117 protein-coding genes and 2 tRNA genes (2 of these 119 running past the window's edge) are annotated in these 115,343 nt (G+C 40.2%); 54 read left to right on the top strand and 65 right to left on the bottom strand.

The window, feature by feature from the left end; translation table 11 throughout:
* The 5 genes from SOI84_RS05500 to rpaB form a co-directional block, all read right to left on the bottom strand.
* Positions 1-156: the start of a lysophospholipid acyltransferase family protein gene (locus SOI84_RS05500; protein ID WP_320673569.1), read on the bottom strand. 450 nt of this gene lie to the left of the window's left edge; the window shows 156 of its 606 coding nt (coding positions 1-156); its start codon is at positions 154-156; its stop codon lies off the left edge, out of view.
* A gap of 75 nt (positions 157-231) precedes the next feature.
* Complete coding sequence (gene fabD, locus SOI84_RS05495; RefSeq protein WP_320673568.1) at positions 232-1,128, bottom strand: ACP S-malonyltransferase; 897 nt, start codon at positions 1,126-1,128, stop codon at positions 232-234.
* 26 nt (positions 1,129-1,154) lie between these two features.
* Positions 1,155-2,174: a beta-ketoacyl-ACP synthase III gene (locus SOI84_RS05490; protein WP_320673567.1), complete on the bottom strand. Its 1,020-nt coding sequence runs from the start codon at positions 2,172-2,174 to the stop codon at positions 1,155-1,157.
* Positions 2,175-2,214: 40 nt separating this feature from the next.
* Positions 2,215-3,576: a phosphate acyltransferase PlsX gene (plsX, locus tag SOI84_RS05485; RefSeq protein WP_320675370.1), complete on the bottom strand. Its 1,362-nt coding sequence runs from the start codon at positions 3,574-3,576 to the stop codon at positions 2,215-2,217.
* Entirely contained in the window at positions 3,557-4,303 is a 747-nt protein-coding gene (gene rpaB / locus SOI84_RS05480) for a response regulator transcription factor RpaB (RefSeq protein WP_320673566.1), read from the bottom strand. Before rpaB ends, plsX begins: the two co-directional genes overlap by 20 nt.
* A 100-nt stretch (positions 4,304-4,403) precedes the next feature.
* Here rpaB and radA point away from each other — a divergent pair, with 100 nt between their 5' ends.
* The gene (gene radA / locus SOI84_RS05475) at positions 4,404-5,786 is read left to right on the top strand and encodes a DNA repair protein RadA (protein ID WP_320673565.1); all 1,383 of its coding nucleotides are present in this window, start codon (positions 4,404-4,406) and stop codon (positions 5,784-5,786) included.
* A gap of 20 nt (positions 5,787-5,806) precedes the next feature.
* Here radA and SOI84_RS05470 read toward each other — a convergent pair whose 3' ends face one another.
* Entirely contained in the window at positions 5,807-6,328 is a 522-nt protein-coding gene (locus tag SOI84_RS05470) for a photosystem I assembly protein Ycf3 (RefSeq protein ID WP_320673564.1), read from the bottom strand.
* A gap of 148 nt (positions 6,329-6,476) precedes the next feature.
* On the opposite strand from SOI84_RS05470, the gene SOI84_RS05465 reads away from it, so the two are divergent.
* From SOI84_RS05465 to SOI84_RS05455, 3 genes are read left to right on the top strand one after another with little or no spacing between them, the layout of a single operon-like run.
* Positions 6,477-8,801: a cation-translocating P-type ATPase gene (locus SOI84_RS05465; protein ID WP_320673563.1), complete on the top strand. Its 2,325-nt coding sequence runs from the start codon at positions 6,477-6,479 to the stop codon at positions 8,799-8,801.
* Positions 8,798-9,439 (top strand): dTMP kinase, encoded by a 642-nt coding sequence (gene tmk / locus SOI84_RS05460; RefSeq protein WP_320673562.1) that lies wholly within the window; start codon positions 8,798-8,800, stop codon positions 9,437-9,439. The genes SOI84_RS05465 and tmk overlap by 4 nt, the downstream gene beginning before the upstream one ends.
* A gap of 18 nt (positions 9,440-9,457) precedes the next feature.
* Entirely contained in the window at positions 9,458-10,420 is a 963-nt protein-coding gene (locus SOI84_RS05455; protein ID WP_320673561.1) for a DNA polymerase III subunit delta', read from the top strand.
* Here the strand turns inward: SOI84_RS05455 and SOI84_RS05450 are convergent.
* On the bottom strand, positions 10,417-11,208 hold the full coding sequence (locus SOI84_RS05450) for a response regulator transcription factor (protein ID WP_320673560.1): 792 nt from the start codon (positions 11,206-11,208) through the stop codon (positions 10,417-10,419). The genes SOI84_RS05455 and SOI84_RS05450 overlap by 4 nt on opposite strands.
* 502 nt (positions 11,209-11,710) lie before the next feature.
* Here SOI84_RS05450 and SOI84_RS05445 point away from each other — a divergent pair.
* On the top strand, positions 11,711-11,956 hold the full coding sequence (locus tag SOI84_RS05445; protein WP_320673559.1) for a hypothetical protein: 246 nt from the start codon (positions 11,711-11,713) through the stop codon (positions 11,954-11,956).
* 172 nt (positions 11,957-12,128) lie between these two features.
* On the opposite strand, the gene SOI84_RS05440 is transcribed toward SOI84_RS05445, so the two are convergent.
* The 10 genes from SOI84_RS05440 to SOI84_RS05395 form a co-directional block, all read right to left on the bottom strand.
* Positions 12,129-13,460 carry a hypothetical protein gene (locus SOI84_RS05440; protein ID WP_320673558.1) on the bottom strand — a complete coding sequence of 444 codons (1,332 nt, stop codon included), beginning with the start codon at positions 13,458-13,460 and terminating at the stop codon, positions 12,129-12,131.
* A gap of 639 nt (positions 13,461-14,099) precedes the next feature.
* A tRNA-Asn gene (locus tag SOI84_RS05435) sits at positions 14,100-14,171 on the bottom strand.
* 25 nt (positions 14,172-14,196) lie between these two features.
* Complete coding sequence (locus SOI84_RS05430) at positions 14,197-14,772, bottom strand: ABC transporter ATP-binding protein (protein ID WP_414153623.1); 576 nt, start codon at positions 14,770-14,772, stop codon at positions 14,197-14,199.
* A gap of 147 nt (positions 14,773-14,919) precedes the next feature.
* Positions 14,920-15,183: a hypothetical protein gene (locus SOI84_RS05425; protein WP_320673556.1), complete on the bottom strand. Its 264-nt coding sequence runs from the start codon at positions 15,181-15,183 to the stop codon at positions 14,920-14,922.
* 110 nt (positions 15,184-15,293) lie between these two features.
* The gene (locus SOI84_RS05420; RefSeq protein WP_320673555.1) at positions 15,294-16,919 is read right to left on the bottom strand and encodes a DUF2079 domain-containing protein; all 1,626 of its coding nucleotides are present in this window, start codon (positions 16,917-16,919) and stop codon (positions 15,294-15,296) included.
* An 88-nt stretch (positions 16,920-17,007) separates the two neighbouring features.
* Positions 17,008-18,402, bottom strand: coding sequence for a DUF2079 domain-containing protein (locus tag SOI84_RS05415; protein WP_320673554.1), 1,395 nt, complete (start codon positions 18,400-18,402; stop codon positions 17,008-17,010).
* A 255-nt stretch (positions 18,403-18,657) separates the two neighbouring features.
* Positions 18,658-20,289: a DUF2079 domain-containing protein gene (locus tag SOI84_RS05410; RefSeq protein ID WP_320673553.1), complete on the bottom strand. Its 1,632-nt coding sequence runs from the start codon at positions 20,287-20,289 to the stop codon at positions 18,658-18,660.
* Positions 20,286-21,851 carry an ArnT family glycosyltransferase gene (locus SOI84_RS05405; RefSeq protein ID WP_320673552.1) on the bottom strand — a complete coding sequence of 522 codons (1,566 nt, stop codon included), beginning with the start codon at positions 21,849-21,851 and terminating at the stop codon, positions 20,286-20,288. The genes SOI84_RS05410 and SOI84_RS05405 overlap by 4 nt, the downstream gene beginning before the upstream one ends.
* Positions 21,836-22,948, bottom strand: coding sequence for a glycosyltransferase family 2 protein (locus SOI84_RS05400; RefSeq protein ID WP_320673551.1), 1,113 nt, complete (start codon positions 22,946-22,948; stop codon positions 21,836-21,838). Before SOI84_RS05400 ends, SOI84_RS05405 begins: the two co-directional genes overlap by 16 nt.
* Positions 22,949-22,997: 49 nt before the next feature.
* Positions 22,998-24,623, bottom strand: a complete 1,626-nt coding sequence (locus SOI84_RS05395; protein WP_320673550.1) for a 4-amino-4-deoxy-L-arabinose transferase — start codon at positions 24,621-24,623, stop codon at positions 22,998-23,000.
* A 302-nt stretch (positions 24,624-24,925) separates the two neighbouring features.
* On the opposite strand from SOI84_RS05395, the gene SOI84_RS05390 reads away from it, so the two are divergent.
* The 4 genes from SOI84_RS05390 (at position 24,926) to SOI84_RS05375 (ending at position 30,569) form a co-directional block, all read left to right on the top strand.
* The gene (locus SOI84_RS05390) at positions 24,926-26,590 is read left to right on the top strand and encodes an iron uptake porin (protein WP_320673549.1); all 1,665 of its coding nucleotides are present in this window, start codon (positions 24,926-24,928) and stop codon (positions 26,588-26,590) included.
* Positions 26,591-26,818: 228 nt separating this feature from the next.
* A complete protein-coding gene (cysK, locus tag SOI84_RS05385; RefSeq protein WP_320673548.1) occupies positions 26,819-27,787 on the top strand; it encodes a cysteine synthase A in 969 nt (322 codons plus the stop codon).
* Positions 27,784-28,497, top strand: coding sequence for a J domain-containing protein (locus tag SOI84_RS05380; protein WP_320673547.1), 714 nt, complete (start codon positions 27,784-27,786; stop codon positions 28,495-28,497). The genes cysK and SOI84_RS05380 overlap by 4 nt, the downstream gene beginning before the upstream one ends.
* A complete protein-coding gene (locus tag SOI84_RS05375) occupies positions 28,494-30,569 on the top strand; it encodes a phospholipid carrier-dependent glycosyltransferase (protein ID WP_320673546.1) in 2,076 nt (691 codons plus the stop codon). The genes SOI84_RS05380 and SOI84_RS05375 overlap by 4 nt, the downstream gene beginning before the upstream one ends.
* Before the next feature lie 5 nt (positions 30,570-30,574).
* On the opposite strand, the gene ndhO is transcribed toward SOI84_RS05375, so the two are convergent.
* A complete protein-coding gene (gene ndhO, locus SOI84_RS05370; RefSeq protein WP_320673545.1) occupies positions 30,575-30,847 on the bottom strand; it encodes an NAD(P)H-quinone oxidoreductase subunit O in 273 nt (90 codons plus the stop codon).
* 151 nt (positions 30,848-30,998) lie between these two features.
* Between ndhO and SOI84_RS05365 the strand changes: the two genes are divergently transcribed.
* Positions 30,999-31,931: a TIGR01777 family oxidoreductase gene (locus SOI84_RS05365; RefSeq protein WP_320673544.1), complete on the top strand. Its 933-nt coding sequence runs from the start codon at positions 30,999-31,001 to the stop codon at positions 31,929-31,931.
* Between the two features lie 48 nt (positions 31,932-31,979).
* Here SOI84_RS05365 and SOI84_RS05360 read toward each other — a convergent pair whose 3' ends face one another.
* The 3 genes from SOI84_RS05360 to SOI84_RS05350 are packed head-to-tail and all read right to left on the bottom strand — an operon-like array spanning position 31,980 to position 34,060.
* The gene (locus SOI84_RS05360) at positions 31,980-33,188 is read right to left on the bottom strand and encodes a lipid-A-disaccharide synthase-related protein (RefSeq protein WP_320673543.1); all 1,209 of its coding nucleotides are present in this window, start codon (positions 33,186-33,188) and stop codon (positions 31,980-31,982) included.
* A 1-nt stretch (position 33,189) separates the two neighbouring features.
* On the bottom strand, positions 33,190-33,609 hold the full coding sequence (locus SOI84_RS05355; RefSeq protein ID WP_320673542.1) for a hypothetical protein: 420 nt from the start codon (positions 33,607-33,609) through the stop codon (positions 33,190-33,192).
* Between the two features lie 58 nt (positions 33,610-33,667).
* Complete coding sequence (locus SOI84_RS05350; protein ID WP_320673541.1) at positions 33,668-34,060, bottom strand: iron-sulfur cluster assembly accessory protein; 393 nt, start codon at positions 34,058-34,060, stop codon at positions 33,668-33,670.
* A 105-nt stretch (positions 34,061-34,165) separates the two neighbouring features.
* On the opposite strand from SOI84_RS05350, the gene zds reads away from it, so the two are divergent.
* Entirely contained in the window at positions 34,166-35,623 is a 1,458-nt protein-coding gene (gene zds, locus SOI84_RS05345; protein ID WP_320673540.1) for a 9,9'-di-cis-zeta-carotene desaturase, read from the top strand.
* 6 nt (positions 35,624-35,629) lie between these two features.
* Entirely contained in the window at positions 35,630-36,094 is a 465-nt protein-coding gene (locus SOI84_RS05340; protein ID WP_320673539.1) for an SRPBCC family protein, read from the top strand.
* 38 nt (positions 36,095-36,132) lie between these two features.
* Here the strand turns inward: SOI84_RS05340 and SOI84_RS05335 are convergent, their stop codons facing one another.
* From SOI84_RS05335 to SOI84_RS05320, 4 genes are all read right to left on the bottom strand, one after another.
* Positions 36,133-36,933 carry a uroporphyrinogen-III synthase gene (locus SOI84_RS05335; RefSeq protein WP_320673538.1) on the bottom strand — a complete coding sequence of 267 codons (801 nt, stop codon included), beginning with the start codon at positions 36,931-36,933 and terminating at the stop codon, positions 36,133-36,135.
* 192 nt (positions 36,934-37,125) lie between these two features.
* The gene (locus SOI84_RS05330; RefSeq protein ID WP_320673537.1) at positions 37,126-38,775 is read right to left on the bottom strand and encodes a glycoside hydrolase family 3 N-terminal domain-containing protein; all 1,650 of its coding nucleotides are present in this window, start codon (positions 38,773-38,775) and stop codon (positions 37,126-37,128) included.
* Positions 38,772-39,170 (bottom strand): 30S ribosome-binding factor RbfA, encoded by a 399-nt coding sequence (rbfA, locus tag SOI84_RS05325; protein ID WP_320673536.1) that lies wholly within the window; start codon positions 39,168-39,170, stop codon positions 38,772-38,774. The genes SOI84_RS05330 and rbfA overlap by 4 nt, the downstream gene beginning before the upstream one ends.
* A gap of 6 nt (positions 39,171-39,176) precedes the next feature.
* Positions 39,177-39,383 (bottom strand): DUF751 family protein, encoded by a 207-nt coding sequence (locus SOI84_RS05320; RefSeq protein ID WP_320673535.1) that lies wholly within the window; start codon positions 39,381-39,383, stop codon positions 39,177-39,179.
* Positions 39,384-39,640: 257 nt separating this feature from the next.
* On the opposite strand from SOI84_RS05320, the gene SOI84_RS05315 reads away from it, so the two are divergent.
* The gene (locus SOI84_RS05315; protein WP_320673534.1) at positions 39,641-39,904 is read left to right on the top strand and encodes a chlororespiratory reduction protein 7; all 264 of its coding nucleotides are present in this window, start codon (positions 39,641-39,643) and stop codon (positions 39,902-39,904) included.
* Here the strand turns inward: SOI84_RS05315 and SOI84_RS05310 are convergent.
* Positions 39,879-40,454, bottom strand: a complete 576-nt coding sequence (locus SOI84_RS05310) for a shikimate kinase (protein WP_320673533.1) — start codon at positions 40,452-40,454, stop codon at positions 39,879-39,881. The genes SOI84_RS05315 and SOI84_RS05310 overlap by 26 nt on opposite strands.
* 50 nt (positions 40,455-40,504) lie before the next feature.
* On the opposite strand from SOI84_RS05310, the gene SOI84_RS05305 reads away from it, so the two are divergent.
* Genes SOI84_RS05305 through SOI84_RS05290 form a run of 4 tightly spaced genes read left to right on the top strand, consistent with a single transcriptional unit; the run spans position 40,505 to position 43,779 of the window.
* Positions 40,505-41,425, top strand: coding sequence for a 6-carboxytetrahydropterin synthase (locus tag SOI84_RS05305; RefSeq protein WP_320673532.1), 921 nt, complete (start codon positions 40,505-40,507; stop codon positions 41,423-41,425).
* A gap of 6 nt (positions 41,426-41,431) precedes the next feature.
* Entirely contained in the window at positions 41,432-42,148 is a 717-nt protein-coding gene (locus SOI84_RS05300) for a RibD family protein (protein WP_320673531.1), read from the top strand.
* Between the two features lie 42 nt (positions 42,149-42,190).
* On the top strand, positions 42,191-43,360 hold the full coding sequence (locus SOI84_RS05295; RefSeq protein WP_320673530.1) for a peptidogalycan biosysnthesis protein: 1,170 nt from the start codon (positions 42,191-42,193) through the stop codon (positions 43,358-43,360).
* Between the two features lie 20 nt (positions 43,361-43,380).
* On the top strand, positions 43,381-43,779 hold the full coding sequence (locus SOI84_RS05290; RefSeq protein WP_414153622.1) for a DUF4346 domain-containing protein: 399 nt from the start codon (positions 43,381-43,383) through the stop codon (positions 43,777-43,779).
* Positions 43,780-44,012: 233 nt separating this feature from the next.
* On the opposite strand, the gene rimO is transcribed toward SOI84_RS05290, so the two are convergent.
* Positions 44,013-45,368, bottom strand: a complete 1,356-nt coding sequence (rimO, locus tag SOI84_RS05285) for a 30S ribosomal protein S12 methylthiotransferase RimO (protein ID WP_320673528.1) — start codon at positions 45,366-45,368, stop codon at positions 44,013-44,015.
* A 147-nt stretch (positions 45,369-45,515) separates the two neighbouring features.
* Between rimO and SOI84_RS05280 the strand changes: the two genes are divergently transcribed.
* The gene (locus SOI84_RS05280) at positions 45,516-46,451 is read left to right on the top strand and encodes a vitamin K epoxide reductase family protein (protein WP_320673527.1); all 936 of its coding nucleotides are present in this window, start codon (positions 45,516-45,518) and stop codon (positions 46,449-46,451) included.
* A gap of 9 nt (positions 46,452-46,460) precedes the next feature.
* Here SOI84_RS05280 and nadB read toward each other — a convergent pair whose 3' ends face one another.
* Together nadB and SOI84_RS05270 are read right to left on the bottom strand one after the other, a co-directional pair.
* Entirely contained in the window at positions 46,461-48,128 is a 1,668-nt protein-coding gene (nadB, locus tag SOI84_RS05275; RefSeq protein ID WP_320673526.1) for an L-aspartate oxidase, read from the bottom strand.
* Between the two features lie 160 nt (positions 48,129-48,288).
* Positions 48,289-48,966 (bottom strand): DUF3120 domain-containing protein, encoded by a 678-nt coding sequence (locus tag SOI84_RS05270; protein ID WP_320673525.1) that lies wholly within the window; start codon positions 48,964-48,966, stop codon positions 48,289-48,291.
* Between the two features lie 229 nt (positions 48,967-49,195).
* Here SOI84_RS05270 and SOI84_RS05265 point away from each other — a divergent pair, with 229 nt between their 5' ends.
* The 6 genes from SOI84_RS05265 (at position 49,196) to SOI84_RS05240 (ending at position 55,533) form a co-directional block, all read left to right on the top strand.
* Positions 49,196-50,047: an undecaprenyl-diphosphate phosphatase gene (locus SOI84_RS05265; protein WP_320673524.1), complete on the top strand. Its 852-nt coding sequence runs from the start codon at positions 49,196-49,198 to the stop codon at positions 50,045-50,047.
* A gap of 28 nt (positions 50,048-50,075) precedes the next feature.
* Positions 50,076-51,458: a TIGR03279 family radical SAM protein gene (locus tag SOI84_RS05260; RefSeq protein WP_320673523.1), complete on the top strand. Its 1,383-nt coding sequence runs from the start codon at positions 50,076-50,078 to the stop codon at positions 51,456-51,458.
* A gap of 39 nt (positions 51,459-51,497) precedes the next feature.
* Entirely contained in the window at positions 51,498-53,144 is a 1,647-nt protein-coding gene (locus SOI84_RS05255) for a TolC family protein (protein WP_320673521.1), read from the top strand.
* 14 nt (positions 53,145-53,158) lie between these two features.
* A complete protein-coding gene (locus SOI84_RS05250) occupies positions 53,159-53,959 on the top strand; it encodes an inositol monophosphatase family protein (RefSeq protein WP_320675369.1) in 801 nt (266 codons plus the stop codon).
* 155 nt (positions 53,960-54,114) lie between these two features.
* The gene (locus SOI84_RS05245; RefSeq protein WP_320675368.1) at positions 54,115-55,038 is read left to right on the top strand and encodes a YihY/virulence factor BrkB family protein; all 924 of its coding nucleotides are present in this window, start codon (positions 54,115-54,117) and stop codon (positions 55,036-55,038) included.
* A gap of 141 nt (positions 55,039-55,179) precedes the next feature.
* Positions 55,180-55,533: a hypothetical protein gene (locus SOI84_RS05240; protein WP_320673520.1), complete on the top strand. Its 354-nt coding sequence runs from the start codon at positions 55,180-55,182 to the stop codon at positions 55,531-55,533.
* Between the two features lie 25 nt (positions 55,534-55,558).
* Here the strand turns inward: SOI84_RS05240 and xseB are convergent, their stop codons facing one another.
* The gene (gene xseB, locus SOI84_RS05235; protein WP_320673519.1) at positions 55,559-55,885 is read right to left on the bottom strand and encodes an exodeoxyribonuclease VII small subunit; all 327 of its coding nucleotides are present in this window, start codon (positions 55,883-55,885) and stop codon (positions 55,559-55,561) included.
* Complete coding sequence (gene xseA, locus SOI84_RS05230) at positions 55,886-57,040, bottom strand: exodeoxyribonuclease VII large subunit (protein ID WP_320673518.1); 1,155 nt, start codon at positions 57,038-57,040, stop codon at positions 55,886-55,888. It lies immediately after the preceding gene.
* A gap of 65 nt (positions 57,041-57,105) precedes the next feature.
* Between xseA and SOI84_RS05225 the strand changes: the two genes are divergently transcribed.
* The gene (locus SOI84_RS05225) at positions 57,106-57,249 is read left to right on the top strand and encodes a hypothetical protein (protein WP_320673517.1); all 144 of its coding nucleotides are present in this window, start codon (positions 57,106-57,108) and stop codon (positions 57,247-57,249) included.
* Between the two features lie 69 nt (positions 57,250-57,318).
* Here SOI84_RS05225 and SOI84_RS05220 read toward each other — a convergent pair whose 3' ends face one another.
* From SOI84_RS05220 to SOI84_RS05210, 3 genes are all read right to left on the bottom strand, one after another.
* Positions 57,319-57,465 (bottom strand): chlorophyll a/b-binding protein, encoded by a 147-nt coding sequence (locus tag SOI84_RS05220; RefSeq protein ID WP_320673516.1) that lies wholly within the window; start codon positions 57,463-57,465, stop codon positions 57,319-57,321.
* A gap of 128 nt (positions 57,466-57,593) precedes the next feature.
* The gene (locus SOI84_RS05215) at positions 57,594-57,977 is read right to left on the bottom strand and encodes a hypothetical protein (RefSeq protein ID WP_320673515.1); all 384 of its coding nucleotides are present in this window, start codon (positions 57,975-57,977) and stop codon (positions 57,594-57,596) included.
* Positions 57,978-58,040: 63 nt separating this feature from the next.
* A complete protein-coding gene (locus tag SOI84_RS05210) occupies positions 58,041-58,328 on the bottom strand; it encodes a DUF2973 domain-containing protein (protein ID WP_320673514.1) in 288 nt (95 codons plus the stop codon).
* Between the two features lie 284 nt (positions 58,329-58,612).
* On the opposite strand from SOI84_RS05210, the gene SOI84_RS05205 reads away from it, so the two are divergent.
* A complete protein-coding gene (locus SOI84_RS05205) occupies positions 58,613-59,782 on the top strand; it encodes a trypsin-like peptidase domain-containing protein (protein WP_320673513.1) in 1,170 nt (389 codons plus the stop codon).
* A gap of 447 nt (positions 59,783-60,229) precedes the next feature.
* On the opposite strand, the gene SOI84_RS05200 is transcribed toward SOI84_RS05205, so the two are convergent.
* Entirely contained in the window at positions 60,230-61,957 is a 1,728-nt protein-coding gene (locus SOI84_RS05200; protein WP_320673512.1) for an ABC-F family ATP-binding cassette domain-containing protein, read from the bottom strand.
* Positions 61,958-62,033: 76 nt separating this feature from the next.
* On the opposite strand from SOI84_RS05200, the gene SOI84_RS05195 reads away from it, so the two are divergent.
* Positions 62,034-62,213, top strand: coding sequence for a hypothetical protein (locus SOI84_RS05195; RefSeq protein WP_320673511.1), 180 nt, complete (start codon positions 62,034-62,036; stop codon positions 62,211-62,213).
* Here SOI84_RS05195 and SOI84_RS05190 read toward each other — a convergent pair.
* Together SOI84_RS05190 and SOI84_RS05185 are read right to left on the bottom strand one after the other, a co-directional pair.
* Positions 62,197-62,427 (bottom strand): hypothetical protein, encoded by a 231-nt coding sequence (locus SOI84_RS05190; protein ID WP_320673510.1) that lies wholly within the window; start codon positions 62,425-62,427, stop codon positions 62,197-62,199. The genes SOI84_RS05195 and SOI84_RS05190 overlap by 17 nt on opposite strands.
* Positions 62,428-62,463: 36 nt before the next feature.
* Positions 62,464-62,817, bottom strand: a complete 354-nt coding sequence (locus SOI84_RS05185; RefSeq protein WP_320673509.1) for a hypothetical protein — start codon at positions 62,815-62,817, stop codon at positions 62,464-62,466.
* Positions 62,818-62,974: 157 nt separating this feature from the next.
* Between SOI84_RS05185 and SOI84_RS05180 the strand changes: the two genes are divergently transcribed.
* Positions 62,975-63,274: a ribbon-helix-helix domain-containing protein gene (locus SOI84_RS05180; protein ID WP_320673508.1), complete on the top strand. Its 300-nt coding sequence runs from the start codon at positions 62,975-62,977 to the stop codon at positions 63,272-63,274.
* 21 nt (positions 63,275-63,295) lie between these two features.
* Here the strand turns inward: SOI84_RS05180 and SOI84_RS05175 are convergent, their stop codons facing one another.
* The 4 genes from SOI84_RS05175 to SOI84_RS05160 are packed head-to-tail and all read right to left on the bottom strand — an operon-like array spanning position 63,296 to position 68,430.
* Positions 63,296-64,444 carry an anhydro-N-acetylmuramic acid kinase gene (locus SOI84_RS05175; protein ID WP_320673507.1) on the bottom strand — a complete coding sequence of 383 codons (1,149 nt, stop codon included), beginning with the start codon at positions 64,442-64,444 and terminating at the stop codon, positions 63,296-63,298.
* 3 nt (positions 64,445-64,447) lie between these two features.
* Positions 64,448-65,152, bottom strand: a complete 705-nt coding sequence (locus SOI84_RS05170; protein ID WP_320675367.1) for a TrkA family potassium uptake protein — start codon at positions 65,150-65,152, stop codon at positions 64,448-64,450.
* Between the two features lie 26 nt (positions 65,153-65,178).
* Positions 65,179-66,585 carry a TrkH family potassium uptake protein gene (locus tag SOI84_RS05165; RefSeq protein WP_320673506.1) on the bottom strand — a complete coding sequence of 469 codons (1,407 nt, stop codon included), beginning with the start codon at positions 66,583-66,585 and terminating at the stop codon, positions 65,179-65,181.
* Positions 66,586-66,606: 21 nt separating this feature from the next.
* Positions 66,607-68,430, bottom strand: coding sequence for an SLC13 family permease (locus SOI84_RS05160; RefSeq protein WP_320673505.1), 1,824 nt, complete (start codon positions 68,428-68,430; stop codon positions 66,607-66,609).
* Positions 68,431-68,737: 307 nt separating this feature from the next.
* Here SOI84_RS05160 and SOI84_RS05155 point away from each other — a divergent pair, with 307 nt between their 5' ends.
* Positions 68,738-69,412 carry a phosphoadenylyl-sulfate reductase gene (locus tag SOI84_RS05155; protein ID WP_414153621.1) on the top strand — a complete coding sequence of 225 codons (675 nt, stop codon included), beginning with the start codon at positions 68,738-68,740 and terminating at the stop codon, positions 69,410-69,412.
* Between the two features lie 2 nt (positions 69,413-69,414).
* Complete coding sequence (locus SOI84_RS05150; RefSeq protein WP_320673504.1) at positions 69,415-70,125, top strand: type III pantothenate kinase; 711 nt, start codon at positions 69,415-69,417, stop codon at positions 70,123-70,125.
* On the opposite strand, the gene bcp is transcribed toward SOI84_RS05150, so the two are convergent.
* On the bottom strand, positions 70,103-70,570 hold the full coding sequence (bcp, locus tag SOI84_RS05145) for a thioredoxin-dependent thiol peroxidase (protein ID WP_320673503.1): 468 nt from the start codon (positions 70,568-70,570) through the stop codon (positions 70,103-70,105). The two genes, SOI84_RS05150 and bcp, sit on opposite strands and share 23 nt — an antisense overlap.
* A 2-nt stretch (positions 70,571-70,572) precedes the next feature.
* On the opposite strand from bcp, the gene SOI84_RS05140 reads away from it, so the two are divergent.
* Complete coding sequence (locus SOI84_RS05140; protein ID WP_320673502.1) at positions 70,573-71,229, top strand: 4'-phosphopantetheinyl transferase family protein; 657 nt, start codon at positions 70,573-70,575, stop codon at positions 71,227-71,229.
* Positions 71,230-71,280: 51 nt separating this feature from the next.
* Here SOI84_RS05140 and SOI84_RS05135 read toward each other — a convergent pair whose 3' ends face one another.
* The 3 genes from SOI84_RS05135 to SOI84_RS05125 form a co-directional block, all read right to left on the bottom strand.
* Positions 71,281-73,482, bottom strand: a complete 2,202-nt coding sequence (locus SOI84_RS05135) for an AAA family ATPase (RefSeq protein ID WP_320673501.1) — start codon at positions 73,480-73,482, stop codon at positions 71,281-71,283.
* Between the two features lie 141 nt (positions 73,483-73,623).
* The gene (locus SOI84_RS05130; protein ID WP_320673500.1) at positions 73,624-75,282 is read right to left on the bottom strand and encodes an alpha-D-glucose phosphate-specific phosphoglucomutase; all 1,659 of its coding nucleotides are present in this window, start codon (positions 75,280-75,282) and stop codon (positions 73,624-73,626) included.
* 149 nt (positions 75,283-75,431) lie between these two features.
* The gene (locus SOI84_RS05125; protein ID WP_320673499.1) at positions 75,432-75,737 is read right to left on the bottom strand and encodes a hypothetical protein; all 306 of its coding nucleotides are present in this window, start codon (positions 75,735-75,737) and stop codon (positions 75,432-75,434) included.
* Positions 75,738-75,811: 74 nt separating this feature from the next.
* Here SOI84_RS05125 and SOI84_RS05120 point away from each other — a divergent pair, with 74 nt between their 5' ends.
* Positions 75,812-76,012, top strand: a complete 201-nt coding sequence (locus tag SOI84_RS05120) for a hypothetical protein (protein ID WP_320675492.1) — start codon at positions 75,812-75,814, stop codon at positions 76,010-76,012.
* Here SOI84_RS05120 and SOI84_RS05115 read toward each other — a convergent pair.
* The 3 genes from SOI84_RS05115 to sufR all read right to left on the bottom strand — a co-directional run bounded on the left by SOI84_RS05115 (position 76,009) and on the right by sufR (position 78,410).
* A complete protein-coding gene (locus SOI84_RS05115) occupies positions 76,009-77,103 on the bottom strand; it encodes a DUF4912 domain-containing protein (RefSeq protein ID WP_320673498.1) in 1,095 nt (364 codons plus the stop codon). The two genes, SOI84_RS05120 and SOI84_RS05115, sit on opposite strands and share 4 nt — an antisense overlap.
* A gap of 261 nt (positions 77,104-77,364) precedes the next feature.
* Positions 77,365-77,733, bottom strand: coding sequence for a hypothetical protein (locus SOI84_RS05110; RefSeq protein ID WP_320673497.1), 369 nt, complete (start codon positions 77,731-77,733; stop codon positions 77,365-77,367).
* Positions 77,733-78,410, bottom strand: coding sequence for an iron-sulfur cluster biosynthesis transcriptional regulator SufR (sufR, locus tag SOI84_RS05105; protein ID WP_320673496.1), 678 nt, complete (start codon positions 78,408-78,410; stop codon positions 77,733-77,735). The genes SOI84_RS05110 and sufR overlap by 1 nt, the downstream gene beginning before the upstream one ends.
* 302 nt (positions 78,411-78,712) lie before the next feature.
* Between sufR and sufB the strand changes: the two genes are divergently transcribed.
* Genes sufB through SOI84_RS05085 form a run of 4 tightly spaced genes read left to right on the top strand, consistent with a single transcriptional unit; the run spans position 78,713 to position 83,494 of the window.
* Entirely contained in the window at positions 78,713-80,155 is a 1,443-nt protein-coding gene (sufB, locus tag SOI84_RS05100) for a Fe-S cluster assembly protein SufB (RefSeq protein WP_320673495.1), read from the top strand.
* Between the two features lie 53 nt (positions 80,156-80,208).
* Entirely contained in the window at positions 80,209-80,997 is a 789-nt protein-coding gene (gene sufC / locus SOI84_RS05095) for a Fe-S cluster assembly ATPase SufC (RefSeq protein ID WP_320673494.1), read from the top strand.
* A gap of 2 nt (positions 80,998-80,999) precedes the next feature.
* Positions 81,000-82,244, top strand: a complete 1,245-nt coding sequence (locus tag SOI84_RS05090; RefSeq protein ID WP_320673493.1) for a SufD family Fe-S cluster assembly protein — start codon at positions 81,000-81,002, stop codon at positions 82,242-82,244.
* Positions 82,244-83,494: a SufS family cysteine desulfurase gene (locus SOI84_RS05085; RefSeq protein ID WP_320673492.1), complete on the top strand. Its 1,251-nt coding sequence runs from the start codon at positions 82,244-82,246 to the stop codon at positions 83,492-83,494. Before SOI84_RS05090 ends, SOI84_RS05085 begins: the two co-directional genes overlap by 1 nt.
* Here SOI84_RS05085 and SOI84_RS05080 read toward each other — a convergent pair.
* A complete protein-coding gene (locus tag SOI84_RS05080) occupies positions 83,491-85,434 on the bottom strand; it encodes an alpha/beta hydrolase family protein (protein WP_320673491.1) in 1,944 nt (647 codons plus the stop codon). The genes SOI84_RS05085 and SOI84_RS05080 overlap by 4 nt on opposite strands.
* A 66-nt stretch (positions 85,435-85,500) precedes the next feature.
* Here SOI84_RS05080 and def point away from each other — a divergent pair, with 66 nt between their 5' ends.
* From def to SOI84_RS05055, 5 genes are all read left to right on the top strand, one after another.
* Positions 85,501-86,109 (top strand): peptide deformylase, encoded by a 609-nt coding sequence (def, locus tag SOI84_RS05075; protein WP_320673490.1) that lies wholly within the window; start codon positions 85,501-85,503, stop codon positions 86,107-86,109.
* A 235-nt stretch (positions 86,110-86,344) separates the two neighbouring features.
* A complete protein-coding gene (rpsU, locus tag SOI84_RS05070) occupies positions 86,345-86,515 on the top strand; it encodes a 30S ribosomal protein S21 (RefSeq protein WP_006043142.1) in 171 nt (56 codons plus the stop codon).
* Between the two features lie 191 nt (positions 86,516-86,706).
* On the top strand, positions 86,707-87,048 hold the full coding sequence (locus SOI84_RS05065; RefSeq protein WP_320673489.1) for a histidine triad nucleotide-binding protein: 342 nt from the start codon (positions 86,707-86,709) through the stop codon (positions 87,046-87,048).
* 9 nt (positions 87,049-87,057) lie between these two features.
* Positions 87,058-89,085 (top strand): ABC transporter ATP-binding protein/permease, encoded by a 2,028-nt coding sequence (locus SOI84_RS05060; protein WP_320673488.1) that lies wholly within the window; start codon positions 87,058-87,060, stop codon positions 89,083-89,085.
* Positions 89,069-89,308, top strand: coding sequence for a chlorophyll a/b-binding protein (locus SOI84_RS05055; RefSeq protein ID WP_320673487.1), 240 nt, complete (start codon positions 89,069-89,071; stop codon positions 89,306-89,308). Before SOI84_RS05060 ends, SOI84_RS05055 begins: the two co-directional genes overlap by 17 nt.
* A gap of 4 nt (positions 89,309-89,312) precedes the next feature.
* Here SOI84_RS05055 and SOI84_RS05050 read toward each other — a convergent pair whose 3' ends face one another.
* From SOI84_RS05050 to SOI84_RS05035, 4 genes are all read right to left on the bottom strand, one after another.
* The gene (locus SOI84_RS05050; protein ID WP_320673486.1) at positions 89,313-89,801 is read right to left on the bottom strand and encodes a hypothetical protein; all 489 of its coding nucleotides are present in this window, start codon (positions 89,799-89,801) and stop codon (positions 89,313-89,315) included.
* Positions 89,802-90,356 carry a hypothetical protein gene (locus SOI84_RS05045; RefSeq protein WP_320673485.1) on the bottom strand — a complete coding sequence of 185 codons (555 nt, stop codon included), beginning with the start codon at positions 90,354-90,356 and terminating at the stop codon, positions 89,802-89,804.
* Positions 90,337-91,308 (bottom strand): Ycf66 family protein, encoded by a 972-nt coding sequence (locus tag SOI84_RS05040; protein ID WP_320673484.1) that lies wholly within the window; start codon positions 91,306-91,308, stop codon positions 90,337-90,339. The genes SOI84_RS05045 and SOI84_RS05040 overlap by 20 nt, the downstream gene beginning before the upstream one ends.
* Before the next feature lie 114 nt (positions 91,309-91,422).
* Positions 91,423-91,536, bottom strand: coding sequence for a photosystem II reaction center X protein (locus SOI84_RS05035; RefSeq protein WP_320673483.1), 114 nt, complete (start codon positions 91,534-91,536; stop codon positions 91,423-91,425).
* Positions 91,537-91,615: 79 nt separating this feature from the next.
* Here SOI84_RS05035 and SOI84_RS05030 point away from each other — a divergent pair, with 79 nt between their 5' ends.
* A complete protein-coding gene (locus tag SOI84_RS05030) occupies positions 91,616-91,933 on the top strand; it encodes a YggT family protein (protein WP_414153583.1) in 318 nt (105 codons plus the stop codon).
* Positions 91,934-91,946: 13 nt separating this feature from the next.
* Here the strand turns inward: SOI84_RS05030 and accC are convergent, their stop codons facing one another.
* Positions 91,947-93,293, bottom strand: coding sequence for an acetyl-CoA carboxylase biotin carboxylase subunit (gene accC / locus SOI84_RS05025; RefSeq protein ID WP_320673481.1), 1,347 nt, complete (start codon positions 93,291-93,293; stop codon positions 91,947-91,949).
* Between the two features lie 121 nt (positions 93,294-93,414).
* Between accC and SOI84_RS05020 the strand changes: the two genes are divergently transcribed.
* Both SOI84_RS05020 and SOI84_RS05015 read left to right on the top strand, forming a co-directional pair.
* Positions 93,415-93,496: transfer RNA gene (locus SOI84_RS05020), tRNA-Leu, on the top strand.
* A gap of 15 nt (positions 93,497-93,511) precedes the next feature.
* Positions 93,512-94,813, top strand: coding sequence for a glycosyl transferase (locus tag SOI84_RS05015; RefSeq protein ID WP_320673480.1), 1,302 nt, complete (start codon positions 93,512-93,514; stop codon positions 94,811-94,813).
* A 229-nt stretch (positions 94,814-95,042) separates the two neighbouring features.
* Here the strand turns inward: SOI84_RS05015 and SOI84_RS05010 are convergent, their stop codons facing one another.
* The 4 genes from SOI84_RS05010 to SOI84_RS04995 form a co-directional block, all read right to left on the bottom strand.
* Positions 95,043-96,098 (bottom strand): PRC-barrel domain-containing protein, encoded by a 1,056-nt coding sequence (locus SOI84_RS05010; RefSeq protein WP_320673479.1) that lies wholly within the window; start codon positions 96,096-96,098, stop codon positions 95,043-95,045.
* Positions 96,099-96,171: 73 nt separating this feature from the next.
* A complete protein-coding gene (gene smc / locus SOI84_RS05005; protein ID WP_320673478.1) occupies positions 96,172-99,780 on the bottom strand; it encodes a chromosome segregation protein SMC in 3,609 nt (1,202 codons plus the stop codon).
* A 68-nt stretch (positions 99,781-99,848) separates the two neighbouring features.
* Positions 99,849-100,235: a hypothetical protein gene (locus SOI84_RS05000; protein ID WP_320673477.1), complete on the bottom strand. Its 387-nt coding sequence runs from the start codon at positions 100,233-100,235 to the stop codon at positions 99,849-99,851.
* A 626-nt stretch (positions 100,236-100,861) separates the two neighbouring features.
* A complete protein-coding gene (locus SOI84_RS04995) occupies positions 100,862-101,083 on the bottom strand; it encodes a hypothetical protein (RefSeq protein ID WP_320673476.1) in 222 nt (73 codons plus the stop codon).
* 155 nt (positions 101,084-101,238) lie between these two features.
* Between SOI84_RS04995 and SOI84_RS04990 the strand changes: the two genes are divergently transcribed.
* Positions 101,239-101,706 (top strand): hypothetical protein, encoded by a 468-nt coding sequence (locus tag SOI84_RS04990; RefSeq protein ID WP_320673475.1) that lies wholly within the window; start codon positions 101,239-101,241, stop codon positions 101,704-101,706.
* Positions 101,706-102,092, top strand: a complete 387-nt coding sequence (locus SOI84_RS04985; RefSeq protein ID WP_320673474.1) for a phage holin family protein — start codon at positions 101,706-101,708, stop codon at positions 102,090-102,092. Before SOI84_RS04990 ends, SOI84_RS04985 begins: the two co-directional genes overlap by 1 nt.
* Position 102,093: 1 nt before the next feature.
* Here SOI84_RS04985 and SOI84_RS04980 read toward each other — a convergent pair whose 3' ends face one another.
* Together SOI84_RS04980 and SOI84_RS04975 are read right to left on the bottom strand one after the other, a co-directional pair.
* Complete coding sequence (locus SOI84_RS04980; protein WP_320675365.1) at positions 102,094-103,218, bottom strand: class I SAM-dependent RNA methyltransferase; 1,125 nt, start codon at positions 103,216-103,218, stop codon at positions 102,094-102,096.
* Positions 103,219-103,617: 399 nt separating this feature from the next.
* Positions 103,618-103,746: a hypothetical protein gene (locus tag SOI84_RS04975; protein ID WP_320673473.1), complete on the bottom strand. Its 129-nt coding sequence runs from the start codon at positions 103,744-103,746 to the stop codon at positions 103,618-103,620.
* A gap of 266 nt (positions 103,747-104,012) precedes the next feature.
* Here SOI84_RS04975 and SOI84_RS04970 point away from each other — a divergent pair, with 266 nt between their 5' ends.
* The 4 genes from SOI84_RS04970 to SOI84_RS04955 are packed head-to-tail and all read left to right on the top strand — an operon-like array spanning position 104,013 to position 107,656.
* Positions 104,013-104,990 carry an NAD-dependent epimerase/dehydratase family protein gene (locus SOI84_RS04970; protein WP_320673472.1) on the top strand — a complete coding sequence of 326 codons (978 nt, stop codon included), beginning with the start codon at positions 104,013-104,015 and terminating at the stop codon, positions 104,988-104,990.
* Positions 104,987-105,718, top strand: a complete 732-nt coding sequence (locus tag SOI84_RS04965) for an SDR family oxidoreductase (RefSeq protein WP_320673471.1) — start codon at positions 104,987-104,989, stop codon at positions 105,716-105,718. The genes SOI84_RS04970 and SOI84_RS04965 overlap by 4 nt, the downstream gene beginning before the upstream one ends.
* Complete coding sequence (gene kdsB, locus SOI84_RS04960) at positions 105,711-106,505, top strand: 3-deoxy-manno-octulosonate cytidylyltransferase (RefSeq protein WP_320673470.1); 795 nt, start codon at positions 105,711-105,713, stop codon at positions 106,503-106,505. Before SOI84_RS04965 ends, kdsB begins: the two co-directional genes overlap by 8 nt.
* On the top strand, positions 106,502-107,656 hold the full coding sequence (locus tag SOI84_RS04955) for a 3-dehydroquinate synthase family protein (protein WP_320673469.1): 1,155 nt from the start codon (positions 106,502-106,504) through the stop codon (positions 107,654-107,656). Before kdsB ends, SOI84_RS04955 begins: the two co-directional genes overlap by 4 nt.
* Before the next feature lie 74 nt (positions 107,657-107,730).
* Here the strand turns inward: SOI84_RS04955 and SOI84_RS04950 are convergent, their stop codons facing one another.
* On the bottom strand, positions 107,731-108,579 hold the full coding sequence (locus SOI84_RS04950; RefSeq protein ID WP_320673468.1) for a 2OG-Fe(II) oxygenase: 849 nt from the start codon (positions 108,577-108,579) through the stop codon (positions 107,731-107,733).
* Between the two features lie 442 nt (positions 108,580-109,021).
* Between SOI84_RS04950 and SOI84_RS04945 the strand changes: the two genes are divergently transcribed.
* Genes SOI84_RS04945 through SOI84_RS04935 form a run of 3 tightly spaced genes read left to right on the top strand, consistent with a single transcriptional unit; the run spans position 109,022 to position 111,599 of the window.
* On the top strand, positions 109,022-109,729 hold the full coding sequence (locus SOI84_RS04945) for a TylF/MycF/NovP-related O-methyltransferase (RefSeq protein ID WP_320675306.1): 708 nt from the start codon (positions 109,022-109,024) through the stop codon (positions 109,727-109,729).
* Positions 109,730-109,744: 15 nt separating this feature from the next.
* Entirely contained in the window at positions 109,745-110,251 is a 507-nt protein-coding gene (locus SOI84_RS04940) for a hypothetical protein (protein WP_320675304.1), read from the top strand.
* A gap of 19 nt (positions 110,252-110,270) precedes the next feature.
* On the top strand, positions 110,271-111,599 hold the full coding sequence (locus tag SOI84_RS04935) for a hypothetical protein (RefSeq protein WP_320675303.1): 1,329 nt from the start codon (positions 110,271-110,273) through the stop codon (positions 111,597-111,599).
* Between the two features lie 76 nt (positions 111,600-111,675).
* Here SOI84_RS04935 and SOI84_RS04930 read toward each other — a convergent pair whose 3' ends face one another.
* Genes SOI84_RS04930 through rfbG form a run of 4 tightly spaced genes read right to left on the bottom strand, consistent with a single transcriptional unit; the run spans position 111,676 to position 115,086 of the window.
* A complete protein-coding gene (locus SOI84_RS04930; RefSeq protein ID WP_320675302.1) occupies positions 111,676-112,800 on the bottom strand; it encodes a DegT/DnrJ/EryC1/StrS family aminotransferase in 1,125 nt (374 codons plus the stop codon).
* Positions 112,800-113,564, bottom strand: coding sequence for a glucose-1-phosphate cytidylyltransferase (gene rfbF, locus SOI84_RS04925; protein ID WP_320675301.1), 765 nt, complete (start codon positions 113,562-113,564; stop codon positions 112,800-112,802). The genes SOI84_RS04930 and rfbF overlap by 1 nt, the downstream gene beginning before the upstream one ends.
* Entirely contained in the window at positions 113,561-114,016 is a 456-nt protein-coding gene (locus tag SOI84_RS04920) for a dTDP-4-dehydrorhamnose 3,5-epimerase (protein ID WP_320675300.1), read from the bottom strand. Before SOI84_RS04920 ends, rfbF begins: the two co-directional genes overlap by 4 nt.
* Complete coding sequence (rfbG, locus tag SOI84_RS04915; protein ID WP_320675299.1) at positions 113,980-115,086, bottom strand: CDP-glucose 4,6-dehydratase; 1,107 nt, start codon at positions 115,084-115,086, stop codon at positions 113,980-113,982. Before rfbG ends, SOI84_RS04920 begins: the two co-directional genes overlap by 37 nt.
* Before the next feature lie 148 nt (positions 115,087-115,234).
* Here rfbG and SOI84_RS04910 point away from each other — a divergent pair, with 148 nt between their 5' ends.
* On the top strand, positions 115,235-115,343 hold the 5' portion of the coding sequence (locus tag SOI84_RS04910; protein ID WP_320675297.1) for a glycosyltransferase family A protein. Its footprint extends 989 nt past the window's final position; only the first 109 of its 1,098 coding nucleotides appear in the window; the start codon lies at positions 115,235-115,237; its stop codon lies off the right edge, out of view.

Here is a 115,343-nt window from a genome sequence, read left to right as displayed (position 1 = left end):
CCCTAAAGCATGCCCAAGAATTGGAGGATCAAGATGTGACCCATGATTAGCTACGACAACTAAAGAGCCTTTCAGCGGTACTTTTTCTAGGCCTGATATTTTCCCTCGAAATAAACCCCGAAAAATCGGATATACCAACAAATAACTAATAGCCAAGTATATAATACTTGGCTTTATTTTGTGTGATTTTTTAGAAGTTTTGTTTGGATGTAAGATGAGGTTTAGCAATGGTTAATGTCCTAAATCATTTGCATTTGAGATTTGTGTTGATATCATTCCTTTCATTGACCGTTTGGCAAGACCGCTTAAAACATTTCCAGGGCCAATTTCGACAATTGTATTGATATTTTCTTGTTGCATAATTTCCATGCTTTCTCTCCAACGAACTCCGGTTGTCATTTGCTGCTTTAAACGTTGCTTCAGCAATGCTGAATCAGTAGTTGGGGTTGGGTCTGAATTGCTTAGAACTGGCACACTTGCATTGTTGAAAGCGACTTTATCGAGTTCTTGAGCAAATATATCAGCGGCTTCTTTCATATAAGGAGAATGAAATGCTCCAGAAACAGAGAGCGGAATTGTTCTTTTGCAAGTTAGTCTTTCGCTAACTGATGACACAGCTTCTGGGCTTCCTGATAAGACAATCTGGGACTCACTGTTGTCATTAGCGATAACTACCCCCTCAGTTGTGTTTACTAAGTCTTCTAGTTGTTTGCGGTCAAACCCTAAAACTGCGGTCATGGCGCCCCCTCCGGCTGAAGCCATTAATTCCGATCGTCGATAAAGGAGCTTTAATGCGGTTTCTGCATTGAAAACATGAGATGCATAGAGCGCGACAAGTTCACCTAAGCTATGTCCTGCCATTAAGGATGCTTGTCGCCCTTGACGGTGCAAATCATCTACAAGGATAGATTCAATAACAAATAGGGCTGGTTGGGTGTTTCTGGTGTCATTTAGGCTGAAAAGACTATCCTCAGAGCTTTTAGAACCTTTACAGATTTCTAATAAGTCTCTGCCGATTATTTTTGATGCCAGCCCAAATCTTTCTGTAGCACCTTCAAGACTGAGAATATGATCAGCCATTCCGATTTTTTGTGATCCTTGTCCAGGGAACACCCAAGCAATAGTCATCGAATGATTGGAAAGAGCAAATAAGCCTAGGAGGGACCTTGCCAGCGGAGCAAGGCGGCACCCCAGCTAAGGCCAGCTCCAAAACCACTTGTTGCAATTAGGTTGTTAGTGTTTATTCGGCCATCTCTTACAGCCTCATCAAGCATTAATGGGATAGTCGCAGCCGAAGTATTGCCATATTCTGAAAGATTAGAAAGTACTTTTTCATGTGGTATTGAGAAACGATCTGCAACCGAATCAAGAATTCTTTGATTTGCCTGATGCAGTAGCAGCCAATCAATTGAACTTGATTCAATATTGGAGGATTTTAAGAGTAAATCTAAGATTGCAGGAACTTCTTTGACCGCAAATTTATAAACTTCCTGACCATTCATTTGAATTGGTAAGTAACTTCCTTTTTGATGACTTTTATCTTTTACTAGAGATAGGTGGTCAGTTGATTGTTTTAAATTGAGGCAATTTCTTTTTCTTCCGTCTGACTTTAGCTTGAAACTCAATAGCCCATTTTTTTCGTAACTTGTTTTTTCTAAAGCAACTGCCCCTGCACCATCTCCAAATAATATGCAACTTCTCCTGTCATCCCAATCAATCCAACTACTTAGTTGATCTGCGCCTATAACAATTGCACGATTCATATCTCCATTTTTAATGAATTGTGCTGCAGTAACTAAGGCAAATAGAAAGCCACTGCAGGCAGCTGTTAAATCAAAGGCAACAGCATTGGTTGCGCCTAGTTTTCCCTGAATTTCCGGTCCAGTTCCAAACAAATCATCCGGAGTTGAGGTGGCAAGAATAATTAAATCAACGCTTTCAGGTTCCCAGCCCGCCATTTGGATTGCCAGTGATCCAGCTTTACAACAAAGGCTTGTAAGAGTTTCATCTTTACCAATGATTTGACGATTAGCGATACCAGTCCTTTCTCTTATCCAAGAGTCATTGGTTTCGACTCTTAGCCCTAATTCTTCATTGCTAAGAGTTTGTGAAGGTACAGCGCTCCCTGAACCAACTAAAGCTATTCCGGGCACGTTTCTAGAGGGTTCAAGCAAGGAGTAAACAGTCCTAGGTTTTGAAAGTCAGTCAACGAGGTTAGACCTTCATAGTCCTAGACACACTCGGTTGGGTTTTTTGTAGTTCAGCTAAATCATCCATTACCCCGTGACTAGCTGCTGAGTGGGCTAGCCGAAGCGCACTTACAACAGATAAAGCTTTGCTACTCCCGTGACCTATGACACATATACCATTTACCCCTAGGAGCAATGCCCCTCCATGCTCAGCATGATCTAATCTTTTTTTGATTCTTTTTAAATTACTTCGCAGGAAGGCGGAACCAACTTTGCCACGCCTACCTCGCGGTAATTCTGCTCGAAGAACATCAAGAAGAACACTCCCAACTGATTCTAAAAATTTGAGCAGCACATTTCCTGTGAAACCATCACAAACAACAACGTCGAAATCTCCTGAAAGAACATCTCTTCCTTCGCAATTTCCTGCAAAGCTAAGGCGTGTTTCTTGAGTTAGGAGTTCATGTGTACGTAGGGAAAGATCATTACCTTTACATTCTTCCTCACCAATATTTAATAATCCAACTCTAGGGATTTTAGTTTGGAGAACATCTCGTGAGTAGATATTCCCAAGTAAAGCGAATTGATGAAGATAGGTGGGTTTGCAATCCATGTTTGCACCCACATCAAGTACTAGTACTGGTTGGCCAGGATCTTTTGTGGGAAATAGAGCTCCTATTGCAGGCCTATCAATTCCCTTAAGCCGTCCTAGACGGAAAATAGCCGATGCCATTAATGCCCCCGAGTTGCCTGCCGAATACATAGCCGTGGCCTCTCCTTTCTTGACTAGATCCATCGCAATGTTGATGCTTGCGTCACGCTTCTTTCTAACAACAGTTGCTTCTTCATTCATTCCTACTGAAGGACCGCTAGCTATTACTTCGATGCGTCCGGATGTCTTTGCTTCTTCAAAAATATCCTTTAAGCCTAAAGCTTGCGTAGCTTTTTCAATTTTGTCGGATTCGCCAACGAATTTGATCTTTATTGGCAGACGTTCGAGTGCCTCTATGCAACCTTCAAGAATAGGGCCAGGGGCATTATCTCCACCCATGCCATCTACGGCGATCCACAGATAATCTTTGTTGCTTAGCTGGGTTTGGCCAAGCTCACTTTCAGAACTTTGCAGCCTTCTTAATGGATCGAAGACGAGTGGCTGCAGCATATTTCCAGCCATCGAACCAGCATTTGTGACAACAGAGCTAGCACTTGAAACAACCGTACCTGCAACATTTCCAGCTGCAGAGGCTGAGTTTGTCGCGGTATCTACAATTGTTGTTACTGCTGCATTTCTGCGATACCAAATAACCAGCCGCCTTATTGCACGTGGACGGCTAGACCTCACCCTGGATTCAGGGACAGGATTTATATCAGGGTCCTTCGGAAGCAAGGGAGTCGACAATGCGCTGGAATAAGTAGCCTGTTCCTCTGGCTGTAAGAATAAGCTCTGGGTTGGCTGGGTCATCCTCGAGCTTTGACCGCAGTCTAGAAATGTGGACATCTACAACGCGAGTATCCACATGTCGCTCTGGTGTATAACCCCAGACCTCTTTAAGGATTTCACCTCGACTGAATGGTTCGCCTGATCGGCTGACTAGGAGTTCAAGAAGACTGAACTCCATACCTGTCAGACGAATTCTCTCATCTGCTCGAAAGACTTGACGTTTGTTGGTATCTATTCGGAGATTTGTGACTTGTATGACACCTGAATTTGGGATGCCTGCAATGCCTTCCTTATCAACCCGCCGAAGTACACATCTAATTCTAGCTTCAAGTTCTTTAGGGCTGAATGGTTTCACTACGTAGTCATCTGCGCCTAGCTCAAGGCCCGTGATTTTGTCGGCAACATCACCAAGGGCTGTCAACATGACAACAGGCACATCTGATTCTTTCCTTATCTCTTGAATGACGCCGTAGCCGTCTAATTTCGGCATCATGACATCAAGAACTACGAGGTCTGGTTCGTTATTTCGAAAAAGTTCTAGAGCTTCTTTACCGTCGCTGGCAGTTACGACTTGGTATCCGATCATCGACAGACGAGTTTCCAGTATTCGTCTAATGCTGGCCTCATCATCGACCACGAGTATCGTTTCTTTTGATGGACTTGATACCGTCAAAACTCTCTTTTGTGTTAGTGAGGTTGGAACCTAGATAAATCCCCTGCGCTCTTTCGTGGGGGATGAATCTCCCCAACTTTAACTTTTTACATAAACCTAAGTGGTCAGAACGACATCTTTTTTTGTTTGTCAGAGCTGTGGAGCTCAAACTAAGAAGTTCTTTGGACGTTGCTCAAGCTGTGGGGACTGGAACTCCTTAATTGAGCAATCAGCTCAATCAATTGATGGAAGACTTCGCCGAAACAGTGTTGATTTTGATCAGGAGCCAAGGAGTATTAAATCAATGCCAATGGCATCTTTGAAGGAAAATCCTTTATTAAGGTTAGGAAGTGGATATCAAGAGTTTGACAGGGTTCTTGGAAGCGGCTTAGTCCCGGGATCACTTGTTTTGCTTGGAGGAGACCCTGGGATTGGAAAGAGCACTTTGTTGTTGCAAAGTGCCACTGCCATGGCAATTAGTCGTTCTGTCTTATATGTCAGTGCGGAAGAATCTGCTCAACAGGTGAAACTCCGCTGGAATCGTCTTAAAGGAGCGGAGACAAATTTACATCTTTTGGCAGAAACTGATTTAGAGAATGTTCTGAAGGAATTGGAATCTTTGAGACCTGAGGTGGCAATTGTGGACAGCATTCAGGCATTACATGATGCTGAATTATCTAGTGCTCCAGGGTCAGTTGCGCAGGTAAGGGAATGCGCAGCTGCTTTGCAGCGTCTTGCCAAAAAGCTTTCTATAGCCATGATCTTGGTAGGACATGTCACCAAGGAAGGACTACTTGCAGGACCAAAAGTTCTAGAACACTTAGTCGATGCAGTTTTAACTTTTGAAGGAGATAGATTTGCAAGTCATAGACTTTTGCGTGCTGTTAAAAACCGTTTTGGAGCAACAAATGAATTAGGCGTTTTTGAAATGCAGGGCAGGGGCCTATCTGAGGTTATTAACCCCAGTAAGTTGTTTTTGAGTGGGACTTCAGCAGCTGGTATTGCGACGATCGTTGCATGTGAAGGGACTAGAGCACTCCTGGTTGATGTACAGGCTTTAGTTAGTTCAACAAGTTATCCCAGCCCACGAAGAACTGCTACTGGGGTTGGGACTAACCGTCTACATCAAATTTTGGCTGTACTTGAAAAACATATGGGTTTTCCTCTCTCTCGTTATGATTGTTATCTTGCTGTGGCAGGTGGTTTAGAAGTAGAGGAGCCTGCATCAGATCTTGGCATTGCTGCAGCAATTGTTTCTAGCTTTAAGGATGTATCTTTGCCTAAGGGGACTGTTTTGATTGGGGAATTGGGCCTTGGAGGACAATTGAGACCGGTGGGACAAATTTCTCAGCGCCTTCAGGAAGCAGAAAGATTAGGTTTCAATCGTGCTGTTGTCCCTCGAGGTAGTGGGTTGGAATCTATAGGGTTCTTAAAATCAATTGAGTTAATACAGGTAGTTAATATTAACGAGGCAATCATAATGTCATTAGAAGTTGATAAGTAATAAGAGGAAAATCTTAGGGCCTAGAAATATACATCGATGTTGCTTCTACCACTTGTTTTAAGCCAATTCTCAATATCTAAATATCCTCCTGGATAAAGTCTGACGGCTTTTGCCCAGACTTCAGCTGCTTGGTCAAACCAGCTGTCAGCTTCATCTTTTTTTCCAGCCTGCTCTGCAAGCCTTCCTCGCTTTTCATATATTAAACCCATGTTTTTTAGACAAGAGGGCTGTTTAGGGTTCTCGAGAAGGGCCTTTTGGTAAGTCTCAAGTGCTAACTCTTCATCACCATTGCTCATGTAAATGATGGCCATGTTTTTAAGTGTCTCTCCTCTATCAACCGCATTCTCTTCAAGTTTCAGGCTTTCTTCATAGCATTCAAGTGCTTCAGAATAGTCTCCGCAGTCTTGAGCGGAAAGCCCTTCTCGATAGTAGATATAAGCTTTCTTTTCGTTTTCTGCGATTGGCATCATCTTGACTATTAACTCAGCCATCACCGTGAAGGCTTTGTCGATGAAATTGTCTTTTTTTTGACTAAGGGGCACGGTTCGCCTTCAGAAAGCTTTGATGGTAACCATCCTGACTGAAATTGTTCCTTTTTGCTTATTTAAATTGCTTTATACGTTTTGGAATGAATTAATTGTTCTTTAACGGAGCTGTATTTATTAACGTGTATTTAGCCCTCACCGACTCGTGAGCTCACTTCAAAAGCATTCTTTGAAAGAAACCATATTGCTCGATGTTGAGGGCATGAAATGTGGAGGTTGTGTGCGATCTGTTGAGACCACTTTGCTTGAACAGACTGGTGTTTCAAGTGCGAGCGTGAACTTGGTCTCAAGAACTGCTTATTTGGATTTGGAGGATCCATCTACAAATCTTGCTCAAATACTTGAAGCACTAGCTCATAGAGGCTTCCCTGCTCAGTTAAGGGATAAGAACCCTCTAGAAAACTTGCAAGACTCTGAGGCTGATTCTGCTGGTGAGCTTTGGCGACAGTGGAAAAGCTTGGTTTTTGCTTTGCTTTTGTTGTTGCTTTCCGTCTTAGGCCATCTAGCTGAAGGTGGTTTCTTAACGCTTCCTGTCTTAGGCGCTTTGCCTTTTCATGCTGCATTGGCAACTTTTGCACTTTTTGGACCCGGACGCTCAATCCTTACAAGTGGAGCTTTAGCTGCCTTAGCTGCTACACCAACAATGGACACTTTGGTCGGTCTGGGTGTTTTAAGTGCTTATCTTGCAAGTCTTGTGGCATTGATATGGCCTCAGGTTGGTTGGCCATGCTTTTTTAATGAACCGGTAATGCTTCTTGGATTTGTCTTATTGGGCCGCTTTTTGGAGGAGCGTGCTCGATTTCGAACAGGTCGAGCATTGAAGCAATTGGCTCAATTACAGCCTGATAGCGCGAGACTCCTTTTGGGTAATGGTCTTATTAGAGAAGTGCGAGTTGGTTCTCTTCGGATTGGGGATAGGGTTCAATTATTGGCAGGAGATCGAATTCCTGTTGATGGTGTTGTAGAGGAGGGTTCTTCGGCGGTAGATATCTCAAGCCTGACAGGGGAACCTTTGCCATTAGAGGCATCCCCAGGTACGGAACTTTCCTCCGGGAGCCTTAATCTTCAATCAACCCTTGTTTTGGCGGTTAGACGTGTAGGAGCCCAGACCGCATTAGCTCGCATAATCTCGTTAGTGGAGAGGGCACAATCTAGAAAGGCTCCAATCCAAGGTTTGGCGGATCGAATAGCAGGCAGATTCTGCTATGGCGTTGGAGTACTTGCATTGGGAACATTTTTCTTTTGGTGGTTAATTGGTTCGCGATTGTGGCCACATGTCTTACATGCTTCAGGACAAGGTTTGTTGCATGGTCACAGCTTGCATGGATCACTAGGTAGCGGTGCTGAGACCCCTTTGGGCTTGGCCTTACAGCTTGCTATTGCGGTGCTTGTAGTTGCTTGCCCTTGTGCTTTGGGGTTGGCTACTCCAACCGTTATCACTGTTTCTTCTGGTCAAGCTGCTCGTAGGGGCTGGCTATTTCGTGGTGGTGATGTCATCGAAATGGCAGCTTCAATCAAACAAATAGTTTTTGATAAGACAGGCACCCTTACCCTTGGTCGACCCCTCGTTTCGGCAGTAATGCTTGCAAAAGAGCCTGCAAGAATGTTTCAGCTTGCTTCTTGCTTGGAGGAGAACAGTCGCCATCCTTTGGCTCACGCAGTCATCCAGGAGGCACAGCGGTACAAAATGCCAATATTGAAGCCCTTGAACACATCCACAATTGCAGGTTCTGGTATTGCGGGAGAAATTGAAGGAATTGAAGGAACAGTGCGAGTAGGAAATCCGGAATGGATTCGATCTGAAGGAATTTTTTGGAATGAAGAGATTCAAAAAGCTCTTAAGGATGCATCTCGCAAGGGGCAATCTGTAGTTGGTGTTTCTTGTGGGGAAGAGTTGCTAGGACTTATCGGGATTGAGGACTCCCCCAGAGCAGATTCGCATCTTGCATTAGCCAGGTTGCGCGAAGAAGGTCTAAAAATGGCGATTTTGAGTGGAGATCGCAGAGAATCTGTAGAACGTTTAGGACAAAAACTTGGCTTTAAGAATGACCAACTTTTTTGGAATTTATTACCAGCAAAAAAACTCTCACAGTTAGAGCAACTTAAAAGTTCTGGTCCATTAGCAATGGTTGGTGATGGTATTAATGATGCGCCTGCCTTAGCTGCCGCAGATCTTGGCATAGCTGTTGGAACGGGTACCCAAATTGCGCAGGAAACTGCTGATTTGGTTTTACTAGGAGACAGACTGGAAGGTTTACCTGAAGCTCTTTTATTAGCTAGGAGAACAATGAGTAAAGTTCGCCAGAATCTATTTTGGGCTTTTGGTTATAACTTAATTGCTCTTCCCATAGCGGCAGGAATACTTTTACCAAGCTATGGTTTGTTGCTTTCCCCACCTATAGCGGCATTATTGATGGCACTAAGTTCAATCACGGTTGTTCTAAATGCTTTGACATTGCGAACCACATGAAAGGTCGGCTTTTTGCTTTAGAGGGTATTGATGGCTGTGGAAAATCTACACAGTTGAAGCATCTTTCACAGTGGCTTCCACAAAGTGGTTTGATGCCAAAAGATGCAAAATTACATATCACAAAGGAACCGGGAGGTACACCTCTAGGAAAAGCTTTGAGAAAATTTTTACTGGACACAAAAGATGAAGTTTCTCCAGAACCATTAACTGAATTACTGCTATATGCAGCCGATAGAGCACAGCATGTATCTACATTTATTGCACCATTAATTCATAAGGGAGACTGGGTTATTACTGATAGGTTTAGTGGATCTACGCTTGCATATCAAGGGTATGGTAGGCAACTTGATCGAGATTTAATTCTGAATCTTGAGCATATTGCTACTTTTGGGATTGTTCCAGATATGACGTTCTGGTTGCACTTGCCAGTTAAAGAAAGTGTTTCACGCAGGATGTGGACTATCGATGATCGAATGGAAGGTGAGGGGTTGGAGTTTTTGCAAAGGGTATCAGAGGGTTTCTCTAATATTGCTCATGCTCGAAATTGGACAAAAATATGTGCTGATCAAAGTTCTACTGATGTAAGTAGATCGATAGAGAATGCCCTCAAGAATTTTGGATTTGCAGGAGACTCTTGATATGGAATTTTTATAGAAATGGGATCTCTTTTTGATGATGTTATTGGTCAGCCTTTCGCGGTTTCTTTGCTGGAAGCGGCGATTGCAAACGGAGCCTTTGCCCCAGCGTATATTTTCTCTGGCCCTGAAGGTGTTGGCCGCCGGTTAGCAGCATTTAGATTCTTAGAGGGGGTTATTAGTTCTAGAGACCCGCAATTAAGAACAAGACGTAGGTTGGAGCAAGGAAATCATCCTGATTTGCTATGGGTAGAGCCTGCTTATTCTCATCAGGGGCGTCTCGTGCCTCAATCTCTTGCAGATCGAGAAGGAGTTAGCAGAAAGACCCCACCTCAAATCCGTTTAGAGCAAATACGAGCTATCAAAAGTTTTTTAGGGAGAAGACCGGTTGAGGCTTCAAAGGGAATGGTTGTAATTGAGGCAGCTGAAGCAATGCCAGAGGCTGCAGCTAATGCTCTTTTAAAAACACTAGAAGAACCGTCTAATGGTTTGCTAATACTGCTTTGTTCAGCCCCTCAAAGGTTATTGCAAACGATTCGTTCAAGATGTCAAGAAATTATTTTTGGTCGTTTGAGCCGTCAAGCTATTAGGGAAGTTCTAACGAAAATGGATAATCAATTTGAAGAGAAATTATTTGCTCAATTAGATGAACCTGAGTTGTGTGCACTTGCTGCAGGTTCCCCAGGAATGCTTCTGAAGAATTCCATGATCTGGGAGGCATTACCAAAGGATCTCATTGGACGATTAAAAATAAGGCCGTCTAATTCACTTGAAATTCTTTCTCTTGCGAAAGATTTGACAGATGTTTTAGATGTTCAGGATCAGCTTTGGGTTCTAAATTGGTGGGAATATCATCTTTGGCAGAATGAGTTGCATTCAAGCCCTTTAATAAGATTAGAAAAGCTTAGAAAGCACTTATTGTCTTTTGTTCAGCCAAGACTTGCATGGGAAGTTGCATTATTGGAAATATTTTCTTTTCCTTAGGCACTTTCTCTTTCGTTTTTTTTCTTTTCCCTCTCTTCTCGAGCTTTAGCGAGAACATCTTGCATTATCGCTATCTCGCCACCAGTGGGTAGCTCAAGGCAATATCCCGCTCCATAAACAGTTTTAATAAACCTTGGCTTACGTGGATCGGGTTCTAATTTGGTTCTGAGGTGCCGGACGTGAACGCGAATAGTTTCAATATCGTCATCAGGCTCATACCCCCATACTTCCTTCAGGATGAGAGATGGAGCAACAGTTTGTCCATGTCTTTGTAATAGGCAGTGGAGTAGTTCAAATTCGAGATGGGTGAGCCTGACTGCTCTGTCAAACCAAATTGCTTCAAATCTTTCTGGAACAAGTGTTAACGGTCCAAAACTAAGAATTTCTTGGTGGCTACTTGAGCCAATAGGGGCCCTATGTGTTCTCCTTAAGAGTGCTTTAACTCGTACTGCAAGTTCTTCTAGATCAAATGGTTTGGTGAGGTAATCATCAGCTCCAGAATTGAAACCACTTACTTTGTCTTTAGTTCCTCCTAAAGCTGTGATCATCAGTATTGGGATTCCTGCGGTCCTTTCATCTCTTCTTAATCTCTGACAGATGGTCAGCCCATCAACGTTGGGTAGCATTAGATCTAAAAGTATTAGATCTGGGCTGTACTGAAGAGCAAGCGCTTGACCTTTTATTCCGTCCCCTGCTTTTTGCACATCAAAACCACTGTGCTCTAAATGACCACTCACAAGGTCACGCATGTCCTGGTCATCTTCGATTAGCAGGATGCAGGGCTTCATTAGATCGCCTTTTTGGTGAAATCCATAGTCAGCAAAAAGCTGTTAGATGGAGAATTCACTGATTCTCTCAAGATTTGTATTACTTTGCAGGGGTGGGTTGGATCAAGGTCTCTTTCCTCATTTGACCGAGATAAGCTGCAAATAAAGGCATTTAGGGTGTTTCAAGGCAATTTTCGAAGTCATCTCTCTTTAGGAATTCTTCCGAATCTCTCCATGCTCTGTTGCGGATTGAATGACTTTTATATATTCCCAAACCTCGCAGCCGTGGCTTCACCAACAAAATAGGAATTTTTACTTGCTGACCATGTACTCAATCCTTTACTAGAACAGAAAATGTCAGGGCAATGCTCAGAGAAAATAGTCCTGGCTTTTAGAGAAAGGCATCCACTTGTCCGTATTGCAAAGGATGCCTTTCTTAATGTCTTGCGGTTTTCACTGCCTTCCCATCTTGCGTGCAATCAATTGAATTAATATTGTGCTTGAGCATTCTCTTTGAAAAACAATGAGCAAAGAAGACAAAAAAAACAAAAAAAACAAGAAGAACTGTGGCACTAAAAAAGGGTTAATGCTTGCTTTTGGATTCACTACTCTTGGTGCAAGAGTCATCTCTGCCGTTTCACTTGCTGCAATTGCATTGAGTTTTTGCTCTATTAAGAAGGAATCAACGGTTTTTAATGAGTGTGTTCAAGAAATTAGAAAAAGTGGTCAGACTCCTTCTGCTGCGGTTCGCTTCTGTAATGGTGGTTAATAGCTTTGCTTGCTTCGAGGGTGACCTATTACTGGATAATGAAGAGAATTGGAGTCATATAAAGACCCTTTAAATAACGGGCAATCCTTTAGTAGCAAAAGGGGCTCAATTTATTTCTTGGTAGAAGAGATAATCTTGGTATATCAGGCATCAAAAGGGCAATCTTTAGAAACTATGCTAATTCATAGTGACTCTTTTGTTTTGTATTAGTTATTAATTTAGGTAAAACGATCAAAGATATAAGCGAAATTGTTTGGCTAACATAGACAAATCGAGGGTAATATGCATATCCGAACACCAGAGTTGGACCAATAGTCGCTAACAATAATAGGAAAGCAATTTTTCTTGTTTGTTTTCTTTTGGAAAGGAACTCTTTTAGGACTAGGAATGTTCCAATAGGAACAAAGATCCAGGCTATTGCTAGAGCAAGAATATTTGTTTCTGGTTCATAACCTATATACTCTAAAGAACGTAAGGCTGCAGCGAAGATATATTTTAATGGAGTAATAATATTTAAGCTATTAAACCTATCAACGGATGTACCTGTATTCTCAACCAGTAGTTTAAATTTTCCTGCAAAGTATAGATTATGGTATAGCGGCAATGCTGCTATAGTGGGGTAGAGTAATATTATCCATCGCTTACGAAACTGTATAAATAAGAGCATGGCTAGAACCCCTGAGGTAATAAAAAGGTTTTGCCTTATAAATGGTAGAAGTGCCGCTAGTATAGTTGATATTAATGGCTTATTAAGTGTTAAGAAGGTTATATATCCTAGAAATAATACTATTGAAAACCATTCGGTTAATCCCATTAAGATGTTTTTAGCAGCATAGGGAGATGAAAGCATGAAAAAGAGAGCAATCTTAGAAATGTCGATGCTATTTAACCTTGGCTTTATTGATAGAAGTAATCCTAAAGAACAAAGTAAGAGCACACCAAGGTTAAATATTTGAAGAGCACGTGTTTCACCATTAAATATGCACATTAACAGAGCTAGCCAATATCTATATCCTGGCTGGTCTATGTAATTGAGCTTACCTTCATACATAAGTCCATCAGACCCCCACAACGTTCTTTCGCTAATTATGTTATGAGCATATAAAGCATATCTGTTTGCATCGTCCATTCCATGAGCGATCGTTATTGATAAATAAGGAATCAATGGAATGCATAAAATGACAAATATAATAATACTTTTTAGAGCTCTATTCTTGTTAAGCTGGCCTAGGAAGGTACAGATTCCTATATACAGGATCGCCAAACAATAAGGAGTGATCATGGAAACGGTATGTACACCATAATCTTGATTTGATGCTTGCAGAAATGCACTTGAACTGGCACCAAGAAGCAAACCACTTGCTATGATTAAAAAGAAAATGTTGTTCAAAAAATTGTTTTTTTGTTTTAAAGTTGATAGCTTTGCTGTAACTTTCTGTAAGAAATAACTCGATGAATTAAGCCAACTTTTAGATAACTCGTGAAGCTTATTTTTATTTAACATGAAAAGCCCATATCTATCAACTAATCTAGCACTCTGTTTTCAGTTAATGACTCCATTGGAACAAATATCATGCTAAGAAAGCTATTTATCTCAAATTCTTATCTTTCAAGCCAGAATTCAACCAAACTTCTCGCAATTCATGCGGAATCTTTTTTATGTTTTTTGTTTTAATCATTATTCCAAAACTGCTTTCATAGCAATTGTCGTTGCTTTTGGAGTTTCACTCTTTGCCGTCTGAAAGGCATCTTAAAACTTACTGACAATCATTATGCTTTAAAGGCCTGACTACCTTGGTAGAGATTGACGTTAACTTTCATTGCTCTGCTCTCAAAGTCAAGCAGGGGAACTTCCAAATTGCTTGGAACCATTTAAACCTCTTTATCTGCGCTTCACAGAAAAGGCACTCACCCACTGATAAAGAATGGTTGTCTGTATCTGTATTCTCCATTCAGGGTCTCCATGCCCACAGGAACACGCTTAGAGATGTCTTGTTGGTTTCTTGGAGCCAATCTTCAAAGTCCATGCAGCCCCATCCTGATTTCGCTCAAGGGATCGTTCGTTTAAGGGTGCGCTTGACCTCAGTCACGGCAAAAAAAAAGACCCCTGGATTGCTGTGGGGGTCTTTTGAGGGATAAAAAACTCCCCGGGCGGGATTCGAACCTGCGACCAATCGATTAACAGTCGACCGCTCTACCGCTGAGCTACCGAGGAATGGCTATCCCGAAGAACTTACAGCTCATGCTGGTAAAACGGCAAGGGGATCTAAAGATTTTCTGAGTTGATTACCTGATTGCCATTTCCCGATCTTCCCATTTTCCATTCTGGTTGCTCCATCTGCATGCTCTAGTTCCTCGAGGCGATGGGTGATCCAGATTGCTGTAAGAGGCTTTTGTTTGCGATGGCATAGCTTTTTAACTGTTTTTAAAATTGCCACCTGACTTTCAGGGTCGAGCAATGCAGTTGGTTCGTCTAAAAGAAGCAGCTCGGAATCGCTTGCCAATGCACCTGCAAGAGCTAAACGTTGTTTTTGCCCACCACTCAGCGTGTGTATTGGTCTGTAGGAAAGGCCACTTAAGTCGACTTCTTTCAAAAGTGATTTCACTAGATCATGGCGCGTTTGGTTATTTAGGTGGGCTGGCAGATTTAGAGATACATCACTTCCGCAACTTGGGAGCAGAATTTGATGATCAGGATTTTGAAACATCAATGCTGGTTTGACGTTGCATTTGAATTGGCCTTCTTGAGCCTTTAATAGTCCACTGATGATTCTGAAGAGTGTGCTCTTGCCACTGCCATTTCTCCCAACAAGCATCCATAGTCCTGGACCTGGTATTGAGAAGCTGCAATTGGATAATGCTTTCTCACCAGAAGGCCAAGTAAAGGATATGTTTTCAATTTCTAAAATTGGTTGTGCGATGCGTTTGGTGTGTAGCACGTTTGCTTCTTTTTGGTAATTTGTTTAAGCATCCACTGTGAACCCAGGTCGTTTAGTCCCTATTGAGGAAGCAGTTTTTTCATAGATTTGAACTGCAAGAATTTCGCTGACGAGAACCGCTATCTTTTTGCTCTCAAGTTTCTCACAAGTCAGGTCTAGGAGTTCTGGACGACCTTTCTCCAGAGCATTTCTTACCTGATGGTAAAGAGCCTCAGCCTGGGTATATTCTTTGCGCTCCACAGATAAAGGGAAAGGGCTATATTTGAGAGCTAATTCGATGACATACACGGCAAAGCTTACAAGTCTCTTATTAATATTGCAGTGCAACCTTCGTTTGTGCAATTAGGAGCTCTTATATTTAATTTTGAACATATTTGAGAGGTTGAATCTTCATGCAATTAGGGTTTTGGTGGAGTGATTGAGGAGATCTTTTCCAGTAGTTTTTTGTAATTACTACTTACCTTTGGATTGTTTTTGCCATTTAATTGAAATAAAACAATTCCATCTTCGGTAAAAACCGGAGAATATTTTCCTTCCATATTTTGAAGAACTTGGATAATTTCCTGAAGATCCTTCCATTCATTCTTGAAAGAAGAAGCATATTTCTGGTGATGATATATGTCGGCAACAACCCAATCCACATAGGCTGTCTCTCCTTGCCTATTTTTGTAGCGAATGTGATAAGGGAAACGGATGAGTGCTTCTCTTGAAGCAAGATGAGGTACTAATGTTGAGCTAGCTGATACAGATGCGTTAGGAGGAATCTGTTGAATTGACTTTAGTGCTATTCGAGAATGCTTCCATTGTTTAAAAGGAGAATGATAGACCCAGGGATTAATACTTTCCGGCATAAGCCAAGAAATAGTACGATTCGGGTTGCTAGTTAATGTAAAAATCAATGATAATAAAATACACCCTACCCAGATACTCTTAAGCCTACTATTAAGTGTAATATTTGGATTGTTTTTCCACCAGTATATGCTTCCAGAAAATATTCCAGGAACGACTAGATATGTGTATCTCCAATTGATGGCAAGTGGATTACCTTGTGCCATTAAAAGCCCTAAAAGAGGGAGTCCCATAATAACCCAGCTATCGAGTGAGATGAGAGGAATAAACATTAGAGGCAAAAATTGACCTAGAAGATATCTCAATGTTTGCCCTGGTGGTGTAACTATTTCCTTGATAATTACCAGAGGTTGCTGGAGGGCTAATTTAATAACCTCGAGACTATTGGCCTCGTTTTTCCCTTGTAAGTATTGACCAAAATTTTCTACCATAAATCTTTTAGATGTGTCGTCGCTAAAGATAGGCATAAGTAAATTAGTAGCTATCAGCACCCAAGCCCCACCATAAAAGAGAAGTAAACTTCCAAGAAGCAAATTTTTTCTTTGACGTAAAATTACCCATAAACCTATTCCCATAAGGACTACACCTGTATCTTCACGTATTAGCGGAATAGCAAGAGCAGGAATTAATATTAGCCATTTGTTGCGTGTTTCTATTCCTATAATTAATGCAAATACTGTAAGAGGAAGCTGTGCTAGGTCTGTGAAATTACCAAGACAAGGACCTATAACAGCATTTGCCCCAAGATAGGAAAATGTTATCATTGAAGCCACTTTTTTTTTCAGATGTAGCTTTGCTAATTGATAGAGAAATAATCCGGAAAGTGTAATAAGCGCGACCTGTAATATCGGTAGGGCCCATTTCCCCATTAAACTTATAAGAGGAAGCCAGATGATTAGGATTGGTGTGAAATGTTGCCCTAATCTGTGGTAACCAACTGTAGGTATATCACCAGTATGTACGACGTTGGATGATAGTTGAGAGGATAAAGTGCTTTCGAAAGGATGCCCTTGGAGACCGTTCCATAGAATTTGATATAAGATGCCTTGGTCCATTGAAGATGTAAGACTTTGCATCCGCCAAACTTGTAGAAGAAGGCAAGTGAAAAAGAAAATGCTTGCAGCTAACCAGACATGTCTGTCAGAAGTAAAACTTTGTTCTATAGCAGGCTTCATTAAGTTTTTATAGATCTGATTACAATAGAGAAGATTGCTCAAGATTCACGATCTTTTATTATAAAGTTAACTATTTATTTTAATTAGCTTAAGCCTGAGGTTTTTTGCAAAGCACTAACTCTTCTTTAATATGACTACAATTCCATTCCTTTTCTTTCACAGCCTCTATTAGATCAGATTGAATATTGTTAGTTGACCCCCATCCAGGATCAATAGGATTAAGCAACAAAATATCAGTATCATTAATAAGTTCTAAATCATTGCCTTCTCTTGGAAAGTCAACTTTGACTCTATGGCTGAAATGGGGTACCAAATAGCTAGTTGTGATTAGTTTAGCTTCCTTTGGTATTTCTGTTGTTACTTCTCTAATAACCCCAATATATTGGATGCGATTTAAATAATGACCAGCAAAAAACCATGGCTTTGCAAGTGTCACCCAACATAGAGTACTCCAAAAGAGTTTTGTATAAGGAATGTTTTGTCTTGGGTTTATGGCGAGTCCGTCGATTGCACCAATAACCGTTATGACAGCAATTGGCAGACTGTAATGATGTATAAGTGTCCTTTGAGGTGCCTCAGAAGATAGGAAATTCACTATTATTAAAGGAATTCCTGATGACAATGCAAATACTGATTGTTTTTTCCAGAAAGGTGCTAAAGATATTGATATAAGAATCAAATAAAAGATTCCATCTAGCCAATTTACGTTTTGAATAAGCAGATTTGGCTTGGTTAATAGATTAATTACAACCTCCTCCAGACTGTTTCCGAGATAGGAAAAGAGAGTTCCAATAGCTTTAGGACCCGAATTATTTTTTGTTAGAAATGGGTATAGCAAATTATTTAAAATAATTAGCCAGCCGAAAGAAATCCCGATAGCTGTAATTCCCCATTGCCATCTTTTCCTTAAAATCTGTTCTATTCCAATTCCAAGAATGATTAGTACTAAACCATCCCTGCAACTAAGTAGAAAGAATAATGAGAGGAGCCAAAGCCAAAATTTTTCGTTCCGACTACACCAGAAGCTGATTGCAAGAGCTGGCATTGCCCAAACTTCAGGGTGGAAATCAAAAAGATTTACATTAAATACAACAGGTTGAAGCCACCAGAGGCCACATGCAAGCCAACAGAGCTTTCTGCTAAGTCCTGCCTTCTCGGAAAGCCACCACAAAGGTATGGCAGTAAAGCTAAGTGCCGCAGCTTGACTTGCTAGGAGCCAGTGAACACTGGAAAAAATTCGATAAGGTATAGCTGCTATATAGAGCGATAATGCTCCATGATCAGCAAGTACATGAACTCCTTCCATAGAGGAATAAGGAGGTAGTCTTTTACTAATCAGCCATATCCATTGGTCGAAGAGCCCTAAGTCATATGCATTGCTTTGTAGAAGCCAATGTCTAGTGGAGGAAAGTATCCAGAATAATAGGAAAATTGCTGTACAGACTGTAGTTAGTCTGATTCGTGGTTTTAGTGTTTCTATCAAATTGTTTAGGCCTTATGATTTAGGTTTTTGATGAGATGGTTTGAGGAGAATTCAATTAAAAGAGATTAAGTTTCTGAATTAGTTGACATACTGATTTTGGCATATGTCCATTAATTATAGTTTCAACACTCCATTTTGCATTAGGTTCCTTTCTATTCGGCAGCTTGCTTCAGAAATAAGTGAAAACCTGATATATTTTTTGTTTTAAGCCTATTAGTTGAGTTCTTTTCTTATTTTAATTTTTGACATTTAAACTTATTGAAGTGACTTGCGCATTGTTTTTTTTAACTGGGTTGCCATGCACTTCTTATCTTTAGCTAGAGATTGTAAATCTTTTCTCAGAATAATTGAATATGGGTCGCAATAGTAGACACCATATGCTTTAGAATTGACTAGCTTTTCTAGAGTTTGATTGCTTCTTAGGACCCAAATTCTATGATGTCTAAACGCAGAAGAATAGTCTGCATTATAAGCTGGTTGGCTGATGATATAATCCACTTCTTTTCTTTTTCCGTTTAAGTCTTTATACATATAGTTTTCTGGGAAGCGAAGAAGAATTCGTCTTTCAGAAAGTTGAGGTATTAGATGTGTTTCTGCAGCCACAGATGAGTCGGGTGGAATTAAAGAAAAAAGATTTTGTGCATTAACTCCGCGTATCAATTGTTTATGAATTGGTATATGTACCCAAGGATCAATACTATCCGGTATTATGACTGATAGTGAACGATGTGGGTTTCCAGTTAAGGTGAAAAATATGCCTATCACCATACAAATTTTCCATATGCTTTGATATCTTTTCACCTGAAATAAATGATGCTTTTTACTCCACCAAAAAATTGAACCTGCAAAGACACCAGGGACTAGGTAAAGCATAAATCGGAGATGCACAGACATTGCATTTCCACCTTGTGAACTAAGTGCAACAAAGAGCGGAACCGCTATGAGAAACCAAACATCTATTGATAACAAAGGTATAAAAGCTAACGGAAGAAATAGTGTTACGAAAAGCCTAACTGTACTTCCTATAGGTGAAATTAGCTCTTTTAGCAATAAGCCGGGCTGTTTAGCCATACTAATTAGAACATCTATTGTCCCGCCTGTCTCTCCATTTAGATACTGACCAAATCTCTCTTGGATAAACCTTGTTGATAGTTCAGAGCCAAATAAAGGCATGATTTGATTTGTAATTATAAGTACAGCAGTTAAAGCATATATGCACAGGCCTATTCCCCACACTCTCCAATTAGGTTTTCGAAAAACCATCCAAATACCAATACTAAATGTCATTAATCCAACATCTTCTCTTACAAGGGGAAGTAGAAGTGCTGGGATAAAATATAAAAGCTTTTGTTCCCTACTTATCCCTAGAATTAAACTAAAGACAAGTAATGGAATGATGCAAAGATCGTGAAAATTTTCAAGTGATGGACCTAGAACTGTTCCAGTTGTGAAAAAGCTACAAGCAATCCAACCAGCAAGTTGCTCTGGCAGGTATTCTTTACCTAAAAGGAATAACACCCATCCTGCGGAAGCAATTACTGCGACTTGAATAAAGGGGAGAGACCAGATTCCTATAAGCCCTACCAAAGGAGCCCAGATAGCTAGAAGAGGGGTGAAATGTTGAGCTAAATGTCTATATCCAAGCTCGGGAAGCTCACCTTCGAATTTAACTGGTGAAGAAAGTTCTGAAGCTAATGTGCTTTCAAATGGCCTTCCCTGTAACGTATTCCAGATTTCTTGGAGGAAAAGACCTTGATCATAAGTTGCATTAAGACTAAATATCCTCCATGTTTGCAGTGTAAAAATTACAATAGAGAAACAAATTATCCAAAGAAGAACAATTTTTGAAGATGGCTTATTGGAATTTGGTAAGATATTTATCTTCATTGAAGTACTTCCTTAAGGTTAAATATATAAGTTAAATTATTGCTTTCGATACAATTAGCTTGGCCATTATTTATACATAATAATTCCTCTATATCTTTCTTGATTTTCTTTTCATTAAGAGGTATGTGAGTCTCTTCCCAGTTGAGGCTTCCCACGATATATTTTGCACCTTGCTCTGATAATAATTGTAGATACTGCTTTGTGACATCTTTTACAGATAGTATCCATCCTTGTCTACGTGCTAAATTAAGCAGTGTTGGATCGGCTCCAGTAACACTAATTATCAAATTATTTTCTGGAACTTTTGCACGTATTTCCTTTGCTAAAGGCATCCAGACTCTATTCTGGCGTTGCTCTAAAGACCAATAATCTAGGGAAAGAATTATAAGGCTAGTCGTAATAAGTAGTGAAATAATAATAAGATTCCAATGCTTTAAAGATGATTGAGTTAAGTTTAGGAATTCTGCAAATCCTTTCCCCATTAGCGGGCAGAAGAATAGTTGAAGTGGTAATTGATAGTATTCATGGGTTGCACTAGCTCGGAGTGCAAATAATGTACAAATAAAGACACCAGTTAATCCAGAAAACAAGATTTTTCCTCCTTCAGTTTTAAAGGATTTTATAATGCCAATTATCAGGAGAGGAAGACCAAAAATCGAAAGATTTCTGAGAGTTACCCTTAGAATAAGATTTGACCATATCCCTGCATCTATTAGAAGCTTTAGACTACTTCTATCAGAGCTTTCACCCCAGAAGCCGAAACTTAATCCATTCACCTTACCAAGGTTATATGAGTATGAATACCAGAAAAGAACCATTAATAAAGAACCTAATAGATATAGCCATGGACCAATCTTTCTGAGCATTCCTTTGATTAATATGATAATATGAGTTAGATCTAATTTTCTTGAATAATCCCCTGAGCCGATAAATATAATTAATATAGGTAAGCCTAACCATGCCAAAGGTAGAACTTTGATAAGACAGGCAAGTGTATATGCAACCCAGCTAACTATTAGCCTCAAAAAGCTTTTATTAGATTTCCAATCCATCATACTCTTAATACTCAATGCACCCAATAGTAAAAGTAATGACTCGGCTTGAACTGTTCTACCGTAATACACACCAATCGGACAAATTGCGAAGAATAATCCACCCCACCAAGCACTTTTCTCATCTAAAAGTTTTGTACAAATCTTTATTATTAGTGCAATAGTTAGTGAACTGAAAACAGCGGAAAGTCCTCGACCAATCCATTCATTTATTCCTATGTATTGATAAAACTTTGCCAATAGATAAGAGTATATTGGGAATTCAGCTTCCACTAAGCCATCTGTTGCACCGCCCCAGTCAATTTGAGGTAGCCAAATAGGCGTATTGTTAATAGCAAAGTGCCTAGCCATTGCTGCAGTATCTGCTTGTCGCCAGCTATGTACTCCTAGGACTGGCATATTTAAATTGATTAGACGTAGGGAAAAACCAATTAATATTGGTAGGAAAAAATTATATTTTCTTGTATGTGGTTGTATTTTGGGCAACACTTTCGCTAGGGAGTATTCCATACAAACCTTGAAGAAGCTGCATAGTTCCATACAAACACTACAATTATTCCTGCTAGTTGAGCAATTACTGGATTCGGTGAGATTAAGTTATAAAAAGTTGTTGCCAAACCAACATTTGCGATTACAGGTAAAGAAGCCACGAGAAGAAATTTTAAAAGTCCTTTTGCTAACTTTTTGCCAACTAGCCTTTGAGATCTAAAAGTTAGTGCATTATTTATTAGATAGTTTGAGGTAGCTGCAATAATTACTGAAATTGGTAGAGCTTTTTGAAAAGCTAGTTGGAAAATTATCATAAGCACTTCAGTGGATAAAAGTTGAACCAATACCCCGCCACTGCCAACTAATGCAAAACTAATTGCCCTTCTTGGTAATAGCCTTAAGGTTAGAGTATGCAGAACTGATATCAAGAAATCCCAGAGAATCGCTAAATCTAATTTTGAGTTCCCATACGAGCGAGGTTGAAAAGATAATGGTATTTCTCCAACCTTTAGCTTTCCACGACTGACAGAAAGGATCTCATACAGAAATTTGAATCCATTTACATCAACTTTGTATATAATATTGAGACAAGATTTGAGTTTTATCACAAAGCAACCGCTCATATAATCGGTCAGCTGACGGTAGTTTTTTGAGAGACTCATACGCGCAAAATTGTTGGCTAATGTTGATCCTCCTGTTCTCCTTTTGCTAAGTCCATGGATTTCTGCACCTTCAAGGAAACGACTTCCAGCAACTAGGTCTAAGTTTGCCTCTTGTTGAAGAGCTAATGCATTTATTAATGCAATTGGTTCATGCTGGCCATCACTGTCCATTACAGCAGCAATATCTCCAGTGGCTGCAAGCAACCCTTCTTTGATTGCGCTAGCGAGTCCGGAACGTCCAACTCTTCGAATCAGACGAATTCTGCAATTTTCCTGTGAGATTTTTTTGACGATCTCTGCCGTACCATCTTGCGAGTCATCATCAACAACGATTATCTCCACGTCAGAAGTTTGTGTAAGTTGAAGAAGCTTATTTATTAGAGGGCTAATATTCTCTCTTTCGTTATATGTGGGCAGAACCACCGAAAGGCGTTTTATTGTCGGTGGCATTGGCATGATTACGATGTTACTTCTTTGAGTCTTGAAGAATTTAAGTTAATGCTTCTTAATTACAAGAAAGTAATGTCCATTCTTCATTACTAATGTAACTAGAGCAATCTCTAGCAGGATTTAACTTTTTAAATTCCTTTGGATTCTTAGTGAGGATCCATTTTGCACTTGGATCATCTTGCAGTCGTTTGATTTGTTTCCCTGCATACCAATTTAGACTAGGTCGTTCTTCGCTACCAGCAATTACAACAGTATGGTCTTTGGTTTTTTCTATTAGTTTTGCAACTGGTTGCACTGCCCAACTCTCATTTAGCTCCCATAGCCACAATGACGATCCCATTAGTAATGCTAGAGCTGTGATATTTCCTGCTAAGAGTGCTAGGAACCCAAAGCGACGTTTTGTTTTTGAACGCTTATAAATTAGTAGTCCTCCTGTTGCCCAACCTAAACCTCCTGCTAAGGCAAGAGTGCTGTAAGGCTTTAGTTCCTTTACTAACCCCAAAGTACCAATCAAGCCCAGTAATAGAATAATTGAACCGAGTAAAATCCATGCCAATGGAATCTTCTCTAAGACTTTTTTACAAACTATTGGATGTTTATTTTCTCTTGTGATTAGCCAGGACAATATTGGGCCACAGAGCAAGCCAAAAGGAATCCAAAGAGGGTGGCTATACCAGGGAAGTTGAGTTTTTAAGGGCAGGATGGTTAAAGCTAAAGTTATTTGAGTGCCAAGTGTCCATTTTCCCCAGCGAGTGTACTTTGATTTCCAGGCCCAAGCTATAGCAATTGGCCAGAGCAAAAGCCAAGGCCAACCCCCTTCTAAAATTTCAATTAATGGTACCTTCCAACCCAAATCACTTCCTTCCCCTGGATCAAATAAAACTCGTACAGCACCGTCTCCACCCCAAAGCCATAAGGCAGCATCTCCTCTACTAATTCCATGCCAAATATGCCAACTTATGCCAGGTAATAGTCCTATTAATAGAACAATAGCAAGTGGCCATCTCCACCACTTCTTCAATTCCCTTCCCCAAAAAATTGGTATCAATGCTGCACATATAGTAGGAACTAATAGAGGTGCTTTTAACATTAAAATAAAACTACTTGTTATTCCAATAGCAAGCATTCGTAGATAATCAATTATAGTACGGTTGTTTGATAAAAGAAGTAGCCAAATCAATGCCATTGCAGTAATGCATGGCCCATCAAGCATGGCTAGCCGACCATGTCGTGCGATAGGTAGCAGTGTCAGAAAGATTGCTGATGTAGCCAGACTAGGAAATTGCTCACCGGGTTTTAATTGCCATTGAATTAATCCACAGATTGGAATTATTAGTGACGAAATTATTGCAGGGAAAAGACGTATTACTATCTCTGGTGGTGGTTGCGATCCGTGAGGGTTTAAAACACTATTTAGATTTATAAGAATTGCAATTAACCAATGTAAACCTGGGGGCTTGTTTATATACGGTTCATTCCAAAGGGTTGGAAGCAATGCCCCAGTTCCTTTGTGATGACTAAGTTCAAGGGCTACTCTGGCTACTATCGCTTCATCAAAGTCTCTAAGGGGAACCGCTCCAAGGCCTATTAGGCCAACTAATAAGCCAATGATCCATAACCCAATCAAGCCTCTAATGGGGATGGCATTTATTGCTAGATCAGTATTGGGTGCCCTTCGCATTGGGATACCTTTTCAAGTGGGAATATAAAGGAGCTTTAGTTTCTTGACATTATTTTATTGAAATCTGGGTGGTTAATTAAATTTTTTGAGTCTGTCGGTCTACATGAATGTTGCTATTGGAATTTAAGGATTGTCAGTTATAAATCCAATAATTAGCTTTTGCTAATCCCTGTCGCAATAACCAGTGTCTTTTCTTGGCCAATTGCCGTTGTAAAATGTGTCACATTAGGGAGTGATTAAAGCAGCATTAACCGCGAAAATATATTCAGGCGTATTGCGCCTATTTCCGTGTGAGGAACTAAATGAAACTCTTCCAGCAATTGCTGGTGGCTCCTGCTGCATTGGGCCTTATGGCACCAATGGCTGCACAAGCCGCAGACCTCAACATTGACGGTGTGTCTGATTATTCAGCAGCCGGCGAGCAGGTCACCAGCGTCTCTCAATTTTCTGACGTTTATCCAACCGATTGGGCATACCAAGCTCTTTCAAGTTTGACCGAGCGTTACGGCTGTGTAGCCGGATACCCCGGTGGAACTTTCGGTGGTAACCGTTCAATCACTCGTTACGAGGCAGCTGCATTATTGAATGCATGTCTTGATCGCGTCACTGAAGTTAGTGATGACGTCAAGCGTCTTCTTTCAGAATTCGGTCCTGAGCTTGCTGTTCTTAAGGGCAGAGTTGATGGCATCGAAGCTCGCGTTGGCGACATGGCTGCAGGTCAGTTTTCAACCACTACCAAGCTAAGCGGCGTAGCAACCTTTGTTGTTGGCGGCAATGCCTTTAGTGGTGATGATGCTTACGGTAAGGATTGGAACGATTCCAACATGGATGACAGCGATCCTCGTCATGCCAAGGCTGGTGAGTCTGATGGTGCAGTGAGCTTCAACTATGACTATAAGTTGAGCCTTGACACAAGTTTCACTGGTGAGGACCTTCTAAAAACAAGGCTTCGTACCGGCAATTTTGGCAGCAATGCGTTCAGTGGTAGTGGCTATGTTCAAATGGCCGCTTTGGAAGTTGCTAACAGCAACGCCGATGCCATCAAAGTTGATCGCCTCTATTATTCGTTCCCTTGGGGCGATGACTTCACAGTGACCGTTGGTCCTGAGGTTCGTCAAGATGACATGCTTGCCGTTTGGCCAAGTGCTTACCCATCTGACAGCGTTCTTGACTTCTTCACTTATGCAGGTGCTCCAGGAGCCTATAACTTGGCGAATGGCGGTGGTGCTGGTATTTCTTGGAATTCTGGCAACTTTGATGTAACTGCAACTTACATCTCAACTAATGCTGAGAGTTCTAACCCCCACACTGGTGGTGTTATGACTGAGGGTGGTGGTAATGCATCCTCTCTCCAAATTGCTTACACCCAAGATAGCTGGGGTTTAGCCGCTGCTTATGCAAATACAGCTAGCGACAACTGGAATGCTGCCATTTCAGGTGGTAAGGGAACTCCTCTTGCAGCAACTGTTGACAACATTGGAGAAACCAATTCTTACGCTCTTAGCGGTTGGTGGCTTCCTTCTGAGTCCGGCCTTATCCCTAGCGTTAGCGCTGGTTGGGGTATGAATACCACCGACGATAATGATGACGCTAGAGGTGGCGGTAATCATGCCACTTATGACAGTGCAACATCACAGTCATGGTACATAGGTCTTGAGTGGGCCGACGCATTCGTTGATGGTAATGATCTTGGCTTTGCCTTTGGTCAGCCTACTTTCGTAACGGACATCGATTACGACACAACAACTCGTGATGATGATGCCGAGGATGGCAACTATGCACTGGAATGGTGGTACAAGATTCAGGTTTCAGACAACATCACAGTTACCCCTGCGATGTTCTACCTGACTCGCCCATACGGTGACTGGACTGATGGCAGACAAGACACCCATGGTGGAGATGCTGGTTCTAAGGATTCCACCTTTAGGAACCTAGGTGCACTTGTTAAGACAACCTTCAAGTTCTGATAAGCGACTCTGCTTTATTTCCAAGTTGAGTCTTCAACCCCCAGCGAATATTTCGCTGGGGGTTTTTTTTGTGAGATTTAAATTTTCTTTCTTTGCACTGAATTAGTATCCAAGAAAGTTCATTTATCTCTTACCCAAAATTTCCCAATTTAGTTTTTATGGAACTTGCTTTTTTTGCATCTAAAAGTAAGTTCTTTGGGGAGTGGGATGACTATTCAGTGATCACTAATGTCTATAGCACCAGATATCACAGCATTAGTTGGTGGAACACCTCTAGTTCGCCTTAATCGTCTCCCCCAAAGCTTTGATTGCTCTGCTGAGGTGTTGGCGAAGCTAGAGAGTTTCAATCCAACGGCTTCAGTTAAGGATCGCATTGCTGGTGCAATGGTTATGGCAGCTGAGGAATCAGGAATTATTGTTCCAGGTAAAACCATTTTAGTTGAACCTACTAGTGGCAATACAGGTATTGCTTTAGCAATGGTTGCGGCGGCTAGAGGTTATAGGTTAATTCTCACGATGCCTGACACAATGAGCATTGAACGGCGTTCAATGCTGAGGGCTTATGGGGCTGAATTACAGCTGACTTCTGGGGATGAGGGAATATCAGGTGCAATTGATTTAGCAAATGAATTGGTCTCGACTTTGCCAGATTCATATTTGTTGCAGCAGTTTGACAACCCTTCTAATCCAAAAGTTCATGAATTAACTACTGCAGAGGAGATATGGAATGATTGTGATGGACGTTTAGATTGTCTTATATGTGGAGTTGGTACGGGTGGAACATTGACAGGTTGTGCCCGAGTCCTTAAAAATCGTAATCCCAATCTTTGTGTGATTGCGGTTGAACCAGAATCAAGTGCTGTGTTGTCAGGTGGTAAGCCTGGCTCTCATTTGATTCAAGGTATAGGAGCTGGATTTATACCCACAGTTCTAGACATATCTCTGATCGATGAAGTTATCCAGATTACTGATCAAAAAGCTATTGATATTGGTAGGCGACTTGCTCGTGAGGAGGGATTGTTGTGTGGCGTAAGTAGTGGAGCAGCTGTTGCCGCAGCAATTGAGATTGGAGGTCGACCTGAGATGTCTAACAAGCGACTTGTTGTGGTTTTACCGAGTTTTGGTGAGAGATATCTTTCTACGCCAATGTTTAGTGGTGCCTTGCCAACTTCTGCTTTAGGAGAGGGAAACTTATGAGCCAGATCAAGCCTGACTTGGTACCTGACCAAGACCCATATGAGATTCTTGGAGTTAGTCCTGTTGCATCTACAGTTGAATTAAAAGCAGCATATCGAGATTTAGCGAAAAAATACCACCCTGATGCAGGTGGTGATGTTCAAAAGATCTTGCAATTAAATGCAGCCTGGGAAATCATTGGTGATGCAGAAAATCGACGAGTTTTTGATAGGAAGCATCACAATGCTGAATCACTTCATCAACGGAGTGCACGCAATGCTCGAGCGAGTACCGCTGCTAAAGAAGTAAAAGAGAATACAGTTGAGCTTAAAGGTGCTGTTGAGGATTGGTTGAAAGATATCTATACACCTGTTGACCGTCTTTTAGGTCTGATTATCAACCCTCTCCCCCGTGAGCTTCGTGCCCTTTCTGCGGATCCTTATGACGACTCATTAATGGATTCTTTTGTTGGATTTTTAGCAAAGAGTCGTCATAGGATTGAGAAGGTAAATACTATTTATAGGTCAAAACCTGTTCCTTCTTATTTGAAGGAATTTGGCTTGAGTCTCTACCAATGTCTTGCACAAGTTGAAGATGGCTTGTCCGAATTGGAACGCTACACAATGGGTTATGTTGATGGCTACCTTCATGATGGTAGAGAAATGCTTAGTGAAGCGAAGAAGCGACGTAGCTATCTCAAAGGAGAGTGTCGCCGCCTGAAAAATTTGTGAACAGTAATTTTCGATTTTGGGTTTTTGTAACATCCATATGGGTGCTGTCGACAATTGTTGATCGGGTTTGGTGGAGTCATTACGCAGGTCTTCCCTCTTGGGATCAGGCTGATTATTTAAATAGTGCTTTAGACCATGGTCGCGCTTTAGGTTTGTTACCAGGAGGTCAATGGAAGGGAGTGGCGGCTTTGTTGGATCTTTCTCCAAAAATTCCACCACTGGCTTCTCTTGTTAATGGAACCGTTATTGCACTCGCTGGAGATTCGCCCTCTCAAGCAGCGTGGAGTTTGAGTCTCTGGCACGGAATGCTTTTGTTTGGGGTGGCTTTGTGGGGATTGAGATTAAGTGGTCAGATTGTGGCTTTATTGTCTGTAGTTTTTGTAGCTATTACACCTGCTTTATTGCAGCTTCGTTTGGATTATCTACTTGAAATGCCTTTGACAGCTGTTATGACTCTTGCCATCTCTAGTTTGGGAAGTTGGTGGCATCCTAAAACTGGTGAAAAATGGTCTCAGGTATTCACTGCTGCTTTGTTATGCCTGTCTGCCGTGATGATTAAACAGAGTGCCTTATTGCTTCTCATACCAATGTTTTTTTATGCCAGTTGGAATATCTTTACCCGAAGTAAAACATATCGATATCAACTCTTTTCTGGTGTTCTAGTCGTTGTGATAGGAGTACTTCCATGGTTGCATCACAATTGGATTACAACTTTGGGTGGGACAAATCGTGCGGTAATTGAATCTGCAGCCCGAGAAGGGGATCCAATGTTGTGGACTTTGGAAAATTGGATTTGGTACCCTCGGATTTTGCCTGGACAATTAGGATCTGCTGTACTTCTTGTTGGAGTCAGTGGCCTGGTACTTTTGATTTTAAGGCGGCAAAAGAGTTGTAGGGATTTATTGCCAGACAAACTATTTGCTGATGATTCTTATGAATGGCGTTGGTTGATTTGTACATTGGTAGGGGGTTGGCTTTTGACAAGTATTAGTCCAAATAAAGGTGATAGGTATATAGCTCCCTTATTGCCACTATTAGTTCTTTTGTTAGCAAGAGGTTGGATGCAATGGAACATATGGTTAAGGTCTCGTTGGCCTATTTTTTTTAAAGGTTCTTTCTCTTACCTACTGTTTGCAAGTGTCTTCGCTGTTTTACCAGCTTCATGGCTCTCTCAGAAAAGTCGTCTTTCTCAGAGACATGAGGGACCTCTTGAAGAAATCGTCATTGCGGCAGGGGGAGCCAATCCAAACTTACCGCCAACTACTTTAATTGTTGTTCCAAGTACCCCTGATTTAAATCAACACAATGTGAGTTACTTTGGACGGAGAACAGGTGGAAATTTAGTTGGACGCCAACTCGGAAGTAGTAAAGACGATATAGATCTTGTTTTAAAATATGCACAGTGGTTGGTTCTTGCTGAGGGCGATCAGGGATCAGTACGTGACTCCGCGTTATTACTAGATCGTGCAGTGCGAGCAAGCGATGTATTTGTTATGGTTCGTTCCTTCCCTCGCGGCAATGGGGATAGTTATTCCCTTTGGCGTAGAAGTCCTGAAGCACCATCTTTTCCTACCTTCGCGTCAACATTTCCTTCATTGGCAATTGGCTTAAGCCAAGGACTTAAAGGACTTGAACCTGTTTTTAGTGCGGTAGCTGTTCATCATATGCTTGATGGACATTTTCTTTATCAGGATAGGGTTCGAGAAATTGCTGTTCGAAAATTGGCTGTGAATGCATTAGATGCTGATGCACACTGGTCACTTGCTCTATTGTCAGTTTTAGCTAATCGTCCTGGGCAGGCAGCAAAGCACTTCGCTGTTTTAGAGAAGATTAGTCCTGAAAATCCTTGGCCAAGTATTTATCAATGTGTCGTAACCATTGCTAATTGGAACCCATGGAAAGCCAAAGCAATAGCAAATGAAGCTCAAAAGATACATTCCAATCCATTGCTTTTTGGGATTGCTGATTTGAGTAGTGTGCTTAGTGGAGCCGTTTGGCGCTTGCCTCAATTAAAACGTTCTCTCCCAAAGAGTATTGAAGTGGTCGAGAAATCATTATCTTCGTCAGGTTAGTAATTCTACTTATCTGACCATTCCTCTAATTGGTCTACTCGTAACCAAGTGTCTGGAACTGGAAGTCTCCAACGCATTTGGGCGTATTCTCCTTTGACAGTGAGCACCTCCCCTGGGCCTTCAAAAATGTATCTGGGAGGTGTTGGGTCGCTTGCTTTTGATTCGAGACTAGTTGAATATTTGCTGCGATTAACTCGAACAAGAGCCCCTTTCCTAAAGTTTTGAGGCGGGTTTTTTCGGGATGTGATTTCCAAATCATCTTTGGGTGTTTCAGTCATAGTGCGCTACCTAGCCACTTCCAACAGAGGAAAGAGATTTTCATTCCTGAGTGCATTTTCTAAAAGCATTTCTATATAAGCATTGTTTAATTTATTTCATATGGTCGTTTAGTGAATTGCCTTAACCTTTTAGGAGTGCTCGATCTTAAAGATGCGTCTCTTGCTACTTGGCTGCACAGGTTTTATTGGCAGAGAGTTGGTGCCAAGGTTATTAGAGGACGGTCATACTGGCATTCTTGTCAGTAGGAAAGAAGCACCTGGTTTTGCCAGTAAGGAGAATTCAGACAAGTTGGTTAATTTGAGAATTGATCCATCAAAGCCAATTAATTGGGAAAAAGACTCTTTGTTAAGGGGGTTAGAGGAATCCGATGGAGTAATTAACCTTGTCGGGGAACCAATAGCTGAAAAGAGATGGACCCCTTCTCATTGCAGAGAGCTGTTTGGAAGTCGCATTGAAACAACAAGGTCTCTGGTGGAGGCAATGGCTAAAGTTAAAAGTATTCCGAAGGTATTAGTGAATGCATCTGCAGTTGGTTATTACGGAACGAGTTTAGAGAGTAAATTTACTGAAAGTAGTCCCCCTGGAGATGATTTCTTAGGGCGTCTTTGTGTCGGATGGGAGGACGCGGCTAGCCTGAAGCCACGAAGGACAAGACTAGTTATACCAAGACTAGGGATAGTTCTAGGTGCTGATGGTGGTGCTTTGGCAAAAATGTTGCCAGTTTTTCGAGCGGGGTTTGGAGGTCCAATAGGTACAGGACTTCAATGGATGAGCTGGATTCACAGAACCGATCTTTGTGAACTTATCAGTCAGGCATTAGTTAAAAGATCATGGAAAGGTGTAATCAATGCTGTTGCTCCTGAAACAGTATCAATGTCTACTTTCGCATCTACTTTAGGTCAGAGCTTGGGTAGACCAGCAATTTTGCCTGTACCAAGTCCAATTTTAAAGTTGCTGCTCGGCGATGGGGCTAAGGTTGTTTTAGAAGGGCAAAATGTGGTTTCTGAACGATTGGAAAAGCTTGGATTTCGATTTGAATTCCCTTCTTTAAAAGAGGCCATCTGTTCCGATTTTTCTCATTAGCTTTTAGATCATAGAAGTCAATTAAGAGCTTATTTCTAAATTTTTTTATCATCTTGACGGCTTAAGCAAGTAATTTGAGATCGATTCAGCTATTCGTTTGCTTCCTCCACTTTTCCCAATACGATGAATAGCTTGAAGATTACATTCGTTCTGAAAATTAACATCTGATTTTATTCTTTTTAAAAGACTTGTTGCCATTTGTGCTGTTTCTTCAAGTGTTTTCGTACTACCGGGCTTTCCATTTGCACAAAATACAGTTGGACCGAGTAATCGCCTTTGAGCGTCTGCAAATCTAAATGTAAATTGTGGCCCTTCTCCAATGATTTGCAGGACTGGTTTGGCGAGTCCAATTGCTTGTTCAGTTGCTGTACCTGCCATTGCTAGAACGAGGTCACTGGAATGAAGGATTTGTCCGAATGATTCTCTACGTACCGAGACTGTGCAATTTCCTTTAATAAGCTCGGTGCTTTGTGTGTTTATATTTTTCTCTACTCTCCATCCAAGACAATTAACAAGTCTATGCAGGTTGCTATCACTTAATGTATTTACAAGTGCAAGGTCAAGGCTTACTTCTTCGTGAATTAACATTTCATCGGCCAAAATTTTTACCACTGAAAGCATTAACAATAAATTCTTCTCTATTTCTGGAAACCTGCTGCCTGGAATAAGCCCTATGCGAAATGAGCACTTTGGAAGCCTGGTATTAGTCTTTTCTAAAGCATCCATGAATGGATTTCCTAAGAACATGACATTACGCTTTAACTGTTTGCTCAAGTCTTCGGCAGTTAGAGCATCGCGGGTGTAAATTCTTTCAAATCTTTTGCTTTGAAGAAATTCCTTGCATGGCCATGGAAGATTTAGTTGGCCTTCGTAATGACTTGAATATGCAACAATGTAGGCAGCTACTGGACGAGTTGTTAACCAAGATGCAAATATTGGAACAATATCTCCAATGATGACTAAAAGATCATATTTTTTTGAGATAGTCATTAACCGCAAAATACGATTAATCAGGTATATAATTTGACCTTGGAATATTTCTTTTAGTCTTCCTTTTATGCTCGTATATCCTAGACCACCGGTACTAAATTCCTTGCCTTTATATAATATCTTGATTTTCTCTTTACTATAGGAAGTCCCTGCTCCTACAAGAGGTAAAGCTTCTACTTGATGCCCCAATGACCTGAGAGCTTTTCCTATCAGTGCGCCTGAGAGGTCTTCTCCATGCCCATTACTTAGTAGAAGAATGTTCCCCAATTTAAAGCTCCAGCCATTGTTTGATTTTTTGAAGAGCGTTCCAATCTGGTTTTCGACTTAATCCGTCAGCTATTGATTCTTTTAAATCTTTTTGAAGTTCAGGAACTGTAAAAAGAATTTTTTTCACTATCTCAATCTGTTCCCTTACACCTTTCGAGTTAGTCTCCAGAAGAGCAAGGCTGAGATTGATTCTTGCTTGAGGGTCTTGGGCGTTTAGTTTGATTGCTGTTCGGGCGGATCGCAGTGCTTCTTCAGGCTTATCAGAAAGTAATTGCAGCCAAGCGAGACATGTCCAACCGGCAGAATGGTTTGGTGAGTTTGTCGTGATGTTAATAAAATCATTCAGCAATTCATTAGCTTTGGCTCCTTCTTGATAACGAGTCAAAGCTTGGTCGAAAAGGGTCTCTTCTGTTGACTCCATTGTGTGATTTGAAAATTTCCAGAATTATTAGATTCATACTTTAATGACTGAACTTCACTTACACCGCGAATGAGCTTCCACAGCCACAGGTTTGAGTAGCATTTGGATTTGTAAAGTTGAAGCCTCCTCCAATTAGAGCTGTGCTGAAGTCAAGTTGCATGCCATAGATATATAGGAGACTTTTAGGATCACATATGACATTGAAGGAATTCCCCTCAGAAGCTTTGTATTCGTACACTTCATCATCTTGATGGATCTCAGAACGTGGAACAAAGTCCATTGTGTAGCTCATGCCGCTACAACCTCCTGATCGGACACCCACTCTTAAGACCTGAGTCTGAGCTTGCTCTGAACAAAGTTTTGCCAACTGCTGCATCGCAGTTTCTGTTATAAGAATACCTTTTCCATCTTTAGCTGTGTGGCTAACAGCCGTGTTCTCGAGGCTGCTCATGGTTTTTTAAAGCTTTAAACTAATTTAATAGAAATAAGCTATTTCGTTTTCTGCATTTTGGCTCGACATCTTCATAGAGTCAGGAGGTAGTTTTTCTGAAAGAGGGTGCGGGTAGCAATTATTGGAGCTGGACTTGCTGGACTAACGGCAGCAGTAGATCTTGTTGATGATGGCCATCAAGTAGATCTTTATGAGGCAAGGCCTTTCTTTGGGGGGAAAGTTGGCAGCTGGGAAGATCCCCAAGGAAACCATATTGAAATGGGTCTCCATGTTTTCTTTTTTAACTATGCGAATCTCTTTGCATTGATGAAAAAGGTAGGAGCAATTGACAATCTTCTTCCAAAAGAACATACGCACTTATTTGTGAATCGGGGAGGAGACCTTCGATCTTTGGACTTTCGCTTTGCGTTAGGAGCACCTTTCAATGGGTTGAAAGCCTTTTTTACTACTTCCCAGTTGAATTCCCTTGATAAACTTAGGAATGCCCTTGCACTTGGGACAAGCCCAATTGTGAGAGGCTTGCTTGACTATGAAGGAGCAATGAGCACAATACGTCAGCTTGATTCAATTAGTTTTCAGAATTGGTTTTTGAATCATGGTGGTAGTCATCAAAGTATTCAGAGAATGTGGAACCCTATAGCTTATGCCTTAGGTTTTATTGACTGCGAGCAAATATCAGCACGTTGTATGCTGACTATTTTTTTGATGTTTGCAACTCGAACTGAAGCATCAAAATTGAATCTTTTGAAGGGTTCTCCTCACCGTTGGCTTACTGGTCCAATAATTGATTACATTATTTCTAGGGGTGGCAAGCTTCATTTACGTCATAGAGTAAAAGAAGTTCTTTATGAAAATGATAAAGATCCGTTGATAACAGCATTAAATTTGGGAACTCCTGAGGGAGATATTCAGATACGGGCTGATAAATATCTGGCAGCATGTGATGTCCCTGGGATTCAAAAACTTTTACCAAAAGAGTGGAAAAAATTTCCTCAATTCGAAGCAATCTATCGACTGGAGGCTGTTCCTGTAGCAACAGTTCAATTACGTTATGATGGCTGGGTTACAGAGGTTAGAAATGATTCCAATAGGGATGATTCTGAACTTTCTAGAGGTTTAGATAATTTGTTGTATACAGCCGATGCTGATTTTAGTTGCTTTGCTGATTTAGCACTTACCAGCCCCGAAGACTATCAAATTGAAGGACTTGGTTCATTGCTTCAGTGTGTTTTAACTCCTGGTGACCCCTGGATTCCTAAGCCAGTTAAGGAGATCGCTGAGCATACTGATGCTCAGGTTAGAGAATTATTTCCATCGTCAAGGCCCTTAAAACTCGTTTGGAGCAATGTTGTGAAACTTGCTCAATCTTTATATAGGGAAGCTCCTGGCATGGAACCGTATAGACCAAAGCAATCGACTGCAGTTAAAAATTTCTTTTTAGCGGGAAGTTATACCCGACAGGACTATATTGATTCTATGGAAGGAGCAACAATGAGCGGACATCTAGCTGCTGCAGCTATCTTGCAAAAAAAAGATAATCATTTCCTTACTTTAAAGAGGTAGTTTCGAATGGGACGTTGGTTGGAACACACGGTCACTAGCAATATTGATGCCCCAGTAGAAAGAGTATGGGCAGTATGGAGTGACTTGGATGCAATGCCGCTCTGGATGAGTTGGATTGAATCAGTGAAAACAGTAGAAGAAGAGACTAAAATTCTTCCCGATTTAACTGAATGGACTTTGGCTGCTAATGGTTTTCGTTTTAAATGGAAAGCAAGGATTAGTGAAAGAATTGATGCTCAAAAGTTAAAGTGGGAATCTGTTGGCGGATTGCCTACAAAAGGTGCAGTTAGGTTTTACTCAGAAGAACTTAACCATACAGTGGTTAAGTTAACAGTTAGTTATGAATTGCCTAAAGTTTTAGCACCCTTGATGGAAGCAAATATCTTAGGAGGCATGGTTAACAAAGAGCTGCAAGCGAATTTAGATCGCTTTCGTGACCTAGTCGAAAGTGGATATAGAACTGCTATTTAGTTGGCATGCATTATTTTCTAAACTTTGCCAAGATAGGACTATAAATTACTACTAATGCATGCGGATATCAGCCCTTCAAGATTGTGAGGATTGGCTTCATTATCTATTCGGCCAAAATGCTTTTTGCAGGCCAAACTTGTTTGAGGACCTATAGAGATTATTTTTACATTATTTAGTTTTTCTAGCCAATTTTCTCCATAACTCTCTAAAAGTAATTTGGCTGTATGTTCTGATGTTTTAGCACTGCTAAAAAGGATAGCATCTATGTTTCCACAATCAATTGCTTTTTTCGTCTCTTGTGGAATTTTCTCGGGACAAGATGACTCATAAGCCGCAACTTCAATCACTCGTGCACCTGCCTTTTGGAAAGCTTCACTCAATAAAGTTCTGCCACCACTTTCTACTCTAGGTAAAAGGATATTTAAGCCAATCCCAGATACAGGGAAATTATTTATCAAGCTGTCTGCGATGAAATTAGGAGGAATAAAGTCTACTTTCGCTCCTATCTTTTCTAAGCTTTGAGCAGTTTTTTTCCCGACTGCAGCAATTTTCAGGTTGTCTAGGTCATTGGAAAGTGTTTTCCCGATTAAATTTAGCCTCTTTTCTAAAGCGTTTACACCATTTGAACTGGAAAAAATGATCCAATGGAAGTTGTTAATTTCTTGAATGGCTTCATCAAGGCTTTTCCATGTCTTAGGTGGACCAATTATTAGTGCAGGAAGATCGAGGACTTTTGCTCCATAAGATATAAGTTGTTTTTTAGCTTCGCTTGCTTGACCTTCCGCTCGTGTAATTACTATTGTTTTGTTTAGAAGAGCCCTTTGATCTTGTTGTTTCATTTTTGATTATAACTTAAGTTTTTCTAGTAAAGGGTTTTGAGATGGCAGTTTTTTCTCACGGGTGAAAGACTTTTATCTTTCATTTAAGATAGATCCCTCTAGCCTTTCTTGATATCTATTGTAAGGGAATTTTTTAATTTGTGTCTTTAATGAGAAGAGATCATATATCTTGAAATAACCTATGGAATTTATTTAGTCTGTGAATTCCTCTAATAGTTTATCTTTGATATCGTTTTGAAAGATCTTGGTGCAGATTAGTTTCCTCAAAACTTGATTTTGTGCTTCTCTGGTCTGAGCTGGGCTATATCCAGCTGGAATGTTTGTGTTGATCACTGAAACAACTCTTTCCCATAGATAGGGGCTCCCATAAATAATTACCCCTGCCAATAGATTATTGTTTTGAAGCTGTCTTAAGGCCTCAATCCAAGGCTCTTTTGTATGTCCTAACCCTGTGAAAGGATTTCCTCTTATGAATAGTTGCACTAGAGTAGGTGCTATTCCAATATGCACCAAATTAAGGGGATCTTCTCTTTTTGGTTGCCATGGAGATATTCTGTTTTTATCTACTAATAGCCTTTGAAAACCAGCTTTTTGTGGTAGCTCAAGTGCTGGAGATGGACTGGTTAGGATAGGGCAGTTTATTGAATCATCTACTCTGACTAAATTAATACCACGATCAGTAGATCTAATTCCTCCAGGGTTTTGAATTTCTAGAGAAGAATCAATAAGTTCTTTTGCCAGCATTTCCCCCTCATTATGTTTGTTTAGATAATGTACTCTTTGTTTGCTATTAGCTTGATTCTGAATCCAATAATTAGAAATTTTTCCGAGAGCAATGGCTCTTCTATTAGTTGATTGATTAATGCGTTCCATAGTGATTTCTCCCTTCTCAACAGCTTTGCAAATAGCTTCGATTGCTTTAAAAGGTTCTTCTGGCATGAGAAGTAAATCTGCGCCAGCCTTAATTGCTAGGACTGATGCTTCGTCAGGCCCATATTGCTCTGCAATGGATCTCATGATTAATGCATCGGTTAGAACAAGTCCTTTATAATTAAGTTCTTGACGCAGTAATTTAGTTAAAATGGTATAAGAAAGAGTAGCAGGATATTCATTGTCAATATTACTAAATTTGATATGGGCACTCATAATGCTATCCACTCCTTTGGTAATTATTGATTTGAAAGGTACTAATTCAGTTTTATTGATTCTTCTAAGGCTATGTTTTAATATAGGTAATTCTAAATGTGAGTCGAATTGAGTGTCACCATGCCCAGGAAAGTGTTTAGCACATGTAAGAACACCTTCTCTATTGATACCCCTTTGAAATGCGCATGTTAGCTCAGAGACTGTTAATGGGTTGCTCCCCCAAGCTCGTACATTGATCACTGGATTTTCTGGATTAGTGTTAACATCACATATAGGAGCAAGAACTAGATTTAATCCACTTTCTCTAGCTTGTTCCCCAACGCAATGTCCATAATGCTCCGCGAGGGATATTGCTCTTTTAGGTTCATTCTTGTAGATCCTACCAATTGTCATAGGGGGAGGAAGCCAAGTTCCCCCATCAAATCTTTGGCCAATTCCTTCTTCAACATCTGCACAGAAAATGAGTTTTTTGGCTGTTAATTTCTGAAGTTCAGTACATCTTTCTTGAAGCTCATATATATTCCCACCTAAAATTATCACTCCTCCTAGACCTTCTTTTATAAGTTTCTTTAGACTTTCATTGTCAAGCTCCCATTTTGGATATTGTCGATGTTGATCTTGCGAATGACCGCTTATTCGAACTATTAATAGTCCTGCAACTTTTTCTCTAAGGGTTTTGTATTCCTCAATGTTCATGGCTGATTGTTAGAACTATAAGGAACTTCGTCTTTTCCTTTTCTCTCTTCTTCCAGTTTGCTAAGTAGAGTCAAAATTGATGCACCTTTTTCAATTCCTCGATCTAACTGAAATACTACTTCTGGCGCACGTCTCATTTTTAGCCTTCTCCCTAGTTCACCTTTTAAGAAGCCTTGTGCTGCCTGCAGACCATCAAGTGCTTGTTCTTTTTCTCCTGCTTCCCCAAAAATACTTACAAAAATTTTGCAATGCTGCAAATCTCCAGATAATTCAACCTCAGTGATCGTGACCATCGTTTTTTGAATTCGTGCATCTCTTATTCCGTTGACCAGCAATTCACTGACCTCTCTCTTAATTAGGGAAGCCACTTTTTGAAGGCGACGACTTTGCATCATTTTCCTTTATGTAAGTGATGTTGGTGAAACCATGGCACGAAGAATTAGTGCGATGGTTATGAGCCCGCTGATAAGTGCTCCGATCAAAGAAATAGCAGTTACAGGATTGGAACTACGATTAACTAAGGGTTCTAAACCTGCTGCAAACACACCAAGAATAATTGTGATGAGGTATTTGGGATACTTAGCCACATTGGAAAAGAACTCACCCATTGGGATCCTCAAAGAATCGACTTAACAGCTACTCTGCCTCCTTTTTGCTCGAACAGAAGATTTTGGAGTTATATGAATTCAAATATTCTACTTTCCACTTAAGGCTCAGGATGCCTATGCAGGATAAGGCGTTGCAACATAAGTTGATTCAGCTCAGGCTAGGGTCTTAGCCAAAAGTATAGTAATTATTATTCTTAAACTTGGGCCTCTAAGTTTGTTTAAGCCTATCTAACCTCCAATGGAGAGTTTATTGCTTTGTGTCTAACCCTTTAATTCGTAAATGTGATTACTATTTGGTTTTAGAGCCTTTAAAGGCTGAGAAAATATTGACCTTACAAGAAACTCTTGACTGGCTTCAAAAATGGTTGGGTGAAATTGATGATTGGCCTGACGATCTAAAGACTGAATCATCTATGGATTCTGCGGCTAAAAGATTGCTAGATACAGCCTGTGAACTAGAGATACAGCCAGGTTTTTCTCTTCAGTGGTTTGCGGTCAGGATAGATCATGAAGACTCTTAAGAATGGAAGGTAGTTTGGTCAATATTGTTAGAGCAACTTCTTTGGGGCTCTCATTTTTGATCGAGATATGTAAATCAGCTTCTGAATATTGTTGGTTACGTTCCTCAAGTAGCTTGTCAAGTCGTGAAGCTAATTCCTTGCCTTGTAATAAGGGCCTTTCATTAGAATCTGCCTTTAGCCTCTTAAGTAAGTCTGATTTATGTAGCTTTAGCCAGATAACAATGCCTTGATGCAAAATACCCCAGTTTTCTGAATTGGTCACCACACCACCTCCAGTGGCAACAATCAGAGAGTGATGTTGTCCAACTTCATTGAGAACTTGATGCTCAATTGCTCTGAATGAGCTTTCCCCATCCTCTGCAAAGATCCTTTGGATGGATTTTTTTGTTGACTTTTCGATGATTTCATCGATGTCGATAAATTTATAATCCAGCATCTTTGCTAATGGAACCGCGGTAGAGCTTTTTCCACTGCCCATCATCCCTATTAGATAGAGGTTTCTACCGCCTAGCCTTTCCTTAAGAGGGTGATTGCTTGAAAATGTGCCCATAAGTCAGCTTCTTGCTCTTCTTACTAGGATGGATTTGCTAATACCCCGTTATGAATGAGGTTGTTTCTCACTCCCAACATGGTATGGGGCGTGGATGTGTCATCACTAGACGTGCGTGCTTTAGTGCCAGTCATCGTTATTGGCTCCCTGAACTTTCCAATGAGGAGAACAAGGCATGTTTTGGAAAATGTTCTATTTCCCCCGGCCATGGGCATAATTATGAATTGATTGTTTCCATGGGGGGTAATTTAGATGCTGATGGCATGGTGCTTAACCTTTCAGAGGTAAAGCGTGCAATCTTTAGTGAAGTTACTGATCAGATTGATTTTCGATGCCTGAATGATGTCTGGTCAGAGTTTGATGTAACGAAGCCTCAAGGCTGTCTTCCAACAACTGAGGCTTTGGTTAAAACAATTTGGACCCGACTTAGCCCTTCGTTGCCGCTTGTGGCGCTGCGGCTTTACGAGGCAGAGAACCTTTGGGTTGATTACTTAGGTGACTCCATGAATGCTTTCTTGACAATTCGCACACATTTTTCTGCAGCTCATCGTCTTGCCAGAGCAGAACTATCACAACAGGAGAATGAAAAAATTTATGGCAAATGTGCCAGAACTAATGGCCATGGTCATAATTACTTTCTAGAGGTAACTGTGCGTGGTGAAATAGACCCTCGTACTGGAATGGTCTGTGATCTACCTAAATTGAATAAACTGGTTGAAGATTTAGTCGTTGAGCCTTTTGATCATACTTTTTTAAATAAAGATATTTCATATTTCTCTAGATGTGTTCCTACCGCTGAGAACATTGCCCTCTATATATCTGACATTTTGACTGAACCAGTTGAAACTATTGGTGCACATTTGCATAAAATTCGCCTTCAGGAAAGTCCAAATAATGCAGCTGAGGTCTATGCAGAAAAGGTACCACTGACTATTTCTCCTGAATCAATAAATTCCCTTGTAGCTAACTAATCTCAATTGGCAAAGTGTTGGGTACGCTTAGTCCTTGTCGTAAGCCTTGATGGCAGGCTTGCTATTTCCACAATGGAGAATAGCCATCTAGGTGGTGAAGGCGATAGAAGAGTCTTGGAGGAGGCTTTGGCTTGGTCTGATTGTGCCCTTCTGGGGGGGAATACCCTTAGGACACATCGGACTACATGTTTGATTAGGTCCTCTGATTTGATTAAGCAACGACTTTCTGAGGGACGATCTGAGCAGCCAATAGCTCTTGTTGCAAGTCATTGGAGAGCTAATCATCTTGATTTTGCTTTCTTTCGACAGCCATTAGAAAGATGGCTAGTAAGACCGCCTCAATCTGCTAAGTCACCCTCTCAAATTGTTTCTGTGCCAGAGGGATTTCACAATGAATTGCCTTTTTCAGGTACTTGGATGTCAACTCTTGAGACATTGGCTTCTAAGGGTATTTTGAGAGTTGCTTTGCTTGGAGGGGCTCACTTGGCAGCATCGTTTTTAAAAGAAGATCTCATTGATGAGCTGCAATTAACTTTTTCTCCAAAGTTGCTTGGTGGAGATCATGCTTGGATTCCTCTTGATGGTGTAGAAATCCCTAGTGACCTATCACGTCAAGACTCTTGGACTTTGCATTCGAATAAACTATTAGGAGGTGGGGAACTGCTTCTTAAATATTTACGCAATCGCAAAGATAAATCGAGTAAAACAACTTTAATTGATTGAATGCAGACACTTTTGAGCTCTAGAAATTAAATCGGTCGAATAATGAAAAACATCTCGATAAATTGGTATAACTCAATATCTGACATAGAAGAGCGTCATTTGTATAAGCTCCTTGGAGAAAATGTTATTCCATTTTATAGAAGCTCATGGCTTTCTTTATTAGAAAGCTCCGGCAGTATTACTTCCTCGGAAGGGTGGCAACCATGTCACTTAGTGGTTAGGCGAGGTTCTTTACCCATTGCTTTTGCACCGTTATATCTAAAAATACATAGCTATGGTGAATTTGTATTTGACCAGTCATTTGCTCAACTTGCTAATGACATGGGGTTGAGTTATTACCCTAAATTATTGGGCATGAGCCCGCTAAGCCCAGTAGAGGGATATCGTTTTTTTATTTTGCCAGAAGAGGATATGATCTCTGTGACAAAATTAATGATTAATGCTATTGATGAATTTGCTATCTCTAATCAAATTTTAAGTTGTAATTTTCTATATGTTGATTCAGAATGGGGCCAACTTCTTGAAAGTTTAGGGTGGAGCCAGTGGTTTAATCAGCAAAGTATTTGGTTGAGAAATCAAAAGAAAAGTTTTGACGAATATCTTGCAATGTTTAATGCAAATCAGCGTCGTAATATTAAGAGAGAAAGAAGTGCAATTATTAAAGCTGGAATTAAGGTAACACCTTTGACCGGCGCAGAATTGGATGTAGATCTTATGGGACTAATGTACTGTTTTTATGAGCAGCATTGTTCTCGCTGGGGGCATTGGGGTAGTAAGTATTTAGCTAAAGCTTTCTTTGAAGCTTTAGCTCAGCCTCAGCATAGGGATCAAATTGTTCTGTTCAGTGCACATTTTGAAGACCCCCGTTTGCCAGTTGGAATGGCTTTATGTGTAACGGATGGTAATGATCTTTGGGGTCGCTATTGGGGAGCAAAGGAGGAAATTGAATATTTACATTTTGAAGCTTGTTATTATTCCCCCATTGAGTGGGCTTTGAAAAATAATATTAAAAGCTTCTCCCCAGGGGCAGGCGGTTCTCATAAGCATAGAAGAGGTTTTCAAGTGCTTCCTCGCGTAAGTTTGCATCGATGGTATCAAAATGATTTTGATGCTTTGCTACGTTCTTGGGTAAAGAAGGTTAATACTTTGATGTTGAATGAGATTGATGCCGTTAATGCTGAATTACCCTTTGAGATTGAAGATCATGCCTGAAGCATTTAATTGATGTAATGATGTCTAAAAGTATTCCTAAAGCAGATTTTAATCAGCTTCGTAAGCTTGATGATGAACTCTCTAAACGATTTATCTCATTAGATCCAAGGGGATATTTTCTTATCAGGGTTGATTATGCAGCTTGTCAAATTATTGTCGAACATTACAGCAACAACCTGGATGATCGTGGGAGGGCTGTTGATCCCGAGACAGGCGAGCTCTTGGCCTGTAGGGGTGGAGAACCACGAAAGCCAATCGCAAGCTACAGAGCAATTAGCGCTAAGCAAATGGGCATAAAGTTGACTGAAGGAGAAAAGCCTTATCCCCTTGGTCGGTTGGATCATGCCCTCTATATGGGTAGAGAGTTGCAACGGGCTGAGAATTGTTTGGTGACTGGAGAAGAATATGTTCAGGATTGAGAAAAATCCTCTTTTTGGCATCGATGGGCCCGCTTTCTGTTCTAATAGTTGTTAGACACTATTTCTTAAATGGGAATCGTTTTTTATTTGATCCTTGTCATTGGTGGATTACTAATGACTTATTTGCTTACAAGGTTATTAAAAGGGGTCAAGTTAATTTAGAAAGATCTTGCTAGTTGCATTTTTGCTCCTATTAAGGAAGCCTTCCACTTTGAAGGGACATCATTTACCTTTTAAGTCTCAATGATTTCTCCACTTAGATCATAAATATCTGAGTCAGTTATTAAGACAGGAACCATCATTCCCAGACTTGCTTCCTTGGAGTCTTTTAAAGCTTTCACATGCACATTCCCATCTACTTCTGGTGCGAACCTAGAGCACCTTCCTGTCAGATCACCAGTTTGAGGATTAATTTGCTCGATCAATACATCAACAGTTTTGCCTATCCATCTGCTGTTTAATTCAGCTGCAATTGGCTGCTGTATAGACATCAAATGATCTTTACGTGCATTTGAAATTTCTTTTGGGATCTGATTTGGCATAGTTGCTGAAGGGGTTCCTTCTTCTTTTGAAAAAGTGAAAACACCAATATGGTCAAATTTTTGATTTTTTATGAATGAAACGAGATGATCAAAATGAGTTGAAGTTTCTCCAGGAAAACCAACTATTAATGTTGTCCTGAGTATTGCATTAGGGAGTTGATCTCTAATTTGGTCAAGTAGAAATTCATTGATATTTGTTTGCCATGGGCGATTCATGGCTTTAAGAACTTCTGGGTGGCTATGTTGTAGTGGGAGATCAAGATATGGCAAAACATTTGGAACTTCGTGATATGCTTCCAGTACTTTTTTTGTGAGCCCTGTCGGATATGCATAATGCACTCTAATCCACGGTATGTTCACTGAACCAAGCTCTCTAAGTAATTCGGCTAGCTTTGGTTTTCCATAAAGATCTATGCCATAGTTTGTTGAGATCTGGCTTATAAGAATTAGTTCTTTGACACCATTTTTTGCGAGTTCCTTTGCTTCATTAACAATAGATTGAATGGGTCGACTTCGTTTATTCCCTCTTAACTTGGGGATAATACAGAATGAACATCTATAGTCACACCCCTCGGCAATTTTGATGTAGGCAACTGATTTAGAGGTTGTTCGTAAACGTGGTAAATTTTCATCTCCTACGAAAGTAGGATTTTCAGTTACCTGAGTAACTTTTTCCCCGTTCTCGACTTTTTTAAGTACTTCTACAATGTGTTGATAGTCACCTGTACCTACTATCGCTTTGGCTTCAGGGAGAGACCTTAAAAGGTCTTCACGAAAGTGTTGAGCTAGGCATCCAGCAATAATAAGTTCTTTACCTTGGTCAGCTAAGTCAACTAGCTTCTTAACAGATTCTTCTCTGGCCTCTTGGATAAAGCTGCATGTGTTTACAACTACAACGGATGCATCGGAGTCCTCTTCAGTAACTCTATAGCCAGCTTTATTAAGGAGACCAAGCATATGTTCTGTGTCTACTCGATTTTTTTCGCAACCGAGATGAGCAAATGCTACAGAAGGTTTTTGAGGGTTTTTCTGAGGGTGCCTTGTCATTGAAGGGGGGTACGGCTGAACTTGTTAGAGGAGTAGATCAAGAGTGGCAAGGAGCCCCTCCGCAAAAGTTCGTTTCTGTTAATCACAATAGTGAGGTGCATATATCATTGAAGGACTGCCACAATTGCGGAAAGGTTTCTGCCGAAAATGGGTTCATCTCGTCTTATTAGCCGCCGCCGTCAAGATCAAGGGTCTAAATGGGCAAGGATCACAATGGCGATCCTCTCAACAGTTGGAGTAATAGACACAGGCTCTATTACTTTGAATCGTTGGGGATGGATTGGTTCATTATCTTGTCCTGGAGGCCTCGATGGATGTGAAAAGGTTTTAAATAGTCCATGGGGAACCCTTGTGGATTCAAATGGTTTAGAGCTCCCTTTGTCATTTGCAGGATTAATTGCTTATTTTGCAATACTAGTAATGTCAATTTCTCCCATATTACCTGTAATCTCAGAGAAGAAATTAGATTTATCACGTCGAACCTGGTGGGGGCTATTTTATCTTTCTTGTGGAATGTCTGTTTTCAGCCTTGTTTTATTATGGCTGATGTTTTTCAAGATAGAAGCTTTTTGTTTCTTTTGCGTTCTTTCTTCATTAATTTCTTTCTCTTTATTATTTTTATCTTTATTTGGAGGAGGTTGGGATGATATGGGTAAATTGATATTTCGAGGTGTTTTAATTTCACTAGCGGTACTTTTGGGAGGACTAATTTGGTCTTCCGCAGTGGATCCAAAATCTGAAAATCAAATCACAACTGGGCCTGGGATGCCCCCTATTGTTACTACAAAAAGTACTCCTGCAAAGATCGACTTTGCGAGGTATTTAACTTCTCAGGGTATAGTTCAATACAGTGCATATTGGTGCCCTCATTGCCATGAGCAGAAAGAGATGTTTGGGCGGGAGGCTGCTGCTGAGTTGCGTATCGTCGAATGTGCTTCTGACGGGAAAAATAACCAGCATGAGTTATGCGTAAGAAAGGGAATAGAGGGCTTTCCTAGTTGGGAAATTAATGGGCAAATTTCTTCTGGAGTTAAATCATTAGAACAGTTATCTGAATTGACTGGCTATAATTATAGGGAATAAATTATATTTTTAATCTCTTAAAGGTCTTGTGGTGATAATTTTACCTTTCTTTTGAGAGCTATGGCATTGCCATTGTGGAAGTGCCTTAGGAGAGTCGGTTCGAAAATGACCCCCTCGGCTTTCTTTCCTGAATAAACTTGCTTTTAGCAATAAAAAACTGGCTTTTTGCCTATTTCTAAGATCTAAAAGAAGATTTAGATTCCTGCGTGAATTCTCATCAAGTATTGTATGGACATCTTTCTCTTGCTCGCGTAAAAAGTCCAATGCTGCTTGGTTTTTGAGTTGATTTATTTCTGTTTCAATTATATCTAGAGCCTTTTTCATGCTTTTTTCTTCTCGGCTTACACCTGCTTTCTCCCAGCAAAGTCTTCGAAGGTTTGTGATTGATTTGATTAACCAATCAGTATTGGCATTGAAATATAAGTCTTTCTTAGGATTTATATTTTTGGTTATAGGTTTTTGGGACAAGGTTTTTCTAAAAGGAGGTAATTCGATTGAGGAAAGTTGTCTAGCGAAAACTAGGCATTCCATTAATGAGTTGCTGGCCAATCGATTAGCACCATGTAGGCCAGTGCATGCAACCTCGCCTACTGCATAAAGTCCTGGAAGTGATGTTTCAGCATTTAAATTTGTTGCTACCCCACCCATCCAGTAATGAGCTGCAGGTGCAACAGGAATGGGTTTTTTGAGAGGGTCAATGCCAAACTCTCTACAACGACTTAGGATCGTTGGGAATCTATTTGCAATGATTTTAGGAGGAATATTTCTTAGGTTTAATTCGACATAATCAATATTTTGCTCCTGCATAGAGTTGAATAATGCTCGACTAACTTGATCTCTTGGGGCTAAATCATGTTGTTCTAGATCTGCTACAGGACTTTTCCCATAACTATCAACCAAAACAGCACCTTCTCCGCGAAGGGCTTCTGTAATCAAGAAGCAAGGAGCTCCCTCGAGCTTGAGAGCTGTTGGATGAAATTGTATAAACTCAAGATCTTCAATAGATGCATTTGCTTCCCAGGCGAGAACTAACCCCTCTCCACAAGCTTGAGCAGGATTAGTTGTATTGGCAAATAAATGCCCACCACCACCGGTGGCGAGTACAACTGCTCTGGCTGCTATCCAATGAAGCATTTCTCCCTCTAAGACTTGAACACCGCAGCATCGATTGTTTTCGACCCATAATTGGGTCACTCGCACTCCTCTCTTATGAAAAAGGTTCGCACGCTCTTCAACACGATCTCTTAAAACGTCAATTAGGGCCCTACCAGTTCTGTCTTTTACATGTAGAACTCTCTTGAAGCTATGTGCAGCCTCAAGAGTTGTTGAAAGACCTTGTTGATCATGGTCAAAGACCATCCCAAGCTTTTGCAGCCTTTTGACACAGTTAGGAGCTTCTTTGACTAGAAGATTGACTGCATCAATATCGCAGAGTCCTCTGCCTGCCTTGAGAGTGTCTTCAGCATGGCTTTCGATGCTGTCTTCAGGTCGTGTTACGGCAGAGATCCCTCCTTGGGCCCATCTGCTTGAAGAACGGCTACTAGTGTTCCGATTAAGTAAGAGAACTTTTAAGTTCCTTGGTAGTTCTAGGCATGTCATTAGGCCTGCTGCACCAGCACCTACCACCACCACATCCCAATGTTCGCAAGGTATTGAATTGGGTTGTGCTGAAAGCATTCGCAACTTGTAAAAAACCCAGTTTCAATTAATGGAGCCATGATTACCTTCTTATTTTTAGAAGGCTTTTGAAGTTATTTCAAACTGCTCAATTCATTAGGCTAACAATGCTCATACTAATGCTTAACAAGATTTTTTAAGTTTCTAATCTTTAGTCGTGTCAGATCAATCCACTTAGTCCAGGTTGTATTAAAGCGGTAAGGAGAAAAAGGCCATCTATCCAGAGAGTTGTTTTTAATGCTGCACTAGCCACTAACCAGGTGTCTTGGTTTTGTGAGCTTACTTTTGCCTGACGTTCCATAGCATTTGATAAGGCCAGTATCACTATTCCAATAAGAGCTAATGAGCAAAGTGGTTTAGGGAGAAGGAGTTGATCAGCAGTCTCACTAAGCAAAAGAGACGCTTCGGAGAGATTTGCGTTGACAACTGCTGGCCATTTATCCATGACCCCAGTGAGAACTATTGAAATGTCTGTAAAGGCTGTGCCTACTAGGCATGAAATATAAAAGCTTGAGCCCAATTTCCAGTGAGAGGTTAACCCCCATAAGGCTATTGGTAGAGCAATCGCTTCTATCGGTAGATGCCATAAGGGATATGCTCTAAACCACCCCCAGAAAAGGCATCCTCCCAACCAACTTCCGCTCACCCCAATTATTAGAGATCCTGCATTGGTCCATCTCTCTTTATCTCTTTGTATAAGCCCAACCCCAAGACCCAGAATTACAAAACTAAAAAGGCATGCCGAGATGGGACTAAATCGAACCCAAGGAGCTTGAATAAGTACTGGCAACACAACCATTGCACTTGTCCAGAACTTTAAAGTGCCGGGGTTAGACAAAATTGTCTTTGGTACTTCTGGCGAGGGTCTAGCTTGGATGGTATTCAGAGGTTGTCTTATGAAGAGATTTTTCTGATTTAGGAAGCTTGTTTTGCTTGAACTACTAGACAAAACAGTTCCTCGAGATAGATAAAACCCAATGAACCTTATATTACTCAGCTTCTTTTCATGGAATCTAGGTATCAATTAGCAACTGAACGAATCCTTTTAAGATTAAACTAACCTTGCTATGACTGACATATCGACTTCCCCTGGACTTCTCGAGCTCTCTTGGAGGTATTTGTTACTTGGGGTTATTCAGGGCATTACAGAGTTTTTGCCAATCAGTAGCACAGCTCACTTGAAAGTTGTTCCAGTTGCTCTTGGATGGCCTGATCCTGGAGTCACAGTTACGGCTGTTCTCCAATTGGGAAGTATCTTCGCGGTTTTTGCCTACTTCAGAAGGGATTTAAACAAAGTCTTGAAAGGCATTTTGATGGGACTTTTGAATGGGCAATGGAATCATCCAGATGCCAGGTTGGGAATTTCTATATTTTGGGGAACTATTCCAATATTGTTTTGCGGAGGTTTAATCAAATTTTTTTGGAAGGGCTATGAAGATTCATTCTTTAGAAGTACCCCTTCAATTGGTCTGGTTTCCATTTTAATGGCACTGTTTTTGGCTTTTGCTGAACGAAAAGGCCATAGGCACAAAAGCTTGAAGGAGGTAAAGGCGGTTGATGGCTTGATCGTTGGCTTTAGTCAAATAATGGCTTTAATTCCAGGTGTTTCTCGTTCCGGAGTTACTTTGTCAACAGCATTGCTTAATGGGTGGGAACGTAGGGATGCGGCAAGATTCTCTTTTTTACTAGGAATCCCAGCGATAACAATGGCTGGTCTTGTTGAAGTTAAGGATGTTTTGCAAGGCTCTAGTGTTTCAGAGCTTCTACCTTTGCTAGTTGGCATGGGTAGTGCTGCTTTTATTTCATGGCTTTCAATTAGATGGCTGTTGAAGTATCTCCAAAGTCATAGCACTTGGATTTTTGTAGGTTATAGAATGTTTTTTGGGATAGCATTACTTGCTTCCTGGGCGAGTTTTTAATCAAATTCAGAACAATCTCTTTTCAAAAGTGTGGGATGAGTCATTTATAGGCATTGGGACAGACCGCAATGCCAATGAGTCACAATTAAGGCAGCCAACTCCTGCTGAAATTCAATTTGTGGAGAAGGATTCTATTGGAGAGGAAATAGGTTTTGAAGTTGGAGATAAACTTATAAGTATCAATGGAATTCGTCCGCGAGATTTAATTGACTATCAATTTTTAATTGTTAATGAAGAATTGCATGTTGAGGTAATATCTTTAGCAGGTGAATTTCATGAAATTGAGATAGAGAAAGACTTAGATGAATCTCTTGGGATTGCTTTTACTGAGTCATTATTTGATGGATTGAGACAGTGTAATAATCAATGTCCCTTTTGTTTTATTGATCAACAACCGCCAGGGAAACGTGAGACTTTATACCTCAAGGATGATGATTATCGCTTGAGCTTTCTATACGGGTCTTATTTGACACTTACAAATCTTTTGGATTCAGATTGGCAGCGAATTGAAGACCAGCGTCTTTCCCCTCTTTATGTTTCTGTACATGCCACAGACTCTCTCTTAAGGGCAAGGCTTCTCAAAAACCCCCGGGCAGGCCTTTTTATGGAGCAATTGTCTTGGTTTGATAAGCGTAATCTTCAAATTCATGCACAGATTGTTGTTTGCCCAGGCTTGAATGATGGAGAGGCCTTAGAGAAAACATTGTCAGACTTGGCGATGTTTGCCATAGGTGATTGGCCAGCAGTACTTTCAGCGGCTGTAGTTCCTGTTGGGTTAACGCGTTTTCGACCTAGTGGTGATGAGTTGACCCCTGTAGATCGTTGTTGTGCCTTAAAGGTTATAAAACAGGTTGAGAAACTTCAGAGTGTGTTCAATTCTCAACTTGGAACACGTTTTGCTTGGCTTTCTGACGAGTGGTATCTGATTGCAGGTGAGGACCTTCCGCCACGAGCTAGTTATGAGGATTACCCTCAACAAGAGAATGGAGTTGGAAGCATAAGGTCTTTTTTGGAAGACCTTGAACAGGTCACAGCCAATCTTCCTAAGTCATTAGAAAAACCTAAGAAATGTAGTTGGGTAGTTGGGAGTCTTGTTCTTGAAGCACTTGCTCCTGTGTGTTCTAGGCTGAATGAGATATCAGGCTTGCAGCTTAATTTGCATGGGTTGCCAAGTTCATATTGGGGGCAGAAACAAGTTGTAACTGGTTTATTAACAGGTGCGGATCTTTTGGAAGGCTTGGGAGAACAGGATTTAGGAGATCAACTTTTATTGCCCTCAATTACCTTGCGTCAAGACGAAGCTATCTTTTTGGATGATATGACTTTGGATAACCTTAGGACTTCCTTAAGAGTCCCTATTCGGATTGTGAATGGAGCGGCTGACATCGTGGCTGCTTTAATAGAAGAATGACACCTCACTTCCTAAGCTTCTAAAAGTTTTACGTTTACTGTGCGCTGGATACACGCAAGAAATTTTTTGCTTGCAGGCGTTCTAACTACAGGATTCAATTCTGTTAGAGCGAAGATCCTTGATCAGGCTTTGTCAGAAGTAGTTTCTGTTACTTCTGCATACTCATCTTTGGCTAGTAATGGTCTAAGTCAGAATGCGACAAGGATGTTGCATTTAGATTTTTTGATGGTTAAACAAAAGTCTGTTAGTAGATCTAGTTCACTTTTTCTGCCAGAAGACCCAAATGAGCTGAAGGTTAAGGAGTTTCGTCCATTAACACTTGTAGAAGTAGAGAAATTAGTGGAATTAAATAATCCTTCTCTTAAAGCAGCATCAATTCAAATTGAACAAGAGCGTTCCAAACTTCGATCTGCAATTGCTTCTTGGTACCCAAGTGTTGATTTGACTGCTAACGGTTTACCGCAATATCTAATGGCTGATTCATACAGAAATCCTGATTATTCAACTTCCCCGAATACAAGAAGCAGTCAATGGAAAACTGATTTCACAGCCAAGGTAAAATGGAATATTGTTGACCCTGCGCGGGTTCCTCAAATTGCTTCTGCAAGAGATAGTTTTGAGAGGTCTAGAGAGACTTATCTGATTTCTTTACGAGATGTACGTTTGCAAGCTTCAATTAAGTTCTTTGAGCTTCAACGTGCAGATCAAGGTGTTCTTGTTGGAAAGAAATCTTTAAAAGCTTCTTTGTTAAGCCAGAAGGATGCTAATGCACGTTTTGATGCAGGTTTGGCTAGTAAATTTGAGACTCTTGAGGCAAAAACACAGCTCGCAAGAGATAATAGGTTATTAAAAAATGCTTTACGAGATCAGGAGATTGCTCGAAGATCTCTTGCTGAATTGATAAATCTTCCACAAAATGTCATCCCTATTGCTTCTACCCCCCTTACACCAATAGGTATATGGCAAACATCTCTTGAAGAAAGTATTGTTTCTGCTTATTCATTTCGTGAGGAATTAGATAAATATCTTTTAGAGATATCCATCGACAATAGCAAAGCTAATGAGGCATTGGCTGCCGCGCAGCCAGTCCTGAGCTTGGTAAATACATATAATGCTTCAAGGACACAGGGCCAGTTAAATGTTTCTGAACCTAGTGAAAAAGATTATTCATGGACATCGACCAATACAATCGGATTGACAGCAACTTGGAAGATCTTTGATGGCGGAAGTGCAAAATCTCTTTATCGCTTAAATAAACAACGTGCTAGGGAGAAAGAGATTAATTTTATATTAGAAAGGAATAAAATTAGACAACAAGTTGAAGAGAGCTACTTTAGCCTTATTGCTGCTAAAGATGCTGTTTCATCCACTAGAGATGAGATAATTGCGCAAAGAGAAGTGTTACGTTTGGCTAGATTAAGGTTTAATTCTGGTGTTTCAAACCAAAGAGAGGTGCTTGAGAATCAGAGAGATTTACGACAGGCTGAAATTAATTATGCAGATGCAATTTCTTCCTATAACACTAGTCTTGCTCAGTTAAGACGACGTACTGGTTTGGATCAGACAATGTCTTGTGAAGAATATAATTTATCTTTGCCTAACCAAAAAGATGGAAAGAAGAGAGCTGACAAACCACTCCCTTCAATTATTAATGGTCTTTGCGAGGCGGTTTTGAGTAGCCTTTAAAAACGAGTGAAAAAATTTTGACTGACTCACTTAGCTCCTCCCAGGTTTCTCAACTTCATCAACTCTTGGATGAAGTTTCTCATCAGCAATGCAAAGATTTTGGCAACGTTCTTACTGACTTAAAACCTGACGGGACATTAATTACTGAATGTGACCAATGGAGTGATGAGACCCTAGTTAAAGGCCTAGCGCGAATAGCTCAGGGCGAAGAGGTGCTTAGTGAGGAAGGCTCTAAATCTGTCCCCATCTCTAAGGCCTTTTGGGTGGTTGATCCTTTGGATGGGACTACGAATTTCGCAGCAGGTATACCTCACTGGGCAATATCGGTTGCTCGTTTTGTAGAAGGGAAACCTCAATCAGCTTTTTTGGATTTGCCTGTTCTTAAGCAGAGAATTGTCGCTATTCGGGGGAAGGGGGTTTGGTTGAATGGCGAACCACTTACTGTTGAAACTCGTTTTTCGAAACACAGTGAGTGTGTTTCATTGTGCAGTAGATCTATTCGTGTTCTGCAACAGAGAGCTGATCATCCTTTCCCTGGGAAGATTCGACTCTTAGGAGTTTCCAGTTTAAATATGGTGAGTGTTGCGATTGGACAGACTATTGCAGCTTTAGAAGCTACTCCAAAAATTTGGGACATTGCTTCTGCTTGGTTGATTCTTTCAGAGCTGATGTGCCCGATAGTTTGGTTGGATTCCGACCCTTCTCAGCTGCTTCCGGGACAAAATTTGACGTCAGTTGACTTCCCTTTGTTGACGGCCTCCTCGTCTAAAGAGTTGCAAAGCCTTCTTCCTTGGGGGAAGGCTTTAATGGGTTAAACAGTTTTAGGAATTGGGCGTTCATTTTTGAAAAAAGTTTTAATAGTTGCGCAGTTATTGATAAAAATTTTTCTTGAGTTATGAGCACTAGTTATCACATCTACTTGTAGCTACTGTTCTATTTAGAAATATTTTTGCGTAAGGTGGTATTTCGATTGCAAAGGCAGCTTAGGTGGTTGATAGGAAGCTTATGGCGAGCTTATGAAAAATGGACAAGATGTGACTGCGTCGATCTCAGTGCTGCTTTTGCCTATTACACCCTCCAGTCATTCTTTCCTATTTTATTGATTTCGCTTTCAGTCGCCTCTTGGTTTTTAGGTCGCCAAAGTGGTCTAGATCAGCAGATTATTAATTTTGCGGCGCAGGCTTTGCCGGCTTCAGTTGTGGGCTTGGTGGATTCAACTTTGGTCAAGCTTGTGAATCAGGGCTTTGGAGCAGGCCTGTTGGGTGCCGTTTTTCTTGTGATTACTTCAGGTAATGCTTATTTAACTTTGCAGCGCGGAACGGATCGTTTATGGGAAGACTTTTTGCCGGCCCCAGATTCACCATATCCATTGAGGATTAAGGCTTTTAGATTCTTACGAGCTCGTTTAGAGGCCTTTTTAGTCGTCGTCGTTGTAGGTCTATTACTAGTTGTGGACCAAATAAGTACCAATCTACGTAATTTGCCAGGGGTTGTTTTAGATGATTTAACTCGGAGTTCACCTTGGGTTGCAGACCTTTTATCTAGATTCCCTGTTCTGGAGGTTGGACAGTTTGTTATCCCACTTTTGGGCCTTTCCTTTATGGCATTGTTAATGCAACTTTTCTTGCCAAGTCGGCGAGTCCCTTTGAGGCCACTAGTCCCTGGAGCTTTATTGATTGGGACTTTATTGACTATTTTAAATTCAGCAGTTAGTCGAAGTATTTTCTCTCTTGGGTCCCGTTTTCAGGCATATGGCTTCATTGGTGGTGTTCTTGTTTTAACGCTTTGGGTTTGGATGATTGGTGTAATTATTTACTATGGACAATGTTGGAGTATTGTCCTCGCAAGCATGTCAAGGAGACGGAGTACTGGTTTAGAAGTGAAGAATCTATAAGATTAGTAAATCATTTTTCCCTAGATTTCTCGCTTAAGATTGCTAAATTACTCTTTTTTAATAGTAATCTTAAAATCTATTTTTTATTATTTAAAATGAGGTTTACCAATAGTTATTTCAAAATCCGGGATTATTTTTGAAATGCAAAGATCCAATGCATTTTTATGGATCGCTTTAGCCTTCCTATTGCTGTTGCCGACGGCTGCTGGGAGGGTCTTGCTTGATTTGGTCGGTGGACTAATGGTATTGAGTTTGGCAATACCTGTTTTACTTGGCGGAATTGGCTGGGTTGGTTGGAAAATTCTTCAATCCAATATCGTTACATGCCAAGGGTGTGGAAATCGAATATTTAGCAAGTCGGTGCAGTGCCCCATTTGTGGGTCGTCTAGTTTTCGAGACGCAGATGTCAATGATGCTAATTCTTCAGGATCGAGCTCTATCCCTGCAAGTTCTGCAACTATTGATATAACGGCAGAAGATGTTGAGAGCGAGTAATAATCACTTTTCTTGTTCTTTCAAGCTAGATTTCTTCGCCACCACCTTCTAAATCTAGTTGACAAACTGATTGCTCTAACTTAGTTAATAGAGTCTCGCAATGTTCAAGGTAAACCTTGGCTTCTAGGTAAGATTTCTGCACTTCCTCAATTGGCATATTGTCATTCTTAAGTTCATCCAGAATGACCTCTAACTTTGTTAGTGATTCCTCATAAGGAAGTGACTCTATTGTTTTTTTGAGTCTCGATAATGCATCTTCCCTTGTCTTTGTAGGCACTTTTGAATTGGAATCTTTGCCTTTTGGAATCCGGGCAGTTTTGTTTTTGTTTGAATTCAAAGGTTGCTTTGACATTTAGAGTTTCTTCTTTTTAGCAACTGATTCCGTTGAAGCAATGATCTGACCATCGCTGACCTTAATGGTTAGTTTTTCTGGAATTGAAATATCTGTAATAGTAAGTATACTTTTGCCTAGGTGATTTTGGACAATACAGAACCCTCTGCTTAGCCATTTTTCTGGGGAGTGTGCTTCTAGTAGCTTTGCTTTTTCCTTTAAATGAATACGCCTTTGCTGAAAAATATTTTGCGGGGAGTAAGTATTAAGGCTTTCATTTAGTTCTTGCAATGTGCGGTGTTCCTTTTTGATTATCCAATTTAAATTTTCATTTATATTTTGTTTAATATGTTTGAGTTCTCTTTTGGCATTTTCTCTATTTGGAAGTAATGAAACTATTGCTGCAGTTGGAGTTGAGGCCCTCAAATCTGCTACCAAATCTGCAACGGTAATATCATCTTCATGCCCTATGCCAGTGATGATTGGGATAGGGAGTTTAGCAATAGCTCTACAAAGATTTTCGTCGTCAAATACGATTAGATCTTCTCTACTTCCTCCTCCTCTTGCAATGACGAGGGCATCAATCTCAAGCCTTTGAAATTGATTTATTAAAAGAGAGAGAGTTTGCTGGATTTTTAGAGAAACGTTCCCTTGCACTGGTATTGGAATAATAAATAATTTACTAATAGGCCATCGATCAGAAGCAGTTTTGATCATGTCTGCAAGTGCAGAGCTTGGTGCGCTCGTAAGAATCGCTATTGCTCTTGGATACTTAGGTAGAGATTTTTTCGTAGCTTCATTTATTACACCATCTCGAAGAAGAAGGTCTCTAACGATCTCGAATTGACGTAGAACAGTTGATAGATTTGGCCGAATATCAAGGATCTGTACGTTTAATGTGGCTCTTGTTGTCCAAAAATTAAGTTTTCCTATGACTGTTACTCCATCCCCATCATTAGGTTTGTAATTGAGTTGATTAAGACGGGATGACCAAACGACAGAGCCAATACTTGCTTCTCCATCGGTAAGAGTTAACCAAAGATGACCTTTTTTTATTTGTGGTTTTGAAACAGTTGCATCTAAGAGGAATCTAGGGGCAAACCCTCTCTCAAGAAGGTTGCCAATAGAAGCATTTAATTCACGGATTGAAAACCGCGGTATCGATTCATTTATCAAGGTTTCTATAAGCCACTATCCAATAAAGGCATAATAAACCTATTAATAAAGTACAAAATAACCCAATGGAGTTTTGGATTTGGTGTGCTGTGATGGTTAAGACAGAAATAGCAAAGCTCAGCATTCTTGCTGCATCACGCTTGTTATTGGCGAAAAGAGGAGCCAAGGTAGTGACAGATCCCTCAATTATTAATTATTGCCTTCTTTGAAATTAATCCTTTGAGGTTTAATTCAAAAGTCTTGTGAAATTTTGACATGCAGATTGGCTCTCTACTTCATTAGCCTAAGCCGATTTGGCCTAAAATTCCTTGTCCAGTAAGTATTTCTGTCGCCAGACCAATCAATATTCCCAGCATCGCTAGACGACCATTCCAGGTTTCTGCGAAATTAACGAAGCCAAATCTTTGATCTGTTTGCTCTGACATGAAGAATAACCTCTGAATTTCACCAAGGGAATTGATTGATGAGGCAATCCTAAATGGATTGCAGTCAATTTATGAGATTTTTCAGGTGCTCAGCATTGAAATAATTTTTTGAGTCTTTTGTGAAAGCATTAGCGCACGTGCTTTGTTCCATCAACGGGGTGGTAGGTCTCTCCGGTTAGTTCTTCATAGATGATCGCAGGGAGCCCAGTCTCAAACATAGTTTGCAGGGCTTCCTTTAATAGTGGATTCCATCCTCCTGTGCTGACATCACCATGCCTTACTGTCCAATCCCATGTGCCTTGAAGGTCTCTAGGAATTCTTCCCTCTCGGTCACGTCTCGCAACTAGATCTAAGGATTCAACAAGTCCCACCTGCACAGGCTTCTTGCCGTATGCGGGTGTAAGACTTAGTTCGAGTCTGACTGGGTCTTCTTTTAAAAGACGCAGTCGAAAACGCGGTGGCAATTTCAATGATTTGAGCACTGCAGCAACGATTCGCGTTCTTTGTTCCACCAGGTTTCCCCCTTCAGTTCCTATTAGCGTGTCTTAGGAGACACTTTCCTTTCACCTCCTAATTTATTCAGCCGAGGTTTCTTCGGACGAAGTAGAAGGTGGTTGCTCATTATCGCTTGAGAAACGTACCGTGAGAAGCTCCTCATCAGTAATACGTCCTTTCTTGTCCAGAATTTCTGGGTGAACAGTTAATTTGCCTGTTCTGTCTTGATTCAAATTTTTTCTGGTACCGCCAAATCTTTGATTATTGATCTGTTGTGCGGCGGAATGTCCTTTCCTAATCACATTGAATGCTTGCCATAAAACGATTAGGAAGACGCTGGCATAGAGGAAGAAAAAGAGTGAGTTCAAGATGCTTTACCTGTCTATGGGATGAAAGCTGTAATAAGGGTTTCTTAAACCTGTTGATCGGAATCAGCTTGTGAAAGGAGTGCTTTTTGTCACTGAGAGATTTGTCACAACAATTAATTGATGTTAGACCGCTTAAGCTGATCTTGAGATTTCAATTCTCATTCTTCAGTCATTTCACTCGGCTTTTCTGATTTTTTGCTATTAAACCTGTCCGATCATTCCTAAAATAGGTTGCAAGGCTTTTTTTGTTGATTTTGCTATGCCTGCTAACCCCTTCAAAGTTTATGCAAGCCAGCGATAGGTCAATCTTTCATTTAAAACAAGCTTTGCTTTCTTTGCGAAGAGGTCTTGTCGTTTCGGGAGCTTTACTTTGTCTTCCTTTTATCGAATGCGTGCCTTCTCGCAATCTGGAAGCGACGCCTTTGATAAAAGGTCTTCTTTCAAGAAAATCGTTCGTGTCAGAAGCAGTTGCGCGAACAGGACCTGCCGTCGTCACTCTGGAGACGCAACGTACCATTAGTACAAGAGGCACTTCTGGTTTGCCGCCAGGACTTGTATTTGATCCTTATTTTCGCCGTTTTTTCGGTTTACAAATTACCCCCACGCCACGTAGAAGAGTTGAGAGCAGTCAAGGAAGCGGGGTTATTTTTGCTAAGGAAGGCCTTGTTTTAACAAATGCTCATGTAGTTGAGAAAACGGATCAATTGATCGTTGGCCTTTCGGATGGTCGACGTGTTTCAGGAAGGGTGGTTGGCTTGGATTCCCTTACGGACCTAGCTGTTGTTCGTCTTGATGGGTCTGGGCCATGGCCCATAGCCTCTCTGGGCGACTCGGATAAACTTTTGGTTGGGGATTGGGCAATAGCTGTTGGTAATCCTTTTGGGTTGGAAAACACAGTCACTCTTGGGATTATTAGCAATTTGAATAGGAATGTGTCGCAGTTAGGTATATCTGGAAAGCGCCTTGATTTAATCCAGACTGATGCTGCAATAAACCCTGGAAACTCTGGCGGCCCCTTGCTTAATGCAGAAGGGGAGGTTATAGGTATCAATACTCTGGTCAGGTCCGGCCCAGGGGCAGGACTTGGTTTTGCTATACCAATCAATAGGGCAAGGACCATTGCTAAGCAGCTTGTTGAGAAGGGAAGGGCTAGTCATCCAATGGTGGGGATAGGTCTTGCACCTGTGTCTTCTAAACAGCCTGGAGCGGGGTTTTTACCTGGAGCGGAGATAACTTATGTTGTTCCAAGAGGCCCTGCGGAAAAGGGTGGATTAAAAGTTGGCGATATCATTGTCTCTATAGGAAGAGAGCGAATTGAGGGACCGGCTGATGTAGTTAGTGCAATTAATAATTTTGGGGTAGGAACTCTGCTTAGTTTTGGGATTAGGAGAGGGAGTAGGCGCTTTGAATTATTAGTTACTCCTGTTGAAATGTCTTCTATGAGAGGTTTCTGAGCGTTTTTGACTTATCTAACCCAATAAAAAAATAGATTTTAAATATAGGAAATGGATCATTTCTATAAGAGCTATTAAATGTGAATTACTTCATTAAGTTAATGGCTCTTATAATGTACTCCTTTTGTTTATCAGTTTAGAACTGTAATTATGTGTTGATTCTTGATTGCTTATTTATGAGTCTTTAGCACCTCTACACATCGAGTTATGCACTCGTTATCGTCGATCGAGCAAGTTGTTATGCATTCGAAATAACTATCAATAGCATCTGTTTTATTAGACGATTCGCTTTGGTTAAACAAATTTGTGTTTTTTTGCGGCTTCATACGCATGTTTGAGCAAGTGCAGTTCTATCAGCATATGCTCACGTTTTGCCAAGGTAAAGAAAAATAAGTCTTCCTGCCTAAAGGTATATGAAGTTTTCTTGCGACAGATCAAAAGATCCTTTTATTTACCAGTGGTTTTCTTGATTGCTTTACGTTTTCTTTGACGGTCTCGGTTCAAGAGGCGTTTTGCTTCTTTCTTGGCAAGTACCATTGCATCTAAAGAGGCTTTCTTTTCTTCTTCTTTTTTTTCTTTGTAGTATGTGTAATTTCCTTTATATAGAACAAGTTCACCGTCTTTGAGTTCAACAATTCGGTTGGCTACTCTTGAAATGAAGTATCGATCATGAGAAATCAGCAAAGCAGAACCTTCATATTCTCGAAGAGCATCCTCAAGCATTTCTTTGGCTGGGATATCTAAGTGGTTTGTGGGTTCATCAAGGATTAGTAGATTGCAAGGTTTGATTAGCATTAAAGCTAGTGCTAGTCGTGCTTTTTCGCCACCACTCAGTAGACCGACTTCTTTAAAAACCGCTTCTTTGCTTAGGCAAAAACTTCCTAAAAGAGATCTGACTTCTGTTTGGGTCCAGTTAGGAACAACCTCAAACATTGTGTTGATAACGGTTTTCTCTAGGTCGAGCGCTTCTGCCTGATTTTGCTCAAAATATCCAGGGAAAATATTATGCTTTCCGATTTCAGCTTTACCATCATCAGGTTCTTCAATTCCTAGGATCAGTCTAAAAAGTGTTGATTTTCCAGATCCATTTGGTCCAATAAAGGCAATTTTGTCTCCAGGTTCGACTTCTAAGTTTGCCCCAAGGAAGAGTATTTTTTCTCCAAAGGTATGACTTAGATCATTTACCAAAACAACTTGTCTTCCAGATCGTGGGGCGGCGGGGAAGCTAAATTTAGGGCTACTAATCTCCCCAATAGGAGCTTCAATCAGCTCGACTTTCTCTAGAAGCTTTTCTCGGCTTTTTGCTTGTGTGCTTCTTGTGGCACTAGCCCGAAATCTGTCAATATATGCTTGTTGAGTAGCGAGTTCTTTTTGTTGTCTTTCAAAGGTCGACAAGTTTGCAGCTTTGTCTATTTCTTTCTGTGCAAGATGAGCGGTGTAATTACCAAGATAAGTATGGGATACCCCGCTCTCAGTAGAGACTATCTGGGTACAGATTTTATCTAAAAAAGCTCGATCATGACTTATGACTACTATTGCGGCAGTTTGCTTTACTAAATAATCTTCTAGCCATTGAATAGTTTCAATATCAAGATGATTTGTAGGTTCATCCAGTAGAAGAAGATCTGGCTCTTGCAGAAGAATTTTTCCTAATGCGATACGCATTTGCCATCCACCAGAAAACTTGCCTACGAGTTCATTTGCATCTTTAGACTCGAATCCAATTGTTGGTAAAATCTTTTCAATTTGTGCTTCGATTTCGTAGCCTTGGAGAGCCTCGAATTGAGTATGAAGAACGCCTAATTTTTTGATGAGATTATTTAGATGATCAGGATCAGTTTTCGCCATGTCTGAAGACATGGCCAGTTCTACAGATTGTTGCTCTAGGAGGATTTTTGCTGCATCAGCGAAGGCTTGAAAGAGCTCTTCTCTGACGGTATGTTCTGGATCTACGTCAAATTCTTGTTTTAGAAAAGCAATACGAGGATTGCCTTGACGAACAACCTGCCCAGTGGTTGCTTCTTCAATGCCTGCGATAATTTTTAGTTGTGTTGACTTGCCTGCTCCATTAACTCCAACAAGTCCTATACGATCTCCTGACTTAATCTCCCAATTGATGTCTTTAAGGACTTCGCTATTGGGGTACAGCTTGGAGATTCGCTCAAGTCGCAACACGATGAGTGGGAATCTTTAGGTTATATACCCGCTTTTAAGTAGGTATGACTCAATTTTATCTTCTTCGAATGAGACCATGGTCAAACTAGAACAAATTGCTGCTCTGGTTCTTGCTGCAGGTCTCGCCATCCCTAGCTATGTCTTTTTTTGGAGCTTGGCGGGTGGTGGAGGTTATGACCGGCGTGGCTTTAAGGAAATAGTGCCTACGAATAAGCTTTTAGAGAATGAAGTTCAAGTACCTAAAGACCTCCCCTAGCTTTAATAAGCCATTGTTTTGTGTCTTCGTCATCAAGACTGGCAAGGTGATTTTTTACCTCGTCAGGAGTAACGGGTAATCCAATACTTTTACCTAATTCGCAAATCGTTTCAATAGCGCCTTGGGGGTCTTGGAGAGCTTGTCGAAAAAGAACTTGGGTATGTTCTGGATCTTTTTGAATCCTTTTATATAGTTCTGCAGCATTTGTGCTCATGGGGTTTCAAGACATTCTTTAAAGAACAATATTCATCTATGCAGCATCTGACCTGTTTTGTGGAGTTATTCGTGGATCTAATTCTGAGTCTTCTAGCCCTAGAGCTGATGCATCCTTCATGCTTCTTGCATCCATGCATAGAACTTTGCGTAATTGTGCAAAGTTTTTGGCTTGTGATTTTCGCCCCTCTTTCTCTGCTCCAAACTCTGCTCTTTGAAGAACATGGTGAAGATGCGTTAGTAAATAGGTGCTTAGAACTGCCGATACCAGGACATCGCTTTTCTCAGAGGATCTCCGGAATTTTCTTCGGCGATTAGGAGCGTTCATTTTGCGTTCAATGGTGTTGTTTGTTTTTGATTTAAATGAGGATGGAAGAAGTGGCTCTTTCATGGTTTTTTTGCGTTTGTTTCGGCCCCCATTTCCGAAGGTGCTAGGGGACTTGGATTTTGACCTTCACAGGTCACATCTCTTTTGAATTAGCATAGTTACGGATACTATCCTTGCACACCTCTGTACACTAAATATTAACGGTTACCTTTTTTGGGTAATGGCAACTCGCCAAACTTCAGCTAGCGGAAGACCAAAGTCCCCCAGAATTCAGGTTGTCCTTCCTGAAGATCTATGTGCTCGCTTGACTTCTTTAGCTGAGCAAGAGTCGCGGACGGTAAGCAATATGGCAAAGGTGCTTATACAAAAAGGCGTAATGCTTTATGAGAAAGGGGTTGACCTTAACGATCAGCACGAAACAATTTCCAGTACTGAGGGCTTTCGCTCAGCATTGGAGGCTCAGAAAACAAGACGGTTGAGAGGGGCTCCTAGGCGAATTCGGATTAATCGACCCTCGTAAAAAATTTTGCTTTTTATTTCCTCAAAAGGCTCGGTTTGGCTCGACTTTGATTCCTAATACTGCTGGATGTTTTGCCCCAGTAATTGATGGGGTTTTTGATTTAACTTTGAGAACATGCCACCAGGCTAGTAAAGCGAAAGCTAAAGCTTCTCTTGACTGAGAAGGAACACCTTTTTCTTCGATTGTCGATACTCTTGTCCCTAGACATCGTCTTTTTAGCTCTTGCATCATTTGTATATTTTTCTGACCACCTCCCGCTACAAGAAGATTTATTGGACGTACTAGGTTTCTAGAGGGAAGCTTTTCTATATCTTGAGCTACAACTGCTGCCGTAAAAGCAGTCAGAGTAGCAATTTGATCCTTTTGGGACAGGTCTGAGGTTTCTTTGAGGCGACGTTTTAGGTCACGTAGTCCATATTTTTCTCGCCCAGTAGATTTTGGTGGAGCTTGTTGGAAAAAAGGTTCTTTGATCCAGCCTTTGATTATTTCTTCGTTTGGGATGCCAGATTGAGCTATTGCTCCATCATGATCGAATAAAAGTTTTCCTTCGGTGAAACTGTAAACCGCTAGATCTATAAGACTATTCCCTGGGCCACAGTCCCACCCGAGGACTGGTGAGCCAGTATCTGGGCCTTTTTGTGGAGGGATAAGAGTGATATTTGCAATACCGCCAACATTGAGCAAGCCACACCAGCCATTGCTTCTTCCAATTAGTGCTTCATCAGCTAGAGGAACCAATGGTGCACCTTGGCCTCCTAGAGCAATATCCGCAGCACGAAAATCATATACAACTGTTTTCTGAAGAAGTTCGGCAAGTAATGGAGCTTTAATTATTTGCAGGCTTTGACCTCGAGTACTTTTTGTAGGGGGTTTGTGCCAGAGAGTTTGTCCATGACAACCTATAACTTTAGAGTCCCCTTCCGGGTCACATGTTAAAGCTGCTTTTGCATGAACATCAGTTATTAACTCTGCAAGTTCAGACCATGCTTGATGGGTAGTTGGTAGACCTTGTTCTACCTGAATAATTTGCTTCCTTAGATCTTCGGGATATCTAGTGTTTGAGGTGTTTATTAATTTCCATCTAGGTCTCTTAGGAGATCCATAGAACTTAGCTAGCACAGCGTCGACTCCATCAGCACTTGTGCCGCTCATTAGGCCAAGTACCATCATTGTCTAGGTCTTTGGAAGTTTTTGGAGATCGCCTACTAAACCCATAATGACAAGAACATGGTCTGACTCGAGTACATATGTCGCTGGTGGATTGACATTTAGCCCTTTTATTGGACCAGCTGCAAGAACATTAACTCTGTAATTTTTTCGCAGGTTTAAATCTCTTAAGGAGTGTCCTACAAAAATATCTGGAACCTTGATTTCATCTATACCAGTTTGATCATCTAGTTCTAATCTTTCAATCAAATTAGGGCGTATTAATTCCAGTCCAAGACGTTCTCCTTGCATTCTGGAAGGGAACACAACACGATCTGCTCCGACACGTTTTAACATTTTTTCGTGAAGATCACTTGTAGCTCTAGCAATAACCTCTTGAACACGACTTCCTTCACTATCTTTTGCGAGAAGAGTTGTGGTAATGCTTGCCTCTATCGGCTCACTTATCCCAACTACAACAGTTCCCATTTCAAGAACCCCTGCTTCTCGCATTGATTCTTCATCGGTACAGTCAACCACTCTTGCTTCGATTGACGGCTCGAGTTGACGGAGTTCGTCTATAGCCCTTTCTGAGTTGTCAACGGCAAGAACATCTGCCCCATTTTTAATTAGTTCTCTACATACTGCGCTGCCGAAGCGACCGATTCCCACTACGGCAAACCCTAGGTCGTTAGCCTCTCGTTGAGGTGACCATCTCCACCATTCACCCATGTTCGTTTCTCCTATGGCTTTTAAGGTCAAACATAAAGATCCTCGCGTGGGTATCTAATTCGATTTTGGCGTTGGATTCGCTCTTTGTTAATAGCTTCCCAGATTGCGCTAAGCAGTAAAAGAATACCTAATCTTCCAACAAACATGCCTAAAATTAAAATTAGTTGTCCGAAATGCCCAAGGTGATGGGTTACACCTACATCAAAACCTACCGTTGCGAAAGCTGAAATAGAGGTGAAAAGCATTTCTAGAAATGAAAATGTATTCTCTTCTGCAAAGTTGTTTGCTATTCCTAGCAACAATGTCATTGCTAAAACAAACAGCAAGGAACCCAAGGTGATCCCTACAGCTTTAAGAACTACTTTGTCAGATATCTGTCGGTTCTTGATAACAACATCTTTTTGACCTCTTAATGTTGAACGTGTTGCTGCCATTAGAGCGGCCAGGGTTGTTGTTTTAATGCCTCCACCGGTACCACCTGGACTTGCTCCAATAAACATCAACGTCATAAGTAAGAGGAGACCAGAATCGGAAATATTTTCCAAAGAGAGTGGCACGGTAGTGAAACCAGCTGTTCTTGAACTTATTGATTCGAAAATCGCAGTAATTATCCTTTCTGGCCAATCAATTTGACTAAAGAAATTTCCTTGACTTAAAGATTCCGTGATTAACAGTCCAATTGCTCCAACTAGAGTTAATAAAAATGAGGTTCTGAGGACTAAGCGTGTATGAAGGCTGAGATTCTTTCTTTGAAGTTGTTTACGATTAGACCATAGGTCACTTGTAACTCTCCATCCCAAACCCCCTAGAACAACTAGAGTCATAATGACAAGATTGACTACCCAGTTACTTCGATAGTTTTGTAGGCTTTCTGACCAGAGTCCAAAACCAGCATTGTTATATGCAGAGATGCTGTGAAAAATCGAAACCCATAATCTTTCTCCTGAGTTAGGGATTTCATTGAATCCAAAGAGATATAGGACCGTTGCTCCAAGGAGGATTAGAACGGTTGCTGTAATAGCAATTCCACGAAAAGTTCTTCCTACCCCGCCGACTCCGAATTCATCAAGTGTTTTTCCTCGATCTAATCTGCAGCGGAGCTCAGTTCCCCTTACTACAAAGCCTTGAAGAAAGGTTGTTATTGCCATTAAACCAAGCCCACCAATGAGTAGCATTGCCGCGAGAATGACTTGGCCGAAAGTGGTCAGATCTTCACCGATATCAATCACAGTTAGTCCTGTTACTGTTACCGCTGAGGTTGAGGTAAATAGGGCTTCCCAAAAACCTACTTTTGCGCTGGAACAAATTGGGGTGGATATAATTAGGGTGCCTGCAAAAATCACCAATAAGCCTGTAACCACGGTGAATTGAGGAACCGTTAGTCGTCGGTACCAACCTTGAGTTCGATATACGGCTTTCGGGAATAATTTCACTTGGTTGCTAATTGTGAGTATTTAGAAGTTGTTGTATTTCAAGAGAACAAGAGCAGGCACAAAGATTGTCATTAGTGCAGTAAGACCAGCCCCGTAGCGAGTTACATCTAGGAATTTGTAACGTCCTGGGCCAAAAACCATAAGGTTAGTTTGGTAACCCATAGGTGTGAGGAAAGATTGGCTTGCCCCAAACAGTACTGTTACTAATAAAGCACTAGGGGGGAGATTCATCCCTGGAGCAAGTTGTATTGCTACAGGGACAAAAAGGGCAACGGATGCAGCATTACTAATCACTTGAGTGAGAATTGTTGTTGAGAGGAAGATGATTAGCAAAGCTGCATAATTTGGCCATCCTTTCAGCCAATATTCCATTCCTTGAGCTAAAGCATTTGCTAAACCTGTAGTCTGCATAGCAACACTGAAGCTTGAGAGCGATCCCAGAAGTAAAATTACATCTAGACGAATTGACTTTTGCAATTCTCTTGGTCGAATACATCCTCCAACAACCATTGCAACAGCAGCCAAAAGAACACTTGCCACAAGAGGAATAGAGGTCACTGAAGGCAAAATAAGCATTGCCAATGCAATCCCAATGGCGATAGGTTTTTTAGGGACAGTTGGAAGGTCATTTTCTAGTTGATCTAGGACCAGAAGATCATTATTGGCTTGTAGACCTCTGATTGCATCTAGTGGGGCTTGAAGTAGTAGCACATCACCTTCTCTTAAAACTGCCTGCCCAATTCTTTCTTGGACGGTTTGTTGTCCTCTTCTCAAGGCAAGAACTGTTGAATTATGTCGTTGCCTAAAGCGTAATTCTCGAAGGTTTGCTCCAGCTAAGGTTGATCCTGCTGGTAGAAGGACTTCAACAGTTTTTTGACATTCATCTGAGTCTCCGGATGTTTTTTTTGGTGAAACATCCTTTGAGCTTTTAGTAGCTAATTGAACAGTATGTTCCTGTTGTAAACGTAACAAGTCTGATCTAGTAACTCTAAGAAGCAATCTGTCGCCTGGTTCTAGTTTGCGGTCAGCTAGAGGTGGTAAGAAACGTTCTTTGCCTCTTTGAAGTTCAAGTACATCAACATCAAATCTTCTTTGTAGGCGACTGTTATGAAGTGATTGACCTACGAGATTAGAGTCTGATGGAATTGTTACTTCTGTGAAGTAACCAGTTTGTTCTTTGTTAACACCTAGTTCATTAATATTTCGGCCACGATCAGGCAACAATGATTCAGGCGCAAGCAAAAGATAGCAAGTTCCTATTAGCCATATTGGGATGCCAATAGAGGTAAAGCTAAATAATTTTAGTGAGCCATAGCCAAGTTGTTCACTGATATCACTCACTAAAAGATTTACGGAACTTCCTAGAAGCGTTAGCGTTCCTCCAAGAACAGTAGCGAAAGATAAAGGTAGTAAAACTCTTGAAGGTGAAAGACGCCGACGATGGCACCATGCTTCAATGACTGGCAGTAAAGATGCAACAACCGGAGTATTTGGTACCACACCAGAGATAGGAGCCACTACTAGTGCTAAAAGAGCAATTAATCGACGTGGTGTGCGTATGCGCTCTGAGGCAATTAACTCTCTAAGGCGATCTAAAGCTCCGCTTTTAAACAATGCCGCTGACACTGCAAATAATCCCATGAGGGTAATGAGAGCTGGGCTCCCAAATCCTGCAAGTGCTTTTTGAGGAGTGAGAATTCCACTACCTATTAATAATCCGACACTAAGTAGTCCAGTAAGTTCAGGTGCCAAGGCACCACTTATGAATAGCACTATTGCTAGAACTAAAATGGCTAGTGTGATAACTGCCTCAGGGTTTTGAAGTACAGCCATTAGCTCATTCATCTTTTGCTTTGCCTAATAAGACTTTCATCAGAAGCCAGAAGCTGAGGTTTGTGCAACCAAAGAGAAGTTTAGGCAACCTTGAGATCTAAACCATTTCCTTATTTTGAATTCGATTGAGTTCGCGATTTTTCCCTAATGACTCGTTAAGCTTGCTTCTCCAATCCCCTTTAATAAATTCGAATTTGATGATTGTTAAATGAAAGATTTGTCTCCAAAACCTTCTGAAGGCTTAGGTCTCATAACTAATCAGGACTTGACCCTGTATTTGGATGCTTCTATTGAAGAGGTTAGAGCTTTATTGACAGGGATGCCGGCCAAGGAGCGGCTGGCTTGGGCTCTAGATAAATTTGGCTCTGGGTTTGTTTTAACAACGAGTTTTGGAATCCAGTCTTCTGTATTGCTTCACATGCTTTTTTTGCTTCAGGGAGGGTTAGATGTACCAGTCATTTGGGTTGATACGGGTTATTTGCCCTCTGAAACTTATCGTTATGCTGAAGAATTAACTCAACAATTCGGATTGGATATTAGGCCTGTTCAAAGTCCAATGTCTCCTGCACGGATGGAAGCTTTGTATGGTTGCTTATGGGAGACAGGATGTGTTGACGATATTGAGAGATACCACTTAATCAGGAAAGTTCAGCCTTTAGAAAAGGCCTTTGATGACAACAAGGCTTTGTGTTGGGCTAGTGGTGTTAGAGGGGGGCAAACACAACATCGTGGAACAATGAATGTATTGGATTTAATTAGAGGAAGGTTTTCTTTAAGACCGCTTCTGGAGTGGACACCGAAAGATGTTTTTTATTACATGCAGGAAAATGATCTCCCTCAACATCCGCTCTTTGAGAAGGGATATTCAACCGTAGGCGATTGGCATTCAAGTTCTGCTGACTCAGGTGAAACCAAAGGTCGGGGAACACGCTTTGGTGGGCTTAAAGAAGAGTGTGGTATTCATCTTCCAGGAGTAATGGGGGAAGGAATCTAAACGTGAGCAGTGGGAGACTTTGTTTGCTAATTGGTAATACTCGTTGGCATTGGGCTGAAGAACATAGTGGAGAGTGGAATTTTTCTCATACTTCCCCAGATTCCATGGAATTGTTGAGAATGAAAGATCGTTTGGCTGCTTGGGCATCAGTAGGCCCAATTCCTGAAGGAGTTTTTTTAGAACCTGGAACTAATCTTGCTTTAGATGATGTGCCTATCAAATGCTTGCCTCCTTGGCTAGGGATTGATCGTGCATTGGCAGCTTGGGGAGCTTTGAGGAGGGCGAAGAAGGAACCAATGAAGTTCGATGGGATTCTTGTGGCCGATGCAGGCACAGTTTTGAGTTTGACAAGATTGAATGCAGATGGGGAATTTGCTGGTGGTCAATTGCTCCCAGGGCTAGGCTTGCAGCTCGCTTCAATGGCTGAGAGAGCCCAAGCATTGCAAAATCCCGGCATAGGTAAAGTTGTCGATTCTAAATTTCCTCTCGAAACATCACATGCAATGCGGCGAGGGAGCCTTCAATCATTGATCGGGGCTCTTATTGAAGCTCAGATAGATTCCCAACTCCCTATTTGGCTTTGTGGAGGAGACTCGTCTTTATTATTTGATTATTTAAGACATCGGCAGATTCCGCTGGCCCTATACCCCAACCTTGTTCTTGAAGGAATGGTTGATGTTTGTGCCCGCATTAGCTCAGGTTTAGATCGCTGATGATTTCATCAGCCATAGTTGCTGCTTTGACTTTTAAGTAGATCATTTCAATCTTTCCTGTTGAATTGATCACATAGGTATGTCTCATCATTCCCATATATTCACGACCCATGAATTTTTTCAAACCATAACTGTTGTAAGAGCTAGCAACGGGACATGGTTCGGCATCTGTAAGTAGGGTGAAGGGGAGTTGATACTTGTCTATAAACTTGGCATGTGATTTTGCCTCGTCTTTACTTATCCCAAGTACTTGGACCCCGTTCCTCTTTAAAATTTGCCACTGATCACGAAAGTTACAAGCTTCTTTTGTGCAACCAGGAGTGTCATCCTTGGGATAAAAGTAAAGGATTACCCTTTGGTCTTTAAATGATGAAAGCTTTATTGGTTTTCCGTCTTGATTCGGGAGAGTGAAGTCTGGTGCTTGATCGCCAATTTGAAGTGCCATTGATGTCAAATGAGGTCAATACACCAAGCGTAGTTGCGCTATGGCTGATTTCGTTAGATGCGCCTTTTATGCCAATAACCCTTCAAGAAGAAAGGATATCTGGTGAGTTGCCTTCTTTAAGGTCAAGGGCTTTTCGTCATTCAAGAGGTTATTTGAGACAAGCCTTAGCAGGTTTGTACAATCTAAAGCCGCTTGAAATCCCATTATTTGCTCCCCCAGGCAAGCCACCTGAACTAAAAGCAGGATGGGGTTATATCAGCCTCAGCCATTGTAGAGACGCGGTTTTGATTGGTTGGTCTTTGAAGCGGATCGGCATTGATCTTGAACGCATGGACCGTTCTTTTTCTGCATCGCAAGTTGCTTGTCGCTATTTCTCTAGTAAGGAAAAAGAAGAGATTGCGGATATGCCTCATGAAATATTGCGAACTGAGGTTCTTGATAGATGGTTAAGAAAGGAAGCTGCAATTAAATGGCAACGTGGAAAATTAGCCATCGATCTACTGAATTGGCAATGTGATCAAGAATCAAATGTGATTTTTCATGATAAGTTTGGTTATTCCTTAAGTGTTTATCGACAGAATTATCTTGATTGGGGTATTGCAGTCGCTGCTGAAGAAGATGCTTTCTATAGAGACCCGGTCCTATGTGTATGTGTCTAATAGAAATGGACGCAAAAATACTAGAATTTTTAATTATTTAAGGGATGTATATTATATTCTTAAGCAAATCAATTTTTGGTGATTTAGTTTTTGAGGTAGCTTTTCACCTTGTAATTTCTTAATTATTTTTTTAATCAAAGACAGCTCTTCCAATTTGCAAGTCTTGTCGATTAAACTCCTGTAGGTACTGCCTTCACTTAACCAACGATTTATTAGTTCTTGATCTATATCTAAAGATAGACTCTCCTCCCATTGCTCGATCTTAACCGTCCAGCCAAGAGAGATAAGCTCATTGCACAGTTCCTCTTTGATGCTCTGCTTCTGAAGCCATTCTTTTTCGATTTGAATTAGATTCCTTAGGTTGACTTTAGATTTGATTTCTATATTTTTTTCTTTCATAAATTCATTTAGTGATTCAGCTGGCCCAATACATGCATCACTAATCAGAAATCTGATTTGAGCGTTTTTATTACATTTACTATTAATACTTTTGCAGAAATTTTTTAAACTTTCATTTTTGAACATTTGCCTTGATAAGCGCCCGCCTACAAATTCGAACTGAAGCTCTTTGGGTAATTCTTTTAAAGCATTACTTCCTCCATTAACTATAAGAGGTCTTTTTATTGGTTCGATTAGTTCTATTTGATCTTCCAAATAGGATTTTTCTTCGAAAGTATCTGTTATCATTGTTACCCCACCTTCTGGAACTGCTTTGATTGGTTCTAATGCCCAAAGTAAAGATCTTCCAGATACTACTAGTATACGATCTTCTCGATTACATTTTAAATCGGACCATAACTTTCTATTGAGAAGTAACATCCTTTCACTGATTTGGTTGATTTGTCTTTGAAACCATCTCTCTAACAATGGGTCTTTAGGTGAGTTGCTTATAAAAAGTTGATCGCTTTGCTCTGACTTTTCTGCTGCAGCTAGTTGCGCGGCTTTTCGTTCGAGAATGACCTTGCGACGACCCCCTTCCCACCCATTTCGGCTTGGTTTCCAGAAGACTTTTCCCTGCAATTTCTTGGGAAGATATTGTTGAGCTACCCAGTGCTCTTTAAATGTATGTGGATAGCGATAATTGGCTCCATCACCAAAGCCTTTTTGATCACGATTAGGATCACGAAGATGGCTTGGAATCTCGTGAATACCATCTCGCCGAATACTTTCTAGAGCGTCAAAAAAGCCGATCAATGTATTACTTTTCTCTGCACATGCAAGATATAGTGCTGCTTGAGCCAGATGATATAGCCCCTCAGGAAGTCCCACTCTTTCGAATGCTGCTGAGCATGCTTCGACAACAACTATGGCTTGGGGGTCTGCAAGGCCAACATCTTCACCTGCTGCAATCAGCATCCGACGAAAGATAAATCTAGGGCTTTCACCCGCTTCAATCATTTTTGCAAGCCAAAATAGCGATGCATCAGCATCTGATCCTCTTAGAGATTTAATAAATGCACTGATTGTGTCGTAGTGAGAATCACCTTGCTTGTCATAAAGAACAGCTCTTTCTTGGATTGACTCTTCTGCTGTTTCTAGATCAATAGATATATCACCGTTGCCATCTTTTTTAGTACTCTCGACAGCTAATTCTAAGGCATTTAGGAGGCTTCTTGCATCACCATTTGAGATGTCTACTAAATGGGAAGCAGCTTCGCTACTTATTGTAATTTGCAGTTGGCCATAACCTCTTTCCCTATCGCTTATTGCTCTTTTTAAAAGTTGATGAAGGTTCGCTGGTTCTAAGGGTTTTAGTCTAAAAATTCTTGAGCGACTTAATAGTGCTTTGTTGACTTCAAAATAGGGGTTTTCTGTAGTTGCTCCAATTAGTGAAATTGTTCCATTTTCAACCCAGGGAAGCAGTGCATCTTGTTGAGAACTATTAAATCTGTGGACTTCATCGATAAAAAGTATTGAGCGTAAATTATGAAGCTCTAATCTTTTTTTTGCGGCATCTACTTCTGTACGGATATCTTTTACTCCCGCTAAGACTGCATTTAAGGTGGCGAAGTGGGAACGTGTTTGTCCTGCAATGATTCTTGCAAGAGTCGTTTTCCCAACGCCAGGAGGACCGTGTAGTAATAAGTTCCCAACTTTATCAGCTTTAATTGCTCGACGTAGAAGTCTCCCTTCCCCAACGATTCCGCTTTGACCCTCAAACTCATCAAGAGTTTTTGGTCTCATTCGATCTGCTAATGGAGCATTTCGGAGAAGTTCGAGACCAGCTTGATATTCGAAAATATTCTGGCTCAAGGGAGCCTCTTAAATATTTAACTTTAAAGCTTGTACTCCTTCATTAATTATCAAAACTTTTAAAGTGAAACATATTAAAAGTTTTAGCAAAGAAATGAAATTGCTTTAAGTCATTTACTTGTAGGATTTATGTCTGGGAAATTATGTTATTACAGTTGGTTTTTTCATGCCAGTTCTTTCTTCAATCTCTGCTAGGGAGTTTATTTCATTTATTAGAGGCTTTAGAGCTTCTTGTGGATCTAGATCAAGTCTCCCACCTGTAGCGACATAACTCTCTAGGTAGACTCTTAATGTCGCACCTTTTGTTCCAGTGCCAGACATCCTAATAATTAGCCTACTATTATCTTCAAGAATTATTCTTAGTCCTTGGTTTTTAGAAACTGATTTATCTATAGGATCGGTATATGCAAAGTTGTCAGCTATTTTGACAATGCTTCCAGCAAACTGATTACCAATTAGTGTTGGCAGTAATTTTTCTAATCGATCGAATAATGCAATAGCAACATTACTTTCAACCCCTTCATAGTCATGGCGTGAGTAGTAGTGCCTCCCATATTTTTGCCAATGATCCTTCATGATTTCTGCGACTGAAAGGCGTCTCTTGGAAAGTATTTGAAGCCAACACAGGACTGCCCATAATCCATCCTTTTCTCTTACATGATTGCTTCCAGTTCCGAAACTTTCTTCTCCGCAAAGTGTGATCATGTTTGCATCAAGAAGATTTCCAAAGAATTTCCAGCCAGTGGGTGTTTCAAAACAGTTTATTCCCAAATCTTTTGCTACAGCATCTACAGCAGAACTAGTTGGCATTGAGCGGGCAACCCCTTTTATTCCGTTGGCATAGCCAGGTATAAAATGTGCATTAGCAGTTATCACTGCAAGACTGTCACTTGGGTTTACAAAGCAACCTTTGCCAAGAATCATATTTCTATCTCCATCACCATCGCAAGCAGCTCCAAACGAATATTTTTTCTTTTTCAGTAAAAGTTCGGCAAGCCCGCTCGCGTAGGTTAGGTTTGGGTCAGGATGACATCCGCCAAAGTCTTCTAGTGGTAAACCATTAATTACAGTCCCTTGTGGAGCCTTTAAGAGTTGTTCCAGGAGACGATGCGCATATGGTCCTGTGACTGCATTCATTGCATCAAAAATAAGTGTAAAATCGTCATTTAAAAGTTGTTTTATACTTTCAAAATTGAAGAGCTTTTTCATTAGCATTACGTAGTCTTCAACTCCATCTATTACTTCAACAATCATTCCACCTAATGGCTTCTCCCCTTGCGCATTTATTGAGACATTAGGGCTTTCTAAAAAGATGTATTCATTAAGTTCTTTTGTGCAGGAATAGATAGAATTTGTTAATGATTCTGAGGCTGGCCCACCATTTGCACCATTTACCTTGACGCCAAAATCACCATCTGGTCCGCCTGGGTTATGACTAGCGGAAAGGATGATTCCTCCAATTGCTTTTCTGTTTCTAATGAGATTTGATGCTGCTGGAGTGGAGAGTATTCCGTTTGTAGTAGTAATGATTCTGTCCAGATTATGGGCTGCACCAATCTTCAAGATTGTTTGAATTGCCTTTTCATTTCCATAGCGCCCATCTCCACCTAGGACTAAAGTCCCCCCTTTAACATTAGGCAGGGTTTGAAAGATAGCTTCAATAAAACTTTCTAGGTAATGTGGCTCCGAGAATTTGCAGATGCTTTTGCGGAGGCCTGAAGTCCCTGGCTTCTGATCTTCGAAGGATGCCTTTAGTTTTACTGTACGTTGAAGGGTAGTTGCTTCTTCTGGAGTTTTCATTTCTACGGAGAACCGAGCTGTGGTTAATTAAAGTGTTTGGAAGAAAGCTGATTTTGATTTAGCTTGTTGAAAGAAAGAAAGAATTAAGTAGATTTTTCAATGCTTCTTTGGTTGTTCAGGATCAAGGAGTTTTAATTTAGAAAATAATGTCATGTTTTTATTCGTGGTTGATTTCCTCTAGGACTATTTATAGCCTTTGTTTTTTTAAGGCATGCATTACTTATCTTTCTAGCGGGAATGTCTATAGAGTCTCTTCTCTCTAAACTATTAATTTTTGATGTTTTTGCACTTTGCAATAATTCCCAGACTAGATCTTTGCAAACTGCAGATGGTAGCGGGTTATCCATCAATGGGTCAGCAAGATTTCTTAATTCCCCACAGGACTTTGCTTTGTTAGTACTTGAACATTCATATGCCTTTAAAACTATTTCATTTAGGTCATCTCTGGTTGGCATTGTTATGTACTCATCTGATTGATTTGCCGAGACTAAACTGCCTATCAAAAACAGGCAAGGCATCCCAAATAATAATGAAAATCTTTTCATATCAATGTGGCATTTCTGATGTACGTAGCATTGCAATGAACCAAACACAGCAAAGAATAAGCACTAGAGTTACTCCAGTACTTATTCCAGCTCGTGATATAGCTATGGGCACAATAAGGGGGATTAGTATTGCACCCGTAAGGGGAGTTATTGCAACTAATCTCTTCAACATAATCTCTAATTAGAACCAGTCGGAAGTGTTAATTTTGGGACTAGTATTATCTTCTGGTGTGACTCTTTCAAACTCTAGTCTGATATTTCTACGTTGAACGCCATCAGCTGCTATTGCCTCTATTGGGTAGTTTTGTTGCCCATCACGGAAAGGTACTTGAAGACGAAATGTACCATCATTAGAGAGAGGAACTTCTTCCCCAGCGATTGTTAAACGTGCATTTGGATCAGTTGAGCCATAAACAATTAACTCTGCGTCTGCAATTAACCAAAATGGTTTTTCACGAGGAGTGATTGAACCTATTCCAGATTCATTACGACCACTAGCCCAAAGCCCTATGCCTGAATCGTTAAAGTTAGGGAAGCTCTGTGTTGTTTCTTTAGTTTCTTGGAATTCTTCAGATCCAACTCTAGTTTTGTAGTAATGAGCTGTCGCGCGCTGATAAAGACGCTCATGTAGCGCTCCTCGATCGTGAAAAGCAGGTTTCTCAGTGATGATGTTATTTGAATTACTTTCAGTTGGGTTTACCTCGAGGCTAAAGGGTACAAATTGATCTAGGATTTTTTCACTTGGGTGAAGAGATGGGACTCTTGCAATAGAAGAGTAAGCAAGAGAAATCCAGTTATTTCTGGACTTATATCCAAGTTCAACTCTATAGTCTCTGTCACACATTGGAATTGGTAAGTACCATTCCGTGCTGTGGCTGTCTACTACGACTTCCTGCAAGGTATGTCGCTGAGAATCTGAGTTGTTTTCTTTGGTTACATCTGTTAGTCGGATGCATAGGCGAATAGCGCCGCTATCGCTGGCTCTTTGCTTGTCAGATTCTGAGATTTCCCAGAAAACATATGCCCATTCTGGATCTCTTGGGACAAAGACTACCCGTGTTCCATTATTTTGAGTATTGGCTTCTAGGTCTTTTTGAGAACCTCTTTTTTCAGCCTTAGATTCCTCAATCTGCGTTTTTTTCTCTTGTTTGATTGATATCTGCTTGACAAGAGATGCTTTGCTTTTTCTGCTGTATAAAGGTACTCCTAGATCACTCGCCATTAGCCGTAGTTGGCGAAGTGTTAGACGTGACAGAAATTCTTGGGCTTGAGTCACGTCAAAAATACTCCGTTTTTGTTTGGGATCATTGAATTTATTTTTTCAGACTCTGATCAAGAAGTGTTCCTGTGGTCAGGATCTACTGACGGTTAATTTCGGTTTCCCAATGACCCAAGACCTTCAAAGGCCTTGCAAGATATGGCTTTTGCAAAGATGAAGTGAAGGATTGATATCGCTTTCAATTTGTTTTCTTTTCTTAGCTGTGTATTTGGGGCTAATGGATACAGGGAGAAGAGGGACATATTTGAAATGTCCCTGTTAAACATCGTTTCTTCTGGTCATGCTGATTTGGATTAGGTCTTGAAGACTCAGCTCTAAGCAGGAGATTCCTAATTCTTTGGCAATATCTTCAAGTTGCTCGCCTGCGCTAGATAGCTGTTCTAGCAAGATAGGAATAAAGGGCTTTTGATCTTTTAGTGCTGGATGGTTGAGGCACCATTCCATCCGAACGCTTTCATTGGGTAAGGCTCCTTGTTGGTTTGTGCTGCTCATTGTTTTAAAGCAAGCTAGGCAATGAGCAAGGAGCCTTAGATGGTGTTGTTCAAGGGTTGGTAGAGATGTTGCGGCAATTAGTTCTATATCTTCACCAGTTAAAGGGCTCTCAAATTGTTGAGATACTTCCTCCATTAATTTGAAGGAGAGATTAGGAAACCGCAGCAATGACCATCTTCAATGCACCATTGTTTTCGTTCGACTTTGCATTCAGGAAAGATTTGTCGGATTAAGTCCAATTCTTCCTCACAAAATGTGGGATATGCCTCTGCAATTTTTTTGATTGAACAGCTGTATTCAATAATTTGCCATCCTTTGCCATTAGTGGCCTTTTTCAACTCTGAGAAAAATCCCTCCTCTCTTCTCAATTTTATTAGTTCCTCAAGTCGTGTTTTCAGAAAACTGCTTGTTCCAATTTTGGATTTATAGAGAAGTTCCTTTTTTTTTGCTTGGGTTTGAAGAATCTCTTTGAAGCTTTTTTCTTCAAGTGTTGAACTTATAGAATCCAAGAGAGTTAGGGCAAAATCTTGTGACTTTATATTGAAAGAAAGCTTCCCTTTTTGAGTAAGTTCCCATACATTGAAAGGCCTACCTGGCCCTGGTGATAGAGGACTGGATTTGACTAATCCCTTTTGTTCTAGAGTACGTAGATGTCTTCTCATAGCCTGAACTGAAATGCCTAGCTCAGAAGCAAGTTTCGTTGCATTGCACTTCCCCATGCGTAAGAGCAGATTCAGCGCGGCTTCTTTTGTATGGATTGGAGCTTGAAGGCTCATAGCAATTAAAGCTATATGACAAAGATGACATGCCAAGACCCCATTAGGGAACCCATATTGCTTACGCTAAGTTGTATTTCGAAACCTAATCGTTTCGTTACTTGTGCCTAGCTAGTTTGTTTTCCTACAAACTACCCTGACAGCACTACGACTTCTATAGATTATGAAGCCATTCCTTAAGCATGATTTTCCTCCACTAAGTTCTTAAAGATCTCGGGTCAGTGCGCTAAGTATGAGTGCATTAGGTCTCTGTCGTAATTAGAACTTCTAATGCTTTCAAGAGAAGTTGCTTCACTACCATCAGTCTGGTTAAAAGCTCATTTGAATGGATCTATGAAATGACAAGCCAAAACCTTGTTGGAGAACTCGTCTCTAAACCCTATAAGTATGGTTTCGTTACTGATATAGAAACTGAGAAGATCTCAAAGGGTCTGACCGAAGATGTTGTACGTCAAATTTCTGCAAAGAAACAAGAACCTAAGTTTCTCTTGGATTTTCGTTTAAGAGCATATAAACACTGGTTGAAAATGACAGAACCCAATTGGGCTGATCTCGGCTACCCTCAATTGAATTATCAGGATATTATTTATTATGCTGCACCGAAGCAAAATGAAAAAAAATCAAGCTTAGATGAAGTAGATCCAAAATTATTAGAGACATTTGATAAATTAGGTATACCTTTAAGCGAGCAGAAGAGACTTTCTAATGTTGCTGTTGATGCAGTTTTTGATAGTGTTTCAATAGCGACAACCTATAAAGAGAAGCTTGCTGAACATGGAGTCATATTTTGCTCAATAACAGAGGCTGTTGCTGAATATCCCGAACTAATAGAGAAATATCTTGGCACTGTTGTTCCAATCAATGATAACTTTTTTGCTGCTTTGAATTCAGCTGTATTTTCTGACGGTTCTTTTGTGTTTGTACCTAAAGGTATTGATTGCCCAATGGAACTCTCTTCCTACTTTAGAATAAACTCCGGAGATATTGGACAGTTTGAGAGAACTTTGATCATTGCCGAAGAGTCCGCATCTGTGAGCTATCTAGAGGGTTGCACAGCACCAATGTTTGATACAAATACTCTTCATGCTGCTGTTGTAGAAATTGTCGCACTTGATGATTCCTCTATTAAATATTCAACTGTCCAGAATTGGTATGCTGGCGATAAAAATGGAGTAGGCGGTATCTATAACTTTGTTACTAAGAGAGGACTTTGTAGAGGTGATCGAAGCAAAATAAGCTGGTCACAAGTTGAGACAGGATCAGCGATTACATGGAAGTACCCAAGTTGTATCCTTCAAGGAGCTGATTCGATTGGTGAGTTTTATTCTGTTGCGCTCACTAATAATTACCAAAAGGCAGATACAGGTACTAAAATGATTCATGTTGGCCCTAGAACGAGATCTACAATTGTTAGTAAAGGAATAAGCTCAGGAAACTCATCTAATAGTTATCGTGGTTTAGTGCAAATTGGAACTAAGGCTCTGCAATCAAGAAACTATAGCCAGTGTGATTCTATGTTGATTGGCGACTCAGCTGCTGCTAATACTTATCCTTATATTCGATCACAACAGCCCAATTCAAGTATTGAACATGAGGCAAGTACTTGTCGTATCTCAGAGGATCAGTTGTTTTATTTGCAAAGTAGAGGGATTGGCTTAGAAGAGGCTGTTTCTATGGTTGTAAGTGGTTTTTGTAGGGATGTATTTAACCAACTACCTATGGAATTTGCAGCAGAAGCCGATAAGCTTCTGGCTTTAAAGCTAGAAGGGTCAGTTGGGTAATTTCCTGACTCCTTTTTTCTTCAAAATCTGTTCTAAACCCGAATCTTTCTGTTGTGATTAATCCTGGCTCTGAGTCAATTCTAGAGATCTCTGATCTTCATGCTCAGGTGGGTGACCAGATGATATTGAATGGTGTCACACTCACAGTAAAAAAAGGAGAGATACACGCAATAATGGGAAGAAATGGGAGTGGGAAAAGTACACTCTCGAAAGTCTTGGCAGGGCATCCTGCTTACACAGTTACAAAAGGGAAAGTTTCTTATTTAGGAGAAAATCTTCTTTCTTATGAACCAGAAGAGAGGGCTCGTTTAGGTCTTTTTCTTGGTTTTCAGTATCCAGTTGAAATTCCTGGAGTAAGCAATATGGAGTTTTTGCGCGTATCGACGAATTCAAGGCGAAAGCAGCTCGGAGAAGAGGAATTGGATACTTTTGCTTTCGAGGACTTTGTTCACTCTCGTTTGAGACTAGTCCAAATGGATCCTTCATTTCTAGAGCGGAGTGTCAATGAGGGATTTTCTGGTGGAGAGAAGAAACGGAATGAGATTTTGCAAATGGCTCTCTTGGAGCCAATACTTTCCATCCTTGACGAGACGGATTCTGGTTTAGACATTGATGCATTGAGAATAGTTGCTGGTGGTGTTAACCAACTCTCTAAGCCAGAAACAGCAACCCTTTTAATTACCCATTATCAAAGACTTCTGAATGAGATCACGCCAGATTTCGTTCATGTTATGTCTGCTGGGAGAATTTTGAGAACCGGAGGAAGTGAACTTGCACTGGAGTTGGAAGAATCTGGTTATGAGTGGGTAGAGCAAGAAAATTTGGGTAAGGGGGATGTATGAGTATGACTCTTCAAAAGTCAAAACTTTGGGAATCATTACCACTACCACAAGGCCCACTCGCTGGTCTGCAGTCAAAGGCTCGCAAATCCCTTGAGAGTATTGGCTTCCCAGTTTCCTCCGAAGAGGCTTGGCGTTTAACAGATTTAAAACTCATCGAAGAGATTTTTAATTTTTCAGCCTTGTCTAGGAGCTCGAATCTCCATCATGTTAAGGAATTTGCAATGCCATCTCCACCGAAAGATGGCTTTCGTTTGGCTCTTTATCCAGGTTTAGACCCTTTAAGTCTCCGACCTTTGCCAGATGGTTTTAGTCTTCTCGATTCTTCAGAATTAGAAAAAACCTTAGGCAGGACCTTAAAGCGTTGTGGATGTAGTCAGGACTGGCCAGTTATTTTGAATAATTCTTGTACGGATAATGTTCTTGCTTTACGTGTAAAAGGCTCTGATTTGCCCTCGTTGGAATTAGTCCTTCAGGGTTTTAGTGGAGAGTTGGCTTCGTCAAGAGTGATTTTGCTGCTTGAGGAAAATACTCAGTTAAACCTTCTTCAGGTTTGTTTGGGTTTAGATCAGTCTGCACATAGCCATTTAATTGAAATTTTTGTTGGTTGCAATGCTTCTTTGAATCATGAGTGGCTGGCATTGGGAGGAGGGGAAGCAAGTTGCTTAGCAAATATAGCGATCGAGCAAGAGCCACAAAGTGAATATGCTTTAACTTGTGTTCAGCAGGGATGGAGCTTTAGTCGTTTAGAACCTTATATAGTTCAACTTGGTGGAAGAGCCAATACAAAATTGCGAGGTCTTCAAGTGGCAGACCATGGGAATCAAATATCAACAAATTCCAAAATTAGATTTGATGGTCCAGAAGGACATTTGCATCAAATTCAGAAAGGAATTGCTGCAGGGACATCACATAGTATTTTTAATGGTTCTATTGAGGTACCTCAAGCTGCACAACGAACTAATGCTGCGCAGTTAAGTAGAAATTTATTGCTATCTAATCGTGCCAGAATAGATGCAAAGCCTGAATTAAAGATTATTGCGGATGATGTCAAGTGTACTCATGGAGCAACTGTTACCCAGTTACAAGAAGAAGAGCTTTTTTATATGCTTAGTAGAGGCATAGGGCAGACTGATGCAACAAAGTTGTTACTGAAAGGTTTTTGTCAGGAGATAACTTATAGCTTGCCTATTTCGGCTGGAAGATGGAAGGTGCTTGATCAAGTTCTCAAAAATCTACGAGTAGAATAGTGCCCTCACAAACTCTTGCAGATAAAACACGTGGAGACTTTCCTCTCCTTAGTAAAAGTATCTCAGAAGATAAACAACTGATTTATTTAGATCATGCTGCGACTAGTCAGAAACCTTGTCAGGTAATTAATAGATTGAATGATTACTATTGTCAGATAAATGCAAATGTGCATCGTGGTGCTCATCAACTAAGTGCCAAAGCAACTGAGGCTTTCGAAGGTTCCAGAGAAATAGTTCAAAACTTTGTTCGAGCAAGGTCCTCAAAAGAAATAATATTTACAAGAAATGCAACTGAGGGTATAAACCTAATTGCGCGTTCTTGGGGTGAACTGAATCTTAAGAAGGATGATGAGATTTTGCTAACAATTATGGAGCATCACAGTAATCTTATCCCTTGGCAGTTGTTAGCAAAACGTACTGGTTGTGTTCTTCGATATGTCAAAGTAACCTTATCAGGTGAATTTGATCTTGATGACTTTTATTCAAAATTAAATCAAAGAACAAAACTGGTTAGCTTGGTTCATGTAAGTAATACTTTGGGCTGTTCCAACCCTATTCAAGAAGTGGCTGACTTGGCCCATAGTTTTGGTTCCTTGGTTTTGGTGGATGCTTGTCAGAGCCTTGCACATCAACCTGTAGATGTTAGTTCACTTGGTATTGACTTTCTTGTGGGTTCTTCACACAAAATTTGTGGACCTACCGGCGTAGGTTTTCTTTGGGGCCGAGAAGATCTTCTAGACAAGATGCCTCCATTCCTCGGAGGTGGCGAAATGATTCAAGATGTTTTTCTAGACCATTTCACACCGGCTGAAATACCTCATAAATTTGAGGCTGGTACTCCTCCTATCGGAGAGGCAATTGCGATGGGTTCTGCTATTCAATATTTAGAATCAATTGGACTTGAAAATATTAAAAGTTGGGAGACAATTCTTTTGGAGCACTTATTTGAAAAGCTTCAATCAATTAACGGTCTAAATGTTTTAGGGCCAACCCCATCTAGGCAAATGATGAGAGGAGCCTTGGCAACATTTAGTGTCGAGAATACGCACCCTAATGATATTGCAGCTCTATTAGATCTTGCTGGAATTTGTATTAGAAGTGGCCATCATTGTTGTCAACCATTGCACAGGTATTATGGTTTGTCAGGGACTGCACGTGTGAGTCTTAGTTTTACTTCTACGACTGAAGAAATTGATTGTTTTATAGATGAACTTTCCACAGCGATTTCCTTTTTGAAGAAGAATGCTTAAAGGCCCAAGTGCTTGTTGAAAAACTTCTCTGTCTCTTTTAAGACCTTGATCTTTACATTGCCATCTTTAAAGCCATGCCCTTCCTTGGGGAATTTATAGACTTCGATTGGAATCTTATTCGCTTTTAAAGCTTCTGCCATTTGAAAAGTTTGTTCCGGGGTAACCACATGATCTTTTAATCCTTGAAAAAAAATTATTGGACAATTTATTTTATTAACCTTTAGCAAGGGAGAGCGCTCTTCATAAATTTTCTTTTTCTTTGGCCATTCTCCAATTAAATTATCGAGGTAAGTTTCCTCAAATCTATGTGTAGTGTTGTTGGCAAGAGACACTAGATCACTGACTGCATATCGACAGGCTGCGGCCTTAAAGAGTTTTGAAGAACACAGGCAAGATAGGGTTGTAAAACCTCCAGCACTGCCTCCTTCTATTGCAATTAGCTCCTCATTTGCCTTGCCTAATTCAATTAATGCTTTTACTGCAGAAATACAGTCAAATACATCTACAAGTCCCCATTTGTTATTTAGTCTTTCTCTATACCTCCTTCCAAACCCTGTAGATCCACCATAATTGACATCAACAACCCCCCAGCCCTTTGATGTCCAGAACTGTATACTTAGATCAAAACCGCAAGTTGCCATACCTGTTGGCCCACTATGACTTTTAACTAACAAAGGTGAGGCCTTTGTACTATTCCCAATCGGGGGGTAATACCATGCATGCGTTTGTTGTTTGTTGGATCCCTTAAACCAAAATGGCTCGGCGACACTGATTTGATTTTCCTCTAGAAATGCATCCGATGCAGGTGTATGTGTCCAAGTTTTATTTCTCAGATCAATTTCTAATAAACCAACACTAGTTTTTCTACCTTTTGCAATTGCGACGGCTTTTTCTTCCTGAGAGTTCAACCCTGAAATATCATTAAATGGTTGCTCAATATTAGAAACATTTCCATTTTTATTTATCAACTTTATATGCCATTGGCCTTCTTGACATACTGATACAAGGATACCATTATTGGCTATTGCTGTTGTTCTCATTCCATTAACCCATTGAGGCATTGCGGTTTCAGCTTCCATCGGGGATAAGGAAGTCCAATTTGAATATTCTTTTTTGACTTGATCTGAATTTGACTTGATTAAGTTCCACCAACCAGAGCTATCTTCGCTTATTAAGATCTCATTATCCCCAGTCCATATTGGTTGGAAGACAGATATTTTATGTGCTTCATTCGAGTGCGTTCCTTTTAAGAATTTTTTATTAGTAATGACTTTTGAATTATTCAATTCTCCCCACCAAAGTTGACTGGCATCCCAAGGCATAAGAGGTCTTTGCCACTCTACCCAAACCAGTTGATCTTCCTTAGGGCTTAATGCTAAATAACCAGCAAAATCTTTTGGCTCATGAATGATATTCGGAGTTTGATTCTCTTTGTCAAGTGAAAGGCTGACTATGAAATCTTTACCATCCTTTTCCATAATTCCTAACCAAAGATTTTCCGTAAGTGTTATGACTCCACCGGCTAGTGAGATGTTGCTGGGTTTGCTAAGCCTTAAAGCATGACCTTTTTTACATAACCAATTGTTTGATTTGTTTTGATTTGTATCTAGTAGCCCTAGCCAACTCTGTTTCCAGATGCAACCGTCTTGATCGTCAACCCACGTGATAATTAATTCGTTCCCTTTTTTAGCCTGCGCAAGCACCCCCCCTCCATAACCATGAATCCGACTTCTTAAGTTGATTGGTTTTTCTGTTAGCTCCTGAGGAACTTGTTTTGGATTTCCAAAACGCCTTATTAATGCAGTAGTTCGTCCTCCTTCTGTTGGGCGCTGTTCTAGCCATAAAACCCATTCACCAATTACGTGTGGCTCTTTTAATTCTTTTGCTTTGCCCGCAGCAAGCTCTGCTGAGAGTCCTAGAGGCCTTTCTTTACTGTTCATGAAATGCTGATTGCTGAATTGTGCTAATCAATGCTTAAGATCTTGTTCTGATGCACAGGGGTTGTTTTGTCTAGAAGCTTTGCTCAATTGGCTCGACATGCCGGGAAAGCGAAGGCTTCGATCCTTGTTGAAAAAGAGCCCTTGGAAAGCCCCCCCTTAGAGATACATACTCTTGGCGATAATCAATTACGCAAGTCTGCCAAAAGGATAAGCAAGGTTGATGAATCAGTGAGAGAAGTTGTCAGAGACATGCTTAGGAGCATGTATACGGCTAAGGGTATTGGTTTGGCTGCTCCACAGGTAGGAATTCAGCAGCAGTTGTTAGTGATTGATATTGAACATGAAACGCCTTCAACACCACCAATAGTATTAATTAATCCTGAAATTATTACATCTAGTGCAACTCTGGAAACTTATGAGGAGGGTTGTTTGAGTATTCCAGGTGTTTATCTTGATGTGGTGCGACCAGCTTCCATAAAAGTAAGTTTTCGCGATGAGATGGGCCGTCCGAGGAAAATGAACGCAGATGGTCTTTTAGGGAGAGTAATCCAACATGAGATGGACCATTTAAAGGGAGTTCTCTTTGTTGATCGTGTAACTGATAAGGATGGCCTTACTAAAGAACTGGATGATCATGGATTTAGTGCACAGCATGTGACCCCGATAAGTGCGTGATTACTTCATTTATATTTACTTGATTTGCCCTTGTTTTTTGGGTTGCTTAAACGTAATTTATTTTCTTATCGTGACAAGGCCTTCCCAAGGATTCATGCTTGGATTTTTAGAAGTTTTCAAAAGGTTTTTTTGTATTCCTTTGAGTGATAGCCACTTAAAAAAGTTTCTAGTAGCTTCGTTCTTTGCCTAATCAGGAAGGCATCTTGCTAAATTCGTATGCTTCCAAGAACTTTTTATGACCCAGGTAACAGTCGGCGAAAATGAGGGAATTGAATCTGCGCTGCGGCGCTTTAAGAGGCAGGTCTCTAAAGCAGGAATTTTTGCTGATTTAAAGCGTCTTCGCCATCATGAGACCCCAATAGAGAAATACAAGCGAAAGGCTCAACAAAGAAGACGAAGGCGTTGATTCAATAAGCCAGTAATGCTTTTTGGTGAGCTGGTTAAAAGGTCTTGTGCAACCTTGTCTTAAATCAATTGATGAGCTTCATGGTCCTTTTAGACAGTATCAAGTTATCAAGTGGATGCCTTTCTGATTAGTTTGCTTTCTTTTAAGTAGCTATAGCTCTTCCCCCTTAAGCCCCTAGAGCTTGTTTTGCTATGACCAACGACACAATTTTTGGCAGAATCCTTTCCGGAGCAATTCCTTGTGATGAGGTTTATAGTGATGACAAATGTTTGGCGTTTCGTGATATTGAGCCTCAGGCTCCTGTTCATGTTTTAGTGATACCCAGGAAGCCCCTTCCTAGTCTTAAGGAGGCATTGCCAGAGGATGCTGAGCTTTTGGGGCATTTGATTTTGGTCGCAAATCTTGTTGCTAAGCAAGAAGGGCTAGAGGATTGGAGGACAGTTATTAATTGTGGGGAAGGTGCAGGTCAGACTGTTTTTCATCTGCATGTTCATTTAATTGGCGGCCGTCCTTTAACGTGGCCTCCTGGCTAACCTCTCGAAATGTCTATATCTAAGAGTGCTTCAATTTCAAAACCTTTCCAAGGTTTTAGGCAACAGCTTGGAAAGCTGCGAAGACTTGCTCAACCCTATTTCCTTCCTGTTGAGGAGACAAGTGCTTGGCAGTTTTTGTTGCTGATATTTTCCTTGTTGACGGTTGTTGTTGGCCTGACATTATTCCTTTTGACAGTGTTAGTGTCTGGCCTCGGCTCATTTGCGCCTGAATTTCAAGGAAGATTTTTACCTGGTGTACCCGAAAAGGTTTTGGGGGTTTGGAGCAGTCCGGCGGGCTCAATTATTACTATTCTTATGCTTGGGGGCATGCTTTGCTTTGCTTTGTCCCGTACAAAATTGAGAGGCGGTAGATGGGTCCCTTGGGTAATCCTCGGGAGCATTTTGTTGCTAATTCTTGTGATCAATGGCATCAATGTAGGAATTAGCTTTGTAGCTAGAAATGTTGAAAATGCTCTTGTAGGCTATGACCAAGATGGCTTTTGGAAAGTAGTAGCCATTTATGCTTTTTGCCTTGTTCTTGCTTTACCTATTCGAGCTTTACAAAGTTATTTGGTCCCGCGTTTAGGCCTTTTATGGAGAAAGTGGTTAAGCGGCAGAATGCTTAATCGTTATATGAGTAATCGTGCATATTATTTGTTGACGCCTAATGACGAGGAAGCCGAGGAAATTGATAATCCAGACCAAAGAATCTCTCAAGATACGGCAAGTTTTACTAGTACTAGCCTAAGCGTTACTGTAGAAATATTAGCTGCATTACTCACTTTTTTTAGTTTTATTATTGTCCTTTGGAGTATTAGTTCAAAACTTGCTTTATGGCTTTTGATTTATTCGTTTGGGGGAACTGCATTAGTTATATTTGCAAGTCGAAAGCTGGTTGCACTTAACAATCAGCAGTTGAGACTTGAGGCTGATTTTCGCTATGGCTTGGTTCATATTCGGGACAATGCGGAGTCTATTGCTTTTTATAGAGGTGAAAAACAAGAAGCGAAAGAAGCTCAAAGAAGACTGAATGGTGCAATTGATAACTACAATAAATTGATTGTATGGGAGGCTCTTATTAGTGTTATCCAGCGTTCATATGATTATTTCTCAAGGTTTTTACCTTGGTTAGTGATTGCACCGATTTATTTTGCAAGACAAGTTGACTTTGGAGTTTTTGGACAGGCATTCATAGCGTTTAGTCAGGTTTTGGGATCTGTGAGTTATATAGTAAATAATATAGATCGATTAGCTGCCTTTTCTGCCTCGATTAGTAGATTAGAAGCCTTCCAAGGGAAAGTTGAGGAAATAAGCTCTGATTTGACTAATGTGGATACCGATAATGGTCTTCAGAGTGAATCAATTGTATTGAAAAACATACAGTTAGTTCCTCCTCAAAGTGAACGTTGCCTGATTAAAGATTTATCACTTGAAGTTGGGCGTGAGCAGAAGGTTTTAGTTGTAGGCCCTAGTGGTTGTGGTAAAACCTCATTTCTTAGATTGGTCAGTGGGCTTTGGCCGCCTTATAAAGGAGAAGTGCAAAGGCCTTCTCTATCAGAGCTATTATTTATACCTCAGAAGCCATATATGATTCTTGGAACTCTGAGAGAACAATTATGTTATCCCCAAGATGCCAGTCGATTTAGTAATCAACATCTGAGGTCTGTTTTAGAAGAAGTTAGATTGCCAGAAATTAATGATCGCTATCCAGATTTTGATGTTAAACAGGATTGGCAAAGATTGCTATCTCTAGGGGAACAGCAAAGGTTAGCCTTTGCAAGACTGCTTTTAAATTCCCCAAGCTTTGTAGTTCTTGATGAGGCTACCAGTGCTTTAGACGTTAGTACTGAAAGGCATTTATATAAGCTTCTTTCGAATCGTGAAATGGCATTTGTGAGTGTTGGGCATAGGCCTACACTTAGGGATTTTCACGATACCGTCTTAGAACTCGATGGTTATGGTGGTTGGGAGCTCTTCCCGGCCTCTGGCTATAACTTCAACATTGATAACCCCTTACAAAATGACCCAATCAAGTGATTCAAAAGAACATGCTAATGGCAAAGAACCATTGGAAGACTCAAATGTAGAGGCACCAGACTCAGCCCCAAGTGCAACAACCGACGACATTCCAGCCTTTGGATGGAGTGCCTATGCAGAAAGAGTAAATGGCCGTTTCGCAATGCTTGGTCTTGTTAGTGTTTTGATGATTGAAGTCTTGAGTGGTCAAGCTTTTCTTCATTGGGCAGGCTTTTTGCGCTGATCATTTAACTTTTGACTTGAATTAGGTCAATATCCCACCTTCCATTGCGACTAACTTGTACTGCCAAGACTCTCCCTTCTGCATCTATAGAAACTTGTTTTGGCACTCCTTGTGGAATGAGTTCTAACTTTTGAATAGTTCCTGATCTTCGTCGATAAATCAAAAGTTCTGTTTTTGATCCACGTTGTCTTATTAGTGCCATTCGTTCTCCATCAGAATTAACACTTATACTGATGACTTGTGCATCAGATTTGTTGGCGCCTGGCAAGGCAATTTTTTTCCCATTTCTTATATTTATTAATTCAATAATTTCTTTACCCTGTTTATTAGCTAGTGTGACCAATAAATCATTCCCAAGAGATGGTTCCCTATGAGTTGTAGCTGTTTTTAGCAGTAAACTATTTATAATTGGAATTGGTCTCAGTAATGTTTTGCTACATGAGCTAATGCTTAGCAGTATTGTTGCACTTATTAAGAAACGAGAAATCCTCATTTATTTAGTATTTGAATTACTTAAAGATCTATTGTTGGAAATATCAGGGCTAAGAAAATGCCTTAGGTCAAACACTTCGACCTTCCATTTACCTTGATGTGCGAGTTGTATGGCTAAGGTGCTTGCATCAGGTGAGAGATTGACTCGAATAGGAGTCCTTTCCCCGATAAGGGGAAAGGAATAAAGCTTTCCTGTTAAACGATCTTCTATTGTTACCAAGCGACGATTTCCTCGTTGAATGATTACGGCTAAATAACGCCCACTCCAGCTGAGTGAAGGTGAGCTATGTGGTTGGTTTCTAGAAAAATGTCTTAAAGAATGAATTTGACCACTTTTAATATCGCGTAGCTGGATAGTTGGTCGGCCGAGTTTATCAATGATGAAAGCGAGCTTCTCGCCGTTGCCACTTAATGCTGGTTCCTGTTTGCTTTGGATGAAACCATCGCTAATTGAACCTTCTAAAGATGATGTGCAGCTAGAAAGTCCAAAGCTGAGGACAAATGAGATTAAAAACTTTCCTCTTTTGTGGAAATAATTAATCGTCAAAGCGAGCATTGTTATCCCTTGGCTTAGAGGGACGAGGTGTTTTTCTTGGAGAAGGACGTTTTGAATAGCCGCTACCAGATTGACCTCTGTTTGCTCTATCGGAGTTTTGGTTTTGGGGTGCTACTGATCTTGGCCTACTTTGAGTGAATGCAGCGTCTTCTGGTTCTGGTCTGATAGGAGACCCTTGAGGCACTCTTCTTCTTCCCATCGCTGAGGAATTCTCGTTCTGAAGTGTTGATGATTGTGTTTTTTGCTCGAAAGACTCCCCACGGTTTCTTTGAGGGTTTGCAGATGGGCGACTCCCTCTCCTTTGAGATTGCCTTGCATTACGTCGTTCTCCAAATGTTTCTTGGCTTAAACTTTCATCCCCACCTCTGAATCTCGACATACGCCTAGATCGCTCAGTGCTTTCACTCCAGTTGTTTGCCTGACTGCTCCCTCTGTTATTCCTGATTCTGCTTGCTGCTTCTTCAGGAATGGCTGCTCGTGATGTTCTTCTCGAGCGGTATGAATCTTCCTCTCTTTCATCAGATTGAGCAGGACCTTGGCCAGTGAAGCGTCGTTTGACAGGACTGGGCTCGTCAAATCTTTCATACGGTTCAAATGATTCGTCCCAACCCTCAGAATTTCTTCTGCCAGGCATTGATGCAGGGAGTGGGTCTTCATCAAAATATGAAGATCTCCTGGCTTGGTCTGCGGCGATGCCTCTTAGGCGAACACTTTCGTAACCGAAAAAGACTGTTGTTCCAGCAAGAAGGAATTGTCCAAATTGCAGAATAGGATCTAATCGCCAGCCTTGAAAAAATAGAATCCCACCACAAAGGAGACCTATAGCAGCAAAAAAGACATCGTAATCTCGTGCTAATGCTGGTTTCCATGAACGCATGAAATAAAGGCCAGCACCACATACAGCCAGCACTATGCCGACTATGCTTGCCCAATTAAGACTGGCATTGACCAATGTTTGGTCCCCTAAAAAAGTACGTAAGGCAGGGTTCTAAACCTCCCTATTGCTTATAAGTTTAAGAACTGCGCTAGTAGTTCTCAAGGGGGCTCTCTTGATAGGTTTTTTTACCTATCTTGAGACTTGATCTTTTTGGCTTACCCAAATCAGTGCACTAGCCGCTGGGACAAGAAGAACTATCGCGCCGACTAGGCTTAGCAAGAGGTTTATTAGAGAAGGTGTCATGGCAGTGGTTTACTTGGGCAAGACCAAACCAATCCTAAAGATAGAAGTGCACTTTTCTACGATTAATTAACGGATCTTTTTGAGCTTTGTGACTCCCTTCATCCTCCAAGGTCTTCCAATATTGCATGTAGTCCTTGGTATTGCCTTGGCTATTTGGACTTTGACCTTCTTAGTGAGAATTGTTATGACTTGGTATCCACAGGTCAATCTCAGTAAGGGCTTTTGGCCCTTGATTGGATTACCAACAGAGCCTTTTTTGGCTCTTACAAGAAGAATTGTTCCTCCAATTGGTGGTGTCGATGTTACGCCGGTTATTTGGTTGGGCTTAGTAAGCTTGGCTAGAGAATTATTGGTAGGGCAGCAAGGAGTCTTGTCGCAAATTTTGTTGGGGAAATAGTGTTTGTCTTCGATTAAGGAAGCATCTCCTGCTCAACGAATTTAGTGTGCACATCTCCTTTGAGGAATTCATCCCGATTGAGTAAAACCAGATGAAAGTCAATAGTTGTTGGAATTCCAGTAACAGCACATTCGTTTAGTGCGCGTTGCATTCTCTTTAGTGCTGTTTCTCTATCGTGACCCCAAACAATTACTTTCCCAATGAGAGAGTCATAAAAGGGCGGAATCTCATAACCCGTATAAACGTGACTATCAACTCGCACTCCTGGACCTCCTGGGGGAAGCCAACCAGTTATTCGACCAGGTGAAGGGCGGAAGTTGTGAGACGAGTCTTCAGCATTGATGCGACATTCAATTGCATGGCCGTTTAGGTTTACATCCGATTGTTTGAAACTGATTGCTTCACCGCCAGCGATTCTGAGCTGCTCAGCGATCAGGTCAATGCCAGTAACCATTTCTGTGACAGGGTGCTCTACTTGAATGCGCGTATTCATTTCCATGAAATAGAAATTGCCGTTGCGGTCAAGTAGGAATTCCACAGTGCCAGCACCTTCGTAATTAATACTCTTAGCTGCGGAAACAGCTGCGTTGCCCATACGAAGCCTTAGTTCAGGGTCAAGTGCTGGACTAGGTGATTCCTCTAGAAGCTTCTGATGTCTTCTTTGGATTGAGCAATCACGTTCACCTAAATGCACCACGTTGCCATGTCTATCTGCGAGAACCTGAACTTCTACGTGTCTTGGTCGGTCAATGAATTTTTCCATATATAGGCCAGAATTCCCAAAGGCAGCTTCTGCTTCGCCCTGTGCAGCTTTATAAAGGTTTTCAAGTTGTTCTGGTTTGTTTACAAGTCTCATTCCTCTTCCACCCCCACCAGCAGTGGCTTTAATCATTACGGGATATCCCATCCCTTTAGCCAATTCAGCAGCTTCTTCTGGACTTTTTAATAACCCTTTGCTGCCTGGAACAGTTGGAACGCCGACGTTTTGCATAGTTGCTTTTGCTGTCGACTTGTCACCCATTGAACGAATTGATTCAGGAGAAGGTCCAATAAAGGTGATGTTGTGGTCTGTACAGATTTCTGCAAAACGATCATTTTCTGCGAGAAACCCATAACCGGGATGTATTGCATCAACTCCGCGAGATGTCGCTGCAGCAAGAATGTTGGGAACATTTAAATAACTCTTGTTGCTAGGAGAATCTCCGACACAAACAGCTTCATCTGCGAGTTGGACATGAAGGGCGTTGCGATCGACAGTGCTGTAAACAGCAACTGTCCCTATCCCTAGTTCTCTGCAGCTACGGAGAATTCTTAGGGCAATTTCGCCACGATTGGCGATGAGTACTTTGCCGATAGGCATCCTGCATTGTCCAGGCTTTGGGCGGATCGTATCAGCGCTACTGACCCCTTTGCTTATCAGATTAATTTCCTTCGTAGGATTATGATTAAAAAAGACTTAGTCACTAAGGCCAGTCTTTTAGGCGGATGTGGTGGAATTGGTAGACACGCACGTCTAAGGAGCGTGTGGCTTCGGCCTTGCGAGTTCAAGTCTCGCCATCCGCATTTCTTTATGAAAGCTTGATTGAATTAGATTCCGCTTCTAGGCAAGACAACTCTTTTTCAGTGGTCTTGGTTTCCAATGGACCTGGTGAATTGGCTACGTGGGTTCGTCCTCTTGCAGAAAGTTTGCATACCAGGCTTTTGATGCGCCCCCTTGTTTTTTCTGCTGAAACTTCTCTGCACTTGGTTTTGGTACCTTGTCCAAATGCAACTGGGAAAGAGGCTGATACTGCCAAAAAATGGGGATATTTTGAATCGGTGAACGAACCCAGTCAATTTTGGGATTTATTACTTCGACCAAAACGCTACCTGTCTTTGCCTCGAAAAGGCTTGGTTGTTTTTTTGGGAGGAGATCAGTTTTGGACTGTTTTGCTTTCAGCTCGACTTGGCTATAAACATTTGACTTATGCCGAGTGGATAGCACGCTGGCCAGCTTGGAATGATCGAATAGCTGCCATGTCAGCGGCTGCCATTAAAGGAGTTCCTCGAAACTTGCAATCTCGTTGCACAGTCGTTGGGGATTTAATGGCCGATCTTTCAACTTCGCCAAGAGCGAAAGCATCCTTGCCAAAAGGTGAATGGATTGCCTTAATGCCTGGGTCTAAAAAAAGCAAACTTTGTGTTGGAGTTCCTTTTCTTTTAGAGGTGGCTGATCATCTTTCATCCCTTAGACCAGGTTGTAATTTTTTGTTGCCTATTGCTCCTACTACAAGCCTGGAAGAGATCCAAAGACTTTCAACTCCAACTAATCCTATTACTGCGTTCTATTCATCAAGAATTGATTCCGTCCGGCCAAGTTTAGCCTCCTCTCTAGGCAGAAGAATCTTTACCGTTGCTGGTACCGAAATCTTTTTGGAGGAAGAGCAACCTGCCTATGGTTCGTTGAGTCAGTGCGATTTAGCTCTCACAACAGTCGGCGCAAATACGGCTGAACTAGGCGCTCTCTCTGTCCCTATGATTGTAATTCTGCCTACGCAGCATTTAGCTGTGATGCAGGCTTGGGATGGCTTCCTGGGGCTCTTGGGTAGGCTTCCAGGACTTAAATGGTGTATTGGTGCCCTTTTAAGTTTTTGGCGATTAAGTCGAAGGGGGTTTTTAGCTTGGCCAAATATTTCTGCATCTCGAATGGTTGTTCCTGAAAGAATAGGCAGAATTACACCTCGATTAATAGCGGAAGAGGCGGCAGCTTGGCTTGCTTCTCCGGAAAGGCTTTCTGGACAAAGGGAGGACCTGAGAAGCCTGAGAGGGAAGCCTGGCGCAGTTAAAGCGTTAACTAATGAGGTTTGTAGTTTTTTGCCTAAAACTTATAGGGAAGATTAGTGTTCATGGAAATCTAATCTTTTGAAATTCAAGTTATTTAATTAATTTGGTTAGAAAAAGATTTTTAACTTTGAAAGTATTCAATCTTTCATGCAAGAGTGGAAATTGGTTTAAGGTTATTCTTATTCTTAAATTAAATCTTCTAGTTAGAAAATCTTTTAACTAAAGGGGTATAATCTTGGCCTTAGAATAACGAGAAATAATGGTTAATTCATCACCATCATTTTACTCACCATGGGTCTTCCAATTCATTTACTCTAGACCTTTGCTTAGGGTTATTTGCTTTTTTATTCTTGTCGCTGTTAAAGTCCAAAGGTTCAACATCTAAAAGGTCTTCATTACTTCTAATTTCTCTTTCAGAAGGAGACTTTCTTTGTTGATCTTTTTCATCTTGAGGCGACCTGCTTTTGGATTGAAAGCCATCATCTAAGAATTGGCTCTCCTCTTCATAATTGTCGTAGCCAGATTGTGTTCTAGTTGGTGGCATTTCATCTAAATATCTTTGCTGAAAACGTGTCTCTTCAATTGGCCTGTTGAGTTCTACATATTCCAGCTCCTCCTCTGGTTGAAAAGTTTGTGAAGTTGAAGCTTCAATCCTTAGCTGCTCATCATCATTTGCTTGACCAGAAGACAGTTGGTTTTCGACAGGAACTAGGTTGACTCTATATCTTTCTCTTTCTTGTTCTTCCCAACTTGATCCACCAACTCCAAGCTTTTCTAAAACACCACTGTTTAGTTGCTTGAGCTTTTCTTCTGCTCCCTCATAAACAATTATTCGGTCTGTGCCGCTACTTACAATTTCTTCTACTGGTATCTCCCATGTGCTCAGGACACCTTCTCCCAAAAGGGGAACCCCTAAAGCTCCCATTACTAGTGTAGTGAGTTCTCCAGTCTCAATGTCAAAGGCGAATCCCAGCACTCTGCCTAGTTGTTCTCCTGATTCAGTTATCACCTGGCAATTGATGACTCGGCTAAAACGTTCTGGAGTAAAGCCTTCGCTTAAAGAGTCAGCTGAATCAACGAGAATTACATCTCCGACTTGCTTAATTTGCTCAAGAGGCATCCAGCGCGGAAGACCTGGAAGGAACCTGGTTAGGGGATTATCACGCAAACCAAGTGCTATTACTTCTCTGCGATCAATATCGACTACAACCTCACCAACTACTCCAAGCCGTCTACCCGTGTCTCGTGTGATGACCTGCGTCCCCATTAACTCTGATCTAAGCCAGAGGCGGTCACTAGGCACTGTTGCTAGAGGATCATTAGAGGGCTGGGTTGTGGTCAAAGGCAGAAATTTCGAAGGGGAGGTATTAGCTTATTGGATCATTGGCTGGGTTCAGGGGCTTTCTAAAGCATTCTCAAGCAGCCTGTGGCAAACCAACTACTTGTGTATTGGCCCCTCTAGCTTGTGTTACTCCAATGGTGCGATTTGATGCTCCAATCATGGGACGACGATGACTTACAACAAGAAACTGAGCCTCTTCAGCTTGGCGAGATATTAGTGAAGCTAGTCGCTCTACGTTGATACCATCAAGAAAACTATCTACTTCATCAAGGGCATAAAATGGTGATGGCCTAAATCTTTGCAGCGCAAATAAAAAGCTCAGAGCTGTTAGAGATTTTTCTCCACCTGACATTGCTGCCAATCGCCTAACAGTTTTCCCTTTTGGATGGGCTACTAGCGTTAAACCCCCCTCTAAAGGATCTTCACGATTTTCTAATTGGAGGTGACCATCACCATCCGAAAGGTTTGCGAAGATTTCCCGAAAATGCTTGTCTACAGCATCAAAAGCTTCCATAAATGCCTCCTGTCGGAGAGTCGCAACATTTTCTATTCGAAGAAGCAATTCTGCTCTTTCTTGACTTAAGACTTCTAATTTTTCCCCAAGATCAGCTAGACGATTTTCAAGTTCTTCCAGTTCTTCAAGTGCAAGCATATTGACTGGTTCTAGCTCTTCTATATGGTTCTGAATTTTTTGTATTTGACTTCTGAATTCATCTAAGCTGATTTCTCTGATTTCATTAGGCACTTCAGGAAATTTCTCTGGCAGTTCTTTGCGAAGTTCTTTTACTCTTATCTCACCATTTCTTAATTCTTCCTTCAGGGAAATTAAATCATCTTTTAGGCGTTGAAGATTCCATTTTGCTTCTTGCAATTCCTCACGTTTAGAGGCTAGTTCAGTTTCAGCTAAATCTCTTGACCTGCGCTGTTCACCTAGCCTTTCATGCAAATACTTTTGTTCTTCTTCAAGCTTTTTTCGTCGATCAAAAAGAGTTTTTTGTTGGTCTTTCCATTGAATATGAGCTTTGGAAAGATTTTGGATTGCTTCTTTTAGCCTATTTTCTTCTTTATCAAGAGTTTGTTTTTGATCTTTAAACCTTTCCAAATTAAGTTGACGAAGCCTCTCTTTGTTCATCAACTCATCTCTTTCTTTCCTTACACTTGTTAGAGAAGCATCAGCTTCTTGAAGCTCCAGCTCAAGTTTTTGCCATGTTTCACCACTACCCTTTGGTTTTGTTAAATGTTCATCCTGGTTGATCTTCTCGAATTCAGTAAGAAGAGGCTTTAATTGTATTTTTATTTGCTTGAGTCGAGCTTCTTGTTTCATTTTTTCTGCTTGGAGATTAGTTAACCTCTCAGATGTTTTGCGATTTCGCTCAATAACAGGAGCATTAGCCTTTAGAGCAGTTGCTCGCTCAGCATCTAGACCTGCCTGTCTTTGTTCTAGTTTTCTTAGTAAAGGTCTTAAATGATTTAGCTCTTGATTCTGATGGGCTTCTTTCTGGTGACATGCCACTAGTGTTTCCCCTAGTTCAAGTAGCCTTTTCCTTAATGGTGCTGCTTCATCTTTATCTTGAGTAGTCCCAAATGAGAGACCATTGCCTTTGCGGGAGAAGCTCCCTCCAGTCATAGCACCACTTTTTTCAAGTAGTTCTCCATCCAAAGTTACGGAACGATTTTTCCCAAGTTCCTGCCTAGCAGAAGATAATTCTTTGAAAACTAGAGTTTCGCCAAATACGTATGAGAAGACATCTTCGTAAACTGAATCGAAGCGTACAAGATCAACTGCTTTTCCAATCAGACCTTCAGGGTTTTTAGAAGAGTTGACTTGTTTTGTTCTTAATAGTGCTTTGTTAGAACTTGTTCCAGCTTTTCTTATTCGATTGAGTGGTAAGAATGTAAGTCTTCCTGCACGATTCTTTTTGAGGATTTCGATAGCCTTTGCTGCTATGTGATCGTTTTCTACAACAACTTGACCTAACCTGGCTCCGGCAGCGACTTCAAGAGCTAACCGATGAATTTCATCTACTTCTCCTAACTGAGAGACTGGACCATGAATGCCTTCTAAACCGTTCTTTAAAAGTAATTGCAAAGCACTGGTACCACGACTTTCGTGAAGTGCTTCCGATCGACTTTCTATCCGCGCTATATCTTTCTCGAGCTTGGATTTTTCGTTTTCAAGTCTTATACGTGTTCTTTGCTGTATTTCTAAATTTTCACCTTTTTCTGAAAGTTGTTTCTTTTGACTAGAAATTTTTTCTAGCAGCTCTGCCCATTCAGTTTCTAGAAGATCTAAGTGTTTATGCACTTGCTGATTTTCTTCCTGATCTCTTTTTTGGTCTAATTCAAGTTCTGTTTCTCTATATTGATCTTGGATTATTCGCTCTTGGAGTGTTTGTTGTTCTTCTTGCAAAGGAAAAATTTCTTTTTGGAGACTCTGCCGACGCTCGCTGCGCAATTGTTGGGTTTTGAGTAATTCACCTGATTTTCCTGCTACATCTCCAAGCCTGCGCCGAGAAACTTCAACAGCTGCTAGAGCAGACTTGCAACGTGCTTCTACTTCCTCAAGCTCTTTAGGTGCAGACGACTTGCTGGCATGGTTATTTTCATCCAAAAGGTTTTGTCGCCGGTTTCCAAGTTCATGCCGAAGCCTTTGAAGGCCTTGACCTTCCTCTTTATGTTGTGTCGCTTGACGATCTAGTTCACGAGATTGTGTATCTAGACCAGCCAGCTCAGCTTGAACTTTTATTAGTTGATCTTCACCAAGAGCCTTAACATTTTCTTGGAGTAACTTTAGTTGATTTGCAGCAAGGGTTAACTTTCCCTCCTCAGCAGAAATATTCTTTGCATCTTTGCTTTCTTTTAGTATTAATTCCTGTTGCTTATTTTGAAGAACAACTAAACTTTTTTCTTCGGCTTCAAAAGAAAGTATTTGTTCATGCTGCCGAGCAATTAAAAACTTCTCTTTGAGTTCTTGATATTTGCGAGCTTTAGCGCAGTCTCTTTCTAGTTTTTGTTTGCCGACTATCAATTCTTGTTCAACTATTCGACATCGATCCTCTTTTTCTTGTACAGCATCAAGTTTTTTACGACTTTGTTCTATACGGTTGTCGAAAAGAGCTATACCTGCCAGTTCGTCTATAAGCCCACGTCTATCGCGGTTACTCATGGAGACAATTCTTGTGACATCTCCTTGCATTACTACATTGCTTCCCTCGGGATCAATACGAAGTCTTCTTAGTTGAGTTTGAAGTTGTTGCAGAGAGCAGGGCTCGTCATCGCAGGTATAGCTCGAACTATATGAGCCGCCTGGCATAACTCGCAATCGTCTGGAGACAGTCCATTCTTTCTGTCCCTTTTTAATCCAAGGCCCATCCTTAGGAGCCTCTAATCCTTCTTCGGCTAAATCTGGCTGCCAATCAGTGAGATCAAATCGAACACTTACCAGGGTTTCTGCCGATTTGCCATCACGTAAAACATTGCTATTGACAAGGTCAGGCAGTCTATCGGCTCTCATTCCTCTGCTTGTTGCTAACCCAAGGCAGAAGAGGACTCCATCAAGAATATTGCTTTTACCTGATCCATTCGGACCAGTAACCACAGTGAAATTTTCCTCGAGGGGTATGGTCATTGACCCCCCGAAGGATTTGAAATTCGTTAGCCCGACTTGATTTATGTAAACCAACAGGACTCAGCCTGTGAGCTGTCGAAGATTAGCGAACTTTTCGAGAAACTCAAGACTGATCATTGTTGTTAGGGGAGACCTTGTGTTGTGGTTGATAGGCGACTAATTATTTTGTCAATTTCCAGAAACCCTTGCCATTCCTTGCCTTCCAGATGAATCCTGAGAGGCTTAGATCTATCATTTGGCAGAAATCCCTTGTAAATACCTGTAAGGAATCGTTTTGCTTTCCCTCGACCTCCTGAAACCACACTTTCATCTATGTCTAGCCACTTGAGATTATGGGATGGCAGAAGAGTGCATTGAACGTACTGAGATTCTTTTGAAGGGAGGGTTTTCAGTCGCCAACTGCGACAACTTGTGCCATCTTCGAGGAGAAGATCAAAGTGTCTTCCAATTGGATCATTGGGATCTTCCAGGTGCTCTAGAATCACCCATCTATTTGATTTGATAATCATTAGGAATTTGCGGAAATAAATTTTTCAATATATTGATTCAAATATATAAGATTTCCTTTCCTTTTGTAATTAACCTTGTAAGGTTAATTTGCTAAAAGAAAACGCATTGTTTTTACTATTGCAAGCTTAAAGGGGTAATTAGAGGAGTTAAGTAATCAAGAAAAGGTGATTTATCTTGTAGATTAGCTTCTTGATTAAGCTAAAGTCAATACGTCATAATGGTTATTCTAAGCCAATAGATTTGGTGATGAAAATTACTTCAGCTTCCGCTTTTCTCTATTGCTTCCATTGGAACATGACGCTTTTTTGTTAATGTAATTGCAATAGCCCTTGAGCCAATGCGCTTAGTGTAAATATGTCTTCATATACTTGAATTGTTGTTATAAGCTTTTTCACTTTCAAGGCGACATTAAGCAATGGGTCTATGGGGTAATTTATTCTCACAATTAATAGACAATGGAAGAGCTCTTTTAAGCAAGTAAGAGAATTTAAAAAATTTCACCTAAAACCTAGGTGAGTGAGACAAGTAAATATAAAAATTTAATCAACAACCTCGTGCGGAGGTCCTTGATAAAAATAAAGACAGCTCTGGCTTAATTCTTAGAAGTTGATTTAATGCGTTCCCCTTAGGTTTTCGAGGGCCTGGTAAACCACAATGCAATAGCTAGAAGTCCTGCAGCACCAGCAAAAGCGACCCCCATCTGTTGATTCGTGTTAGGCAGCATGCTTGAAGCAAAAAACAGTGCAGACAATCCGACTTCCATGAGTGAAATTGGGTTAGTTCTGCAAACTTTTAGCACTAGAGGTATTTCTTTGGCGATAAGCTTGAAGATAAATGAACTTTTCACTTAGTTTCATCGGTAGCCCATGGACTTGATTCTTAGGGGAACTTAACGCCTCTATTTGAGTCAAGAACTATTGTTTTGTCTTGGAAGCAAAACGAAAGCAAGGGGTTTCTTTGTTGCAAATATCTCTCTAGGCTTTGAATAATCAAATGGATCAAATGGAATCTACGAATTCCTCACCGCTAGATCCTCAGGCCTCAGTAGAGGCGGCTCCATCGCCAAAGACAAGTTTTTCTGAACAGTCATTTGCTGATCGTTTCGAAAGCCTCTTGCCAAGGATTCAAGAACGTTGGCCGGATGTAGCCAAGCAGACTCTTGAGGCTACTAGAGGCAGCTTTGACGAGATGGTTCGAGTCTTATCTGACCAATCATCAAATAGCTCAACTAACAGGGTCCGAGAGCAGCTTGAAGAGTTAATTGAAACTGCAGGGGAAAGGACTCGTGACTTCGCAGACAGCCTAGAACCTCTTGAAAAGCGTTTAGAAGAGCTTCTCGATGACTTAAACACTACCCTTCGGCCTCGAATAGAAAGGCCTGTTCGTGCTCGACCTCTGCTTGCTTTATGTGTTGCATGTGGAATTGGGTTATTCGCAGGAATAATTCTTTCTGGAGGTCGTAGAAGCTAATGAGTAATCCCAATCGTCCAAGTGGATTAGGTGCAGCTGCTCGTGTCACAGCCTTGGCTGGGTCTGTGATGGATTTACATGTGCGTATTGCACTGCAAGAAGTCGATAGAGAGAAGCGTCGATTAATTAGTGGTGGCGTTTTTCTGGCAATGGGTGGATTTTTAATGTTATTGGCTTTATTTGCTTTAGAAGTGGCGCTTGTAATTTGGATGCAAGCTACTTTTGGTTGGAATTGGGTTTCTTCATTGTCACTTGTTGCACTTGCTGATGTTTTTTTTGCTGGTGTGAGCTTGAGAATTGGTGGCAATCTTGCTAAGGGACCTTATCTGCCAGAAACTCTTGAAGGCTTGTCTCGTACGACAAAGGCCGTAATGGGACGTCCTTGAGCTACTTGATCTCGTATTTAAGCCAACGACAATCAATGCCTCCATTGTTAATGGGTATACGCCTGGAGCACTTAAGCTTTAAGAAACTGCTTAGAGAACGGTCACCACAAAGCAGCCAAAATTGCCAGCCGGATGCTTTTTGTTTAAGAAAGCATCCAAGTTTTTTATATAGAATAGATAGATCTTCATTTTGTCCAGTTCTTTTCCCATAGGGTGGATTGCATACAATTAAACCTGCAGAATCAGGAAGATTAATCTGGTCAAAATCCTTATTTATAATGGTTATATATTTCTCTAGGCCTGCTGCCTTTATATTTGCTTTTGCTTGAAGTGCTATCTCTGGGTTCTTTTCAATACCAATAACCTTTGCTAAGGATGGTTGGGGATATTTTTTAACCAAAACTTTCATTTTTTCTTCTTCCCATATTTTCAAGTTGAAATCAGCCCATTTTTTTACTATCAAGTTACGAGAGATACCTGGAGCTAAATCAATTGCCATGGAAACTGCTTCAATTAGCAGAGTTCCTGACCCACACATTGGATCAATTAATGGCGTTGAATTATTCCATTCACTTAATTTGATTAATCCTGCAGCTAAGTTCTCTTTAATTGGCGCAACTCCCATGGCAGACCTATAACCTCGTTTATGAAGACTATGTTGTGATCCATCTAGACTGAGGATTGAATCAATTTCTCCCAAGTGAAGATGAAGACAAAGGTCAGGCGATTGTGTATTGATTAATGATCGCTCACCCCACATCTTTCGTTGGAGGTCAACCAGAGCATTTTTAACTTGCAATGCTGTGTAGTGAGTATGATTGAGTCCTTTGTTTTTGCCTGAAACATCCACTCTGAAGCTTAGAGAAGGATGTAGCCATTTTTCCCAATCAAAAACTGTTTGTATTTTGTGATACAGAGTATTGGGACTATTGCAATTAAAGCGAGCAATTTCTCTTAAAATTCTGAATGGTAAGCGAGCACGCAAGTAAATTTTGTATAAGCAGGCTGGGTCTGCTGTAAATGAGACACTCCTTCTTAATTGATTAACATTTTTGGCCCCTAATAATTGGAGTTCTTCGGCACCAAGCGCTTCTAATCCCTGTGGGAGTACTGCTAATGCTCTCATGCAGTCCACTAAAGCAGATCCACTGCTTTTGCCGAATTTGTATCTGAGCAAACTAGAGCAAAACAATCACTAACCTGCCAGAATCACCTAGTTCATCATTTGATGAACTAGGTGATTCACACCAATATCTCGGACAGCGGTTCGATTCCGCTCAGCTCCATAAATTTTTTTGGGGCTGTAATGGTTTCGACGGGGTATCAGGAGGGTGACTGAAGCCTGCTCGGTTAGGGCAAATACGTAACAGCGAACAACATCGTTCGTTTCTCCCGTCAGTCAGCCCCTGTTGCTGCCTGACCCTTAGGGGAGATGGGGTTAGATCAGCCTTATCACCCAAATGATCCATGGGGGCTGTGAGGCCCCTCAAACTCACTTGGATTTGGATGTTCAGGCCGTGCTCGACTATTTAGCATGAGTTTTATCCGCAAATATCTGATGTTGTTCTATTAGTACACCAAGTTTTTGAATTGCTCCTTTGACTCTGCTAGGAGACATGGCATAAGACTCAGCAAACAATATCAAACTATTCATTTAGTTCCTTATGAGCTTGTAGGAGCAGTAGAGGAATCAGTTCATCACAAGCCAAATCTAGATCAGTTTGATTCCAATTTTTAGAGTACAATATTGAACTAAAATAAGATTAGATAAGAGTTTTATAGGAGTCACTTATACATTTAAGTCAATTTAGGATAAAAGGTTGAATCAATGAAGATTTTGGCAGTTCAGTTTCATGATTCAACGGTTGGATTGATGTTAAATGAGAACAAGATGTCTTAATAAGGCATCGAAAATGCGTAATGTTTTATAATTTCTATCCAGTTAACATTTTATTGGTGGCAATATCGCGAGCTCTAGTTACGGGGGGTGCCGGTTTTATCGGAGGCCATATAGTGAGAGATCTTTTGTCTAGGGGATTTTCCGTTAGTGTTGTAGATAACCTGAAAACCGGTGACCTGAGAAATATCCCTGACTCGGCAGAATTTCATCAACTCGATTGTGGTAAAGATGATATAGGTTTTCTATTTGATGAACCTTATGATCTGATATATCATTTTGCCGGACAAAGTTCTGTTGAGATATCATATAAAGATCCTTTATATGATCTAAGGACTAACACTGAATCTACAGTTAGAATATTGGAAAAGTGTATAAATTCAGACTCCCATTTGATATATGCAAGTTCTATGTCTGTTTATGGTGGGAACCCACCCATGCCTAAATCAGAGAATTCAAATAGGGATGGATCTAATTTTTATGCAATTGGGAAAAAAGCTAGTGAAGATTATCTCAAGGAATTTCATAAGCTTGGAGTCAAGACCACTAGCTTACGTTTATTTAATATATATGGTCCAGGACAAAATCTATCAAACTTAAGCCAAGGAATGCTTTCTATATACCTTGCGCAGGCTTTAGAAAAAGAACATATTATTATCAAAGGGAGTCTTGATAGGAGTAGAGATTTTGTTCATATTTATGATGTACTTAGATTTTTGAGGGCCATTGAGGGGAATCCCAAGACTTTTGGTGAGGTATTAAATATTTGTACTGGCAGAAAATATACAGTCTTAGAGGTAATTCAAAATATTCAAATGTTATTAGGTAATCACATTACCTATGAGACAAAAAAGGGTACACCTGGAGATATTGACAATATGTTAGGGGATGCCTCTAAACTAATTAGCATTACAAGTATAGAAGCAGAAATAGATCTTAAGTATGGTATAAAAACTATGATCGAATCAATTGCAAGCAACGAGTATTATAGCTGCCGATGACAATATTTTTTGTAACTGGTATTGGCAAGGGAATTGGGAGAAATCTAATCGATGTTCTTCTTTGTGAACCAGGAAGTAGCATTGTCGGAATATATCGCTCTGATATACAGGACTTTGAAAAGTTAGAACCCTTTGCTGATAGGTTATTATTAATAAAAGGAGATAGCTCAGAAGAGAAAGTTCTCACTTCAGCAATTAGTTTAAGCTATAAGAAATTCTATTCATACCCTAATAAGTTTGTAATAAATGCAGGAGTTCGCTGTCGTGAGAACCTTGAAAGGATCAAGGCTGAACGACTATCTTATCTTTGGAAAGTTAATTACTTTGCATTAAGAACTCTTATAAAAGTACTGATTGATAAAAATATCATTAAAGGGATATCTCTTGTTTATGTTTCTTCTATTGTAGCTTCTACAGGTTTTATCGATCTTGACGACTATGGGGCGACTAAATCTGCTTCTGAATCACTTATCAGATCTATTTCTCTAAGATTTCCAGAAAGTAGATTTAATGCAATCTCACCAGGATTTACACGCTCATCATATGAGGAAAAATTTAAGAAGGATAATCATCAACTATATGATTGGACTTTAAGTAGAATCCCATCAGCTAGATGGGCAGAGTGTTCTGAAATATCCAAAGTGATTAAGTTTCTTTTGAGTGAGGATGCATCATATATTCAAGCTCAAGTGTTCACAGTGGATGGAGGTTGGACAGCCAATGGATAGAAAAGAGCTTGTGGTTCTTATACCTTGTAGATTAAATTCAAGGCGACTTTCTAAAAAAGCTTTACGAGTATTGAGTGGTGATAAGACATTAATTCAAATGGTATATGAAAATACTTATAAAGCCCTTTCTGATTTGAGAATAGATAGTTCTTCTATTTTTGTTTGTACTGATTCCCTGGAAATTCAAAGACACCTAAATAATCTGAACATACCATGTTTACTTACAAGTGAGGGCCATAAGAATGGCACAGAAAGGATTAGTGAATGTCTTGACCGATATGAAATTAATGCAAAATTTATAATAGATGTTCAGGGGGATGAACCTTTTGTGTCTTCGAGCATGATTAAGCTGGTTTTGAATAGTCTTGAAGAACTTATGGATAAGCATAAATCCGATCCAGTTATAGTTGTTCCTCATCAAATTATTGGTGAAGATGAAGCCTCTAGAGAAAGTACAGTTAAGATAGTTACTGACAAAGAGGGCAGAGTTTTATATATGAGCAGATATCCTATACCTTACATTCATAAACCATCACCTGATTTAGTCCCAAGCTCTTACAAAAAACATCTATCAGTAATAGGATTTAATCGTTCTGCCCTCATCTACTATTCTCAGTCACCTCAGTCACATCTAGAGAAATTAGAAGATATTGAGCTTATGAGAGCTATAGAAGCAGATATACATATTTTATCTCCCTATTCACCAACTTCTACGTTCTCTATTGACACTTTAGAAGACTTTGAGATGGCGAAAACAATTTTAAATACAGAGTCTTCTATACCATGAGAGTGATAAAAGCCTACGAAAATACAATAGATCAATATGATATTTTCGTATCTAAGGATCTAAATGATTTTACTGAACGATTGGAAGCATTAATCCTTAAAAGATCATCTATTGTTCTATTTATAGACTCCTATGTTCTTAACACTAAGGCGTTTTCTAACCTTAAGGATTTATTTATTCAACTTTCAGAGAAGTATTCAATACCTCTTCTGAAGAAGGTTATGGAGCCAGGTAAACATTCAAAAAATCTTTTGACTATTGATCATTTACTTAATTGGTTAGTTCATCATAATGTTCAACGCGATACTTTATTTATTGCAGTTGGTGGTGGTGTAACCGGAGATATAGTCGGCTTCCTCTCAACAATTTATTTTCGTGGAGTTTCACTTTGTCATTTTCCTACTAATCTTTTGGCTATGACGGACTCTTCTATTGGGGGTAAAACAGCCGTAAATACGACCAAGCATATAAATTCATGTGGTACCTACAAACATCCAGAAGGCACTTTTATTTTTACTAAATTTCTTTCCACCCTTCATGCAAGAGATTTTTTTGCAGGTTTTGCTGAAGTTATAAAAATTTCATTACTGAAGGAAGGACCTCTACTTAAACGCATAATTGAATCTCAAAATTATGGTCCTAATTTGAAATACGAAGAGGAGTTGGTTGAACAAATCATTGAAGATTCAATTATCTACAAACTACATTTCACTAAAGACGATATTACCGAGAAGTCAAAACGCCTATTTTTGAACCTTGGCCATACTTTTGCTCATTCAATAGAGAGTCTTCAAGACCTCACTAATGAAGAGTATTTTAGACACGGAGAAGCTGTATCTTTGGGTTTGATTGCTTCCGCTTTTATGGGCGACATTATTTATGGGACTCAATTAGAGGAAGAAATAACAAATATTCTTTCTTCCTATAATTTACCAATTCGTATTAGCCCAAAATTTATCGAAGAACTTTCTTACAAATCAAAGGATTATTTGCTAGAGAATCTGGTGAAGAAAGCATTGCTTGACAAGAAAGGGCAGAATAGATTACTAAGGATTATATTATTAAGTGATTTGTTTAAACCAAGTATATATACTACAGATGATCGAGAGCTTATTCGGTCTGCTTTTAATAGATTACTTGATGATCCCTAGTTATTCAAACTGAGACGCTATGAGTTTAATTGACTATATCTAGTGAAGCAGTTGATAGATACCATATAAATCTTCTACCCAAATATATTTAGCATTTTTCTAATTGAACTAATACGGGTTCCAAAATAACGATTCACCAAGTAAACAATATAAGTTGGTATATAATTTAGATTTTTAAAGCTAAAAACCGCTTTGTAGTTTAGGTGAAATATCCCGAAGGGGAAGAAAGGAATAAAAGTTGTAGGGTGAAGGGAGTGAACTAGTTTTGAATTTATATTTATATTTATATTTTGCATGACTAAATTGATTTTTGATTCTTTTACGTAGTAATCATGATAAAAAGTTCGTCTTTCTATATTCTCAGGTGAGTAATACTTCCTAACACCGTGAAATGAATTTGCTGTATGTATAAAGACTATCAGTCTATTCGGAATTGGATCTATTAGTACTTTTTCACAAAAACCATTTCGGGAAAATAGAATAGTTTGGCCACCCCAGCCTTTTTCCCATTTACTGCTTACATAGTAAATGGTATTTGCTATATGTCTAAGTTTACCGTTCTCAATACTTGAGTGATCAACATGTGAACCTAAATAGCCTTCGTTCCTAGTTATATGATAAGGGGAGTAACCTGCAAAATTAAGTTTTTCACCCATTGAGACTATATCTAGTAAACCAATTTGTTGAGAAATTATATCTTTAATCTGATCGGAAGCCATTCTGTATATTAACCCTTGGGCATTTTCTTTGCTTAAAATATTTGTATATATTGCTTTGCGTTCTAAAGGAGTCTCAAATTGACGTTGTATTAGATTGCTAGTTTGATTTAATTCATAATTTAATGATTCAAATTCATCTGATGGTAGGAAATTATCAATTATAGCATACGGAAAAGGATCAATTGACCAGTTATCTTTCAGCATTTTTATCGGCTGTAACGATTCCATTATGTACAATAGAGAGGATAGGTTTTAAACTCATAGAATATATAGAAAACTTACGCTTCATGCTAAACATGCAATACTTGACAGCACATGTAAGTGGATTTCATATAGAGTAGCTAGGTAATTAGACCATTAAAATCTAGTATCAAAAAAGGCTTATGATTAATTTATAATGACTGAGCCATCGAAATATTATAACATGTTTCTCGGCTAAGAAGAATATATATTCAAAACTAACCACAAAAATAAATAACTATATTTCAACTTGCTCTTACCTAACTTGAATGAACTAGTTCTTAAGTGTATGGTGCTGAGGTAGATTTCCTAATCTGTTGTGATTGTAACCAATGTCAAAATATTTCTAGCAGTTTTTAAGCAACTTATTTCACCTTCATTCTGGTTCCCATTCCCAACGTTCCAGTTGAATAGAAGTTTTCATGCAATATCTCAACTGTGGTATTTTCGTAATGCATTAACACTTCAAGCAAATATAGCTAGGAAGAAAAATAGAATTCGAGAACTTGGAAACTACTATGAATTTGGAACTTTTAAAGGTAACTCATTAATAACGATGGGGAATCTAAAGAGATTCTTTTCTATTATTTACCCAGAGCTAGATAGTCTAGCATTATTCTCATTTGATTCATTCGAAGGATTGCCTAAGAGTGAGCTTGATCATAATGATCCTGTTTGGCAAAAAGGTCAGTTTTTTGGGAGTTTAGAAGAAGTAAAGAAGAATGTTAGTTCGTACCGTATTAAGGCCAAGTATATAAAAGGCTTTTACTCCGAATCTCTTACGGAAGAATTAGCAATAGAAATGAGTAGGTTTCCTCCTTCAATTATTTTTATAGATGCAGATTTATACTCTAGTACAATTCAAATTTTAAAATGGCTAGATAAGATTGCTTTGCCAATGTCAACTTATATTTTTGATGACATCTGGGCTACAGGAAACCACCCGGAACTAGGAGAGCAAAAAGCAATAATTGAATATAATTCTTTGTCTAATACTCGAGGTTTTCTGATTGAGTCTCCAATATCATTAGGTTCAAAAACGATATTTAGTTTCAATATAAAAAATACACTATCAGATCCAATGTATTCATTGAGAACAAAAGATACTTTATAATTATTAGATCCTAATTTGAAATACGAAGAGGAGTTGGTTGAACAAATCATTGAAGATTCAATTATCTACAAACTACATTTCACTAAAGACGATATTACCGAGAAGTCAAAACGCCTATTTTTGAACCTTGGCCATACTTCTGCTCATTCAATAGAGAGTCTTCAAGACCTCACTAATGAAGAGTATTTTAGACACGGAGAAGCTGTATCTTTGGGTTTGATTGCTTCCGCTTTTATGGGCGACATTATTTATGGGACTCAATTAGAGGAAGAAATAACAAATATTCTTTCTTCCTCTAATTTACCAATTCGTATTAGCCCAAAATTTATCGAAGAACTTTCTTACAAATCAAAGGATTATTTGCTAGAGAATCTGGTGAAGAAAGCATTGCTTGACAAGAAAGGGCAGAATAGATTACTAAGGATTATATTATTAAGTGATTTGTTTAAACCAAGTATATATACTATAGATGATCGAGAGCTTATTCGGTCTGCTTTTAATAGATTACTTGATGATCCCTAGTTATTCAAACTGAGACGCTATGAGTTTAATTGACTATATCAAACTTACGAAAATTGAGCTTACAAACCTTGTAAGTATGTCTTCTTATGAATGGGGTGTTCCAATTAAAAAGATACGAAATCAAGATTTCCTGCACCTGAAAAGTCTTCAAAGGAAGCTTGGTATTTATTGCCAATTAAATCTGAAGTTTTTATATAGCTTATTTCGAACAAAAAAATTATTTTCAGTTAGTGAATTGCCCAGATTACCTCTCATAGCTACTTATCCTATAAGCCTGACGTATATCTCAAATAGTCCTTCTAAAATTGTTGATAAATATTTTGGTTCCTATCAACATTCAACTTCTTATTATTTAGCCATGCTTGATAAATATCATATAAGCCTTTATCTCTTCAAAGAAGGAGACCACAAATTAATCTCGGAAATTAATTTTGCAGATTTAAGCTCCACTTTTCCGCTTAAATCTGTTTTATGGCTTTTAAAGAATTTCAACCCTTTTTCTTTATTGAGGAGCCAATATGAGCTACAAACCAACTTGTATTCTTTGGTGTTATCTTATATAAATCCAACTTATATAGTCTTTCCTTATGAAGGGCAGCTATGGGAAAAACTCTTAATAAGAGTCTCATCTGATTATAATATCACAACTAAAGGCTTTATACATGCCTTAAATATTACGACACCAGAAAATAAGCGTATAAAATTCTCCTCCTCCTATTCTCCAAATCAACTCATAGTTTTAAATCAATATCAATATGATTTTCTATATAAATTTATGAAGTGGCCATTAAATAGGCTAAATATAAGGTCTCTTCGGAAACGACCAAATTCTACAAGCATATCTGAACTTGCAAAGTCATCTCTTCTTTCAGACAAAAATAAGAAGTCGATTCTAATATTAGGTAGTTATTTGCCACAGGAAGATAGTGCAGCATTTGAAATAGTTAGTAAGATTATAAAATATTTTAATTATACGGAAATATTTTATAAGCCTCACCCCTCCCTATCCCTTAAAACTTTAGAGACCCTCTCGGAAACTCTCTCAATTGAAATTAAAATTCAGATAATTGATAAGTTAATGAACTATCCTTACGGAATCATATTATCCCCTTCTTCAAGTAGCTCCTCGATAGAACTATGCACTTCAGGAGTTGATAGGCTTATCATTTATAGAAATTCCTGCTATTTATGTCCGAATATATTTTACCAATTCAATAAGTACATTGAAGTATTAGATGAATCGTCTGGCATCACTAAACTTAAGCAGTTTTTGAAATTTAAAAAGTTTCCTAATATTGAATTTAAATCTTATAATCCACTGATTCTTTTGGAACAGGATATTGCCTGATCACTTTTCAACGAATCTCTTCAAACTAAGTTGAGCCTTATAGGCTTAATTAGTCGACCATTCAAGAGGTTCTTTCTTATCCTAAGAGTTTATTAACTTCAGATGTAATATATTCTATGTGACATTCTTCCAGTCCTGGATGTAGCGGTAATGAGATGAGCCTAGGGTAGATCTCCTCAGTATTTTTTAAGCTAGAGATTTCATTTGTTTTATAAAGGCTTAGCTTGTGATTTGGCATATAATGTACTCCCGTTTCGATTCCTATATCAAGGAGCTTATTTCTTAGATGGTCCCTGTTCATTTCTTTTGGTAGTAGTATTGAATATATATGTGGCACTACTTCATGATAATTTCTATTAAAGGCAGTCACTTTATCATTTTGCAAAAAGATAGCATCATATAAACGAGCCAGCTTACGTCTTCTCTTGATGAAATAATCCAATTTCTTTAATTGCTCTATACCTATTGCGGCCATTATGTCACTCATATGATACCTCCAGCCTTGATTACTAACGTCAAAATGCCACGACCTTGTGTTACCAAATCGTTTTTCAGTATCATTTTTAATTCCAAGAAGTCTGGCATTTTGTATGAGACTAATAACCTTTTTGTCATTTGAAACCACGCACCCTCCTTCTCCACTTGTTATGTTTTTGATCCCATCAAAACTGAAACAACATATATCCCCAAAAGATCCTACCTTTTTATTCTTATATGAGCTCCCAAATGCATGAGCCCCATCTTCTATCACTCTTAAAGAGTTGGCTTTTGCTAACTCATAAACTGCATCTAGTTCTCCTACATCTCCTGCGAAATGGACAGGCATTATTGCTTTTGATTTTGGATTAAGCTTCCTTTTAACATCTTCAACATCCAACGTGAGTGAATTCGCTTTTACATCACAAGGGATTGGTGTGGCCCCACATGCAGATATTGCTTGGAAGCTAGCAACATAGGTCATAGATTGTACTAGAACCTCGTCGCCTACTCCTATTCCACAAGCTTGTAATGCTAGGTGCAAGCCAGATGTCCCATTTACACAGCATGTAACCTCCCTTTTTAGCAATTTACCCAGTTGATTTTCAAATTTCTCTACTACATCTCCCATCCCTAATCTCTCTGTTGAGAGAACATCCAAGACAGCATTTTTCTCTTCAATACCAATAATTGGCTTAGAAAGCCTTATTGTTTCTTTTTGCATTAAATTATCCAGGGCGCTTGGTTAATTTTCCATAAGTTCGTTAACAAATCAAGATCACGTTTAGTGTCTATACACTGCCAAAATCCATCATGAGTATAAGCCATTAATTCTCCCAATTCGCAAGCTTTTTCTAGGGGCTCTTTTTCTAAAACTGTATTGTCACCTTTTATTAGATCTAGAAATTCGGGCTCAATTATAAAATAACCACCATTGATCCAACCTGCCTTCATTTGAGGCTTTTCTTGAAATTTTCGGACTTCCCCTTTCTCTATCTCCAGCTCACCAAATCTTGCAATTGGCCTTACTGCAGTAACTGTAACCATGCGTCCATGGGAAGTATGAAACTTAAGCAATTTGTTGATATCCAGGTCTGATAAGCCATCCCCATATGTCAACATAAATGGTTTATTTTTTAGAAACTTTTTTGTCCTTTTAAGTCGACCACCCGTCATGGTATCTAAACCTGTATCTAATAATGTTACTTTCCAGTTATTGTTATCATATCCGTGTCCCTCTAACTCTCCAGTTGATAAGTCAATCGTAAAATCTGCATTTAATGCTCTATAGTTAACAAAATACTCTTTAATTATTTCAGATTTATAGCCTAGTGCCACAATGAATTCATTATGGCCAAAGTGTGCATAACGGCGCATAATATGCCATAAGATGGGCCTATTACCGATGGGTATCATTGGTTTAGGTATATTATTTGTGTATTCAGAAAGTCTGGTTCCTGATCCGCCAGCTAGTAGAACAACATTCACGACAACCTCTCAGTAGGAAATGACATAGAATCAAGTTTCTTTCGCTCTATTTCTTTTGGGTCATGCAATATATCTGCAACATTCATGATTAGACTGAAGGGCCTTTCCATTCCTTGAAAACCAAACCAGACCCCTGGCGGCACTGTTAACCTCTTATAATTTTCTTTACCTATAATTGCAGACTCATAACCTAATTTATCTGTAAAGAAGGCAAATTTTACTTTGCCTACTGGGCATACTAAATTAAGGGTCATTTTCAGGTGTCTTTTCCAAGCTTTGATGCAGCCATAATTAATTTGAGAAAAATAAACTTCCCCAAACCCTTGGAATTCACGATCGGTTGACTTGAGAGCATGAAATATGTCTCCTTGAGGATTGCGAATGCAAGTCAACGTTGACTGTTTGATTATCCTGCTCATAATGCCCATGTTAAGGATTTTTGCTTCGCGCAATTGACATAATCCGAGATTTGTTTTATTGAGAAACTTTCCATTCCGTTAGACCTTCCTTCATAAAAATGTCGATACCAATTAACTGTATTGCTGATTGTATTTTTGAGGTCCCAAACTGAATCCCAATGCAATAAACTCCTTGCTTTTTCACAATTTAATTGTAAGTTCTGAAATTCGTGTGGAGAAGGAAGGGAAGATTTTTTTTCATTCCATTTTATATCTTGCCATGAATTTGACATGTTTTCAACGAGCTCTTCAACAGTATAGTTATTAATTTGCATTGCCGCAAAGTTAAAAGCCTCTCCATGATGTTGGTTACTCTTTTTCAGTGACAATGCGAGATTGATATAGCCGCTTAAGGGCTCTAAGACATGCTGCCAGGGTCGTGTTGAATGAGGATTTCTTAGAGTAATTAATTCTTTTTTTGCGGCAGCACGCATGCAATCAGGCACCAGTCTATTTTCTCCCCAGTCACCTCCTCCAATGACATTTCCCGCTCTTGCTATTCCCAACCTTAAAGGTCCTTCTTTGGATAAGAAGGACTTGGTATAACAATTTATAGCAATCTCTGCCGCAGCTTTGGAGGCGCTATATGGATCTGCTCCTCCTAACCGATCTGTTTCTTTGTATCCCCATATCCACTCCTGATTCTCATAACATTTATCACTAGTGATAATTACAGCAACACATTTTGAGTCAATTTGGCGAAGCGCCTCAAGGAGATTAATAGTTCCTAAGGTATTAGTTTCAAATGTGTAAATTGGGTTCTTGTAGGAGGCGAGCACTAAAGGTTGTGCGGCTAGATGAAATACAAAATCTGGCCTAACTTTTTTGATATGTGACTCAATGGAAGGTAGATTTCTTATGTCTATTCGTATATCATTTACTCTTTCGTTGATACTCGAGCATTCATAGTGTGAAGGCCTGCTAGGTATCCCATTAGATAGTCCATAGACTTCAGCACCTAGTTCAGAGAGCCAAAGTGAAAGCCATGAACCTTTGAATCCTGTATGACCAGTTATCAGTACCCTTGAAGATTTAAATTGGCTTAATGAGGTTTCCCGATTCACTGATTATTCTCATGAAACACTGCATTTATTCTATATCTTTAGCAGCTGATAGGGTTAAAGAATGATTCGGCTTGTCTGCTCTGGCATAAATGCTGCTAGAATTATTGATTGTTAGATTTTACTTTATTTCGCTGAAAGGATATAACTTATGACTTTTTTTTCTAAAGACGATAAACGAAGTCTTGACTCTTTGATACCTAGCTCCTATAGCGGTGATTCAATCTATGGCTCTCGAATATCACTTGTAATTGGATGCT

The organism is Prochlorococcus sp. MIT 1341, from assembly GCF_034092415.1.
Classification (GTDB): domain Bacteria; phylum Cyanobacteriota; class Cyanobacteriia; order PCC-6307; family Cyanobiaceae; genus AG-363-P08.
This window is presented reverse-complemented; position numbering and strand designations above follow the sequence as displayed.

Excerpts from the sequence above, each read along its gene's own strand:
- fabD (WP_320673568.1), bottom strand. The coding sequence starts at position 1,128 with ATGACTATTGCTTGGGTGTTCCCTGGACAAGGATCACAAAAAATCGGA.
- tmk (WP_320673562.1), top strand. The coding sequence starts at position 8,798 with ATGAAAGGTCGGCTTTTTGCTTTAGAGGGTATTGATGGCTGTGGAAAA.
- SOI84_RS05455 (WP_320673561.1), top strand. The coding sequence starts at position 9,458 with ATGGGATCTCTTTTTGATGATGTTATTGGTCAGCCTTTCGCGGTTTCT.
- SOI84_RS05450 (WP_320673560.1), bottom strand. The coding sequence starts at position 11,208 with ATGAAGCCCTGCATCCTGCTAATCGAAGATGACCAGGACATGCGTGAC.
- SOI84_RS05445 (WP_320673559.1), top strand. The coding sequence starts at position 11,711 with ATGAGCAAAGAAGACAAAAAAAACAAAAAAAACAAGAAGAACTGTGGC.
- SOI84_RS05440 (WP_320673558.1), bottom strand. The coding sequence starts at position 13,460 with ATGTTAAATAAAAATAAGCTTCACGAGTTATCTAAAAGTTGGCTTAAT.
- SOI84_RS05430 (WP_414153623.1), bottom strand. The coding sequence starts at position 14,772 with ATGCTTGTTGGGAGAAATGGCAGTGGCAAGAGCACACTCTTCAGAATC.
- SOI84_RS05420 (WP_320673555.1), bottom strand. The coding sequence starts at position 16,919 with ATGAAGCCTGCTATAGAACAAAGTTTTACTTCTGACAGACATGTCTGG.
- SOI84_RS05410 (WP_320673553.1), bottom strand. The coding sequence starts at position 20,289 with ATGAAGATAAATATCTTACCAAATTCCAATAAGCCATCTTCAAAAATT.
- SOI84_RS05405 (WP_320673552.1), bottom strand. The coding sequence starts at position 21,851 with ATGGAATACTCCCTAGCGAAAGTGTTGCCCAAAATACAACCACATACA.
- SOI84_RS05400 (WP_320673551.1), bottom strand. The coding sequence starts at position 22,948 with ATGCCAATGCCACCGACAATAAAACGCCTTTCGGTGGTTCTGCCCACA.
- SOI84_RS05395 (WP_320673550.1), bottom strand. The coding sequence starts at position 24,623 with ATGCGAAGGGCACCCAATACTGATCTAGCAATAAATGCCATCCCCATT.
- SOI84_RS05390 (WP_320673549.1), top strand. The coding sequence starts at position 24,926 with ATGAAACTCTTCCAGCAATTGCTGGTGGCTCCTGCTGCATTGGGCCTT.
- cysK (WP_320673548.1), top strand. The coding sequence starts at position 26,819 with ATGTCTATAGCACCAGATATCACAGCATTAGTTGGTGGAACACCTCTA.
- SOI84_RS05380 (WP_320673547.1), top strand. The coding sequence starts at position 27,784 with ATGAGCCAGATCAAGCCTGACTTGGTACCTGACCAAGACCCATATGAG.
- ndhO (WP_320673545.1), bottom strand. The coding sequence starts at position 30,847 with ATGACTGAAACACCCAAAGATGATTTGGAAATCACATCCCGAAAAAAC.
- SOI84_RS05365 (WP_320673544.1), top strand. The coding sequence starts at position 30,999 with ATGCGTCTCTTGCTACTTGGCTGCACAGGTTTTATTGGCAGAGAGTTG.
- SOI84_RS05355 (WP_320673542.1), bottom strand. The coding sequence starts at position 33,609 with ATGGAGTCAACAGAAGAGACCCTTTTCGACCAAGCTTTGACTCGTTAT.
- SOI84_RS05350 (WP_320673541.1), bottom strand. The coding sequence starts at position 34,060 with ATGAGCAGCCTCGAGAACACGGCTGTTAGCCACACAGCTAAAGATGGA.
- SOI84_RS05340 (WP_320673539.1), top strand. The coding sequence starts at position 35,630 with ATGGGACGTTGGTTGGAACACACGGTCACTAGCAATATTGATGCCCCA.
- SOI84_RS05335 (WP_320673538.1), bottom strand. The coding sequence starts at position 36,933 with ATGAAACAACAAGATCAAAGGGCTCTTCTAAACAAAACAATAGTAATT.
- SOI84_RS05330 (WP_320673537.1), bottom strand. The coding sequence starts at position 38,775 with ATGAACATTGAGGAATACAAAACCCTTAGAGAAAAAGTTGCAGGACTA.
- rbfA (WP_320673536.1), bottom strand. The coding sequence starts at position 39,170 with ATGATGCAAAGTCGTCGCCTTCAAAAAGTGGCTTCCCTAATTAAGAGA.
- SOI84_RS05320 (WP_320673535.1), bottom strand. The coding sequence starts at position 39,383 with ATGGGTGAGTTCTTTTCCAATGTGGCTAAGTATCCCAAATACCTCATC.
- SOI84_RS05310 (WP_320673533.1), bottom strand. The coding sequence starts at position 40,454 with ATGGGCACATTTTCAAGCAATCACCCTCTTAAGGAAAGGCTAGGCGGT.
- SOI84_RS05305 (WP_320673532.1), top strand. The coding sequence starts at position 40,505 with ATGAATGAGGTTGTTTCTCACTCCCAACATGGTATGGGGCGTGGATGT.
- SOI84_RS05295 (WP_320673530.1), top strand. The coding sequence starts at position 42,191 with ATGAAAAACATCTCGATAAATTGGTATAACTCAATATCTGACATAGAA.
- SOI84_RS05290 (WP_414153622.1), top strand. The coding sequence starts at position 43,381 with ATGTCTAAAAGTATTCCTAAAGCAGATTTTAATCAGCTTCGTAAGCTT.
- rimO (WP_320673528.1), bottom strand. The coding sequence starts at position 45,368 with ATGACAAGGCACCCTCAGAAAAACCCTCAAAAACCTTCTGTAGCATTT.
- SOI84_RS05280 (WP_320673527.1), top strand. The coding sequence starts at position 45,516 with ATGGGTTCATCTCGTCTTATTAGCCGCCGCCGTCAAGATCAAGGGTCT.
- nadB (WP_320673526.1), bottom strand. The coding sequence starts at position 48,128 with ATGCTTTCAGCACAACCCAATTCAATACCTTGCGAACATTGGGATGTG.
- SOI84_RS05265 (WP_320673524.1), top strand. The coding sequence starts at position 49,196 with ATGACTGACATATCGACTTCCCCTGGACTTCTCGAGCTCTCTTGGAGG.
- SOI84_RS05240 (WP_320673520.1), top strand. The coding sequence starts at position 55,180 with ATGCAAAGATCCAATGCATTTTTATGGATCGCTTTAGCCTTCCTATTG.
- xseB (WP_320673519.1), bottom strand. The coding sequence starts at position 55,885 with ATGTCAAAGCAACCTTTGAATTCAAACAAAAACAAAACTGCCCGGATT.
- SOI84_RS05225 (WP_320673517.1), top strand. The coding sequence starts at position 57,106 with ATGGAGTTTTGGATTTGGTGTGCTGTGATGGTTAAGACAGAAATAGCA.
- SOI84_RS05220 (WP_320673516.1), bottom strand. The coding sequence starts at position 57,465 with ATGTCAGAGCAAACAGATCAAAGATTTGGCTTCGTTAATTTCGCAGAA.
- SOI84_RS05205 (WP_320673513.1), top strand. The coding sequence starts at position 58,613 with ATGCAAGCCAGCGATAGGTCAATCTTTCATTTAAAACAAGCTTTGCTT.
- SOI84_RS05195 (WP_320673511.1), top strand. The coding sequence starts at position 62,034 with ATGGTCAAACTAGAACAAATTGCTGCTCTGGTTCTTGCTGCAGGTCTC.
- SOI84_RS05190 (WP_320673510.1), bottom strand. The coding sequence starts at position 62,427 with ATGAGCACAAATGCTGCAGAACTATATAAAAGGATTCAAAAAGATCCA.
- SOI84_RS05185 (WP_320673509.1), bottom strand. The coding sequence starts at position 62,817 with ATGAAAGAGCCACTTCTTCCATCCTCATTTAAATCAAAAACAAACAAC.
- SOI84_RS05180 (WP_320673508.1), top strand. The coding sequence starts at position 62,975 with ATGGCAACTCGCCAAACTTCAGCTAGCGGAAGACCAAAGTCCCCCAGA.
- SOI84_RS05175 (WP_320673507.1), bottom strand. The coding sequence starts at position 64,444 with ATGATGGTACTTGGCCTAATGAGCGGCACAAGTGCTGATGGAGTCGAC.
- SOI84_RS05170 (WP_320675367.1), bottom strand. The coding sequence starts at position 65,152 with ATGGGTGAATGGTGGAGATGGTCACCTCAACGAGAGGCTAACGACCTA.
- SOI84_RS05160 (WP_320673505.1), bottom strand. The coding sequence starts at position 68,430 with ATGAATGAGCTAATGGCTGTACTTCAAAACCCTGAGGCAGTTATCACA.
- SOI84_RS05155 (WP_414153621.1), top strand. The coding sequence starts at position 68,738 with ATGCCGGCCAAGGAGCGGCTGGCTTGGGCTCTAGATAAATTTGGCTCT.
- bcp (WP_320673503.1), bottom strand. The coding sequence starts at position 70,570 with ATGGCACTTCAAATTGGCGATCAAGCACCAGACTTCACTCTCCCGAAT.
- SOI84_RS05140 (WP_320673502.1), top strand. The coding sequence starts at position 70,573 with ATGTCAAATGAGGTCAATACACCAAGCGTAGTTGCGCTATGGCTGATT.
- SOI84_RS05130 (WP_320673500.1), bottom strand. The coding sequence starts at position 75,282 with ATGAAAACTCCAGAAGAAGCAACTACCCTTCAACGTACAGTAAAACTA.
- SOI84_RS05125 (WP_320673499.1), bottom strand. The coding sequence starts at position 75,737 with ATGCCAACCAGAGATGACCTAAATGAAATAGTTTTAAAGGCATATGAA.
- SOI84_RS05120 (WP_320675492.1), top strand. The coding sequence starts at position 75,812 with ATGAAAATCTTTTCATATCAATGTGGCATTTCTGATGTACGTAGCATT.
- SOI84_RS05110 (WP_320673497.1), bottom strand. The coding sequence starts at position 77,733 with ATGGAGGAAGTATCTCAACAATTTGAGAGCCCTTTAACTGGTGAAGAT.
- sufB (WP_320673495.1), top strand. The coding sequence starts at position 78,713 with ATGACAAGCCAAAACCTTGTTGGAGAACTCGTCTCTAAACCCTATAAG.
- SOI84_RS05090 (WP_320673493.1), top strand. The coding sequence starts at position 81,000 with ATGACTCTTCAAAAGTCAAAACTTTGGGAATCATTACCACTACCACAA.
- SOI84_RS05080 (WP_320673491.1), bottom strand. The coding sequence starts at position 85,434 with ATGAACAGTAAAGAAAGGCCTCTAGGACTCTCAGCAGAGCTTGCTGCG.
- rpsU (WP_006043142.1), top strand. The coding sequence starts at position 86,345 with ATGACCCAGGTAACAGTCGGCGAAAATGAGGGAATTGAATCTGCGCTG.
- SOI84_RS05065 (WP_320673489.1), top strand. The coding sequence starts at position 86,707 with ATGACCAACGACACAATTTTTGGCAGAATCCTTTCCGGAGCAATTCCT.
- SOI84_RS05060 (WP_320673488.1), top strand. The coding sequence starts at position 87,058 with ATGTCTATATCTAAGAGTGCTTCAATTTCAAAACCTTTCCAAGGTTTT.
- SOI84_RS05055 (WP_320673487.1), top strand. The coding sequence starts at position 89,069 with ATGACCCAATCAAGTGATTCAAAAGAACATGCTAATGGCAAAGAACCA.
- SOI84_RS05050 (WP_320673486.1), bottom strand. The coding sequence starts at position 89,801 with ATGAGGATTTCTCGTTTCTTAATAAGTGCAACAATACTGCTAAGCATT.
- SOI84_RS05045 (WP_320673485.1), bottom strand. The coding sequence starts at position 90,356 with ATGCTCGCTTTGACGATTAATTATTTCCACAAAAGAGGAAAGTTTTTA.
- SOI84_RS05035 (WP_320673483.1), bottom strand. The coding sequence starts at position 91,536 with ATGACACCTTCTCTAATAAACCTCTTGCTAAGCCTAGTCGGCGCGATA.
- accC (WP_320673481.1), bottom strand. The coding sequence starts at position 93,293 with ATGCCTATCGGCAAAGTACTCATCGCCAATCGTGGCGAAATTGCCCTA.
- SOI84_RS05000 (WP_320673477.1), bottom strand. The coding sequence starts at position 100,235 with ATGATTATCAAATCAAATAGATGGGTGATTCTAGAGCACCTGGAAGAT.
- SOI84_RS04990 (WP_320673475.1), top strand. The coding sequence starts at position 101,239 with ATGGAATCTACGAATTCCTCACCGCTAGATCCTCAGGCCTCAGTAGAG.
- SOI84_RS04985 (WP_320673474.1), top strand. The coding sequence starts at position 101,706 with ATGAGTAATCCCAATCGTCCAAGTGGATTAGGTGCAGCTGCTCGTGTC.
- SOI84_RS04980 (WP_320675365.1), bottom strand. The coding sequence starts at position 103,218 with ATGAGAGCATTAGCAGTACTCCCACAGGGATTAGAAGCGCTTGGTGCC.
- SOI84_RS04975 (WP_320673473.1), bottom strand. The coding sequence starts at position 103,746 with ATGAATAGTTTGATATTGTTTGCTGAGTCTTATGCCATGTCTCCTAGC.
- SOI84_RS04970 (WP_320673472.1), top strand. The coding sequence starts at position 104,013 with ATGTTTTATAATTTCTATCCAGTTAACATTTTATTGGTGGCAATATCG.
- SOI84_RS04965 (WP_320673471.1), top strand. The coding sequence starts at position 104,987 with ATGACAATATTTTTTGTAACTGGTATTGGCAAGGGAATTGGGAGAAAT.
- kdsB (WP_320673470.1), top strand. The coding sequence starts at position 105,711 with ATGGATAGAAAAGAGCTTGTGGTTCTTATACCTTGTAGATTAAATTCA.
- SOI84_RS04955 (WP_320673469.1), top strand. The coding sequence starts at position 106,502 with ATGAGAGTGATAAAAGCCTACGAAAATACAATAGATCAATATGATATT.
- SOI84_RS04950 (WP_320673468.1), bottom strand. The coding sequence starts at position 108,579 with ATGCTGAAAGATAACTGGTCAATTGATCCTTTTCCGTATGCTATAATT.
- SOI84_RS04935 (WP_320675303.1), top strand. The coding sequence starts at position 110,271 with ATGAGTTTAATTGACTATATCAAACTTACGAAAATTGAGCTTACAAAC.
- SOI84_RS04930 (WP_320675302.1), bottom strand. The coding sequence starts at position 112,800 with ATGCAAAAAGAAACAATAAGGCTTTCTAAGCCAATTATTGGTATTGAA.